Origin of the sequence: Stieleria varia, from assembly GCF_038443385.1 — a bacterium.
Lineage (GTDB): Bacteria > Planctomycetota > Planctomycetia > Pirellulales > Pirellulaceae > Stieleria > Stieleria varia.
On record NZ_CP151726.1, the window covers coordinates 1,730,145 to 1,845,487 of the forward strand.

Below are 115,343 nucleotides of genomic sequence, written 5' to 3' on the forward strand. Positions count from 1 at the left end.
GGACAGCCGTCGTGCCGTCGTCGGATTTGCCGACGGCGAAAACACCGACACCGTGCTGGAGATGGGTGTGGACAATCTGACAGAGGATGAAGTCTCAGCGTTGTTGCATCGTGGAACGGAGGAGTCCGAACCGGTTCTGCTGGTACGCCTGGAAGCGCCCGAAGAATGAGTCATCAAGGATGACACAGCGGCGTGTCTCTTGTCGAAGAGCTTTCCAAGGAATCAAGGCATGATTTACTTTCTTGTGGTATTGCTGTGTCTGTTTGGGTCCATTCTGTCACGTGATGCGAGTGCACAGGCTGATGCCCAAACAGTGGAGTCGCGGACCGATGGTCTCACCTTGCCATTCCCGCCAACGCCGATGGACAGTGTGGCCAAACCGCGTCTGCAAGACTCGACGATGAAATGGCCTGAGAATCCCGAGCGTCTACCAAAGGATGCGCCGAACATTTTGATCGTGATGCTCGACGACGTTGGGTTTGGCGTGTCCGAAACGTTCGGCGGTGAGGTCAAGACGCCGACCTTTGAAAAGATCGCCAGCGAAGGTCTGCGGTACAACGCGTTTCACACTTGCGCGATTTGCTCTCCGACTCGGGCTTCACTGCTGACCGGCAGAAATCACACGCGGATCGGCAGCGGGACGATTGCGGAGCGGGCCGTAGCGTTTGACGGCTTTACGGGAATCATTCCCAAGTCGGCTGCAACGATCGCCGAGGTGCTGAAGCAATACGGCTATCACACTTCAGCATTCGGCAAGTGGCACAACACCCCGGCGACTGAAACGACTGCGTTGGGCCCCAAAGATCGATGGCCCAATGGCTACGGCTTTGAACACTTTTATGGATTCCTGGGCGGTGAGACGTCTCAATGGGAGCCGCGGCTGACCCTGAATTACGATGCCATCGAACCACCAGTGCATGACCCCGAATACCACTTCACCGTCGACATGGCCGACCGAGCGGTTGCGTGGATGGAGAATCATCAAGCGTTTGCGCCCGACAAGCCATTCTTTATGTACTGGGCTCCTGGCGGTGTACACGGACCGCATCACGTCTTTCCGCAATGGGCGGACAAGTACAAAGGGCAATTTGACGACGGCTGGGATGAATACCGCAAGCGGGTTCATCAGCGTCAACTGAAAATGGGGGTCATTCCGTCAGGAACCAAACTGACAGAGCGTGACGAAACTCTAGAGGGCTGGGATGACATCCCAGAAAACCAACGAGCCTTTCAGTGTCGCTTGATGGAACTCTACGCAGGGTATCTCGAACATACCGACGTGCAAGTCGGACGCGTGGTCGACGGCTTAGAACGGCTCGGTATCCGTGAAAACACGCTGATCATCTATATCTTTGGTGACAACGGCTCCAGCAGCGAGGGTCAGCATGGTTCGATCAGCGAACTGCTGGCACAGAACAATATCCCCAACACCATCGACCAACAGCTGGCTGCCTTGGAGCGGATCGGTGGAATCGATGCTTTGGGCACATCGCGAACCGACAACATGTACCATGCGGGTTGGGCGTGGGCTGGCGGCACGCCCTTCAAAGGGACCAAACTACTCGGTGCATACTTCGGTGGCACGCGAAACCCGATGGCCATTTCCTGGCCCAAAAAGATCGAGCCGGACACGAAAATTCGATCGCAGTTTCACCACGTGATCGATATCGCCCCGACGATATACGAACTTCTACAAATCAATCCCCCAGAGGTCGTCAACGGAATCAAGCAGATCCCGATCGATGGGGTGAGTCTGGCGTACACGTTTGACGACGGTGAAGCAGAGGACAGAAAGTCAACGCAGTTTTTTGACAACAACGGCAGTCGCGCTATCTATCACGACGGATGGATGGCGTGCGCATTCGGCCCATTCATTCCGTGGAACACGCCAGCCTCGGTTCAGCGAATTCGCCAGTGGGATTCGGCGAGCGATCAGTGGGAACTGTACAACTTGACCGACGATTTCTCTCAAGCCAACGACTTGGCCCAACAAAATCCGCAAAAACTTGCGGAGCTCAAAGAGATGTTTTTGAAACTGGCTGCTGAGAACAAAGACTTTCCGATCGGAGCGGGGAATTGGTTGCGTTTGAATCCCGAGGACCGTGTGAAAACGTCCTACATGAGCTGGAAGTTCAATCAGTCAACGCGTCGCATGCCCGAGTTCGCTGCGCCCGGTGTTGGACGTCAAAGTTCGGATGTTCGCCTGAGCGTCGAACTGGGTGATCGGTCCAGCGGAGTTCTTTACGCCGTGGGTGGCAGTGGCGGGGGCTTGACCGTTTACATGGACGCAGGCCATTTGGTCTATGAGTACAACATGATGATTATCGAGAACTACACCATGCGATCGAAAGACGCATTGTCCGCGGGCAAGCATACGATCGACATTCAAACGGTGATTCAAGGACCGGGGACGCCCGGTGAGGTCACCGTGTCGGTCGACGGTGAATCGATCGGTTCGGTTTCCTTGGCTCGCACTGTGCCCGCTGCCTTCACTGCCACAGAATCCTTTGACGTCGGCGTCGACTTGGGGTCGCCTGTTTCTTTGACATACGAAGATCGACGTCCGTTTGAGTTCGACGGTAAAATTCGCGAAATGACGATTGAACTCAAGTAGCCACGGCACAAGACCAGGCTTCATCTTTCGACCACCGAATCCCATGACAAAAGAGCCGATGTATTACTTCAGTCACCATATGATCCCATGCTGTTTTCTCGCGTTTTGTGCGATTACTGTGCAGGCGGCTGAGCCGTTGCCATCGTGGAATGACGGTCCAGCCAAGCAGGCCATTATCGACTTTGTCGAGACAGTCACCGACGAGAATTCGGACGACTTTGTTCCGGCTGACCAGCGAGTCGCAACGTTTGACAACGACGGCACTCTCTGGTCCGAGCAACCCATGTATGGACAAGCCGCATTTGTGATGGATCGCGTCAAGGCACTGGCGCCCCAACACCCCGAGTGGCAAACCACCCAGCCGTATTCTGCTGTGCTGCAAGGAGACATGGCAGCGGTTGCCGCAGGCGGACATCGGGCGCTGCTGGAGTTGGTGATGGCCACTCATGCAGGGATGACCACGGATGAGTTTGAGGCGATTGTGACTCAGTGGATCACAACGGCGCGGCATCCCAAGACCGGGCGACTCTATACCGAGATGGTTTACCAGCCGATGTTGGAACTGCTCGACTATTTGAGATCCAACGGATTCAAGACATTCATCGTTTCCGGAGGCGGGGTTGATTTCATGCGTCCTTGGACGCAGCGTGTCTACGGGATTCCACCCGAGCAAGTCGTCGGCAGCAGCGTGAAGTGCCGGTTTGAGGTTCGCGACGGCAGTCCGGTCGTCATTCGGTTGCCCGAGCTGAATTTCATTGATGACAAAGAAGGCAAGCCGGTAGGGATTCAGCAGCACATCGGCCAGCGGCCCACGATGGCATTTGGTAACTCAGACGGCGACTACGAGATGCTGCAGTGGACAACGGCAGGCGACGGTCCACGCTTTGGCATGTTGATCCATCACACCGACGCGGATCGCGAATCGGCCTACGATCGGGAATCATCCATCGGCAAACTTGAGCGGGGTTTGGACGACGCCCGAGCCAAAGGTTGGGTGCTCGTCGACATGAAACAGGACTGGAGTAAGATCTTTCCCGATTTGAAGAAACGGTAGCGATGTAAGCCACAACGTTGTATCCAAGGAGTTTCAAGTGGAGTTTCAATTCGAGTCGATGGGACCGACGCTGCGGATCGTGGTGCTGATTTTCCTGCTGGTGTTTCTGTTGATCATCATCGGCGTGGTCGTAGGCCTCGCGGCATTGCCCGGTATGATCGCTCGCAAACGAAATCATCCCCAAGCCTCCGCGATTAACGTCGCCGGGTGGCTTGGATTGCCGACGGGAATCGTGTGGGTACTGGCAATGGTGGGCGCCCACTGGGATCCAACAGTCATTAAAGCAGCAGGCAGTACATCAACAGACAGTGCTGACGAACTGGATCAGGCGGCACTGTCGAACAGACTGGCCGACAAGCTGGCTGCTTTGGAATCCTCTCTGAACAAGATAGAAACCGCCGTCCAAGGAACGTCCAAATGATTCCGGCTTTGTTAAGTTGCGTGTTCGTTTTTTATCTGTATCGCACCTTGAATGCTCCGCCAACAGATTCACCCGATGCATCGCTCCGTGATTCAACTCCGGCGGCGTTGGAGTCAAGAATCGATTCCTTACAGCAGCGTTTGGATCGACTTGCGACATCGCTGACCCGGGAGGATCGATCATGAGTTGGATTCTCGCGGGCATTTATTGCGGTGTCATTTGGCTCGTTTTCGCGAAGCTGAAACTGATGCGACTGTCGCTGCCGTTGGCAATTGTCTTGGCCTCATTGGGGCCGGCCATGATCGTGGCGCTGTTGTTCTGTGCCCAGTACTTTCACCCCTACACTCATGCTGCGATCGTGCTTGAGCGGATCGATCCCATCATCCCGCAACTTTCCCGACCGGGGCGTGTGGTGGAGGTGTCGGTGAAACCCAACACGCCGATCAAAAAGGGTGATCCGCTGTTTCGTGTCGATCCAATTCCCTACGACAACGCGGTCAAGCGAGCCGAAACGGCGTTGACGCAAGCCAATCAAAACGTGGATTTGGCAAAGTCGTCGGTGACTCTGGCCGAAGCGGTGCTGAAGCGTTCGCAAGCGGATTTGGACTATGCAGAGAATGACCGAGATCGAAAACAAAAACTGCGGGCATCGGGCGGTGCCAGCCAGGATGAGCTGGAACGCGCGATCGCCAAGTTCGAACAGGCCAGCGCAGCGGTTTCGCAAGCCGAGGAGAGTCTAAAACAGTCCAAGTTGTCGGTGGATGTCGCCATCACCAATATTGCTCAAGCGGAGACGACGCTGCAGGATGCTCGGTACGACCAAAGTCAAACGGATGTTTTGGCTCCAGCGGACGGCTACGTCACCAACCTGCAGCTTCGTGAGGGCATGATGGTCGGAGGTGGTACCGGGGCGGTGATGACCTTCATCCGTGACCACGACGATGACGATCACGGCGTGATTGTGGCAACGTTTGCAGAGAAGAGCTTTCTCAGAATCAAACCGGGCCACTACGCCGAAGTAGCGATGGATGGTTACCCCGGCGAAATTCTGACCGGTAGAGTGCTCAATACGATCGACGTTTCTGGGACAGGGCAATTGACTGCCAGTGGCCAGTTGCCCACTTCGATCCTCAGTGGCAAACCGACACTCTTTGCGGTTCGCATCAAACTGGATCGTGCGGACGAGTTGAGGCTGCCAGGCGGTGCGCGAGGACAAGCCGCGATCTACACCGAGGATGTTCAGGTTGCGGGCATCCCCATCATGTTTTTGATCCGTACCAATAGCTGGCTGAATTACGTCATGTAGCTGGTCGCCGTTTTCGAGAGAAATCGATGGGAGACAGTCCCAGCCCGGATTATGAAAAACAATCTGCATTTCCCAACGATGTCACAACTCATTGTCAAGAATCTGTTTGCGATTTGCGCTAAAATCAATCATCCGCATGAATAATTCGGGCCAGGAGCGTCTGGAGGGTTAAATCCGCTGTATTTTGCAGAGAACGTTTCAGGGCACCCGTCCGTTCATTACAATTCTTTCTGACCAATCCGCTCCATCGTCCGCGACACTCCGGTTCGTCGCGGGCAAACACACGTTGTTCGTTTACCACCTAGAGTTCTGGATCATGATTTCAAGAGTCACTGCTGGCCTCGCCATTTGTTCGTTGCTGGTTTCGGGCATTGTCGCCAATGCCGAAGATGAAAAGCTGGGGCTGTTGCTGGATCGCTCTCCATCGCCACCCAACGTCGTCGGCTACGTCAACGCGGAATCACTGAACAAAGTGATGGGAGGCAGCGCGTTGGGTGCCGATATGGTTCAGAACGTGAACGACTATTGGTTCATTTCCGATCTGGACATCATGAACCTGAGGCCGAAATGGGAAGCCGGATACGCGACCCTGAAACAACCTGTTGACGCGGAGACTCTGGCAGGCAAGGTGGACGGTTACGTCGACGACATCGCGGGCAACAAAATCGTTTGGGCGCCAAGTCAGACTTATTTTGTCCCAGGCAAAGAAAACCGCTTGGGCGTTCTTCGTCCCGCGGATCGATCGCTGTTGTCCAGTTGGTTGCTCTCCAGCGGCAATCCCACGTTCTCCGAGTTCCTGCGTGCTCAAACCAAGCAGCCGGAGGGCTATTTGTCTTTGATGCTGGCCTTTGAGCTGGAAAACGCGTTCTCACCCATTCCGTTGGGCGAGAAACTCAAGGATTTCCAGTCGCTGAAAGCTCAGTCGCCCGAGACGGTGGGGCGAATTCTGGCGTCCATCAAGGGCGTCAGTATCATCGTCGGCCGCAATGGCCTGAACGAGTGCATCGTCAAAGCTGAGTTTGCTCAATCACCGGCCAGCCTGAAACCGATTGCCAACGAACTGTTCGCGGAAATGATCAGCCGAAATGGCACTGCGGCGCCGGAGGTATTGACGTGGAGCGTCGATGCGAACGAAACCTCATTGGCCATGAAGGGGCCGATCACAGAAGAAACCCTCAGTGGTGTCCTGGGAATCTTTAGCCTGCAAGGCAAGGCTGCAAGAGCCGGTTTGTCTTTCAAGGACAGCGACAGCGCGAACCGAACCAAGGAACAACAGACCGGATATCGCTCCAAATACTACTTCGACCAAGTCAACACGATCGTCGAACAGACTCGCAAGCATAAATCGCAAACCACCGGCGCTCTGGCGAAATGGAACGACCAACGCGCTCGTCAGATCGATGAACTGCCAACGCTGAATGTCGATCCCGACATGATTCAGTACGGATCCAATGTCGCCGAGTTGTTGCGAGGCAACGCCTTGACCGTTCGTCAAGGCAATGTTGAGGCCGGCAAGGCCAAAGCGACCCAAGGGTTGAATCGCGGGTACAACGGTTACTACGGTTACGGCTACGACGCCAATTCCGTTGCCGCCAATCAAAACGTGACATCAGCCTACGCACGTGGAAACGCTTACGCGAATTATCAGGAAATCCTGAACCAGATTGACCAAATGACCGCAGATCTGCGTCGAGGAATGACGCAAAAGTATCAAATGCAGTTCTAACGATGCGATCAGTAGGTGTCTCACGTTGATGCGGCTGAATTCTGAAATGAATCAGACTGGAGCGGCTGAAGCCTGTACTCCAACATAGATTCGTTTCAGCGGTGATCAAGCGGTTGCGGAATCCTGTGGTTCGATCACGGCTGCGGCAAAGCCTTGGTAGGCTTCCCAAACTTGCCGAGCCATCGAGTCGGGAAATACGTGAAATGCTCCCGATTGGATGGCATCAAAGATCCCGTCGGCAACCAAGGACGGCGGCTCTGCGATCTCCGTCAGCCCGGCTTCGCCGGCCATGTCCGTGTCGATTGGGCCTGGATGAACACTGATCACCTGAGTGCCTTGATCTGCCAATTTCTCCCTCAGTGCTTGGGTGATCGAATAGCTGGCGGCTTTGGACGCTGCGTACGTCGCGAAGTCGGCGAACGATCGGACCGATGCGACAGAGTTGAGCTGCACCAGCACACCGCCGCCTTGTTGTTTCAGGTTGGGTGCAAAGGCTTGCGCGATGCGGATCAAACCGGACACATTGACGTTGATCTCATCATTGAGCGTCTCAATGGCTCCCTCTGACAGGAGTTCCGACGGACGGATGATACCGGCATTGTTGATCACGATGTCGACATCGGTCGCCGATGCGGCCGCGTCAACGATCGACTGTGGGTCATTCAAGTCAGCTCGAATGGGAACCACTCGGTCACCGTACTGATCAACCAGGGGTTGGGCGGACGACAGGGTTCGGACCGCCGCATACACCTTGGCGGCTCCACGCTGTAAAGCTGTTTCCGCGATGACGCGTCCGATTCCACGATTGGCACCGGTGACCAAGACGACTTTGTTTTCTAGCGATTGAGGCATCTGTAGAGTCCTGACGGGAGTTTTGCGTTTGGTGATGACGTTCTTTCGAAACCGTCATTGTGGCATACCCGAACGAGGAAACGGTCTAACAGAGAAAATAAGATTTTTGTTGCTGCTCTGGCGTTACGCAGGGTTTTATGGGGATTTCACGTAGAGAGACCGTCTGCTGACAAAGCGGGCACGGTCATTGCGAATAGGACCAAGGGGACGTAGACGACTGATGGGACCGACCCAGAATTGCCAATGACCGATAGACGATGATCGCTCTGGAAGAATTTTTCCTTAAGCCGCAGGAACCGGTTAGAATAAATTCATCAAATCCTCTGACACCCGATTAACGATCGATGTGTCACCTGTTACCCCTTGTGCGGACTGTCTCAATGCGCCTGCCAAAATGGATTTGGAAGACCAACATCGCGGGAACGGTTGCGGTTTTCAACATGCTGGTTATCGCCGCTTGTGCGATCGCCCACATGACCATGTTTCCGGATGGCGTCGTCCGCGTTGATACCGAACCTCAGTGGAAACTCTCCGTTTCCGATGCAATGGGTTGGGTGGTCGTTGCATTCACATTTCCATTCGGATGGTTTGTCGAAATGATTACGGGAGGAGTTAGCAAGCCGCCGATCTTTGCTCCGTTTTATGTTCCTGTAAACGCCTACCTTTGGGGTGCTTTTGCATCTCGTTTCCAACTCCGCGAAGTTGCTCCAGAAGAAACTGCTGTTCCAGAGGAGACTGCTCGCAGTTCGGAGCGTGCCTACTTCGAAGACTCGCAACATTGATTACGTGCTAGGCATTTCGGCACTGCAGGCATGTTTGGTGGCGCGGGCTGCACATGATACCATTGCCATAATCCCATTACGCTAGCTCCGTTGGGTGACGCAGGGTTAACATGAACGACACTCGACTTAGACCCACCTATCGCCTGAAGACGCTCTTCCGGGTTACCGGGATCGTCGCTGTGCTTTTCGCACTCTACGTTGCATGGGATAGCGCAATGGACAGGATCTTCGACGACTTTTTGGTCGGTGAAACTGGTCCAGTGACATCCGTTGACGATTGGCCGCGTCCCCTGAAGACGCTCGCCGAAGAGACATCAATGATCTCGGCTGACGACATCCGAATCCACTGCCTTTGCCAAGGGTTCGACCCAGAGTACGTTTGGAAAATGCCCTGCGACGACGATTCGTTCGCCGAGATCGAATCACGATGGCACCTGACCGCGATTTCGAAACCTGACACTCACATTTACCGTGGTTATAGCCACAACTCTGGAATCGCCACTCCGGATTGGTGGAAACCGACTGACCTAAAACACATCTCTTATTATGCGTGTCCGCAGGTCTTGGGCGGGCACAAAGGCAATCGGTTTCAAGTTGCCTATCATGCTGAAACGGACACCTTGTTTGTTCACTACTGGTTCAATTTCTAGCGTCGCTAAAAATGGTGTTCGTTCTGGGAGCTCGGGGTAACACCGTTTTGACTGCCGAAGTCATCAAAGTGAACAAGGGTGGCTGATGGGACAGCAAGTTGATGTAAGGGTGATCAATGGAACGGAGCGGGCGAATAGGAGCAACTAAATACTGCGAAGTGGGAGCTTCGATGAGCCGGCAACAGGTGCTCGGCTATCGCGGAAAGGTGTCGTGCGAGTTTGCCCGCGATCGGCGGCAGCCTGCGGCATGGGGGACTTGCTAGAATGATGGCCTTGATTCTCATTTTTCCGAGGTTGGCCAATGGCACGCTACTTTTCGCCGATTTGGATCGCAATTTTCGTGCTGGCGATCCCTGGTCTGACGGGTTGTTCAGACAGCAGTCCGCGTCAGGTCGAGGAAACGTCTGAGTACAGTTTCGACGACGTCGCTGAGCGACTTCAAGCCGAGGAAGATGACTCATCCGAGAAACAAGACGGTGACTGAAGCGACACGTCCGTTGTGGTACGACGGTTGAGATTCTGATGCGTCACACTATCTGGTGGTTAAGACTGTGATGAAAGTTTTCTGGACGATAGACCAACGGACTTCGCGACGAGTAGGACGGCTGCGGCAGGCGGGATTTACGCTTGTTGAACTGCTGGTCGTGATCGCGATCATCGGGATTCTGGTGGGACTGTTGTTGCCAGCCGTGCAGGCGGCTCGCGAGGCCGCGAGGCGAATGAGCTGCAGCAACAACTTCAAACAGATCGGATTGGGACTGCAAAACTACCACATCAATTACAAACAACTGCCCGTTCATGGTGTGGGACCGACCAACGAAAACATGAACTCCACCACCGCCGCGATTCTCAACGACGGCACGGGGTTCACGCGGTTGGAGCTTTCGTATCTTGTCGGCTTGCTGCCCTTCATCGAACAACAAGCCCTGTGGGAAACGATCAGCAACCCACTGGTGGAAACCGATGGAGATCGTTGGCCGGCGTTCGGACCGCGTCCGACGGTCGGTTCCTACCCTCCGTGGGCGGCCGATATCCCGACCTATCGTTGTCCGAGTGACCCCGGGTTTGGGCTTCCCGGACTCGGACGGACCAACTACGCCTGCTGCACCGGCGATGCGTTTTACGACGCTGAGGAAGGCGCAACGATCTTTGTGAGTGGTCGCTGGCGATACGAAACGGACTCCCGTCAGATGGAACGCGTTCGGGGAGGGATGCGAGGCGCCTATGTTCCGCGCAAGTCGATGAAATTCCGAGACTTCCTCGACGGCCTGTCCAATACGATCATGGCTGGCGAAATCATCTCTAGCTTGGGTGATCGTGACAAACGCAGCGTCAGCTTTACGAATGCGAAGGGTGGTTTCCAGCAAGTCGCGGACAATCCCAAGCGGTGCGAGGAACTCGGGTACATCGACCCACAACGCCCGCGGTTTTGGACCGATGCGGCCAACGTTACTTTCGGGCAACGAGGTCATCGCTGGGCGGATTTTCACACCTTGCAGTCTCAGATGAACACGATCTTGCCTCCCAACGCCGAAGTCTGTCTGGTCGGCAGCAGTGATACCTACGGATATGCACCGCCCAGTAGTCAACACAGCGGCGGTGTTCATGTGTTGATGAGTGACGGGGCGATTAAATTCATCACGGACTCGATCGAAGCAGGCAATTCGCATGCTCCGACGATCTATTTCAGAGCGTTGACGAGCGAGTACATCAGCGCGACACCGGTGGGTTCGATGAGCCCGTACGGTCTATGGGGTGCGCTGGGAACGCGTGCGTCGAGCGAAGTCATCGACGAAGAATTCTGATCGCTCGTGAATGTTTTAGTGGTCTGGGACAACTTATTATTAGGGTAGTGGATCTTGTTAAAGATCCTGTAGCGGTGGGATCTTTGGCAAGATCCACTACGTTAAACCCTAACTTTTAGCTGTCCCAGATCACTAGAGCGATCGGTGGCGGGTCAAACTTTTGTTTGTAGGGTTTCCGTCAGGCCGGTGGAGCGAGTGGTCGCGGCGGTCTGCTGTGGAACTGCACGTTGCTTGCCTGTTCTGCGAACGAAGTACCACAGGAACAAGATGATCAACAGCACCGACAGCACCGCGGTGGCTCCTTCCCACAAGAGTTCCGATTGCATCGCGCCCACCGGCGCGAAGACTTTCGCCAATCGGTATTGAACCAGAACCATCAGGCTGGCTTTGGAATCTCCCGGCCGTCGTTCGGTTCCCAAGTCGTCCGCAGCGGGCAAGGCCACGGGCTCCATCGCGACGAGCCAGTTGCCCGCATAGTTCTCTGAATCATCGCCGCTGGAAACGGGGTCCACGTAGTCGATGTCGCCACCGGCAACGAGTTTGTCCATCGTCTTATGTTGCACTCGATAGACTTGCCCCTTGTGCTCGATCCCGGTCGCCAAGCGTTCTTCGAGATAGGGATGTTGCAATATGGTTCCACGCAAGGGCCCCTGACGAGCCTCCACCAATGCAGCGATCAGGTTGGCGCCCTCGCCTCCCTGCAGCAAATCAAACTTACCCAAGTTGGTCGTGACGACGAACACGGCATCGGGCTCAGCATCTTCGTCAACCTCTTCGTCATCTGCTTTGATCAATTCGCCGTTCTCGCCGATGTAGATGGGCAGGCTAACGGCCACTTTCCAAATCCCCGTTGCATCGCTGGAGAACGCGGAGGAAAGGTGTGTGTATTTCAGCGGTTCCACCGACTCGATCGGCGTGTCCTTGGGCAGATCGTTGGGCAATGCGTGAAAGTAAGTCCGGTAGGCAAAGTTGCGCCCCGCACTGCTTTTCTCACGGGTGACCGGATTGGCGTACGCGATGCTGAGAATCGTTCCATTCTTGTCGGTCACGAACATCGAGTCCAACTCGGGGCGACGCACGCCTGCGGGGATATCGACGTATCGCTGCAAGCGTTGTTGCAAGAAGTCTTCCATCGCTTGACGAGCCGGCACATCGAGCAGCGTTTCGCGGACGTCGGTGAGCTCGTACGCTTTCTCGGGCGTTCCTGCTGCAACGAGTTTCTCACGCATCTGGGTGGCTTGCGGGTCGTCGAGCAAATGACGTAGCGTTTGGATGAAATCGCCGCGACTGGATTCCGTTTTGCACATTCGGAAGTAACGCTCCAGCTCTCCTTCCAACGTTCGAGCCGCGAAGCGTGCGGTCAAGAGATTGCTGCCGTACGCTTCGTCACGCAATGCTTGACGTGTTTTGTCGCCTGCGTATGCAACCGTCCGACTGGCAAACCAGCTTGCCGCGGCCAACAGGATCAGCGGTCCGATCAGACCGAGCACCATCAATGGTCGTCGGGACCTGGCGCGTTCTCGCTCATCGAGATCCTGCAAGATCTCTTGAACGTTGGCGTAACGATTCGTCGGTTCAAAGGCTAGGCAACGCGAGATGATTCGCGTCAATGTGCGATCGACACCTGTTTGCTTGAGTTGTTCGCTCGGCGGACTGCTTTCTTGAATCGCTTGTCGGTATCGGGCCAAGCGTTTGGGCAGTGAACCGGCGGTGTCGAGCTGATCGACTACTTTTTCGTCACGATAAGGTGGTTTGCCGGTCAGCATCCGATACAGAATGGCGCCCGCGGCATAGACGTCCCAGCTCGAATCGGGTGTGGACTCCAGGTCGGCTTGTTCGGGTGCCATGTAGAACAGCGTGCCCAAGGCGGGCGTCTGATCGTGCGTCATCCGACTTTGACCGAAGTCGGCCAAGCGGGGTTCGTTGTCGTCGTCCAGCAACACGTTGGCGGGTTTCAAGTCACAGTGCAGGACGCCCTTGCTGTGACAGTGGTTCAATCCGACGCAAATCTTGTGAAACAATTCGACGGCTTCCGCGATCGGTAACTGTTCTCGGTGGGACAGCATCTCCTCCAGAGAACCGCCCGTGACCAATTCCATCACGTAGTATGGCGGGTCGGATTCCCAGCCGACCTCCAGGACTTGGACCACGTGTCGGTCGGCGGAGAGCTGGACGAGACTCTTGACCTCGTGGCTCAGCAATGACCAGTTGACGCCGCCTCGGTGCAGGAAAAATTTCACCGCGATCGGACGTCCGGTATTCAGATCTCGACCCGTCCAAACCTGGCCAAAGGCACCTGACCCGAGAAAGCGTTCCAGGCGGTACCCGGGCACTTCTGCCGGAGGCGTCGTGGCTTGCATGGACAGTTTTTGACTGGCCGATTGCGCGACGGGCGACTGTTGTTGAGTCAGATCCTCGTTACTCACAGACTTTTCTGCTCCGTCGTATGTTCAATGTTGAGTCCACCGGAGTGGGCAATCAAGTGGATCGGCAGCGAGTGGATGGATCGCAAGCGATGCACACCTGCAAAAAGCTCGAATGGGCATTGTCTCGTCACCCTGATTCCAGGATAGCGGCTTGTCTATCAATTGTAACGAACAACCGCCCGTTCTCCTTCCCCAACCCTCAATGAAATTTGAGGGGATTTTTGACAGAAAGCTTGCTGACTGGAGGCGTAAGAACCGGACGCTATCGCGTGGCGGCTGACAGGCGCAGTCTGTTGCGTGCCAATCCGTGCAGGCCGTTTCGTGCAAACGCGTTGCAAAAAAATCATTTCGTCATATGGATAATCCGGGATAAAGTCGTGTGCATCATGTGGCGGGGCAAAACATCCGACGGCCTCGACACTTTGGGGCCGATTGAAAGTAGAATCCGATTGCCATCTCGTCATGCGCACTTGCTGCAAACTCTGTCTGGGTCGGACACGATTGGCACGCTTTCCATCCCCAACCCCCCCTCAAATTTCATGCATCGGTTCATCGGCATCTTTCTTTTTTTGATTTTTCTCGGTGGTTCTGTTTCGGAGTCCGTGTTTGCGCAAGAAATCACGCCGGACGATGACGAAGCGACCGAGTTGGAGATGCCGTTGGATGGACGCGATGGTCGAGAGCTTCTGCTCCGCAATTTTAGGCCTCAGAGCAAGCTCGTCGTGGCGGAGCATCCGCGAAACGCAGCGGCTTTTCCAGTGATCGATGTGCACACGCACTTTCACTATCGCTTGCGGGGTAACGATCAAGCTCTGGACGATTTCGTCGGCCTGATGGATCGCAATCGGATCGCGGTTTGTGTCTCATTGGATGGGAAACTTGGCGGCCAGTTGAGCGCTCATTTGGAATGGCTGTGGCCCAAATACAAAAACCGCTTTGCCGTGTTTGCCAACGTCGATTGGCGTGGTGAAGCACCCACGGATGATCCAGCGGCATGGGCATGTCACCGTCCAGGGTTTGCCGAGCGGACGGCGGAGGAACTTGCCGAAGCGGTGGGGCGAGGTGTTTGCGGCCTGAAGGTCTTTAAGCAATTTGGACTCGGATACCGAAATCCGGACGGCACATTGATCGAGATCGATGATCCTCGTTGGGATCCGATTTGGGCCAAGTGCGGTGAGTTGGGAATCCCGGTGATCATTCACACCGCCGATCCCGCTGCTTTTTTTGATCCGATTGATGAAACGAACGAACGCTGGGAAGAACTCAGTCGCCATCCCGATTGGAGTTTTCACGGAGACCAGTTCCCCAGCCGCCAGGAGTTGTTGGAGGCTCGTAATCGTGTGATCGCTCGCCATCCCAAAACACAATTCATCGGCGCTCATATCGCCAACAATCCGGAAGACTTGGCGACGGTGGCCAAGTGGTTGGACACCTATCCGAACTTGTGGATTGAACCGGCATCACGAATCGGGGAACTGGGGCGCCAGCCCTTCACCGCACGCGAATTTTTGATCCGCTACGCAGATCGCTTACTCTTCGGCACCGATGGACCGTGGCCGGAAACACGCGTGCGTTTGTATTGGCGATTCTTTGAAACGCATGACGAATCGTTTCCGTACAGCGAAAAGGTTCCGCCGCCCCAGGGCATGTGGCAAATCCACGGTGTGAACTTGCCACCGGACGTGTTGAAAAAACTTTATTACGAAAACGCTGAGAAACTGATTCCCGGAATTGCCGAGCGTCTGCAATGGTATCGCGAGAATACGCCCGCGATGTCGGACGAAACACCTCAGAGTGACAGCGAAGAAAAACAAAACCAGAGCAGGACGAACCGTTGAGCGAACCCACCTTTGCGATGATGACTTGCGCCTTTGGCGCAGAGCAGGCAGTGAAGCAGGCGATGGCCGAGGACGGCTGGCGACTGGCCTTTTCACGCCCCGGTTTCGTCACGGCCAAACACGACGAGCAAACGGCATTGCCACACGGTATCTTTGTCCGCACTGCTTCGTATTCATTGGGACATCTGCGCAACAGCGATGGCGGGCAGCAGATCGCCGGCCTGGCAGAGTTGCTTGCCAGCGCCACCGCTGCCAAACAACCGTTTGATCAATTGCACGTGTGGCCGCGTGACCGTGCGCCGATCGGTCGTTTCGGATTCGAGCCCGGTATTGATGAAGTTTCCCGGGCGGTGGCCGACGAAATCCAAAAGGCACTCGGTAAAACGCATTTGCGTTGCGGCAGCGCGAATCAGATCGCGCAAGCCGATCAGCGTGTGCTGGACATCGTGTTGGTCGATCCGTCGGATTGGTTCATAGGTTGGCACACCGCCAAGACATGGCCGACCCGTTGGCCCGGTGGCGTTCAGCCGATGGATCCCGCCGAGGAACCCGTCTCGCGCGCGTACTACAAGGCCGCCGAAGCGATCACGTGGTCTGGATTTGACTTGCAACGTGGAGACATCGCCGTTGAGATCGGCAGTTCACCCGGCGGTGCATGCGGCCGGTTGCTGGAACTCGGGATGCGAGTGATCGGTATCGATCCGGCCGAAATGGATCCACGGATCGCAGAACACCCTCAGTTCACTCACCTGCGAGCCCGCGCGGGTGATCTACCGCGAAAGACCTACACGGGTGCCAAGTGGTTGCTGGTGGATTCGAATGTCAAACCCGCCAAGACGTTGACGACGGTAGCGAACATCGTGACGCATCAGTACAGCACGTTTGGTGGGCTGCTGATCACGATGAAATTGGGCGACTACGACGCAGCGAAGCAGATTCCGGCGTGGACGCGTGAGATTGAGAAATGGCGTCCCAAGAAAATGGAGGTCCGTCAATTGGCCCGCAATCGATGCGAAGTTTGTTTTGCAGTGACGATGTGAAGGGACTGGAGTCGTATTGTCGGTCATGGGTGACGGACGTCGGTCAAGAGTGACCGACCTACATTGAAGACGACGGTCTGCAAGTGAGTGGGATTCTGTTGCAGGGTTGTACGTGCGCAAAGAATAACGCCAGCCGGTTGGGCTGGCGTTGGATGGATGATTCGTTTCACTGACGGTGGCCAGCAATCGACCGGAGTTCACTCGATCGGGGTTCTAGCGACGGGTCTTTTTGACCTTGGCGCCGCCCTGACGGACTTTGAATTTCGGATTGCTTTTGCAAATCACGTAAACGCGGCCGCGACGTTTCACCACCTGGCAATCAGGGTGGCGATATTTCAGGGCACCAATGCTGCTGACAACTTTCATCGGATCGATCAGATTCGGTGGGTACGGTACAGTGAGCGGCCGAGGGAAAACGTCTCGGCCAACGATATGATTCAGTCAGGGGAGCCTGTGTGTTTCGCACATCTCTGTCGCGGATGTCCATCACGGACGCCGGTCAGGATCGCTCCCCATGGGATTTCGGTCCCAGAGTATAACGACACACCCTTAGGCATCAACGTCAAACTCAGGAATACACCCCACATGGTACGGATTGCGTATTTTGACTGTTTCAGCGGCATCAGCGGCGATATGACCTTGGGAGCCCTCATCGATTTGGGGGTTCCCGTGGAGCGGATCGAGTCCGCCGTGCGTTCGATGCGGTTGCCCGAGCTGTCGATCACCGCGGAACAGGTGAAAAAGTGCGGATTTCGGGCCTTGCACGTCAAAATCACCCACCCCCCCGAGCATGCCCACCGGCACCTGCACCACATCACGGACATGATCGATCGGGCGGACGAAGTCTCCGAGGCGGCGAAGGATTTGGCGAAGCGGATTTTTCACGAAGTGGCGGTTGCCGAAGCCAAGGTGCATGGCTCGACCATGGAAAAAGTCCACTTTCACGAGGTCGGTGCGATCGATTCCATCGCGGACATCGTGGGCACCGCCGTCGCCCTGGACCATTTGGGGGTCCAGACGATTCATGCCGCACCGGTCCCCACAGGCAACGGCTCGATCACGATCGCCCACGGCCGCGTCGCGATCCCGGCACCCGCGACGGCGGAAATCCTGACCGGCATTCCGCTTGCTCCTTGCGAGATCACGGGCGAGCTGACGACGCCGACCGGGGCGGCGATCCTGAAATCACTTGCGACCTCGTTCGGTGGATTGCCGGCGATGAAGATCGAAGCCGTCGGATACGGAGCGGGCACGATGGATTTGGACGGACAAGCCAACGTGTTGCGGGTGCTGTTGGGTGAAATCGAATCGGACGCGACCACGATGGGGCCGATCCAGTCCGATCGTATCGCGGTCTTGGAAACCAATCTCGACGACTCCACGCCGGAGCAACTGGCGGATTGTGCCGAACGCTTGATGGCCGCCGGTGCGTTGGATGTGATTCAGATTCCATGCATGATGAAGAAAGGTCGTTGCGGAGTGATCGTTTCGGTGATCACGCCGACCACCCGCATCGCGCTGATGGAGCAGATTCTGTTTCAGCACTCCTCCGCGATCGGCATTCGGCGACACTTGGCCGACCGCCACAAACTGGTTCGTACTAGCGTCAATGTCGAAACGACGATGGGGCCGGTGCGTGGTAAGGTCGTCGTGGTACCTGGACTTGGCGAACGGTTCACGGTCGAGGACGACGATGCACGAGCGGTCGCGACGGCCAATCAAACGACGGGTCAAGAAGTCCGGCGGCTCGCCCGAGACGCATGGGACGATCAACGCAAGAAGTAGAACGCTTTCATGTTCCACAACGCGTGGGCAAAGTCTGCCCAGGCTTTGGAGCGGTCGCCTTGATAGGCCCCTGTTTGTGCTTCGATGAAATCAAGATACCGCTGGATGTCGCCGTCGGTAGGAATTTCGCCGTGCGCGGCGCCGACCATCTCGATGATGCGTTGACGCTCGTCAGACTGCTGCTGTATCGCTCGGTTGGACCACAGTTTGGCTTGCTCGACCACAAACGGATCGTTCATCAATGCGAGTGCTTGCGCGGGGACGTTCGACTCACTGCGTCGCCCTTTGGGGCCGAACGGGTTGGGCATGTCGAACGTGGTCAAGAATGGATTAAGGAAGTTTCGGTAGATCGACAGATAGATGCTTCGGCGACCGTCTCCATCAAGCGGACCGCTGCCTCGCGCACCGCGGCCGGTCATGTACGCCGTGCGGTGAGTCGCAACGCTGGGGCCGAACATCCGGCTGTCCAACCGTCCTGAAATCGCCAGGATCGCATCACGAATCGATTCCGCAGGCAGGCGTCGCACGCTCATGCGGTGCAGCAGACGGTTGGTCGGATCGGCAACGGAGACGATTGCCGAATCCAGTTCCGGATGAGCCACACTGGCTTGACGATACGTCCGCGAAAGCACCATCGTGCGAATCGCTTGTTTCATTGACCAGCCGCTGTCCACGAAGTCCAACGCCAACTGATCGAGCAGCTTGGGATGCGACGGCGGTCGGCCTTGTGGTCCAAAGTCATCGACCGTCTCGACCAAACCACGGCCGAACAGATGATGCCACAGCCGATTGACAAACACGCGTGAGGTCAGCGGGTTGGCCGGATCGACCACGCGTTGGGCCATTTCGAGTCGCGATTCATTTTCCCCGCCCAACGCGGTCAAGAAACGCGGTGTCAATTCGTCGCCCAAATTCGTATGGCTGCCACGAATATAGATGTGAGGCTTTTCAAAGCTGCCCTGCGCCATGGCGACCACGTAGCGGGGATGCGGCATCTGCTTGGCCAGCTTTGCGGCGGCAGCCAATGGTTCGGTTGCCTGAGGTACCAAGTCCGACCAAGTCACGACGCCTTGTTGCAGCATCCACTCAACGAAGTCGTCCCGATTGCCGGAGGCGAGAGCCGCGATCGCCTGCGTCCATCGTTGCGACACGTCGGCGTCCTGTTGGAGCAGAGTGTCAACCAGCGGCTCGGGCGAGGCACGCGGCGAACCACGTTCGGAAAACCAGATTTGATCCACAGCAATCGATCGATCCGATTCGTCGATGAACTCAAGGTAGGCATTGTGCCCGAGGTACTTTTTCAAGTCTCCACTGATGGACCGCCATGCCCACTGACCGTCCGTATCGGCCTCTTTGCCCTTCATGATCGTGCCATTGAAAAGCAGTGCGCTGAAGTGCGCCATTTGATAGTTGTCGATGACCAGACGCACGGTCTGGCCGGGGCCCGATCGCATGCGGATGTGGATGTTGGGAGTTGTGATCGTAAAGGTCGGGGAGCGCAGGATCCCGCGCGCACGACCGCCCAACACTCCGCTGTCCACCGTACCGGCCATGGGAAACGACGCGGCGTCCTTGTTGGTCGGAAACGACAACGATTGGTCTACCGCCTGAAAAGCGATGCCAGAGGTGGTCCAGCCGCTGGGCAGCGCGCCAGAGTCGAAATCTGCAAACAGTGTGCTGGTGTCTTTGAACTCCTGCCACTGCTTGCTGATCGCGGCTTGGGTTTTCTGCAGCGGCGCGATTTGATTGCTGTCCGCCAGGTGAGAGGCGATCGCGAGAGCGGCGGACGGACTCTTCTTGTCGGCGTCGTGTTGTTTCGTCAGCAGGTCGACCCAACGCGTCAGATGTTCGGCAGAGAGTTTTTGTTGTTTGGCGAGTGTGTCGATGGCTGCGGAGTCTGGTTTTGATTCGCCAGAAAGCAGGGTTTTGCAAGCCTCGAGGTAGGCGGGCAAGTCGTAGGAGAGATTTGAACTCGCAGCGGATTGTGTGACCGCATTGCCCGCTTGTTGCAACTGTTGGCGGATCGCATTGGCGCTGTTCTTGATCTCACGGTGCGGATCCAACGGGTACAACTGGCGACAACTGCTGTGCAAGTAACCGGTCAAGGCGTAGTAGTCCGCGGTCGAAATCGCGTCGAACTTGTGGTCGTGGCATTGGGCGCACGCGATCGTCAGCCCCAGAAACGCTTTGCCGAACACGTCGATTTGGTTCGCCATGATATCGGCTTCGTTCTGCAACACATTCGTCGGCGCATGCGTCGCTTCGTGCAAGTACCAGAATCCAGTACCAATGATCGATTCGTTGAAATCATCTGTGGGATGACGTCGCGGGTTCTCGATCAAATCGCCCGCAATGTGTTCCAAGACAAACTGGTCGTAGGGGACATCGGCATTGATCGCACGGATCAAGTAATCGCGATACTCGGTCGCGTGGTCGATGGGGTAATCGAACTCGTGACCGTAGGTTTCCGCATAACGCACCAGATCCATCCAGTGTCGAGCCCACTTTTCGCCGAACTGTTTTGAGTCAAGTAATCGGTCCACGACGCGCGCGTACGCTTGAGGTGATTCGTCAGCCACAAACGCATCGATTTCTGCGAGGGTCGGTGGCAATCCGGTCAAGTCAAAGGTGACGCGTCGAATCCAGGTCCGCCGATCGGCGTCGGTGGCCGGTCGCAATTTGGCAGACTCCAACGCGGAGAGGATGAAGTGGTCCAACGGCTGGGTCGGCCATTGCGAATCCCTGACGCTTGGCAATTCCTGGCGAACCGGCGCACGCCAGCTCCAGTGGGTTTCGAAGCGTTCGCGCAAGTCAAACGCATCCGTCGCCGCGTGCTGCTTGGCCTCCGTTCGCGGATCGGGTGCTCCCATCTGGACCCATTGCTCGATCGCAGCGATTTTGTCGGCGCTCATTTTGGAGCTTGGCGGCATCGCCGAGACGACGTTTTCGGTGTAGCGAACGGCATCCACGATCAGGCTGCCGTCGACGTCACCGGGGATGATCGCCGGTCCCGAGTCGCCACCGGTCATCCAACCGGGTTTGGAATCGAGCAGCAAACCGGCTTCGACATCCTCGGCGTCGGCGCTGTGGCATTCGTAGCAGTGCTCCACCAGAATCGGACGAATCTTGGTTTCAAAGAAACTCAATTGATCTGCGTCGACGGTTTCGTCTTGTTGAGCAAACGCGACCGATGCCAGAGTGGCGAACACAAACGGGATGGCGAAACAGTAATGCAATGTCTTGTTGATCGTCTTGTTGGTTGGGCGGTTCATGCGATCACCTCCTGGATGAGTTTTCCGTGCACATCGGTCAGTCGCATGTCTCGTCCGCTGAATCGAAACGTGCTGCGCGTGTGATCCAGTCCCATCAGGTGCAACATTGTTGCGTGCAAGTCGTGGATTTCGAAACGATTTTCGACGGCCCGATATCCCCAGTCATCCGTCTCGCCGACACTGACACCGGGTTTGATTCCTCCGCCGGCCATCCACATGGTGAAACCGAACGGATTGTGATCGCGACCGTTGGTTCCTTGCGCGAACGGCGTTCGACCGAACTCACCGCCCCACACCACCAAAGTCGAATCCAATAGTCCGGTACGTTTCAGGTCGTTGATCAATGCGGCGATCGGTTGATCGACGGTCAAGCAATTCTTGTTGTGTCCGTCGAGCAAGTTGCTGTGTTGATCCCAACGATCACCGTTGCCATCTGGACAAGTCAATTCAATGAAGCGGACGCCGCGTTGCACAAGACGTCGAGCGAGCAAGCATTGTCTGCCAAAGATTTGCGTGTTTTTGAAATCAGATTCCATCCCGTAGAGACGTTGTGTCTCGGCGGTTTCATCGGACAAGTCCGTCAACTCGGGAACGGATGTTTGCATGCGATAGGCGGTTTCAAAATTCTCGATTGCTGCTTCGAGTTCGGGATCCTGTTGTGATTGAATCAAAGTGCGTTCATCCATTTCGCGGATCAAATCCAGTTTGCTGCGCTGATGCGCCGAACTGGGTTCGCTCGGTGCCACGTTCGCGATCGGTTGTGTTTGCGGCAGAAACACTGATCCTTGATAGGCCGACGGCAAAAAGCCCGATCCGAAACAGTCCAGTCCGCCCGGCGGAATCAAGCCGCCGTTGAGGACGACGAAGCCTGGCAGATTTTCGTTTTCGGTGCCCAGCCCGTATCCCATCCATGCGCCCATGCTCGGTCGGCCTTGCAAACCGTTGCCCGTGTGCAAAAAGTAGTTGGCAAAGGTGTGTTCAGAGAAATTGGACGTCATCGATTTCACAAACGACAAATCGTCCACCACCGTGGCGAGATGCGGAAAGAGACCGCTGACCCACGCACCGCTTTCGCCGTGCCGTTTGAACTCCCACGGGCTACGTAAGATCTTGCCCACGTTGTCAAATTGCGTCGGAGCCAGTTTGCCGATCACCTCACCGGGGCTCTTGCCGTCGAATTTTTCCAGCATCGGTTTGTAGTCGAACGTGTCGACTTGGCTGGGGCCACCGTCCATGTACAGAAAGATGACGCTTTTTGCCGTGGCGGGGAAATGGGTCGGCTTGGGGGCCATCGGAGACGTTGAGGATGTCGGTTCCTCGCTGGCATGTCCGTTACTGGCCAAGATCGAGGCAAGTGCCAGAGAGCCGAACCCGCACGCCGTGTTGCGTAGCATGTCTCGTCGATTGTGGGGGCGGGACACGAATCGGCCGCAGTGACCGCGTGGTTTGGGTCCCTGTGAATTTGATCCCTGGAAGGGCATCCTGAAACTCATGGTGGTTCCATGTGTTGTGAATGGCGGTTGGGCGGCTGCAGAGGGGCGGCCACGGGTGGGAATTTCATTATAGACTCATGCGCGGCGCAGTGGCAGACTGATGTCGATGTCCCCCGTGTTTTTCAACATTCCGGTGCACATTGGCATCGATGTTACAATGCCCTGGAGAAACAAAAACAAACTCCATTTTTTACGCAGTAATCTTGAACGACGTCCTACAGCAATCCGAATCGCTTCCTGTCCTGATCGTCGGTGCCGGGCCGATCGGGTTGGAATTGTCCGTGGCTCTGCACCGATGTGCGATCGAGCATCTCGTTCTGGACGCTGGTTCGATTGGGCAAACGATGTCGTGGTGGGCGCCTGGGACGCGTTGGTTCAGCAGCAATGAGCGGATCGCCATTGCTGGGGTTCCACTATTGACGCCGGATCAGGGCAAGGCGACGCGGGAGCAGTATTTGACGTACTTGAGATCCGTCGTCGCGCAATTCCAATTGCCGGTGTGCACGTTTGAATCTGTCATCGATGTTCGGCCAGACGCGGCCGGCTACGTTGTTACCACCCGTTCAACCGCTGGCGAAAATACCTACCGTTGCGGCGCGGTGGTGTTGGCGATCGGCGGCACGGATCGACCACGACGCTTGGGTGTCCCTGGCGAGGACTTGGCGCACGTCGACGGCTATCTCAGAGAACCACATCGTTATGCGGGACGACGCGTGGTGATTGTGGGTGGACGCAACAGCGCGGTCGAGGCTGCGTTGAGACTTCATCATGCCGGGGCACGGGTCACGCTTTGTCATCGCGGGGAGGAGTTGCCCGAAGACGGAATCAAGTACTGGCTGTTGCCTGAGATCAAAGGCTTGATCGCCGCAGAACGTATCCGAGGCTGTTTCGGTTGCGTCGTCACCGAGATCACGCCGTCACACGTTGTGGCCCAGTCATCACAGGGAGAGCGGCGTCTTGCGGCGGACGACGTGTTGACGTTGATCGGCTACGAACAAGACAAGACGTTGCTGCAACGGATCGGCATCGAGCTGACGGGCGAAAACTTGCGACCCCAGTTCGATTCCGAAACGATGGAAACGAACTTGCCTCGCATCTACATCGCGGGGACGGCCGTCGCGGGAACACAGACGAGCAAGTACAAGACGTTTTTGGAGAATTGCCACGACCATGTTGACAAGATTGTTACGCATTTGACCGGCGCGCATGGTGATCATGTCGAAAGCGTGAAACCCTATGCGCGACAGATCGTTTCTCAGCCTGAGAGCTGATCAAGACCTGCAGGTTGATCATGGCTCGTAATCTGATTAACGATCGTTGTGACATCCAAGGGATCGTTGACGGTGATCGGCGTGATCTCACTGAAGGAACGGAACCAGGTTTCTTGACGGCGAGCCAATTGCCGCGTGTGCGCCGCGACTTGTTCTTTCAAAGCGGCAAGATCACGTGCAGACAAGTCATCGTGGACCACGGGTAGGATTTCACGATACCCGACGGCTTGGCACGCAGTGCGAGATAATTGGCCGTAGCGGCCGACCAACTTTTTGACTTCGTCGACTAAACCTTGCTCAAACATTTCATCGACGCGACGGTTGATGCGTGCGTGCAGTTGTTCTCGTGGCCATTGGAATGCGAACACGCGACAGTCCGAGGCGGCGCATCCTTTGTCGAACTGATTCTGTTGGTGGCTCAGCGGGATGCCGGTTTGTTTGACAACCTCAAGCGCGCGGATCATGCGGCGGGTGTCGCCTAGGTCGATACGGTGGGCGGCCAGCGGGTCGGCTTGCATCAGTCGCGCGTGCAAGGCTTGTGCGCCGTGCTCCTCCAAGTCGGCTTCGACTGATCGCCGAAACTCCCAGTCGGGCGGCGGACCGGTGTCAAATCCCCTCAAGACGGCTTTGAGAAACATCGGCGTTCCGCCGACGAAGATCGCTGCGCCGCCACGGCCGCGGATTTCATCGACCAAACGGTGCGCCAATTTTAGATAACACGCCACGCTGAAATCTTCGTCGGGCGCCACCAGATCGATCAGGTGATGCGGGACGCGTTGTCTGTCTTGCTCGCTGGGTTTGGCTGTCCCGATGTCCATTTCACGGTAGACCGCGATGGAATCGAGCGACAGGATCTCGCCGCCGATCCGCTGCGCCAGTTCGACGGCCACCGAGGACTTTCCGGATGCGGTGGGGCCGGTCAAAACGATTGACTTATCCACCAGCGGTGCGAACACTTGGTGGTCTGGTGATGTGTCAGGTGGAATGGACAAGTTGCAGTGGGGGATCGGGGACTGACGGAGTCCGTCGGATCCGGATGAAAAGGAGCGTGTTTTGATGATTATTCCGTTCCGTCAACGTACTTCGTCAGGCCGGATCCTACTATCCGGGATCGATTGACCCGCCGCTGGGCTAGGACCGTGGTACGCTGCAGTGGTGCTCGACGTGACGGCGTGCTCGGCAAACGCTGGGATTTGGTGATCGCTGGGTTTCGGTGATCGCCGTGTGGGTTGTGGCCGAGTCGGAAGTGAACGACCAGGGGGATCAGCTATGGGACTGACCTATTTCAAACGATTTCGAATGGATTTCAATCTGGCCGATTGGAGTCCGCCGACGTTGGTGATACCTGCCGGCTATGAGTTGGTGCCCTTTAGCGACGGGATCATTCGGGATCACGCGATGGCCAAGTACGACAGTTTTCGCGAAGAACTCGACGCGAACGTCTTTCCCTGTCTGGCTCGCCGTGACGGATGTCTGCGGTTGATGAATGAAATCACCAGCCGGTCCAACTTCGTCCCTCAGTCCACTTGGTTGATCCGTTTCCATCCCCCTGGCGAGCCGCCGCAACCGGTGGGTACCGTTCAGGGGTTGCGGCAAGACGGCTGGGGCGCAATCCAGAACCTGGGGATCTCACCGGAGCACCGTGGCCGTGGCTTGGGCTCTATTTTACTGATGCGTTCGGCGATGGGATTTCGCTCGACTGGTTTGCGAAAGATGCATCTGGAGGTCACGACGGAGAACACCGGCGCGGTGCGACTCTACGAACGACTCGGATTCAAACGAGCTCAAGTCGTCTACAAAGCTGCGGACGTCGCCGGCGTTTGAGCCGATGGTGGTGTCTCGGGTATTGGATCAGCCGGAGTGCGCTGGGCTGTTCAAAATATGGGGTTGTGGCATTTTGGGTTTGCGCAAGTTTATGTCCCTACTGCCGGCGAAGCTGGTGGACTCCAGTGAGCCTCAGGCGCTAGCCGTGGGCCTGAGGCGGATTGTGGTGCCGGCCCACGGCTAGCGCCTGAGGCTCACTTTGATTGCGACAGGTGGAACAAAAACATTGACAAAAAAAGCAGTGTCAACACTGGGCTGTTCAAAATATGGGGTTGTGGCATTTTGGGTTTGCGCAAGTCTATGTCCCTACTGCCGGCGAAGCTGGTGGACTCCAGTGAGCCTCAGGCGCTAGCCGTGGGCCTGAGGCGGATTGTGGTGCCGGCCCACGGCTAGCGCCTGAGGCTCACTTTGATTGCGACTCCATTCGACGTGACGTCGAATGGCGCACTGGTTGTTCCAGGTGCTGGAAAATGTCGGGAGGTGGAGCCTGTCGAGATTCACGAGTCTCTCATATTCTACCGAATTGTCGAATGTTCAGCTTCCAGACGATTGGCAACCAGGATGCTCACCCCCACGATTCGTACACGGAGAAGGCTTGAATGGGACCTGTGTTTTGGAAGACGGCGTGCTTGCTGGTGCTGTCGAACGTGTTCATGACGTTCGCATGGTACGCACACTTAAAGAACCTTGATGGTCGGCCGTGGATGATCGCGGTGTTGGTGAGTTGGGGAATCGCATTTTTCGAGTATCTGATCCAGGTGCCGGCGAACCGGATCGGGTACACGCAGATGAATCTCGGACAGTTAAAGATTCTGCAGGAGGTCATCACGCTGTCGGTCTTCGTCCCGTTCGCCGTCTTTTACATGAATCAGCCGCTGAAACTCGATTACTTGTGGGCGGCGTTTTGCATCATGGGTGCCGTGTACTTTGTCTTCCGATCGGCTGCGTGATGTCATGGCATCGGATGTCGTGACATCCGATGCTCGCCCGCCATCCGCTCCAACGCGACGGCTGGACGCTGGTCGGTGGAACGACCGCGTCGGCCATCTGAATGATTCACGCTCTCGTGTTGTCGTGCGAATGTATTGCAGACTATAGATTCGGTTTTGCTGCAATCCGCTGTTTCCATTGCAGATACTCGCGGTCCAAGAGTTTTTGCGGCCAGTTGCCGTACCAAGCGTAACCGTTTCTCCGTTCGTATCCGATGTCAGCGACTGCCTGTTTAGGAACCCCGTCGCGATCAACGAATACAGGAGTGTTGCTGTGGATATCATAGAAGCGTGCCCACAATGGCGATGCCTTGGGGTCAGCGACAACAACCAAGTTCACACCCTTTGGACCGTTCTGGTCTTTCTCTTTGACGAGACGAATTCCCTGGAGTTTCGCTTTTTCGAACCAAGCCACCGCCGCCTCAACAGACTTCACGATCTCGGGCGTAGGGTTCTCAATGCTCATTAGCAGTCGCGTGATGCCCACGGACTCAGACCCGCTGAGAGTCGCCAATTCGTAGGCACGTCCCGATTGCGCTCGAAAGTCGATCTCGTCGTGCTGGGCACACCAGACCGTCAGCGCACCGTCGACCCTGATTTGACATTTGAGAATGCACTCGATTCCACGGTCGAAAGCGTTCGCTGCTGTCTGACGGCGTTCGTCATCTACAAAGAGGTAGGCTTTCGTTGTGGCGACCTCGCGAACAAAAGAGAGGAGGCGGACCATGGCGCCATCGTTGAATGTGATGTGGCGATGATAGCCAGTGCCCGGTGGCGAGAGTTGTGGCCATCCACCGTTTTCGTATTGGCCACGGAGCACATAGTCGAGGCCGCGGTCAAATGCGTCGCGGTATGCTTGTTCATTTGTTGCCGTATAGATGCGACCAAGGAACCGTAACTCATCGGTGGTCGCCCCGTTGTCGTAGGTTCCCTTCAGTTTCGTGCGGTCGCCCGTAAAGGGACGCTCTGTGGTGTCTAAATTTTTGGGCCAGCCACCCAGGTCGCTTTGGAAGGACAAAATGTTGCTGGCAATCCGCTTCGCCTCGTCTCCCGCGAACCAAGCCTGGTTCCTATCAAGGAAGTCTTTGGGAGCAGCATGAGCCGATCCCTCAAGGGTTAGTAACGCGGCGGGCATCAACGCGACGATCATGAAAAGGAACTGTGAAGGCATGAGGTTGGGACCGTTCAATTCAGGAGAGAGGTAAAACGTGAGTCTGTCGCATAAAACGGCGACATGCCGGGAATGGGCAAAGATAGGGTGAAAATTCCGTGGCCTGTCAGGACTTCTGGCGAATCCCACTACGCGGGTAGTTAGTGTCTCGGAGAGATGCTTCTGCGTGGCGGCAGGATGAAGTAGGGGACCACGGCGTAAGTCCGCGGACCGAAATCCCAGAGCCATGGGGTGCCCGGTTCGATGCGACGGTGACCGGCTTGGAAGACTTGGCGCGCCGAGTCGAGCACGGATGCGGGTTGCATGCCGCTGAAAAAGTTGCCGGCCAGCATGGCGTCACGCAAAACAGGGGCGAGTTGTTCCTCCGGCACTTGAGCGAGCCCGGGCAGCGTGTCCGATGAAACGAATTCGGTCGTCAGCAAAGCGGTTCCCTCAGGAGACAACATGCGATCGATGATTTCAAAATGTCGCGTTCGGACGTGATGAAGTCGCTCGGAGATCACAACGGGATCGTTGACGCCGAGACCGGCCAGTTGTGCCAACTCCCGCTCGATCATCTGCGACAACAAACCAACCGATGCGATGACTTGGAACGGTTCCAGCGACTGCAGCTCACTCGAGTGAGTCGACAAGTCGATCGCTGGCGGGATCTCGATTCGATCGCTTGGCCACAGGTCCTCGTGTACTTTTGCTTGCCGCTCCACTCCTGCGACCACCGCATTCCGATCCCAATCCAGCAAAGTGATTTGATGGAAACGCTGCAGCAACGGGTGCAAATCCACGTCATTGAGATTCCCCGCCCCGAGGACCGCCAAACGCATTTCTGAGTCCACCGCTCCCGACTCTGTCCCCAGCCGGTTTACCCAATCACTAACGCGACGACGATGCGTGGAAAAGCTGTCCCAGCGATCACGTGATCGAAGATTGCGAGAGACAGATTCGGGAAGGTCCACGATGGGCAATTCTTTTGGGAGTCAAGGACACGACGCTTTCTGACGATACGGCATCATGTCAAAGTGGCCGCTAGCAACGTTTCTTTCGGCGGCACAGCATCCCAGCGGATAGAGCGGTGATGCAGAACACGGTGGATGGCTCGGGGACTGCCGATACTGTCCCTGTTAAAACCAGGTTGTCCAGGCCGAAGTCTTGGTCGACGCCGACGCTGGCATAGGATCGAATCGCGATTGTGTGGGTGCCGGTCAAACCTGTCTGAGACGACAAGTCGATCGGGTCGACCGACCAACGACCAGCAGTGAAATTTCCTCCGGTGGATTCGGCACCCGCTTCTCCTGGACCGGTGTGATCATGGTTGCGACTGACGATGAAATCCAAGTCACCGACCAGTCCGTCAACGGCCGGGTCGATGGCTGGATCATAAAAAACAGTGTGCGTGACACGAGCGCCGGTCGTGTTGCCGCCGCGTGCCTTGAGCGAGTCGAATGAAAACGTTTCCAGGTCCGCAGCGAACCCGGGCGCCACGCTGAACCGAAAGAAAACCGTTTGATCGGCCAGGGAAAAGTCACGGTCGCTGTTGACGTCTGTGCTGAAACCCAACGCGTTGTCGAAATCGTTTGCGGCAAAACCGAGTGCTGCACTGGGGTCCAAGCCCGGTGAGAACAGCAACTCGGTTACCGTCAGTCCGCCGATCGCAGGTGCGTCATTGCTGAGGTTCAACCCCGTGTTCGCACCCAGTGTGTTCGTTGCGTCGTCGGTATAGTTGTTGCCGTCGAACGCGAATCGGGCCAGGACGTCGGCTCGTGTGGGTGAGGCCAGCATGCTGAGCAGCAGGAATGCGATTGCCGTGGTGAGTGAAGGGAGGGATCGGGCGGCTGAAGCCTGCACTCCAACACGGGATCGTTGTCTACGACGACGACAGGCAATCAACGGAAGCGACACCGCTGACAAAAAGAGTATTCCAAAAGGTTCGGGGACGGCGGAGACGACGATCGTGCGAGACTGCGGTGCGAATACAGGGTTGACCAACCTGGGCAACAGGTCGGCCGGGTTGCGAAACGCGACCGAAGTCGTCCTTGACCCAGAGCCATCATCGAATCCGAACACGTCCAATGTGACAGTGTCGCCTTCCATCAAACCCAATGGCTGATAGTTAAAAGTGAAAGTGCCAATCGTGATCGGATCGCCGTTCAATACGGTCTCCGGCGATGACATCGCGGAGGCAAATGCATCGAGCATCACTTGCGATTCAAATCCTGGCGGCCCGCCGAATTGCGATCCGCCTTGCCAATCATCAAATGGGGCCGTGGCTTGGAATTGCACCAAGCCAAAATGGGTCAACGGGTTGCCGTTGTAACTGCTGTTGATGATGTCGAGATTCACGAACTCAAGATCACCGTTGAACAGATCGTCGGTGAACGTCAATTGCAGGTCGACTTCGAATTTCTGGACCGTCGGCTGATCACGAGCTTCTGACAGAACCACCGTGATCTCGGCGGCGGCGGGCGGGGCCGTGACCGCGAAAACGCTGCAAGCGATGGTGAGGCACAGCGTCGCAACGCAGAAACCACGCCGACTTGGCATTCGGATGTCGTGAAACGAGTGCCCTGCGCGATGCATCAAAGAAACCCCATTGAATGATCCGGGCGATCAGACGGAAGCCGCCGCGGACTCGAATCGTAAATCATCCAACGGGAGATTTCAACTCAAGGGCGACGCAACGCATGTTGAGCGGCTGAAGCCTGAACTCCAACGAGGGAGTACTAATTCTTGACCGTGGTGGCTTTGGCTGGGTTGTATTGAGGGTTGGCCGTGGGCATTTGCGCATCCACATTCGTTCGCCATTGCCTGAGTTTTCCAAATAACTCAGCAGATTTCTCAGGCAACTCCGCGGTCAAATCCGTTTGCTCGCCGAGGTCGGTCTCCAAGTCGTACAGTTCGGTCCCGCCGTCCTCGTGAAATTCAATCAGACGATATCGGCCGTCGCGAATGGCGCTATAGGGACCGTCGCCGCCGGCGTGATAGTGGGGGTAGTGCCAGAACAGCGATCGCTGCAGTCTTGAGTCGGGAGCACGCAGCAGGCTGACGATGTTCTTGCCGTCAATATTCCGGTTGTGTTCGGCATCGCCGGTGGTTCCGGTGGCGGACAGCAGCGTGGGATAAACATCGATCGTCATGATCGGTTGCTCGCACACGGTGCCTGCCGGCGTGACGCCTGGCCATTTGATGATCGCCGGAACACGCACGCCGCCTTCGTACGCAGACCCTTTTCCGCGTCGCAGTGGTTTGTTCTCGGTAAACCCGTCGTGTTTGCCGTATCGCTGGGTGAGTCCTCCGTTATCGGAGACAAAAATCACCAGCGTGTTGTCCGTGAGTTTTTTTTCATCAAGCGTTTTCAAAACACGACCGACACTTTGGTCCAAGCTGGCGACCATCGCGGCGTAGGTTGGATTGGTGTGGACCGCGTCGGGATCTACCTTTTGTTGAAAGTACTCGACTAAATCCTGGCGGCCTTGGATCGGCGTATGGGGAACGTTGTAGGCGAAATACAAAAAGAACGGATCGTCCTTGGATTCGTTGATGAATTCACAAGCGTGGTCGGTCAACCAATCGGTCAAGTAGTTCGTGCCTGCTTGGGAGGTCGTTCCGGGCTTGAGCAGGTAGCCTTTGGTGCCCGGTGGACGACTGACAGTGAAATCGAATCCTTGGCTCATAGGATCGGTCCCTTGACCGTCTTTGCCGCGTCCCTCCAAGTGCCACTTGCCGATGTGTCCTGTTTTGTAACCGGCCGACCGCAAGGCCTCCGCGATCGTGACGTAACGAGGCTCCAAACGTTTCGTCCATTCCGGGATCTTGAGTTTGGCGAAGGGGCGATTCTGGCCAGCGATAAAATCTGTGAGGTGCAAACGTGCGGGATACATGCCGGTCATCAGTGAAGCACGCGTTGGCGAGCACACGGTGCATGCCGAATAGGCATTGGTGAATTTGATCCCCGAGTCCGCCAGTGCATCCAGGTTGGGCGTCTCGTAGAGATCGCTGCCAAAACAACGCAGCCCTGTCCAGCCGAGATCATCCGCGAGAAACAAAACGACATTGGGACGAGATTCCGAATCGGCGTTGGCGACCGATGAATGCATGACCTGAGCCAGCAGAATGGCAATTGCAGCAAAAGACCAGCCAAGAGTTCTGTGTCGCGATTGAGAAAGAAACAAACGGTGACATCCGGCGAGCGCCGTGGCAAGAAATTGACTCATGGTGACTTTCAGGGGACTGGCACAACGTCTGGCGGGGCATGCGCTCGACTTGGAAAGTCGAGCGACGGTCGTTCGACTCTCCGAGTCGAAAACGAACACCATCATACACTCAGAACGCAAACCAAACGCTCAGAGTTGCAACATTGGTAGCCAGTCAGTCTTGCTTCCACCGGGGCGAGCCCGGTTGGAGAGCTGGAAGCTGGAAGTCGATGGCGTGATACACTACGATCAAAGGACCCCAGCCGGCCTTGTGCCGGTGGTGAACTGACTGAATGGCTAAAATGCAGTCCACGCTACAACAGCCTCCCCACTGGCCTTGTGCCAGTGGTCAAGGGACGATCATCCATGACTCCCAAACCCATCTACACGCCGGAAAACTGTTCGAGTGCGTATCAGCTGCGTTGGTCGCTGACTCTTTTTCCCCATCAAACGCTGCCGCCCGCAGAACTTTGGCTTGACCGGCTGAATCAAGCGATGTTGCCCGATCATGTTCGCGTTCTCGAACACACTCAGCGGCCAAACGGTTCAGAATTGTTGCTGGTCAGCACCACTCCCGATGTGATTCCGCACGCCGTTGTGCGCGCTATCAAAGGACGATTGCAACATCTGCTGCGCGACGAGCGTCCGGTGAAGTGGCAACGCAACTTTCGTTTGACCAGTGTGGGCGATGCATCGGCAGCGATCGTCAATCAGTACGTCTCGAAACAACTGGCGCACCATCCGTTGGCCGATCTCGAAACAAATGAATCCATGCGTGAGTTTCAGTTGCGGTTCGATGTGGACGTCACGCAAGTGATCAACAGTGATCAACAGTGCTCATGGTCAATATGCGACGGCGGTGCATCTTGTGTTGGTCCACGCCGAACGATGGCGGACTGCCCAACCTGATTTTCTACGCGTCACACGGGACGCGATACTTGGTGCGGCCAGAAAGAAGCATCATCGAGTTGCTCGGCTGGCGTTACTGCCCGATCACGTGCACTTCACACTGGCGATGGACTATGAGAGTTCGCCAGAACAAATCGCACTGTCGTACATGAACAACGTTGCGTTTCGACATGGAATGCTGCATCTGTGGATGAACAGCTTTTATGTGGGGACGATCGGCAGATACGACATGGACGCCGTGAGGCGAAGCGTACGGGATAACGTGTGATCGTCCGTGCTTCCACCGGGGCAAGCCCGGATGGGGAGATGGGAGGAAGATGAGGTGGATGTGTTGGTAGCCAATCAGTCTTGCTTCCACCGGGGCGAGCCCAGATGGAGAGCTGGGACGGAGTTGGGGTGCGGAGTTGGTAGCCAGTCAGCCTTGCTTCCACCGGGGCAAGCCCGGCTGGAGAGCTGGGAGGAAGATGAGGTGGTCGCGTTGGTAGCCAATCAGTCTCGCTTCCACCGGGGCGAGCCCGGTTGGAGAGCTGGAAGGAAGATGAGGTGATTGTGTTGGTAGCCAGTCAGTCTCGCTTCCACCGGGGCAAGCCCGGATGGGGAGCTGGGGGCAAACGACATCCTGGACAGGCCCCTATTCTGAGTTCAAAGTTGAAAAAAATCCGCCAGATGTGGCAAACGCTTTGAACCTCGGGGGGAACTTCGGTACCTTAGCCACATCGCGGAAAGGGATCCTGGGGCAAGGCGGTCGAGGAAGAGGGACGCGAGCAATAATACGCATCCTTTTATCACTTATCACTCGTCTGCCGTCAAAACGATACGCCCCGGGGCTGGCTTCTCATCGCATCCGTCATCGACATGGTCATATCGCGATAGGCTGACGCTACGGTTAAGTATTTACGCCGGCTGCCGAGTTCAATTTAGGCCAGGGCAGCTTGGATGGGACAGCATCGACGCAATCCGGAATCGCGGTGGCGCGGTATCCGAAATTCTGTCAGTCGCAATCGTGTGCGACGCGCTCGCGAGGCTCGACGAAAGCTCTCACAAGGCTTGACGCGATTGCCGTTTGAAAAGTTAGAAGAACGGACGATGTTGGCCGCCATCACGTGGGACGGTGGCGGTGATAATGCGAGTTGGAATGATCCGCTGAACTGGAGCAGTGACACGCTGCCGACAGCCGTCGATGATGTCACGATCGATGACGGCTTGGCTGATTTGCAAATCACGGTCGATCAGAATATTCACGTCCAGTCGATCACGACGACAGAGCATTTGATCGTCGATGGTGTCGAAGTCCGTACGGCGTCGTTGATTGCCGATCAGTTGACGTTGGACGCGGCGACACTGGTACCGGTTGATGGTCAGTCGCAATCGGTGAATGTCCAAGACACGATGACGGTGACAGGGGCGGCAAGCCAGTTCGTGATTTTGGGTGCAATCCAAGTCAGCGGCGATTTGTATTTGGAGTCCGGACTGACGCTCACTGCCGATGGAGCGGATGCGTCATTGTCGTCGACCGCTGCGGTGGACGTGGATGGTGTCTCTCTCGTCGCGATCAATGGAGGTTCGATCTCCTTGCCCGGAGTGGTGAGCTATCGGCATGGTTCCACCGGTAACAACCAGCAACGCCAGATTCGTGCCGAGGGTGTCGGCAGCGCGATCGATCTTTCCGGAGTCACCGCGATCATCGGCGGCACGCACAGCAACGCGGACCTGCGATTGCAAGCGATCGGCGGTGGACGGCTGGACTTGAGTTCGGCTGTCTCGATCAGCGATCCCTTCGACGGAAATTTTCAACTTCGCAGCGTCTCTGTTCTGGCGGACGGCGCGGACAGCGAAGTGGACCTGACGTCGCTGGAGAGTTTCGTAGATCACGACGTCGCTCCACGTAGCGGATTCAACGCGGGTGAGTACAGTTCGATCCGCTGGCAAGCAGGCGGGGACGTGATCGCGCCGGCGCTGACGCATTTGCAGGGCGTGGATGTGGCGTTTGGTGTGGGCGGAACGATGACGACCGACCAACTGGTCGGTGTGATCGATAGCAAGCTGGCGATCGATGGCCAAAACCGATCGTTCACCGGGTTGCAGTTCGCCCAAGATGTGGATTTGACGATCAGCAACGCTGCGGTGGATTTGAGCGAGTTGAGGGCGTTTCGTGATGGTTCGATCACGCTGTCGGTTGGTGCCAGCGCGGACTTGAGTTCGCTGGCCGAGATCGACGCCACGAGTTTGCAAGCCAGTGGTGGTGCCGTGATCCACTTGCCCGCCGTCACGGACTATCAACACGCCAGTACCGGAACGGGCCAGCATCGCACTTGGACGGCCACCGGAACAGGCAGCCGGATCGAGCTGCCCAATCTGCGATCGATCATGGGCGGCGAGCATTCCAACTCGCGGCATTTCATCAATGCGACCAGCGGCGGCGTGATCGATCTGTCATCAGTCGTTTCGATCGATGAGCAAAGTGACGGTAGTTCTGAGCAGCGATCGATCGAGGTAACCGCGACGGGTGCCAGCAGCCAAGTGCTGTTGAGTGATTTGCAGCAGTTCGTCGATCGCGACGTGGATCCACGCAGCGGATTCAACGCGGGCTTGTATTCCAAGTTGACGGCGACGTCGGGCGGTGTGATCGATGTCGGTTCGCTGGCCAGCGTTGCGGGCATTGAAGTCGAATTTGACGGCACAGGTTCGCTGGGTGTCGCCGGTGTGCAGCAGTCGACGGACTCGCGATGGTTGCTCAGCGGACAAGACAAGACGTTCGCGGCGTTGACGGATGCCCGTAGCACGGAATTTGTCATCGACGGCATGACGCTGTCGTTGCCGATGATCTCGACGCTCAGTCAGGGTGCGCTCGACGCGTCGGGCGGCGGCAGCGTGGTCGCGCCGGTGCTGAGCTCGATCGACGGGACGGATTTGATCGCGCGCGACGGCGTGGTGTTATCGCTGCCGGGCGTGACGCACTATCGATCGGCGTCGACCGGTAACAATCAAGATCGAACGTGGCTGGCCAGCGGTGCCGGCAGCCGGATCGAGTTGGCGAGTTTGACAGGCATCGTTGGTGGGACACACAACGACAGTGATCATTGGATTCAAGCAATCGATGGCGGCGTGGTCGATCTTTCGTCGGTGCAACAGATTTTGGACCCGGTGGACGGTGATACCCAGTTGCGTTCGTTTCAGATCACGGCAAGCGGCGCTGCGAGTACGGTGGACTTGAGCGGACTCCGTGAGTTCATCGATCGCGATGTGGCGCCCCGTAGCGGTTTCAATGCCGGGCAGTACTCGGTGATGAACGCGTCCGATGGCGGTGTGGTTGCCGCGGATTCGATGCTGCATGTGCGTGGTGTTCAATTGACGATGGATCAGGCGGGTGACCCCGCCGTGTCGACTTGGCAGACACTGTTGGATTCGGTGGTGACAATCGACGGACAGGCGATGGCGGGACAACCTGGTGTGTTTTCATCACTGACGACGGTCACCGGCACGACGATCGATTTGACTGCGGTGGCGGCGGAGTTTCCGTTGCTGCAGCGATTCGAGCAAAATGTTTTGTCCGTTGATTCTGGCGCGAGTGTTTCGTTTCCTGGCGTGACGAATATTGACGGCACGAGCTTGATGGTGGGTGGCGGAGCGGAGTTGGCGTTGCCGCTGGTGACGAGCTACGAGATCGATCCGTTGACGACTTACCAGCAACGCGTTTGGTCGGTGTCCGGTGCAGGCAGCAAGTTGGACTTGTCGCAGTTGACTTGGATTCGCGGCGGGCAACTTGAGGGCACGGAGTTGGCGGTGACGGCCAGCCAAGGCGGCGAGATCGATTTGAGCGGTGTGAGTCAGATCGTTGAACCCAGCGACGGCAGCGCGCTGCGTAGCCGATTCAGTTTCGTCGCCGATGGCGAAGGCTCTGTGCTGGATCTGGATGCACTGGGGAACGTGATCGACCGCGATGCGAACCCTCGCAGCGGATTTAACGCAGGGGTGTTCACGCAATTGGCGGAGAGTGGTGGCGGGCAATTGAACGCTCCCAGTCTGCAGACGTTGATCAATGTGGATTACGTCAGCGAAACGGGGGCGGGACAGTTTGACGTCAGCGGCGAAGGAGACAGTATCGGGTTGACCGGTTTTGTCGGCGTCACATCCACGGGTGATGCGCAAAAGGAGCCCGGTGGTGTACAGATCCAAGCCTCACAGCAAGGAGCCGTGGTCAGTTGGATCGGCGGCAGCGGTGATTGGACGACGGCGACGAACTGGGACACCGGGGTTGTGCCGGGCGTCGATGATGACGTGGTGATCGATGTTCCCGGCGTGACGATCTCGCTGACGGGTGATCAAGTCGTTCGAAGTGTCAACGGTGCCAGCAATCTGACGGTCGTCAGCGGTTCGTTGACCGTGCGTGGGATTTCGCAGTTGACCGGTGACTTGGTGGTGTCACCTGGAGCGAAGTTGACCGCAACGGGCTACGACGCTCACCTGATTTCTAGCGGAACGACGACGATCGACGGAGCGAGTTTGTCGGCGTTGTACGGAGGCGAGATTGATTTGCCCACCGTGACGGCCTATGACCATGCGGCGACCGGCAACAACCAAACGCGATCGTTTGTCGTTGACGGATACGGCAGCCGTTTGGGTTTGCCCGCGTTGCAGAGCATCGTTGGTGGTGCGTCATCCAACAGCGATATGATCTTGCGAGTTGTCAACGGCGGTGCGATGGAGTTGCCCTTGTTGCAAACGATCGATGACCCCGTCGGCGGCAATCAACAGCTTCGCTCAATCCAAATCATCGCCAGCGGGTTTGGCAGTCGAATCGCGTTGGACTCGTTGACATCGTTGATCGACCAAGACGTTGCACCCAGGAGCGGTTTCAATGCGGGAGAGTACTCGACGATCTCGGTGGACAAGTTCGCCAGTGTGGACGCGCCGCTGCTGACGACTTTGCACGGCGTCCAGTTGAGTTTGGACAAGTCCGTCCAGTTTGCGACGGCGCAATTGACGGATCTGCAACGAAGCAGTTTGAGTATGACGGGTGACGCGTTCGATTTCAGCGGGCTGACGCAACTGGTGGACACGGACGTGATCGTTCGCGGTGCGGCGTGGGATGCCGGTGCGCTGACAACGATTTCAGGTGGTTCATTGACGCTGCGTGGTGGCGCGACGGCAAACTTGGCATTGGTGACGTCGATCGACGGATTGAGCTTGAGTGTTCACGACGGCGTGACCTTGGATCTTTCATCGGTGGCGCAGTACCAACACGCTGGCGGCAGCAATGTGTATCGGGCTTGGCAAACCAGCGGGTCGGGGACGCGTATCGATTTGAGCGGGTTGACGACGATCACCGGTGGTGTCAATGGAAACACTCAGATGACGATCGCGACACGCTCGGGCAGCGAGATCGATTTGAGCGGTGTGACCGAGGTCGTCGATGGCACGGGTGGCAACACACAACTGCGTCGGATCTCGATCACGGCGACCGATCGGGGCAGCCTAGTGGATTTGCGATCGATGACACGATTTCAAGACAGTGATACGCATCCGCGTAGCGGGTTCAATGCCGGTTTGAGTTCTGAGTTGAACTTGATCAACGGCGGATCGATCCGACTGGACGCGATCACTGTCTTGGATGGCGTGGCGGTGACCGCGGACGCTGGCAGTCCTTTGTCGATCCACACGCTACAGCAAATGAACTTCAGCGAGTTGCACATCACCGGGCAATCCATCGAATTGACCGCGTTGACGCGAGTCAGTGAGTCGAAGCTGTCGGGTAAGGATGCATCGTTTGACATTCGAAATCTAGCATCTCTTGCTGGCAGCACGTTGGAGCTGCATCGTGGCAGCACGATCCGCGCGGATGTCTTATCCGGTTTGGACGGCAGTAGTGTGCGGGTGTTCGATGGGGTGCAGATCGAGTTTCCGCTGGTGACGAGCTACTCGCATGGGAGTACGGCGAACAGTCAGACGCGGGCGATTCGCGCGAGCGGAATGGGCAGCGTGATTCGGTTTCCCAGTTTGGCGAGTGTCACGGGCGGCACGCATTCGGGATCGGTGCTGGAGGTCTCGTCGCTCAGTGGCGGCGGGATCGAGATGCCGGTGTTGACCACGGTGACCGACGGATTGACCGGCAGCACGCAACTGCGTCGCGTCTCGTTTTTTGCTGATGGCCCAGGCAGCGAACTCGACTTGCGTTCCCTGCAGAGTTTCAGCGATGCCGACAGCGATCCCCGCAGCGGATTCAACGCCGGCTTGGCATCTCAACTGCATTTGACTCGTGGCGGCAGCATACGACTGGACGCGTTGGCGTCGCTGGTGAACGTGGAACTGCTGGCGGACGTGGGCAGCGTGGTCGGTGTCGGTCAGTTGACGGATGTGACGGATAGCATAATCGATTTGACGGGCGATCAAGCGATTTCGTTTTCGAGTTTGACGACTGCGGACGGTTCGGATTTTCGCTTGTCGGTTGATCAAGTCGACTTTCCGCTGCTGACGTCACTCCAAGCCGGCGAGATCACGTTGACCGACAGAGCCGTCGGCACCGCCGCGTTGCTGACGAACATCGATCGATCGTCGTTGATCGTGATGGACGGCTCAACGCTTGCGTTGCCGAGCGTGACGTCGATCACGATGGCAACGACGGGCAGCAATCAATCAGCGTTATTGCGCAGCGAAGGCGTGGGCAGCGCGTTGGACTTGAGCAACGTGGTGACGATCGCCGGAGGGCAGCACAACGGCAGCGTGCTGCGCGTCGAAGCAGTTTCTGGGGGCAGCGTCGATCTGTCGGCGGTGCAGAGTGTTGTCGAGAATGGCACCGGTGATCAACGGCATCGTCGGATCGAGTGGTTGGCCGAAGGCGTTGGCAGCGTGATCGATTTGTCGGCGTTGCAATCGTTCAGTGACAACAGCTCGGGCAGCTTGACCGGTGAGAACCGATTCTCCACGATCGAGTCTCGCTGGGGCGGCTGGATCGATCTCTCTGGTGACGATGTCACCCTAGCGGTCTTGCAAGGCGTGCATGTTACCGCCGGTCTGAACGGCACGATCGTCGGCAACACGCTGATCGATACACAGTCACAGTTCACCGGCCGGGGTGTGTTCGGGGATGCGAATCAGTTGAACCGTCTGAGCATCGCGGGACTGATGACGCCGGAAAGACAGTTGACGATCAATGGCGATTTGCAGTTGCTCTCCGGTGGCGTGCTGGAGTTTGGGATCGGCGGCTTGATCCCCGTCACAGAACACGATGTGGTGACGGTCAGCGGCGAGGTGGAATTCTCTGGCATCGTTCGAGTGGTTCGAGAGAACAGTCACACGCCGGTCGACGGCAACAGCTATCTCACCATGCAGTTTGGTTCGCGAACGGGGACGCCGGATTACGAAGGACTCGATTTTGGTGGCAGCGCCGTGATTTCACCGGAGTTGTCGGCGACGACGTTGGAATTCGTCAGCGGTTTCTCCAGCGGTGCCAGCGTGATCGCGATCGCAGCGTCGGATAGTGGCGTCGACGCGGACGGACCGTTCATTCGTGTCACATTCGACGAACCGATTGATCCGTTGGAGTTTACCAGTTCGGATGTTTCGCTGCTGGGACCGAGTGGTGTTGTTGGTTTCGAAGGTCCGTTGCCCATTGTCGGTTCGCCTGCGGAGTTTTTGATTCGTCCGCATTTGAATCAGTATGTCGACGGACAGTACACGATCATGATCGGGCCGGATGTGTTGGATTTCGTCGGCAATCCGATGAACCAAGACGCGGATCAACTCAACGGGGAACCCACCGAAGATCAATTCACCGGCAGCGTGACGTTGGCGTTGCCCGATTTGATCGTGCCCGATGGTGGGATCAGCTCGGACGCGTCAGGCTATACGTTTGGTGACTCCGCCGACGTGACTTGGCAAGTCCAGAATGCGGGTGTCTCGACCGCCGGCGGAAGCACTTGGACGGACCGGTTGTTTCTCTCCACCGATACGGTGTTGGATGCGTCGGACATTCTGTTGTCCGAGACGTTGCGTGACCAGAGTTTGAACGCGGGTGCGTCTTACACGGCAAACGAAACGGTGGTGTTGCCGTTACTCGCCGGACTTGATTCGGGCACGTATTACTTGCTGGTCCAGGTCGATGCCGATCAGCAGATCGCAGAAAGCGATGGTGCAGGCGACGACGCAAACGTTTTCGTCGGCGGTGCGATTGCCATGACGTTGCCGCCGTTGGTGGATTTGCGACCGACGTTGGTCTCCGGTCCATCGATCGGTCAGCCGCGGCAGACGCAGACGTTTTCCTGGACGGTGATCAATCAGGGAGACGAACCGACGGCGACGACTTGGTTTGATCGTTTGTATCTTTCGCCCAATGGGCAATTGTCGGGCAGCTATTTCATCGGCGGCTCGTTCAACACGCAATCGGTCGCACCGGGCGAGTCTTACACGGTGTTTGTCACCGCCGCTCTGCCCAGCAATTTGCCCGATGGTGAGTATCAATTGTTGCTGGTCACCGATGCGACGGCTCGCGTTTTTGAGGGGCCGTACGAGACCAACAATGAATTGTTGGGCGGCACGGTCACCATCACGCATCCTGATGTGGTGGTTCGTGATTTGGAGGCTCCCCTGTCGGCGGACTCGGGCAGCGAGATCACGGTCAGTTGGGAGTTCTTGAACTCGGGTTCCGGCGTTGCCACGGCTTGGCAGCAGCGATTGTATCTTTCCAGCGACCAGACCCTGTCGGGCGATGATCGTTTGATCGATGACTACCGCGTCGATGTTGCGTTGAACGTGGGCGCCAGTCGATTGCAGACTCGCGATGTGACGGTGCCGATCGATTTGCAAGGCGGCATGTACCTGTTGTTGCAAACGGATGCGCTCAACGAACTGGGAGAATTGAGCAGTGGCGAAGCCAATAATCTCACGACGCGTTTGATCGATTTGACGCTTTCACCATTCGCGGATTTGGTCGTCAGCGACGTGGCATCGCAAGGGGTGACGATCGGTGACCCCGCTTCGTTGGACGTGAGTTTCACCGTCACCAACTCGGGCAACGGTCGTGGACTGACGGACGAGTGGACGGACGCGGTCGTCTTGAGTGCCAATGAGATCGCGGGCGATGGTGACGACATCGTGGTCGCCACGTTCAATCACACCGGCGGTTTGGACGCCGGGCAATCGTACTCGATCGCTGAGACGATCAGCCTGCCGCCAGGGACCTCGGGGCGGTACACGTTGTTTGTTCGCAGCGACTATGACGACGTGGTCTTTGAGAACGGCTCGGAATCGAATAACGATCTGGCGCGTGTCGGCACTGTGGATGTGATGCCCGCTCCCAACGCGGATTTGGTGGTCGAGTCGATCGTAGCACCGCCACCGGTGATCGCGGGACAGAGCGTCGACGTGACTTGGACGGTTCGCAACACGGGGATCGGTGTGACCAATCGAGGCGACTGGTTCGATTTGGTCTTTTTGGCCAGTGATGCTGCGGGTCAGAACGTCATCGAAGGCACCGAGCGATTGTTTCAACACTTCGGCCAAGTCGCTCCCGGTGAAGCCTATGTTCGTACCGGTGAGTTCTTGATCCCAGACGGTTTGCAAGGCGACCATTTCGTCGTCGTCACCACGGCGGAAAAGAACGGACCGTACGAGTTCATTTTCACGGACAACAACACGACGGTCAGTGGACCGATCGACGTGACGTTGTTGCCTGCACCGGATTTGATCGTCAGTCAAATCGTTGCTCCCGTGTCGGCCCAGGAAGGCACGCTGATCGATGTGCAGTGGACGGTCGACAATCAAGGACTGGGCGTGGCGGAGAACGGATGGTCGGATCGTGTTTTCCTGAGACCGGCGGGCAATCCCAATGGTCAAGTCATCGAGTTGGGCGTGTTCGAGTTTCGTGACGCGTTGCCGGCGGGGCAAAGCTACGTGCGGAGTGAAGCGATTCGCGTGCCCATCCAATCGTCCGGCGTTTTTGACTTGATCGTGCAGACGAATCACGACGACGCGTTGTACGAAGGAGCCGGGTCGGCGAACAACGCATTGTCCGTTCCGATCACGTTGAACGTGTTGCCGCGAGCGGATCTGCAAGTCAGCACGATCACGATTCCCGATCGAATCGCCGCCGGAGCAACACTGTCGCCGCAGTTTGTGGTGACCAACCAAGGTGCCGTGGGGACCGGCAGCACACAGTGGGTTGATCGTGTTTATCTGTCGCTGGACACGCAGATCGATCAAGCGGACATTTTCATCGGCGAGTATCCCAACAGTGCGGCGTTGTTGGCCGGCGAGCAATACGTGACCTTGGCAGATACGATCGTCGTGCCGATTCGATATCGCGGCGATGTTTACGTTTTGGTGCAAACGGATTCACGCGACGCGATCGCGGAATGGCCGAACAACGAAAACAACTTGACCTATCAAGTGATCTTCGTCGAGCCCGAGCCGCTGGCCGACTTGGTCGTCAGCGACGTGATTGCACCGGAGCAAGCCGTCGCGGGCAGCGAGATCCCGGTTCGCTACACCGTCACGAACTTGGGCAGCGGTCCGACTCACGGTGACACTTGGGCGGAGAACGTTTGGCTGACCCGAGACAAGAATCGGCCTCACCCCGGTCAAGGAGACTTCCTGCTCGGTTCGTTGACACATACCGGTGCTTTGGATCGTTTCGGCGGCTACGAAACGACCACCACGATCACTTTGCCGAAAGACATCGAGTCGGGAACGTGGTACGTCACGCCATGGGTCGATCCATTGGACGCGATTCCAGAGGACACGTTGGCGGCCAATGAGAATCCGGACGACCCGACCAACCTCGACAACAACAACTACAAAGCACGCGAGATCCTGGTCATCGGTTCGCAACCGGATTTGGTCGTCTCTCAAGTCATCGCACCGACGAACGCCAGCGGTGGCGATACGATCACGGTCGATTGGACCGTCGCGAACTTGGGATTGGCCGATGCGGAGCCGGGCGGCTGGGTCGATCGGATCTATTTTTCAGACAACCCCGATCCGAATGCGGACGGCGCGGTGACGTTGTTGCTGGGTGAAAGGAAACGGACGTTGCCGCTGGCCGCAGGTGCATCTTACAGCGACAGCATGACGATCGATTTGACACCGTCGGCGGTTGGGCAGTACATCGTGGTGATCACAGATGACGAAGTGCCTGCGGGTGGCGGGATCGACCTGTCAGGGTTCTTTGGCGGATTGGCACCTCCGCCGGAGGAATTCTTCCCGGTGACGGAAGTCGATGAGACGAACAACGCGACGGCGGTCCCGACGGCGATCAACGCGTATCCGGCGAACCTGCGGGTCGTCGACTTTGATGTTCCATCCGTGAATTACTCCGGTCAAGAAATCACGTTCAGCTACACGGTGGAGAACGTGGGCAGCGAACCGCTTTGGTCGGGCACGAGCTACTGGAAAGATTTCATCTGGCTATCGGCCGACGACACGTTCATTCGCGAGCGTGCGTCCTACCTCGGCAACACCATCACGTCACCCGATCAAGTCATCCAGCCGGGCGATCGATACACGGTGACGCATACGGCGACGTTGCCCGAAGGCGTTGGCGTGGAAGGCGAAATCGTCGACTACTCGCTGTGGGTACACTTGGACGCGCACAACGATTGGTCGCCGCTGTTGTTTCCTTTTTTTGCCCGCGTGAACTTGACCGATTGGTATCCGGCTACCAGCGGAAACAACGACGATTGGCTCAGCCATTTCGACCGTTGGGCGTTCGAAGACCCCAGCGACAACGTGGCACGCGTGGACTTGCCGATCACGTATCAGGAAGCCGACTTGGTGGTCACTGATTTCCAAGTGCCCGCCGGAGCGACTTCGGGGCAAACCGTCACGGTGACCTACACGGTTCAAAACCAAGGCCAACGTGCAACACGTGTGAACAGTTGGACGGATCGCGTTTTCATCTCACACGATGCCTCGCTGGATAACTTTGATCATCAACTGGCGTCGGTTGCGCAAGGCGGCTATCTGCAGCCCGGTCAGACTTACACGGGCAACGTCGACGTGCGGATTCCGGATGGCATTGAAGGCGATTTTCATTTGATGGTGTTCGCCGATTCGGCTGCGCAGCGTGATCGATCGCGGCGTCCGAGCGATATTGGTTTTCAGCTCGTCGGTGTCGAGTTCGAAACACCCGGCTCGCTGGCTCCCTGGGATCTCGCGTCTCAAGCGGCTCGGGAATCGGCGCGTGGAAAGGTCAAGGAGTATCAGTTCGAGGGCAACAACCTGGCGGTTGCCCCGTTGCCGGTCACGTTGGCTCAGCCGCCGGACTTGCAAGTCACGCAAGTGGTCGCACCGCTGCGTGGCACGATGGGACAAGAAATCGAGGTGAACTACACGGTGACCAACCTCGGTGGCGATACCGTGGGCGGGCAAACCGAGTGGGTGGATTTGATTTACTTGTCACGCGACGCGTTCTTGGATCTGGACAGCGATCTGTATCTCGGCTCGCTGGCACACGAAGGCGGATTAGCGGCAGACGCGACCTATTCATCAGGACGAATGGTTTCGTTACCCACGGGTTTGTTGGGGCCGTACTACGTGTTTGTGATCACGGACCCCGATCGCGGCAGCGCGGAGGGCGATGTGTTCGAAGGAGCATTCGAGCGCAACAATGCTCTTGGCAGCGATTTGCCGATGGTGATCGAGTTGCCGCCGCCGGCTGATTTGCAAGTCACCAACGTGATCGTGCCCAGCGATGTTGTTGCCGGCGAGAACACGACGATCGAATTCACGATCACCAACACGAGCACGGAAACCATCACGGGCCGATGGTCGGACAGTGTTTATTTCTCCAGCGATGCGACTTGGGATTTGGGTGACGCGCCGGCGGGTTTGGTGGAGTTTCGCGGGACGCTGTTGCCTGGCGAAAGCTACACGTCGACGCTGGACGCCGTGACGCCTTCGTTGACCCCGGGGGCTTATCGGGCGATCGTCCGCGCGGACATATTGAATCAAGTCTACGAAGACGTCGCGGACAGCAACAACATCACCGCGTCGGCCGCGACGATGGAGTTGACCGCTCCGTTTTTGACGTTGGATGTGCCATTGCCCAGCACGCTGTCGACCAGTCAAACACGTTTGTTCGCGGTCAATGTGCCCTTTGATCGAACGCTGCGGGTCACCGTGATCGCGGAAGACGACTCGACACACGAAGTATTCTTGCGTCACAACGCGGCACCGACGATTCGTACCTTTGACAGCAGCAGCGGCGGGATCCTGTCCGAAAATCCCGCGGCGATCGTTCCGGCGACCGAAGCGGGGACTTACTACGTGCTCGTCCGCGGCTTTGCGACCGAGACGCCCGATGCGCCGGTCAAGATTCTGGCGGAGTTGTTGCCGCTGGCGATCACCGATGTGCAAACCGATGTCGGTGGCGATAGCCGCTATGTGACCACAACGATCAGCGGAGCAAGGTTTCATCCCGACGCCGTGGTGCGTTTGGTGCGACCGGGATTCGCCGAAATCTTGCCGGTGGGTCAGAACTATGTGTCGGCGTCCGAGATCATCGCGACCTTTGATTTGACCGATCAGCCGCATGGTCTGTACGACGTCCAAGTCATCAACCCGGGCGGCGAACTGGCGACCGTTCCCTATCGTTTTCAGATCGAACGAACGATCGAGCCCGAAGTCACCGTGGGGATCGGCGGTCCACGTTATATCTTCGCCGGGGACAACGGAACCTACAGCGTGGCGTTGCAGAACCTTGGCAACATCGACGCGCCGTACGTGAATTTCAACGTCGGCATTCCGGAACTTGGCATCAACGAAAACCTGCACAACCTTCGCTACACATTGCTGACCAACAACGTTCGCGGTGGGCCGGAGGGCGACCTTGCGGATTTGCCATGGGCGGAGTTGGAATCGGCGGTCAATACCGACGGCACAGTGACGGCGGGTGGTTACCTGTTTGATCAACCCGCGGACGGTTTCGCCGGATTCAATTTCCAGGTGCAAACGTATCCGGGTCTTCGTGAGTTGAACGACCACGCGTTTGAGGCGTTGAAGGCCAAACTCTACGAAGCGTTTCCTGAGTACGCCGAGCTGGACATCTTGGCGGACGGGCCGGCGGGTCTCGATATCATCTCGCCGGGGCTGTCTCTGATCTGGGAAGTTTTCGGGGCGATCCCGAATCTGTTGGAACAACCGTTGGTGCCGTTCCAGTTCCACGTCGTGGCATCAGCGACTTCGATGACGCGAGACGAGTTCTTGGCTCACTCGCTGGCCGAAGCCGACAGGTTGCGAGAAGGAATCATCGCGGACGAGAACGCGGATCCGGCGTTGGTGAACCTGGCGGGCGACGAGGATGCATGGCGGTCGCTGTACATCACTTATTTAACGCAAAGCGGTCGACTGCGTGCCGAAGACGCACCACCGACGACACGTCGTGATCAAGAGATCGCGAGCTTGATGGCGACGCTGGCCGGTGGCGTTTTGACCGGACCTGGCGGACAGCAAATCATTGCCACGGGCGACTTCAGTGACTTCTTTGACAACGTCCGATTGTGGTACGGACACGATCCGACGCTGGAGGCGCCGATCGATCCCAACGCACAGGATTTTTCGTCGGATTCGCTGTCGTTCCTGGGGATTCTGCAAAACCCCAATCCGATCGCTGAGTTGCCTTCGTTTGAGGATTACGATCTGGGTTTGAGCAACAACACGCATTTTCAAACCATGCGGGTTTATGTTCCTTGGGTGCCGTTCGGAAAACGCAGCAGTGGGATACCGGCCGATTATCAGATCAACGGGATCACGCCCAACGACGAGCAAGCGTTCTTTCCGCTGAACTTGGGCGAGTACTACGAGACGCAGGGCCAAAGCGTCGGCGCGGCATCACAAACCGGTCCCTTCACTTTGGAAACCGGTGGGTTTGTTCCTGGTGGCGAACCGTTGCCGTTTACGATTCACTTTCAGAACGATCCCAACGCGACACGCTACGCGAACGAGATTCGTGTGGTGGTGCCGTTGGATGAGAACGTCGATTCGCGGACGTTTCGACTGGGCGATATCAAGATCGGTGACATCACGATCCGTATGCCCAGTGGTCGCGGTTTGTATCAAGGCGAATTTGATTTCGTCGAGACGCTGGGGTTCAACGTACGTGTCAGCGCCGGCGTGGACTTGAAATCCGACTCGGCGACTTGGTTGATCCAAGCCATCGATCCCCTGACCGGTGCCGTCCGCACGGACACCAATGGGGGACTGTTGGCACCGAACAATGCGCGGGGACAGGGAGCCGGCTTTGTTTCGTACAGCGTGGAGCTGGCCGACGATGCGCCGACGGGATCAACCATCACCGCGTCGGCTCGCGTGTTGCTGAACAATGCGCCGCCGGAGGATGTCCCTGAACTGACTTATTTGGCCGACGCGACCGCGCCGACGACAACGCTGACCGTTTCACCGCTGAATGATCAAGCCGACTTTGTCGTGCGGTGGGATTCGGTCGACGATCCCGGCGGCAGCGGGTTCAAACATGTGACGTTGTATGTTGCCGAGGATGGCGGCGATTTCAAGATTTGGAAGCGTCAGTTGTCGGACGCGGTAGGCGAAGAGATTTATGTCGGACGTGTCGGGCACACATACGAGTTCGTTGCCCTGGCGAGCGACTCGGCGGGTAATCGCGAAACGCTGCCGACCGATGCGGAAGTCCCCGATGACGGCACGACAACTGCGCTGGGCGAGTTGCCGCAAGTCGACCAGACGACGCGACCGAATTTTGGCCAGCCGCCGCTGCCCACGACCGCACCCTCGACCAACCCGTTGTTCACCCAAGCCGAGCGACGGGTGCCGTCGCTGGTTTCCACCTCGTCACCGTCGGATTTTGATGTCGTGCTGCAACCGTTTACGGCAAGGACCTTTGCCGATGGATTCGATGTCACTGCGGTGGGCGTCGGTTCGTCTGGCATCGGACCGATGGCGATCGTCGAAACGCCCGACGGCGACGTATTGATCAGCGGCGGACCGGCGCGAAATCAACTGTATTTATTTGACGCTGACGGTGGTACCGCCAATGGTGTTTGGGCGGAACTGCCGCATCCGGTCTTTAACCTTGCGTTTGATATCGACGGCCGATTGTGGGCGACCACCGGTGGCGGACCGCTGTTGGAACTGGACCCGATCGACGGCGCGATCCTTGCCGAGCACGGTGAAGGATTGACGATGGGCTTGGCGGTCGACCCGTCCACCGGCGATTTGATGGTCGGATCACGGCATGGCGTCGAGCGTTTTGACCGAGTCACCGGTGCCTTCACTCGTTTCAGCCGCGACCAAGATCTCCGCGTCGGTTCGTTGGCGTTTGCCAACGATGGAACACTGTGGGCGGTCCAGTGGCCGCAGCGAGATGCGGTGGTGCGATTCAACCCACTCGGACGCGCCGAGACGATATTGACGTTTGATTCGCCGGTTGACTCGATCGCGTTTGGTGGGGCGGGAACTGAGTTGGAGGGGCTGCTGTTCGTTTCGCACACCACAGGCGAGACGGGTCTGGGCGCCAGTGTTGCGCAAGGTGAGAACAGCGAACTGACGATGGTCGACGTCGCGACCTTGCGCACGGTGGCGGTCGCCAGCGGTGGCACGCGAGGCGATGTGGTTGCGACGACCAGTGACGGCCGCGTGTTGTTGAGTCAGTCCGATCAAGTCGACGTGTTGAGCCCGCTGTCGATCCCTGAAATCTTGGCCACCAACCCCGCAGAACAGACCGTCGTCGCGTTGCCGCTGGGAATGATCAGCGTGACGTTCAGCGAAGACATGTTCACCGGTTCGGGCGATGAGCTCCACTCGGTGATCAATCCGGGCAATTACGCGGTACGTGCCGACGGCGGCGAACATCCCGTGGTCACCGACGTGCGTTATCACTCACAAAGCCGTACGGCGTACTTGTTCGTCGACGGTCTGACGCCCGGTGACCAGACGTTGTACATCGGCGCGGGAATCGAAAGTGCGGGCGGCTACTCGTTGGCGGCCGGTTTCAAAGTCCACTTCACGGCGATCAGCGAATTTTCGGCGCTGGTCGATATCACACTGAGTGACTCGCGTTTGGATCGGCAAACGCAAGCGATCAGTTACGAGGTCACGATTCGTAACGATGGCGATTACGATCTGCTGTTGCCGATGATGCTGGCACTCGATCCGGCCGAGCATGTCGATTCGGTTCCCGGTCAGCCCGCGACTTCCGGTGGCGGCGGTCGATGGTTGTTCGGTTTGCAAGACGATGTTCCTGGGGGCGTATTGCTACGACCGGGTGAGTCGACGACGGCCAAGACCATTCGCTTGCTCGCGCCGGGCTACGACACCGCAGACTTCTTGCCCGGTGTCCTGGCGACCGCTTCACCGAACTTGCGACCAGGATTTGATTCCACGGCAATCGACAGCGTGACCGCCGGATCGTTGTATCAGTACAACGCCAACGCGGTGGACCCCGACGGTGTGGCGATCGCCTATTGGTTGCATCGCGGGCCGGACGGCATGACGGTTGATCCCGCGACCGGCCTCGTGACTTGGCAAACATCGATCGATGTGCCTGCGGAGAACGAAGTCACCTTGTACGCCTTTGATTCTCGGGGCGGATTCACGACGCAAAATTGGACGTTGAACGTCGCCGGTGGAAATCAAGCTCCCCAGTTCATCGATGCGCCCGATGTCGCCGAGATCAGCGAAAACGAAACGCTGCGTTTGGATGTGAACGTCTTGGATGCCGATGGCGATCCCGTCAGCGTTTGGATTGATGGTTTGCCACCGGGTGCATTTTTTGATACCGCGACCGAGACGCTGTGGTGGTCGCCGGGCAGTCAAGCCGCCGGGGTGTATCGCGATGTGACGTTGTTTGCGATCGACGGGGTCAACACCGTCAGTCATTCGTTCGACGTCCTGGTCTCACAAGCAGACCGACCGCCGGTCTTGTCGCCGTTGTTGCCGGTGACGCTACGCGAAGGCGACCGGTGGACTTACCGTGTCATGGCGGACGATCCCGACGGCGATGCGTTGCTGTTCACCAGCAGCAACTTGCCGACAGGCGCAACGCTGGATGCTCGCACCGGCGTGTTGCGTTGGGAGGTCGGTTTTGACGAGGCTGGTGTAAAAGTCATTCCGATCACCGTGACCGCCAACGGCCAATCGGATTCGGCGGACTTGACGGTCGATGTATTGAACGCGAACGGCGCGCCGCTGTTCGACTCGATGAGAGGCTGGACGGTTGAGGAAGGCCAGACGTTGTCGATCACCTCGTTCGCAACCGATCCCGATCACCCGGAGTTTGAACTGCCCACGAGATTGCTCGATGGCAGCTTGAATCCCGCCGGATTGGTTTCACCGGTGAGCTACTCCGTGACGGGGCTTCCCGACGGAGCGACCTTCGACGCCGAAACCGCCACGTTGACGTGGACGCCGCGGTTCGATCAATCGGGGGACTATCAAGTCGAATTCACCGCGACGGACGATGGAGACTCCACCGGCAATCCGATCACGATTCGTTCTTTGGTGCCGATCCGCGTGCGTGACATCAATCAACGTCCGCAAATCGATCCGATTGCGAACGTGTCACTGACGCGCGGCGAGATGGTTGACATTCCCGTCACGGTGTTTGATCCCGATGGTGACACGGTCACCTTGGTTGCCGCGAACGGGTTGCCCGGGTTACCGTTGCCCGGTTTCGTGACCTTTACCGATCACAGCAACAACGGAGGCGTGTTTTCGTTCGCTCCCGGTCCCGGTGACCGCGGCAACTACACGCTGTCGCTGATCGCCAGCGACGACGGGGCGACTCATGGACGTGGTGCAATCGAGACGACACAGTATGACTTCGTCGTCACGATCGTGTCACCAAACGACCCGCCGGTGTTGCAGCCCGTTTCATCAATGGTGGTGGTCGCGGGCGACTTGCTGCGTTTGCCATTGAAGACGACGGATATCGATCAAGAACCGTTGACGTACACCCTGGATGGCTTGCCCAGCGAAGCACGAATCGTGGAGGGCGCGAGGTACGGAGAAGCGTTGTTGAACTGGGATCCAACGGCAGCCGACATCGGTGTCTACACGGTGACGGTCACAACAACGGATACCGGAAACGGCAACGCGGCTGACGTTTTGTCGGACAGTGAAACCTTCACCATCGAAGTCCGAGCGACCAACGCCGCTCCGACACTTGCTGCGGTCACGCCCCAGACGACCGACGAAGCAGCACGGTTGCAGTTGCAGTTTCCCGCGACGGACACCGACGGTGACACGCTGCGTTGGACGGCGGAAGGCCTGCCCAGTGGTGCGAAGCTCGATCCGCTCAATGGCAACTTCACCTGGACGCCGAGTTTTGAACAATCCGGCAACTACACAATCGACGTGACGGTGTCGGACGGATCGGCGAGCGATACCGCCAGCCAAGTCATCACGGTGACGCCGATCAACCGCGCGCCGATCCTCGCTTATCCCGCTCCGCAGTTCGGTCGCGAAGACGCATTCATTGATTTTCGCATCGTCGGTGCCGATCCCGATGGCGGTTCGGTCACGTTGGCCAGCGGTGACCTGCCCGTCGGAGCAACGTTCGACACCAGCACCGGTCGGTTTCGCTGGCGACCGGGGTTCGATCAAGCCGGTGAGTACTCGGTCGACTTTACCTTGACCGATCCCGACGGCGCGTCGGATTCGATCAGCGTTCCGATCACGATCGACAACGTCAATCGATCGCCGGTGATCACCAGTCAGCATCATCAGGTCGTCGTCGGACGGTCAGTGGAGTTCGACGTCGGGGCGACAGATCCGGACTTGGACGACACGTTGACTTACACGGCGTACGGATTGCCCGAGGGTGCGACGATCGATTCGGCGACGGGGCAAGTCAGTTGGGTTCCCAATCCGGGACAGCTCGGTTTGTTCGTCGTCGATGTGCGCGCCTCCGATGGACTTGCCCAGACGAGTCAGATCTTCACGATCGAGTCCGCTGCGACGATCACCCCGCCGGATGTTCGCATCGTTGTCACACCGAGCTTCCCCGCGCTCCCCGGCCAGAGTTTGCGTGTTCAAGTCATCGCGGACAGTGGCACCGAGATCCAAGCTTTGAGCCTGACGCGTGACGGACAACCGGTAACGCTGGACGCCGATGGCAGGGCGACGATCGTGGCCGGCACGCCGGGCAAAGAAAACTTGGTCGCAACGGCCACCGATGCGGGTGGATTCGTCGGCCAGACGACCGAAGTGTTGCGTGTTCGCGATGTCACCGACACGCTGCCGCCGCAGTTGAATCTATCGATGGATGTTTCCTTGTTGTCCAGTGAAACGTCGGTAACGGCATCGATTGTGGACAGCAATTTGGATGACTGGACGCTTGCGATCGCACCACGCGGCAGCGGTGAGTATCGTGAAATCGCCCAAGGTGAATCCACCGGTCAAGACATCCCCGTCGCATCGATCGATCCGGCAAACCTTGCCAACGGATTCTACACATTGCGTTTGTCGGCTCGCGACATCGGTGGGCGGCAAGCCGCGACGACGTGGGATATCGAAGTCAACTCGGTGGTGAAAACCGATGCGGTGATCCGCACCGATGTGGACGCGTCGTGGAATGTCGACGGCAAACCCTTTGTCATCTCACGGCAATATGACTCGCTGCAAATCACTCAGTCGGGAACGCTCGGGGACGCGTGGCGATTTGTGCTCGGCGACACACGACTGCAGTTGGGGACGGAGCCTGCCCAACGTGACAGTGGTGCCGATGCGGAGGAACTTGCGGCGATCGGGGTCTTCGCACCGCTTGCGATCGGTGATCGAGTTTACTTGGATCTGCCGGATGGACGTCGCGCCGGGTTCACTTTTCAACCGACCCCCGTTCAACCCTTCAGTCAAACGCCATCGTTGGTTTTCTATGAACCCGTGTGGGTTGCCGACGAGGGAGTCGAGTACGAGCTTCGTTCGCTGGATCGGTTGCTGACGCTGGGCGGTGATCGCTTGTACGACCAAGCGACGGGGCAGCCCTATCATCCAGGCAACGCGTTGTTGGGTGACGATGCCTATCAGTTGGTTGCTCCCGATGGCAGCATTGATGTCCTCAATGCGTCGGGCAAGGTGACACGCAGAGCGTTTGCCGATGGCGATGTTTGGCGATTCAGTGATAGCGGTGTGACGTTTGCCGACGGTTCACAGATCGCAATGATCACGGATGATGCCGGACGCTTGGTTTCGATCCGAACGGCGACGGACGACATTCACTATCGTTACGACGCCCAGGGGCGATTGATCGAAGTAGCCGGATCGGTCAGCGGTTCGCTGCATCGTTATGGGTATGAATCGTCAGATGTTTCTCGATTGACAGTGGCCGTCAGTGAACTGGGGGACAATCGCTCGTATCCCGACGACGTGGCATTGACGGGCGACTTGGGACGCGCGGCGGATTTCGCCGGCAATCGGGTGATCGCCCAATTGGATGCCGGTGAACAACACCAGTACGCGTTGACCATCGACGCGGATCAGTTGGCGTCGACCACCGAGGGAGTGGTTTGGCTCAGGGTGATTACGGAGCGATATCGTAGCTTGCTGGTCACCGACACACCGGAAATCCTTGGCATGCAACCGGTCTCACGTAGCGTCGATGGCGATCGCACCGTCGCCCTGTATTTGATCCAGCGTCCTGATTTGTATTTGTTGCAAGTCCGTGGGGCGAGCGCGGAGGATGAGGGACAGTATCGGTTGTCGGTCGACGTGGTCGGCGATGTGAATGCCGACGGAGTGGTCGATGGAGTCGACAGTGAACTGCTCAGCCGCTCCCTGGGAACCTTCGTCGGTGAACGAGGATTCAACGCGGCTGCCGATTTTGATGCCGACGGTGTGATCTCGGCGTCGGATCAACAGTTGCAAGCCGCGAACTTTGGTTTCACATCGGCCTACACCAGCGTCGCCCTCTCGGACCGATTCGTTGTCGTCCCCGGTTTTCCCGTCGTCAGTCCTGATCCCGGCAGCGGACCAGGCGCGCCGGTGGATCCGCCGGTTGATCCATCAACCGGCAGCGAACCGCGTGATTCATTGCCACCGGCGGCCGATCCGACGATTGATCCGCCACCTGTCATTCCTGGGTCGCTTGCACCGACAACGGGGGCGACGTTTGCGATTCGAAACGGACGGTTCGACGCGGGTGGTGCCGACTGGTCGACCAGCGGCAACGTGGACTTCGTCGGCGGTTTGGCCACGCTGGGTGAATCGTCGACGCAGCGCGCGTCACTGCGTCAAGCGTTCTTTGTGCCCGCTGATGCGGAGATCTTGCGGTTTGCGATTCCAGAAATGGCTTTGCATCAAACCGATGGCCGAGCCTCCGATGCGTTCGCCGTGGCGTTGTTGGATGCCAGCACGTTGGCACCACTGGCAGGGACCACGGGACGAACCGGTAGCGACTCCTTGTTGAACATCCAAAGCGATGGAGGCTACACCGCCAGTGCGAACGTGATCGTGGGTGATTCCGACTCCGAGGATCCGTCGGCCGATTTGGGTGGTCAGATTTCCGCAGGGATGCTGTTGGTCCAAATCGACATCAGCGACATTCCCGTAGGAACGCTTGCGGTGTTGTCGATGGATCTGCTCGGGTTCGCCGACGTGGATAGTTTTGTTTCCATCGACAACGTCTATCTGATGACCGGCGCATTGAAAACGCCGACGGCTGAGACGGATTTGGCGTCGACCGACGAAGACACCGTGGTGGTGATCGAAGTGCTGGCGAACGATTCGGCGAATCAATCACAACTGGATCCCCGATCGATCGTGATCGAAACTCCGCCGCTGCACGGTGAACTGTTCATCAGCGACTTGGACGGGTCGGTCACCTACTCGCCCGATCCCGATTATTCGGGGAACGATTCGTTCGTCTACACCGTGGCGGATGCCGACGGATTTGTCTCCAACCAAGCCTTCGTCAGCATCACGGTCAACCCCATCACCGACACGCCCGAATTGTTGACCGAGACGATTCGTGGTGCGCAGGACACCGCGTTGCCGGTTCCGATTGCGGCCTCTGCGATGGATCTCGACGGCAGCGAAGAAATCATGGTCACGATCGACTCGCTGCCTCAAGGAGCCACGCTCTCTCACGGGACGCGGATATCTGGGCAAAAGTATGAGCTGGGTGTCGACGAACTATCCGAGTTGACGATCTCGCCGTCGTCGGGGTGGAGCGGTCAAGCGGAATTGGACGTGACGGTCATCGCAATCGACCAAACCGCCGAACCCGTGATTGTATCCAATAAGCTGTTGCTGTCCGTCGAGAGCACAGTCGTCTCGCCGCTCTCGATCAACGATTTCACAGTGAACGAGGGCGAAGCTCAGCGTTCCCTGTTGCACACCCTGTCGGTCACCTTCAATCAAGACGTTTGGATCGTCGATCCGGCAAGCGACATCTACATCGTGCGATCCGATGGAACCGAAACGCTCCTCAATCCCAAACGGTTCACGTACAACGGCATCACTCATGAACTGTCGATCGACGTCGATGGTTTGCTGACGGCCGATGGACAGTATTACTTGATGATGCGAGCCGCTGGCATCGCGTCCAACGAGAACCGCTTGCAGACCTTGGCTGCGGGTCCAGAACTCGGCGGTGATTTCGTGCCGCTGCCCTTCCATCGCTTGCTTGCCGACGCCGATGGCAACAACGTGGTCGACAACGCGGACTGGCAGATGATTCGCACAAGTCTGCCGTCGTTCGAAGGCGACCCGACGTTTCGACGGGAAAATGATTTGACCGGCGAAGGAATCGTCGATCGGCACGACTTCATCGCATGGCGTGGGCAAACGGGTCGAACCACCGATGACTTGCCACCCGCCATCTTGGCGTCGATCACGTTGCCCAATAACGGTTTGCCATTGGTCAACGCGTACCAAAGCGATGCCGAATTGGCGTTGGCACTCAATGATGTCAGCGAATTGGAATCCGTCACCCTTCGCGTGAACGATTCCACCGATGTCGAGATCATCGGTCAACTGACCTCCGCGAACTCGCTTCGCACTCCCATCGCTGACTTGTTCGCACTGACTGGTCAAACCTTGACGGAGGGCAGCCACACAATCACGTTGTCTGCTCGCGACGTGTTTGGAAATCAGTCGGATGAGTTAGTGATCGATTTCGAGATCGATGAAACCGCGCCTCCTACTCCGACGCAGCCAGTTGTCTTGGATGGCGACGGGAATGAAGTCACCGCGACGACGATCGGCTCCAAGAGCTTCATCGTCCGATCGGTCGGCGAGACGGATAGTATCGTTCGCTTGTACCGCGACGGACAAGAAATCGGATTGGGCATCGCGGCAAGCCCGGTGGACTTTGACGTCAACCTCGGCGCTTTGCCCGACGGAACGTACACGTTCGCTACGAGCGCCGAAGACCCGACGGGTAACCGCAGCGCAACCACGGACGCGTTGCAAATCACGATCGATACAACGGCTCCGTTGATCCCCGTCCTGGATCTCAACCCGGCGTCGGACACCGGCTCCCTCGGCGATCAAACGACGGACTCAGACACGGTCACGATCGTGGGACAAACGGAATCCGGCGCAGTGATCACGCTGATCGGCACCGGCGTGACGACGACCGCGGACGCGAATGGTGATTTCCAGATCACCGGCGTTCCACTACGGTTTGGTCCCAACACGGTCACGATTTCAGCAGCCGACGCACTGGGCAACACGCGTCAACGATCGATCAATCTGTTCCGCCCGCGTTTGGAGTCCGTTCCGCCCACGTTGGCTGTCAGCTTGGCCGATGACACGGGATTGTATTTCAACGACGGCGTCACGTCGGACATGACTTTCAGCGGCGCGATCGATGATGTTTCCGGCGTCGGCACTTTGACCGTCTCGGTGAACAATGGTGACTTTGTCGATGTGTCCTCTGCTCTCAACGGCACGACGTTCTCGGTGACGCAAGCGATCTTGGAAACGGCGATCGGCGGGCCGCTTGCCGATGGACAGCACACGCTCGCGTTTGTCGCCACCGACATTTACGACAACGTGTCGGCTGTGAGTGAAATCGTGGTCGATCTCGACACAAACGCACCGGACAGTCCGTCGGGCCTGCATCTTTCGCCGAGAAGTGATCTCGGTCGCAGCGATTTCGACGGCATCACCAACCAGACAACGCTTTCCTTTTCGCTTCGTCTGACGGAACTTTCCACGGTGGACGTTTTCGTCGATGGGGTCCCACACGGCAAGTTCTCGTTGCCCCGCGGGGACGCCGAAGTCACTTTGACAGGTTTGGATGCGGGCTCGCACAGCATCACCGCCACGGCGACCGACGTCGCCGGAAACGTCAGCATCGCAAGCACTCCGGCTGTCGTTTCAATCGACTTGACGCCACCCGAGACGATATCCGCCGCCGTGACGCTGCCGAGTATCGGTACGGACAGCGGCTTGATCGTCGGTGCGACCGAACCAGACGCGACGGTGCTGTTGTATCGCGGGTTGGATTCACAGAATGTGATCGGTTCGGTGACCGCAGGGTCGGACGGAAGCTTTGATTTCGCCGATGTTCGATTCGCCAGCGGATTGAACCGCTTTCGCGTGGTCGCTCAAGACATCGCGGGCAACGAAACCGAGACAACGCTTGCCGTTCGCTACGACGCACCGGATCTTTCGCCGCCTGCGATTCATGTCACGCTGGCCAACGACACCGGGAGTTCGGACTCGGATCGATTGACCAACGATCCGACGGTCAGCGGAATGGTGGACGACGCCAGCCGAATCGCAAGTTTTCAAATCAGCGTGGGCAATAGCCCGTTTGTCAACTCGCTCGGTTCGCTCAGCGACAATCGCTTCACGATCACGCGATCGATTTTGGAAACGATCGCCGGCTCAGCGTTGCCTGACGGCGAAACCACGGTTCGCCTGCGTGCGACGGATGAACATGGGCACATCTCGGCGATCGAGTCGATGCAGTTTCAGCTTGATACGACACGACCCGACACGCCGACACCGCTTGTATTGGATCAGGCGACGGATTCGGGAACTCCCGGCGATGGGTTTACCAACAGTCCCGTGATCACGTTCACCACATCGGTCGACGCGACCGATGCGGAAGTGATCTTGTTTGCTGACGGAGAAGAGATCGCTCGGCAACCAGCCGGTGCCAACGTAACGTTGACCACCGACAGCCTGCCTGATCGAGTCCGTTACGTCGCCCAATCGGTGGACACAGCGGGCAACGTCAGCTTCTTCACCGCACCACGCTTCATCACGTTTGACGATGTATTCACGACGCCGACGGTCGGGTTGCTGTCCACGCAACAACGAGTGGACTTGGGTAGCAATCTGCACACCACGACGGCGTCAGTGACTCTGACGGGGACGGCGGAAGCGGGGGCGAGGCTTGAACTGGAGGGGCTGCCGAATTTCGCGGAAGCCGACGAATTTGGTCGGTTTACGATCGCCGATGTTGTGCTGACTCCGGGCACAAATTCGCTTCGTGTTCTCGCTTCGGACATGGCGGGCAACGCGGCGACTGTTGATTTGGAAATCGTTTTCGTCGATGCTGATGGGCCGGTGTTTGATCTTGATTTGGCAAACGACACGGGACGCAGCGACACGGACGCGCGAACGCAAGATCCGACTTTCACCGGAACGCTCAGCGACGCTTCGGAAATCGTAACGCTGCTGGCGTCACTGAACGGTTTTCCGCCGGTCGACATCACCGCGGCACTTAACGAAGACGCTCTGTCGATCGACATGGCTTCCTTAGAAACGATCCTGGGGCAAACGCTGGTCGACGGCCGATACGCGTTGGCACTGCAAGCGACCGATGCGGCAGGTAATGTTTCCGAAACCGAGTTTCAGTTCGACCTCGACCGCACCGGCCCGCCATTGCAGTCCGGCCCGGATCTCGTCACGTCCAGCGATCTAGGGCACGATCCATTCGATAACTTGACCGCGACGACGCAGCCCGTTGTGCGTTTGTTCGCCGAGCGGGGTGCATTGGTCAAATTCTACGTGGACGATGTGCTGGCAGGCGAAGTCTATTCGACCGGCGTGGCGCAATACACGCTGCCCGCAATGATGGGTGGATCTTTCAACGTGACCGCGACGATCGAAGACGCGGCGGGGAATGTCGCCGGGCCGTCGGATCCGTTGGTGTTGACGATTGACGACTCGGCACCGGAATTGATTTCACTGGAGATGCTGGCGTTCCACCGCAGCGGTGTCTCGGACACACACACGACGGATGATCAAATCACCTTGATCGGGACGGCCGAACCCGGCAGCCGTATCACGATGACGGGACAGAGCGAATCGCCGATCGCGGACGCGGCGGGCATGTTTGTGTTTGTCGTGGATTTGGCGGTCGGAGCAAACGAGTTCATGGTGGCGGCCGAAGACGTCGCGGGCAACATCACGGAAAGAAACTTCGTGTTCACGCGTGGCGAGTTGTTGCCGCCGACGTTTGTGTTGAACGTCGACCGCTTCAGCGAAGCCCAACCGCCTGGCGTCACCGGAACACTACGCGCCGAAAACCCGATCACCTCGGCGTTGGTCAGTACCGACCCGAACTTTGCCGTCGGCGTCGTTGACTTGACGCCTTATGTGTCGGGATCGCAACTGGCGTTGACGCCGACCGACTTGGAATTCATCCACGGTTCCTTCTTTGGTGCCGGCGAACACACGATTTACTTCACCGCCACCGACAGCACAGGACGCGTGGCTGATCCGACCAGCGTCAGCTTCGCGATCGATGGGACGCGACATGCGAGCTTGCAGTCCACGGTCACGTCGCTTGGCGGAGACAACTATCGCTACTCGATCTCGGCCACCGCGCCGACCGACATTAGCGAGCGTTTGGATTCGCTCAGCGTGCCTGTTGATCCCACGCTGGTCGCAACGGATTTCCTGACGCCCCCGGGTTGGTCGGTGGCGTACGCGGCCGGGGATCCCGCGATCACTTGGACGCCAAACGATCCCGTCGACGGATTGCAGAACGGAGACACCGCACTGTTTGCGTTCACCATCGAATCCGCACCGACGCGAGGCATCGTCAGCACCGATCTGACGGACTTGGGCAATGCGGGCGAGCAACGAACGGTGGCCGTCGAGTTGCAAATCCCATCACCTGCGGGACTGATTGCCGTCAGCGATTTTTACGAGTCGCTGGCCAACCAAACGCTGAATGTTTCTGCGGTCAATGGAGTGTTGGCTAACGACGCAGCGTCCGTCACCCAATTGTTCGACTTCGACGCCTCGACACGCTGGGGAGCCACGGTATCGGTCGGCGGCGACGGCGTCTTGACGGTCTCACCCGGATCGGTCTACCAAGGTATCGGCGTGGGAGAAATCGTATCCGATCATTTCACCTACACCGTTCGCGCCGCCGACAGTAGTTTGCACACGGCGACCGTGTTCTTGAGCGTTGCTGGCGAGAATCAAGCACCGATTGCCGTGGATGATTCTCCGACGGCTCAGACACCTTCGTTGTACACGAGAGCCGACGCTGTCTTGACGATCGATTCGGTGGATCTGTTACGAAACGACATCGATCCAGACGCAAACGATTTCCTGCAAATCAGTGCGATCGACGCGACCAGTGAACTCGGGGCGACGGTCAGCTTTGTGGACGGTCAGATCAGTTATGACGCGACAGCGATTGGCGTGCTGACATCGCTGGCCGCAGGGCAGCACATGATCGATCGTGTTCAGTACACGATCACGGATCCGTCAGGGCTCACCGATACCGCGTTTGCCGAAATTTGGGTGCAAAGCCCGGTCAACGTCGCACCGACAGCCATCGCGACCATCGTTGAGATCACGGAAGACGGCGTCTTGATCACGCCCGCCGAAATCGACTTGGCCAACGGCGCTGCGGACTCGGACAGCTTGCCCGCCGACGGTCCACTCGTGGTCTTCGCCGAAACGGTCACCAGTTCACTGGGTGCGACGGTCACGCTCCACAACGACGGCACTTTTGAATACGACGCTTCGTTGGTCGCTGCCATCCAATCGCTTGCACCTGGTCAAACACTCACGGACGACTTTGTATTCCGGGTCACCGACGGGATCGATGTTTCCACACCGGCAATCGTGACCCAGAGAGTCAACGGACTCAACGACGCACCAGCCGCGGTGGACGATGTCTACCTAGGACTTTCGGCCGACGGTTTGTTGACCACCACCGTTGCAAACGGGTTGCTCGCCAACGATTCGGATCCCGATTCGCCGCCACCGTTGTTCGTCGACCCAAGCCAAACGCCGTTGCTCAGCGCCGGCGGTGCAACGATCACTCTGCGTCCCGACGGCACTTTTGATTACGAACCCGGAGCCGCCTTTGCGTATCTCGCTGCGGGTGTTCAGACCACCGACACGTTCCAATACACGGTGGTAGATAACCGTGGAGCTGAATCGGTCGCAACGGTGACGATCGAGATCATAGGCGTCGACGACGCACCGGTCGCCGGCACCGATGGAATTGAACGCGGATTCTGGACCGTCGCGTCACAGAAAATCGAAGTCCCCGCCAGCGAAGGCGTTTTGGCGAACGACTTCGATTCCGACGACGACAGCGGCACGATCTTGGCAGCCTCGTTTGACGGTCTGTCGCAATACGGCGCGCGAGTCATCGTCAACGCCGACGGCAGTTTCAGCTACGACCCAACGGTCAGCCAAGCGTTGCAGGATCTGCAAGCCGCAGGCACCGACGTCGTCGACACGTTCACCTATACGGTCCAAGAAGTCGCCGGAGTCTCGCCCGACTCGATCAACGCGAAAGCAAAATCAAGTGGACCATCGCCCGCCGATTCCCCCACCGCCAGCAGCAGCGGCGTCGTGGAAATCATTCTCCGCAGCGGACCGAGTTCGTACAGTTTTGACTTGGTCGCTGAAGGCTACGACCGCATCGGCGACGGCGTCTCGATCAACAACTGGGGCAACGTGGCCTACTCGGCGACCAAGCAGGGTCACGATAGCCTCTTTGTCTGGAATGAAGACACCGGCCCGCTGTCGCTGATCCCCGAATCATTCGCGTTTGGTGACAGTAGTGTCTCGCCACCGCCACGCGACGAAACCAACGCTGCGCCGTCGATGTCGTTCAGCGACACCGTCCAGATCAACGACAACAACGCCGTCTTTGCGCAACGTCAAATGAGCGCCAGGGGAATGATGGGCATCCTGCCAATGGGCGCGCCTTTGCTGGAGTTCGTCGACTTGCTGCTGACGTACACCGAGTTGTGGAACGGTGATCGCGTCTTGAACGGTGACCGCTATGGTTCCCCCAAACAGATTGCGGTGGGCGACCTGGGATTGGCCAACGCCGGTTTGCGATGGGGCAATCCGCTGATGTTGGATTTCCAATTGGGATTGTTGACGTCTGTCGTCCCCGGCGCAGTCGGCTTTGGAATCACCGCCTCCCTCACGATGGTCCCGCGAGTTTGGACGATCAATCCGCTTTGGGCCAGCGCTTACTTTACCCCCGCCAACCCTGTCTGGAACGCGCTGCAAGATCCGGATGACTTTGACCCCAAAGTACTCAACGGGGTTTCGTTGGCGACATCGTTGATGCCGATCTTTGTTCCACAGCTTTATGTCTCGCCCTTCACCGCCGTCTATCCCACCACGGCGTCGGTCAACAATCTGGGGCAGTCCGTTTTCATCGCCGACACCAACGACTACCAAACCGATGCGGGTTTGAAAGTCGTCACGTATGGCGAAGACCGCGGGCAACCGTATCGCAGCGTCGATACCAGCGAGCCGATCAAGAACATTCAAATTTCCGACACGGGATGGAGCGCGTTCGTCCAAGGCGAATCGGTCCGCGCGATGGACCTCGATGGCAACGTCAGCGACTTTGGCATGTCGGTGATCGGTGATGAAATCGCGATCAGTGACACCGGGATCATCGCCGCTGCCGCCGAAGGACCACTGGGACGCGGAATCTACGCCATCGATCCCGAAAGTGGACGTTGGTTGAAGGTTGTCGGAGAATCTGGCGACTCCGTGATCGACTCCAACGAAGTCGACGTGGATGGGATCGGGTTTGGAGGCATCGCAGCCATTCTGGACGGGCCAATCGGAATCAACGGACTGCTCAGTGCCGGCAGTGACGACAACGGAGACCCCGAAGGCGGCACCAGCAATGACGGTTCCGAGGAAGAGGAAGAACGCAAGGTCGGTACGGCAGGCGGACTGGTCGGCGCGATCGGTTCGTCAGCCGGCGGCGCACCCGGTACGCCGTACCTGACGGTGACCTTCATGGCACGGGACAACCAAGGCAAAGAAGGTTTGCACTCCGCCCGGTTCTTTTTCCCGTCCGACGTCGATCAACAAGTCGTACCGCAACCCTCCTTCCTGGGACACGCCAAAGTCGTCGACATCGGCGAGATGCTACCAGGCATCGGAACGGTCGACTCCATCAACGGTTTCGACATCATCAACAACTCCGGACAGATCGCATTCAAAACGGACACCCAGGTCATCCGAGCAAACCCGCCGGTCTTTGCCACCGGGGATGTGATCTATGCTTTCGAGAATCGCAAACTCAGCGAGAACTCGACCTTCGATCGCGTCGATGGCGCCGCTGTCGCTTCCTTCGTCGCCGGGGACCCCGAATCGACAGCCGATCAGTACGTCGCCACGGTCGACCTCGGCGATGGAACGATCGTGACCGGCGAAGTTCGAGCGAAAGTCGTGGCGGGAAACGTGATCCCGCTCAACTACGAAGTCATCGTGGAGCACGAATACAAACGGGAAGGGCCTTACGCCATCACGGTCCAAATCCAAGACACCAAGAACCGCACCGGTGGACTTGCCGTCAGCCTTGCCAATGTCATCAACGTCGAGAACGAAGAAGACATCGAGAAACTGTCGCTGGTCGATGACGAAGGAAACTCGGTCAAACCAAAGATCCAAAGTTTTGCGTCACCATTGATCAATCGAGACGTTGAGATCGGTGATCCTTCCGGCGGTGCCGCATCAGGCGGCAGCGGAGGAGGAGGTGGCGAATCCAACAAGAAAGATCCGCCCACTCAATCGCTGGGACTCTCCACACGAGTCGCACTCGACCGGGCAACCGGCAACTTTGATGTCGTCTCCGTCGGCACCGCAGGGTTCTCTTACTCCTTTGGTCTGGAAACCGCCGGCAGCGATGGCCAAGGCGAACCCAATGTCACCCAAAGCGGCGATGGCTCCGAAGTCAATATCCGCAAAGTCATCGCCCGAGGCCTCATCGACGCGGTCTCGTTCTCCCCCGCAGGCTTCTCCGTCATCGAATACGAAACCGGATTTGATGGCGAAGCGGAGTTTCCGATCAACAGCAGTTCCAGCTCGTTCGCCGAACAAGCCAAGGTCGAGGGCAAGGTCACAAGCTACTTTGTCGACGAAAAGACATCCGGTCCAGACGGCTGGGAATGGACACTCACCACGGAGAAACAGTCCAACTACACCAAGACCGGCGAGCGATACATCGATGGCGATCTCGCCGGCCAAATCGATAATCTGATCGGCGGCGGTGGAACTTCGTACGTCGGCGATTTCCGACTCACCGTCGATGAAAATACCGTGGAGACCCTGCGCGAGTTCGGCCCCGATGCGTACCAAGTCACACGTGATTTTCAAATCGACACGACCACCACTGCGGATCATCGCGGCGGTCGACAGCTTTTTGGTTTCGTCGATGTCACCGAGACCGTTTCCTCGATGCACTCCACTGGCACGGTTCCCGAAAGCGGCAACTATGACCTGACGATCACCACCACCGTCGAAACGACCATCAAAGAACGCTCGGATCGCAACGGCCCGTACCAGTCCGTCACGACTGGCTCCAACTCAGCTACCACCACCAGTTCCAAGACCTACGACGCGGCACAATCCACTTTCAACCTGTCCAACTCCGGCACCAGCCAGTCGACACAACAGCGAACGGAAATCAACCAAACGCAAACGGTCGTCTCCTCCATCACCAGCGGTGGCACATCCACACTGGTCGGTACAGGGCAAGACGAACTAGGGAATTTTGGGTTCACCACTCAGAACCACGCGACGTCCACGATCAACTCCGTCACCACCAACTCCGTGGACTCGGACTACCAAAGCGTCTCGTTGCAAAACAGCATCTCCGACATCACGGTCACCCAGTCGGGCAATTTGTACGGTGGCGAATACGTTTATCGCGAGTCCACCAACCAGTCGCACAACAGCGAAGACGAAACCAGCAACGGCCCCAGCACAACGACGACGACGTCCGGCGGCGTCACCATGGGACAGAAAACCACCACGGGCAACAAGAAAACCGGGCAGTTCACGATCGTCGCAAGCTCCAACTCGGTGTCCACGACCGAAACGACGCTGACGAACCAGTCGATGGTCAGCAGCTCCACCACCCGAGCCGAATCCACGGGGACCTCTCGCAAGTCCGGCAACGCTAAACAAGGTGACTACGAGTTCTCGGGTTACAACCACGCGGAAACCGATACCACTCGCGTGACCACGAACACGCAAGCCGACGGAATCGTCCTGCGGTCCGAAATGGTCGAACAACGTGAGTCCGAGGCAAGCTTCACCGGCACGGGCAGCGCAAAAACCGGACAAGTGCTCAAGTCCGAGGAGTCGGAGTCATCCGGAACCGTCACGGAAGCGACGACCAACCAAACCAGCACCACCGTCACCAATTCCATCTCCAGCGGTGACGGCGAAACACAATCGGTCTCCAACACACTCACCGGTGACTACACGATCGAGTCAGAAAACCGCTCGCTTTCAACAGTCATCACTGTCGATCTGAATCAAGACCTGAACTCGCGTCGCGAAGTGTTCACGGACAGCTCGACGACCGGCGAAGACACAGGCAACCGCATCTCGGGTATCTCCGAAAGCGAGTCGACCACCCGTTCCAACTCGGTCTCAAACGAGACGACAGAAATCCTGACGCAGAGGTCAGCCTCGTCGTCGGAATCTGCCACCGTCACACGTTCAGCGTCCGGGGCCAATGCGATCACGGGTGAGTTCGACAGCACACAAACATCCGAAAGCTCGTTTGAACAGCGTTCAACCTCGCAAAACCAGACCGCAACCACGCTGGGACACTCCCAAGGTGAATCAAGCTCCGTTTGGCAGTCGACAGGCAATTCCATCGTCGGCGACAACTCGGATACTGTCACATCACACGCCGAAACAAAATCCCTGGCCGTTTCACTCAACGGACCAGACGCTCTGCTCTTGTCCGACGATCGCGTCTACGCCGGACTGAATCATTCAACACCGGACATCGACGTCAATGGGCTCCGAATCGTGATCCCTAAGGGGTCCGTGATTCACTTGCCCGAGCAAAATGTTTCCGCATCCGTCTCGACCAGCGACAGTTCGTCCAACAGCACATCGAACACCATCAGCGGTGTCTTCACCGAGTCCTCGCTCTCCGACAGCACCACCGACTCCGTTTCTCAACGCATCAACCAATCGACGCTCACCGAGTCGACGTCACATTCCACTTCGAACGTGACCTCCTCCAAATCGGGCAGCTCCGTGATCGGCAGCGTCAGTGCCAACACCACCCAAAACAGCACTTCCACCGCCGCAACCACCAACGCCAATCAAGGCACCACGAATGTCCAGACGTCGTCGTCCACTTCATCGCAGACATCCATCGAAAACGGAAACCAGATCACGGGTATCTTCACCGGAACCTCGACGTCGTCCGGTTCCAGTACCTCCGATTCAACGACCGTCAATCAAACCCTCAACCGATTGAGCACTACCGAAACGACGACCGAATCGGAAGGAACATCGACCAGCAATCGCGTCCTCGGAACCAGCGGCGTGACCCAAACGACGACACAGGAAACCACGTCCGCAAGCACCACGACCAATCATGGTTTCACGTCGACCGTCACGACGGTGTCCTCGGGCGAAGTCGAAATCACAAGCAACGGAAACTCCAACACCGGCGAGTTTTCCGAGTCGCGTGACTCAACTTCCCAGTCTCAGAGTTCGTCCACCGTCACCAACGATCCGAAATCGAACACCGGCTCCGAAACCATCCTGGCAACCTCCAGCAGCAACAGCGTGGGCAACTCGGTCACGGGCGACTACTCAGGCACCGAAACCACCAGCCAAACGGCCACAGGATCCGTCACGGAAATCAATCAAACCCTGACCACCATCACCGACACCACGTCGACAACGGGAACCAACACAAACCGTAGCGGCAACTCCGTCCTGGGCACCTACGCGGACGACTGGACGACGACCAGCAGCAACGACGTCACCATGAGCGTGACCAATCAAACACGCAACAGCCAAATCACGTCCGCCACCAACAACACCGGTTCGGGCAGCGTCACCGGAAACAATCTCAGCGGCCTGTTCTCCCGCAGCCAATCCGACCAGTCCACGTCCTCTCGTGGCGAGACCATCACGAACGGTCCACTGACAACAACGACGGTTGCCACGGTGGTCAGCCAGTTCAACTCCACGACCAACGGCAACACGATCGTTGGAACGTCACAGTCGTCCAGCTCCTTCAGCGACTCGTTGACTCAAACGGACACGGTTTCCAACGACCTGGAAACCTCGACCATCGAAATCAGTGACGTCTCTTCTGGAACGGCGATCCAAACTGAGAACAGTTTCCTGGGGACCTCTTCCTCGACCACCACCACGACATCGGGCTCGACGCGAAACTCGACAACGACCAACCAAACCGAAACAACGGATAACGAAACCTTGGTGCAAACCGAGGTCACCGTGACCGAAACCGGAAACCAAGTCACCGGGGACTACGAACGGCAAACCGGGTCACAAAAAACCGCGTCCACCGACGAAACCACGACCAATCAAAATCGCACCAGCACGGTCGTCGCAACCGAATCGGAATCCACCAGCGATCTCACCACCGGAAACAACATCACTGGCGTTGTCGCCGGCGAAGCCAACATTGTGACGACGACGTCGATGACCACCACGTTGCTCAGTCAAACACTTAACGTCACCGCTCAAATCGATGAAAACGTCACCAAGACATCTGACTTCACCGGCAATTCGGTCACGGGCACGTCGGTCGCCACGACGATCAACTCCGGCGATCGAACGCGGACAGAGTCGCTGACCAACGGCACGATGAACGCCACCGCCCTGGAAACCTCCACGTTCTCCTCCACCGCGTCCCGCACCGAAAACTCCGTCACCGGCGTCTACAGTGAGACCATCAACGGGGCTCAGGAATCACTGATCGACGGCGACGACGTCAACAAGACGCTAACGGTGGATTACACGACCGACAAGAACAGCACCTACGAAAACGTTTCTTCCGGCAATGTCATCGTGGGCTCCTTCACAACGACATCCGAGACCTCTTCATCGGAGACCCGCAACGCGACCGACATCAATGGGCCGCTTACCGTGGTTTCGACTTCGGTGACCACGGAGGAAATCGCAGAAACGATGACCGGTGATTCGATCGCCGGTACCACGCAGTCGGACTTGATGATCGACACCACCACGTCGCTCAATCAAACCGACACCAACGGCGACTTGACCGTTACGATCGTTTCCAACGGAACATCGCACAGCGAAACGCTTTCCACCAACCACCAGTTCACCGGCGCGTTCACCAACGCGACGACCGCGACCTCCAACGGCACGCGAACGGAGACCACCAGCAATCAAGGCTACGAAGCAACTCTGACGAGCACTTCCACCTCCAGCACGACCTCCGATGCGACCGGAAATGCGATCACCGGCGCATCCTCCTCCACCGACTCGGGGACTGCCAGCCAAACCGTGACCGGATCCTCCACGGTGCAAACGGAGACGGTCAACGAATCCAGTACCACCGATTCGACGTTCTCCTCCAGCACGGTCTCCAATTCCGTCACAGGTGCCTACACGAGCAGTTCGACGAATGACTCCACCTCCACCGCAACGGCTTCGCTGACCAATCAAACGCTGACGTCCAACACCAGTTCCAGCAGCACGTCTGCAACGACCAGCGACGAATCAGGAAACACGATCACCGGGGACTACACGTCCGATTCGTCGACGCAGAGCACCGTTTCCGGAACCCAGCGTGATGAAAACCAAGTGTTGATCGTCGACATGACGTTCTCCAGCACGTCGACCACCGATGTCGACGAAGCGGGCAACGCGATCGAAGGCACTTATCAGACAACGACCCAGTCGACCTCCAATGGAACCAACAGCGAGTCCAATCAAATCGGGCCGGCTTCCACGAACACGTCCACCCATTCGTCATCGTCTTCGGCAACCACCACGGGCGATCACGTCACCGGTGAGTACACGTCGAGCAACACCAGCTCATCCAACTCGACCTTCAGCGAAACCTTCGCCTACCTCGATCTGACCGGCACGCACTCGTCCACAACCACCAGCACATCCTCCGGAAACTCCACCGGCAACGCAATCGCGGGCACCAGCTCCAGCACGGCACACAGCGAGTCCACGACTTCGGGCAACACGACGGAGAACAATCAAGCAATCGTGACAGTGGCCACCACCTACGAGACAACCACCGTCAACGACTCGACCCAGACCAGCAATTCGATCAGCGGCCTCTACTCTGGCGCGACCACGACCGCCACGACGAACTCCGGCACAGAAAACAGCTCCAATCAGTCGTTGACGCTTGCGTCCACCAGTTCGGGAACCTCCAACTCGACGACAACGGACTCCGGCAACAGCGTGACCGGCGAGTACTCATCAAGCCGATCATCAAGCTCTACCGGCACAGCCACCACGACGACCAACAATCAAACGCTCACCAGCGTGGTGACCGTCACGTCCAGCGGAACGAGCGAGTCCACGACGACCGGCAACGACATCACGGGCGCTTCGTCGTCCGAGTCGACCGGAACCGGCTCGACGACCACCAACCAAACCGATACCAATCAGACGCAAACCGTCACGATGACGGAGAACTCCACGTCATCGTCCTCCAGCTCGGGAACCGACAACTCGATCACCGGCGCCTTCACCAGCGAATCGTCCACCGCCGTCACGACGGACCTTGAGGAAACAACACTCAATCAGACGCTCAGCCGATCCGTCGTCCGCGACGAAACGGCAACCTCGGTCAGCACCGCGTCGGGCAACAGCATCACGGGCGACTACACCAACGAAGTCATCGTGGCGGCCGATGCCACAGCAACCGGCCTGACGGAAAACCAGACGCTCACCGTCACCACCTCCAGCCAAACCGAGCAAACCAACTCGACGACGACCGAGACCGGAAACAGCCGCTTCGACGACTACGAGACCGTGACCGCATCCACTCGCGTCGTCACGGCCACCCAAGCGTCCGTCAATCAGACGCTCTCCAGCAACGCCACGACCAACTCGACCACCACCAACAACAACACACGCACCGGCAATCGCACCAGCGGCGAGTACACGGAGAACACGACACGCAGTGTTTCCGCCAGCGATTCAGGCACAGCGATCAACCAAACGCAAACCGCCACCAGCAGCACCACCGACGCGTTGGACGAAGTCTTCCAGGAGATCGGCAACGACATCACGGGGCTCTACACCAACACTTCGACAGTGACCTCGTCGGTGACCGAGGACTTGTCAGAAATCAACACGGACAGAAACGTTTCCGGCATGTCGACTTCGACCTCGACGAGCACTCAAGTCGGCAGCGGAAACAGTGTGACCGGTGCGTTCAACGACACGACCAACGCGACCAGCTCGTCGACGCGAACTCAAGCGGGAACGATCGGCGATCGATTTTTCAACTTGTCCGAGACCACGACGATGACGAGCCAGTCGACTTCGTCCGGCAACCAGATCACCACCGACACGACCAACTCGGCATCCTCCGACGATTCCTACGAGTACACCAAAAACACCACCTACACCGACGGCAGCGACACCAAAACGGTCACCCGCAGCAGCGAAGCCACATCCACGTCGACCAGCAACTCGATCACCGGTGTCTACTCAGGAACGTCTACTTCGTCGAGCACCTCCGACGTCACCGAAAACGGCACCCGCAGCGAAACCTACACCGCAACGTCGCACACCGAGACCACCGCGACGGACACAAACTCCGGAAACTCCGTCGTCGGCAGCTTTGAAAACACGTCGACCTCTGACGTTCTCGGTTCGGTCAGCCGATCACTGACCGACGCCAATGGAACAACGCTATCGATCAGCGAGTCCATCGACGGAGATCGAAGCAACGCTTCATCGGGCAACCAGATCACCGGTGCGAATTCATCGACTGGCGATTCCAACACCACGGTGATCACGACCCAAACGGTGGTCACGACGGACTCCCTGCACAATCACACCACGGTCAACACCGTGACCTCCGAGGTGCTCTCCACCGGTACCGGCAACAGCGTCACCGGAGCGGTCACTTCGGCGGCCGACTCGACCACCACGACGACGCTGACTCAAGACGGCACCGTCGGCGGCGCAACGGTCGACTACGACGCAAGTTCCACCGACGTCGCTCAGACCGACACGGTGGGCAACACGGTCACGGGAATCTTTCAATTCCAAACCGACGGCACCGACACGTACTCCTACACCCAAGTCATCACACGCGACGCAGCGGACCAGTACACGCTGACCGGCAGCGGTACCAAAACCTACAGCAACACGACCGACGTTCAGTCACTCACGGGAGAGTCAACCAGTACGACCACCGGCAGCGACACGTACACGCTCAATCAAACGGGCACGGACGCGGTGGGTGTGTTTGAAGTCGACTTGACGGGAACTGACAGCTTCACCGAAACGGAAACCTCCAACAGCGAGACGGGTGTCTTCTCCCGCTCGACCGACGTCGACGGTTCGGTCAGCGGCGAGATCACACGCGGCGCGAGCGTCACACCGATCGCCGACGTGATCGATCAAGTCGTCACGCAGACGGGCAACTACCTCGACGGCGACATCGACATCAGCTTCGTCGGTGACAGCCGCTACGATTCCCTCGTCGACTTTGCCGACACCAGCAACGCGGCAACTGGTACGCCCGGCGACTTGGATCACTCACCGGTCGGCGCCCCCGTGGTGATGGGCAACGCGCCCGGGTTGCCCACCGGCGGCGGCACCGAATCACTCGGCGCCGTCGGAGCCTCCGCCATCGCTTCCGCAGCGACCACCTCGGACGGAACCCTCGCGGCCGCCTCATTCCGCGGCGTCCAGTCGACCGGAATACCCTCGGTCGTCGTGGGCAGCGATTGGTCGGGCAGCGGCACGCAAGACGTTTACGCGATCGCGGGCGGCGACGCGATCGAGCAATACTGTTTCCCCGCCGGCACCGAAATCTTGCTCGCCGATGGCACCATCAAGCGCATCGAGCAAATGTCAGTGGGCGACCAAGTCTCGTCGCGCCACTCCGCTGAGCTCGTTCCCGGCCAAGTCACCCAGACCTACCACAACGCCCCACAACCGCTGCTCAACATCCACATCGGCGACACAAAAATCGCGACCACCGCCGGCCACCCCTTCTACGTCCTATCGCCCCCTGTTGGAGTCCAGCCTTTAGGCGCCCTACGCGCACCTCTCCCCCTCGCTAATACCCACCCTTCACACACCCCACTCGCACCTGCTGGAGTCCAGCATTCAGGCGTCCCACGCGCACCTCTCCCCCTCGCTAATACCCACCCTTCACACACCCCACTCGCACCTGTTGGAGTCCAGCCTTCAGGCGCCCTACGCGCACCTCTCGCCCATGCTGGAGTCCAGCCTTCAGACGTTTTACTCGCACTTCACCCCGGCACCTACACCCAAGCCCAAGACCTCCTCCCGGGCGACCAACTACTGACCTCCGAAGGAATCGCGCTGACCATCACCGCGATCACGCGAGATCCATCGCCACCGGTCCCGGTCTACAACTTCTGCGTCGCCGAGCATCACAACTACCACGTACGCCTGCCCGGCACCAACCACTACGTCCTCGTCCACAACGACTCCTTCGGCCTGTACACCTACGGCAGCGCTCTACTGCCGGTGCTACAAGAAGCCTACGAGGGCACGGCGCTGGCCGACGTCGTCGACTTCACCGCCAGCGTCGTCAACGCCGTCATCGACGCCGCGTCGCCCTACGTCACTCCGGTCTACAACGCAGTTTCGTCACTCGTCGTCAGCGCGGTCAATTTCGCCAAGCCGTATGTCAGCGAAGCCATCCGGGCTGCGACATCGGCCAGCCAAGCGGTCGCGAGTTTCATCACGTCCGTGTCCGACGGAGCCAACGGAATCCTCATCGACTTGGGCAAAGGGCTCAGTGCGCGCGGTTTCGATGGCCTGGGTAGTTGGCTGGTCAGCAGCGGACAAGAAGGCCAGCTCAAGGACACGATCTTCGGCGTCAGCGCCGCCGGAGCCGCCGCCACGGTCACGCTCGTCGCCGCCAGCGGCCTCGCGTTGGCCTTCGGCGGACCTGCCGCGTTGCCCTTCGTCCTAGGCGCATGGTCGGGTGCGATCGACGTCTACATGTCGGGCGAAGTCAGCGGTCGATCCTCGGGCTTCTTCCAAATCATGTTCGGCGCCGCGTTTGGAGCCACGAACCCGGTCGGTGCGCACTGGGGACTGGCCGGTGGTGCGATCGGATACTCAATCGACAAAGACAACGGGGGGAGCGGCGAAATCGGCTACATGTTGGGCAGCATGGGTGCCGGCCTTTACGGCACGGGCAAATCCGCATGGGCCCGAGGTGGCAGTGACTGGGGAATGGGCAGAGCGGGCTACGTCGCTCGAGCGGTCTCCTACGAAGCGAGCGGGGTGGCCATCGGCTTCGGCTATGGCATGGTGACCACGCGGGACGTCAAGGCAAGCCTGCAGTACGCCATGTTCGGCCAGATGGCTGGCGGGATCGTGGGGGCGATCAAAGTCAAGTGTTTCGTCGCCGGCACCCCGGTCCACATCCCCACAGCCGACACGTCGCGCACTTCCGAAACCAAGCCCATCGAACAACTCCGAGTGGGTGAGCGAGTCCTCGGCGAGAACCCGCTGATCGACCGAGACGACGCCTGTTTGCTGGAACCCGACTGGACGCAATACGTCGCGGTGACCGCCAAAGTCAGCAAGCGAGACGGCAGCGAGCTAGAGATCACGACGCTCAAACCAGACATCTGGCTCAAGACCAACGAGGTCGAGGTCGGCAAACGCACCTTAATGGACATCCCGGTAGCGGACGCCCACAACGAAGCCCTGATCACAGCGATCAACCCCGCGCCAAACATCGCCCCGGGCCCAGGCCGAGTCATCCTCTCCACCTTCCGCCACACCGCCGACGAGATCCTAGAACTCACCATCGAAGGCGAACCCAACCCCATCCAAACCACCCCAGACCACCCGTTTTGGGATGAATGCCGGCAATGGTTTACCGCGATTGGCAAAATGGAAAATGGCTGCCTTTTCCGCCACTTCGACGGGGTTGCTTCGCTTAAGTCCTATGTGGAAAAACGTTCGCCAACTGAAGTATTCAACGTTACCGTCCACGGCGAGCATGTTTACAGCGTAGGCCTTTCCGGTATTCTTGTTCACAACGACCATCAGTATGTCGATCCAAACACCATTTCAGCGACGAAGAAGGAGGTGACGAGCCAGATTCGGGACATCGGACGTGAACTTGCTCAGCTAACCAAGACAGCTCGTGATGAACTTGCCAACAATTTTGATCTAATTGCGAAAAGACTTTCACCAGAGCAAATTGACGCCCTTGCCGACGACCCCTGGCTGTTGCGTGTTTTTCTCGGCACTGAGATTGAGGGCAGTGTTGCTAGAAAGATTGACAATCTACTTGATGCAGACCCTGATTCAGTGCTGAAAGACCTTGTATGGACAGGAAAGTCAAACAAGCCGCAAGACTTTGTAGGACCGGACAACTTTGGCTTTGACATCACGGGTGGAAGCAGTACATCTATAAACAAGCATGCCAGCAGAGATGAAGTTGATATCGTTATTACTTACGACTCACTACCTTCGAGTATTGGGTACAATTTTGTTAAATGGCTTACAGAATAGGAAACAACCTTGCTCCGACTTGAAGATCTCGATGGTTTACAATGCGTTGAAGATGGTGTTTACCAATTATCTGATCATGTATTCGACAACCAGACATTTGCAAACCTCGAATTCACACCAGGAAGCGGTGAAACATTGGTTTTGCAAAACGTTGAATTCATTAATTGCAAAACGTCGCCTGGTACCTCAAGAGTCACGTCTGGTACAAAGTTGACGAAAGTCTTGTTCGACAACCTCGATTGCGGAGATGCTCTACGAGTCTCTGCCGCCGTTGAACTGAATCAAGTTGTAGTGAAGGGCAATAAGCCTGCTAAACTGCTTATACAACCCGACGACGACGATGCCGACTTCGCTGTAGCAATGGGTAACGACGTGCCGTTCAAAGTGGATGTAACTGACTACAGTGGAGAAACAGTTGTTATCGGAATTCCCGCATGCTCGGTAGTTCGCGACCCAAGTCGCCATGTTGTGATTCGACGAGAACATGAAGCGATCATCACGTCACCTGATTCTGGACTGTCAACTTTGAGTTTTTGGAAAATCTATCTCAAGAAGGTAAAAGTCTTTGGCTGTGACGAAGGAGTTTTTTCTCTTCCGCCTAGCTCTCATAAAAAGCACGGCGTTGTCATGAAAGAAAAGCAAAAGCTAGAGAACTTGGGCCTCTGTTTCGACTGAGAACAAGACTAAGCGGTCACATACGACAAAGGGGGCAGCGTCAGAGAAAAGGTGTCAGACACAATACTGTTCGGCTCAGTTATTGCTCAACGCTAGTTCTATCGGATTATCGGCACGCGCGGGGGCTAAATGGATGCAGGAAAGCTTGATCCACGGGGCACATTGCCACCGACCGCGCAGCAGTCAACGGCCGAAGCCGGGCGGCTTCGGTCGGTGCGCAGTATTCCTAGATAGACTTGGGCTTCAGTTTTTCGATGTGAGCCTCAAGTTCCTGCAGACTTGCCCAACCGAGCAAGTAAAAGCAGATCATTTCATAAGTGCGTTTGTTCGGTTGGCCGCCGGTGTAGATCAAGATCAGCAGGCATGCAATGATTGCCAAGTACATCTGGATCTCCACGCCAGCGGGCTTTGTGCTCAACAGGTGATGGCAGCCTAAAAGTTGTTTGATCATCCGAAAGAACAACTCGATCGTCCAGTCATACTGCCTCCATAGAAGTCGGGGTTATTCTTCCGTCGGTATTTGCTAGCTTTATTCGCCAGCTGAATCCGAATTCGGGTTCGGTTTGGGCGTGATCAGGGCGCGAGGATATGGGTCAGGCCAACCGCGACGCTGGGTGCGGAGTTGCGTCAGGCGAGAGAGTTCCTCCGCATCGGCGTAGATCGACCAACGTCCAGTTGCCGCTACTTTGTGCGAAGTGACCCAGCCGACGCGTTGCCAACGATGGAGCGTGGCGATGGGCATCGACAGCGCAGCGGCCAAGTCGCTGAGCCACCATTCATCCCTGCGAAGATGGCGTTCTTCGGTGACGCTCTTGGGTAACGGTCCGGTTCGAATGCCGCGATCACGCAGGAAGCGTGCTAGGATTCCTGCGCTAAATAGTGATGAGCGTTTTGGTGGTTGATAACCTTCGGCATTCAAAAGGTTGGCGATCGAACCGAGCGTTTTGCCTTCATCGAGCAAGGCTTTGATGCGTGATAACAGTTCGTCGTAGTACGACAGTTGCTCGTACGTTTGAACCGGACGACGCATCGCGTGGTGACTGCCGAAGCCGCCCTTCCAATGAATGTCCACATCTACTCGTTCGCTGTCGCCTTCGACGTTGATGACGACTTCATCGATCAACAGGCGCGCGATCTCGCAACGGTCTTCGGCAGTGGTTGTTTCTGCAATCCACAACTGCGGTAAACATTCCGAGAGCGACTTGATCTCTTGACGTTCGTTGTCGCTCAGTTTTGCAGGTGTCGAGGTTTGAAAGCGATCGTACTCGATCGTCAATTGTTCTTGCTCACGCAACGCTTCCTCCCAGCGTCGTTCGAGTTCCTTGGCGACCAAGCGGTTCTCGGGATCGACTGCCGCGTAAGACTTGCGTGCCACTTCGGCACAAATCAAAGGGGTCAGGCCTCTTTGTTTTTGATTCTTCGCAGGTTACGCTGTGTCAAAGGTCCCTTTTCGGAGAACCTTTCCATGCCCAACGAGCAATAAGGGGAAGGGGGGGTAAACGCGATCAGAAAGTCGCAAGAGCCAGCCAGCTAGACGTGAAGATTGAAATCTATGACACGACTGGAGCGTTAGTTAAGGTACTGCAATGGCAAAGCTTGGTCAAAAAGAATCGTACCCAAATTCGGTTGAACTGCTTCTCTGGAACCAGGCGTGGTCCGACGATGACTTGGTCAATTTTTTTGAGTACGTTTTCACTAAGTTCCCGCTCGTAACGGAAGCTGGAAGGAAACTTGGAGTGTCTGGGAAAGGGTGGGGTAGATTTCTCGCAACTGAGAAGTTTCCAGTCGCGTTGAAAAGACGCGGGCCGAGTACGTTGAGATGCGTGATATTTCGAGAACTGGAACCACTTCTCGACATGCGACTTGATCGAGATGCACTTGAATGTGGTCGAATCAATATCGCGGGGAAGGGCTTCGCCGGGGTCAGGCTTTGCATTGGGTTTCTAGTTGTAGTCTGTCCTCAATCGATGCTGCCCGTCGTCGCCACGGCGGCGACTCGGCATGTCGTCGCTCGGCGCGGCGGGACGCGATTGGGGACAGGGCACTCTGTCGCCGTAAGCGGCCGAGTGCTCCGTCCCCTCTGGCGATTAAGAAGCACCGTCTGACAGTGCGGGCCATCACGTGAGCGATCGTGACTTCGGTGGAACCGAAGACCTCCACGCCAACAAGTCGAGTCATGGTTTGCCCCGGAGGTGACGAGAATGAAATGAGAAGATCGGCTCTACCACTCCAGCACTGTCAGTCAGCCCAGGAAAAGTGCTCTGACCCAATGGCCCTTTTGGCGACGAGACCTGGGTGGAGTCGACTGCGAGGAAGTTCGATTTCGAATCGACGATGCGCCCCCAAGGCCGTCCACGGAAGTTACCACGCCCCTCCTGATCTGTACCCATTCTTCCAACTCGGTGTCCGACATCTTTTCTCTGATCAGGTGATAGATAGTCCCGGGGAACTGGACGCGGTGAGGACGAGGCATGGTCAACCTTGGAGCGGAGGACGACCAAACGGCGGTTGAATCTAAAGCCGCCGAAAACCCAATGCAAGGCCTGGCCCCAGCGAAGCCACCCGAAGAGCGTCGGCAACGCAACGCCCGGCGTGACCGAGCCCGACTCGATCGCCGCCTCAGCCAATCCGAGTCGGAATAAACCCTCCGCCCGCCCCGACGGCACATGGTGCCGTTGGGCGCTTACCAACGCAAGATCGCAACTGCCGAATGGCCAACCGAGACAATCGAATGGTGTTTCAAATCGTCAGCGGCCGCCAAGTGTGGCACACTGACAACATCGATCCGTCCCCGAGGGCAGGCGCGGCTTTTCGGAGCCAAAGTCAATAAGCCCGTGGCATAAGCGTGATGCTCTGTCAGCGGTTCAAACGCCGGATAAGACAGTGTGAGGCTTCTAAGCTTCGGATATCTACCAGGGTGGCGAGACTGAACCATCCATGCTGACGGAGACGTGTCTCGTCAGCGGACAAGCCATTGGACTTTGAGTCGCAAAAAAGTTACCGTAAGGTAATGCCGTTTGAGGTACGCGCGTATCTCGCCAAGGCGGCCAAATCAAAGTTCGACCATGACAGTGCTTAGATTTCTTCGCCGCCTAAACGGCCCCCTGGCGAGACTTCACCCCCTTGAAAAGTGCGCTGTCGCTATTTGCTTGATTAATCATCGCGGAATTCAATTGGAATTTGGATGTTTTCAAATCTGTTCCCAGACAAGCTTACCTTGGTTCCTTTGGAAACACTGATCCCAACCCTTCCGTTTGTCATAGTGTTATTGTTTATCTGTGATTCAATTTCACTAGTGCCGTCGCGGTATTGTGTTGACGCTTTGCATTCAGACGTCTTTGAATTCAAATTTGCACATGTCATTACGCGTTCACAGGTCGCTCCACATTGTTCACAAAAAAACGCCTGGTCTCGCTCATCCATCTTTCGCAAGACCTCGTGAAAGCACGAACAAGAGTTGCACTCATATAGATAAAGTGGCATTTCACAATCCCTGATTTCTTTCTGTTCTCAACAGTATACATCCGCTCCATTGACATACGGCAATAGCCCGCCTTCATGACGCTTAAGAAAGGACGCCATATTGTTTTGAAAGTTCGCGCAATCTGATTGCTCTTTCATCCAATACCGGACGCCAGCAACAACATCTTTGCAGAATGTTACAAGATCCAAATTAAGCGCATTGTTCAAGACATTCTTGTGCATAATGCATGTTCTATTTTCCAATGGTGCAAGGAAAATGATTCTACAATATCCGAGATCTTTGTGTTCAGCTTTGCCCTGATGAAGCGCGGCGCAACGGAAAGCGTAGCAATTGCTTCCGTTGAACATCCCGTCGTACTTCGGTGCTACATATTCGTCAAACCAAATCTTGTATTGCCTGCCGGTTGAAAACCCGTTGTCTGACGAAATTGCGCCACAGATATCTGGAAGCGTTAAGGTGCTGAACAGGGCAAGGTACAATTGTCCTGAATCGCAGGACATTTCAATCTGATTAAGTAGTTCGTTCATCCGCTCTTATTGCACGAAAACACGTTATTGATCGTCCCGATGCCGTGCAATTTGATCCTTATGGACGGTGAATTGGCACTTTATACTATGGGCCCTCGGTGCGTGTGGAGTCAAATATACGCTTCAGCCCACGTACATTCCATCAAGCAGCATGCTCCAAACAGACGTTTTTCAAGAAATTGAGCGTTCAAACTCGCTTTTTCCGGTCGTCCTCCATGCTGGCTACGTAAGTGTCTAACTTGCAACCGTACGCCAGCAACATAAGAAAAAGTGTCAGGAGAAATGGTGTTCGGCCCGGCGTTTGCTACAACGGTCGCACTGAGTTTCGATTCCGGTTTTCTCGCCGAGTTTCGCGAAGGGGGAGAGGCACGTTCCTGGTGGCAGAGCAATTTTCCGGGGAGCACGGCACAGATCCGGTTAGATTTGGCTGTTTTTTTGTCGCCATTGAATGCCAGTCACGCACCGAGATCGGCACACCTGACGGCTTAGATTTCTCCTGAGGTGTAGACAGCGACATGCCGGTCTTCCAAACCGGAGAGGGCCGTGCGATTCCGACCCAGACGCTTTTGATAAAGTTAGTCGCCGCAAACCGTTGAAGTAAAAGAGGTTGTGGCAGCTACCCGCAAATATAAGTTATATTGCCGTTGCTCGGCGCCGGGGTTCTGCTATCCTCCCGAGCGTCGGGCGCCGAAACTAGGTAACTGACAAAAAAATCGAGACGAGCGACAAACTCGTCTCGATGGACTGGTCCACGGGATTAGGCCCCTATGGACCGATGACTTCAAAGTAGCTGGGGGTGCGACTCAGCACCATGGGTCGCCCCCTGCTCACTTTTGCTACTTACGGGGTATACCGTGGAAAAGTAGCACGACAGCCGCTAATACGAGAATTGCTTCCGCTAGTCCAGCCATCCTCACCTCCTTTCTTGGTGGGACCGTTAGCTTTTGAGAGAGAGGGGAACATCCCTTTGCCTCTCCAACTCGACAGTGGCTCGTCCCTCGCCACTTCGGTCTCATCGTGTGTGAAGGCTTGCCATGGTGCCAGCGAACCAATCAATCACGATGGTCGCATCTTATGGATTGCAACGGGCTTGCCAACTGACTGAGTCCTGTAATTCGCAACCTCCGTCGCAGCAAGGACTTACGGATAAGAAAGGTGGTTTGTTATAGATACGAGGTGAAGCAATTTGTCACACCCAAAAGAGCGTAAGTCGTTACGGGCAAGGGGGTTAGTGAATTCCCGATATATGATATATGTAAAACTTTTTCGATTCCAATATTGGAGATTTTCCCGATAGTTTTCCCGGCGCCGAGAAAATAGTTTGCGGCGCCGAGAGTTTCGGGCGTGGCGCCGCGAGCGGACGTCAACTTCCAATCGATTTAACCGTGCACAAAAGAGAGATAACCGTTTGCCTGCTATCCCCCGGTATAGTTTCCCATGCTGGGAGGGCGTTAGGTCTAAGCTCCATCGGAAGAGCTTTGTGTTTAGCCTCAGTAAGCGCTACAAAGGGTAGGGGTTTTTGCGCCCCGAGCCGGTGAAATTGGCCGGGTCATAGGCTATCGATTGGTGCATGAGACAAATCAAAGGGGTCAGTTTTGGTTCTTCGCAGGTTACGCTGTGTCAAAGGTCCCTTTTCGGAGAACCTTTCCATGCCCCGACCACCACGTGCCGATGAAGCGGGCGGTTTGTATCACGTGCTGAATCGCGGCAATTTGCAAGCGACGATTTTTCAAAAAGATGCTGGAGATGGCAGTCTAAAAGGGAGCCACCGTGGCAGCCGAAAACGGAGCCAGGTGGTTTGATGGGGGAGTGACTTGGGGGTGCCGGTGCGGTGAGCTATTCCGTTGGGGAATACAGCTCAACTCGCACCGACGGGGAAGGGCTTCGCCGGGGTCAGGCTTTGCATTGGGTTTTTAGTTGCAGTTTGTCCTCAATCGATGCTGCCCGTCGTCGACACAAATCAAAGGGGTCAGGCCTCTTTGTTTTTGGTTCTTCGCAGGTTACGCTGTGTCAAGGGTCCCTTTTCGGAGAACCTTTCTATGCCCCGACCACCACGTGCCGATGAAGCGGGCGGTTTGTATCACGCGCTGAATCGCGGCAATTTGCGAGCGACGATTTTTCACAAAGATGCCGACTACGCTGCTTTCGAGCGGATCCTGCATGAAGCGTTGGGTGCAGAAAAAGGTGGCAGGACTCTTTTTCGCCTCACGGAGTATGTTCAGCTTACTGACTTAGAAACAGGGAACGGTTTTTTGTCGGCAAATGCCAATGAGGACGTTGAAAGCATGAGCTCGTCTCCCGGGAACCTCAAACAAATCAAAGGGGTCAGGCTTCTTTGTTTTTGGTTCTTCGCAGGTTACGCTGTGTCAAAGGTCCCTTTTCGGAGAACCTTTCCATGCCCCGACCACCACGTGCCGATGAAGCGGGCGGTTTGTATCACGCGCTGAATCGCGGCAATTTGTGAGCGACGATTTTTCACAAAGATGCCGACTACGCTGCTTTCGAGTGGATCCTGCATGAAGCGTTGCAAATTCACCAAATCGAGTTGTATTCCTTCCAGTTGATGCCCAACCACTACCATCTGGTTCTGCGACCGTTGGTCGATGGGGAAATGAGTCGATTCATGGCGTGGGTCGGAGGAACGCACACGATGCGGTATCATTCGCCCTACCACACCGGCGGCACGGGACATGTTTATCAACAACGATACAAGAGCTTTCCGATCCAAGACGATGCGCATTTTTTCGTGGTTTGCCGGTACGTCGAACGCAACGCGTTGCGAGCGGGTTTGGTCGAGCGAGCGGAGGACTGGCGTTGGGGATCGCTATGGCACTGGCTGCACGCTCCGGATCCGAACCTGCTTTCGCGCTGGCCGAAATCGCGGCTTCCCCGTTGGACCGAGCGAGTCAATCAATGCCTCGGCGACGAAGAATTGGCCGCGTGCCGCCTGTCGGCCCAACGTGGCAAGCCGCTGGGCGATGAGGGATGCGTTGAAAGCATTGCCCGCCGTCTTCATCTGGAATCGACCATGCGACCGAGGGGCCGAAAGCGGGTCCGGTTCCCGGAAAATCCCGACAAAGAGGCCTGCCCCCTTAGAATCCGATCAAAGTGGATTGGTCCCAATTTAAAATGAAATGAACAGATAGAGGTTTGTATAAATAGCACACGGAATTAATGCGTTGAAATCGTGTAGAGAGATCAAGATAAAAACGGAATCAGTTACATTGTTTCCGAACCAGCTCAATTAGCGAAAAAACTATGGATGACGAGATACTTGAAACTTGGCAGTCAATTGACCAGTGGCTGGAGAAAAATGCTAGCATCATTCTTGAAAAGCTAGGGGGGCCTGCTGACAGTCAGGACTTGCTTTTTCTCGAAAGACAGATTGGGTTCCCAATTCCTGATGATTTGAGTAAATCTCTCTCGCACCACGACGGAGAAACCGAAGAAGAAGCTTGGCTTTTTTCAAACTGGACGCTGCTTTCAGCGAGTGAAATCAGTGATCTCTACACGCGTCAGCGTGACAAGCAATTGCGGTCAGAAGGTGCTGTAGTTGAAAGTGACAACCGAATATTGAACGTCTTGTGGGCACCACGTTGGATTCCATTTTGCTATGACGGGTCAGGAGGATTTCTTGCCGTGGACTGTTCGCCAACCATTGAGGGAACGAATGGCCAAATTATTCGAACCGCCCACGACGATGGAAATATCTGGGTTGCAGCAAACCTCGCCGATTTTCTGAAACGTTTCAAAGCATCGCTATACGATGGAATCTTTGAGATGGAAGACGATGAGCTTGAAGTTAAGTCGGGCCATTCAAATTGGTGGAAAGGGGAAGGACGGGAAGACTGCCCGATCAAATGGTGCCACCCACCAACTTGACAGTCGCCGGGAACAAATCAAAGGGGTCAGGAACAAATCAAAGGGGTCAGGCTTCTTTGTTTTTGGTTCTTCGCAGGTTACGCTGTGTCAAAGGTCCCTTTTCGGAGAACCTTTCCATGCCCCGACCACCACGTGCCGATGAAGCGGGCGGTTTGTATCACGCGCTGAATCGCGGCAATTTGTGAGCGACGATTTTTCACAAAGATGCCGACTACGCTGCTTTCGAGTGGGTGCAGAAAAAGGTGGCAGGGGTGCAGAAAAAGGTGGCAGGACTCTTTTTCGCCTCACGGAGTATGTTCAGCTTACTGACTTAGAAACAGGGAACGGTTTTTTGTCGGCAAATGCCAATGAGGACGTTGAAAGCATGAGCTCGTCTCCCGGGAACCTCACCACTCATGAATCGACCCAGCGGACCAACCAAGATAAATGGAGCTTCTCACAAGCAACTCTGCTGACCGAGAGCGTATTGGTGGGTGGCACCAATTGACGGTCCCGAGACAAACTCGACGGAAGGATCTTCGATTCAAAGAAAAGGGACGCAATTCAGACAAAGCTGAGTCCGGTAGCATACTTGCTGGAGGATCTGCTTGAGACTCATCATTGCGGCGAGTAAGGGCAAAAAAATGTGTGGGCAAAAAAATGCTCGTGCTCATTCTGGTCCTGCATTTTCTTGTCCTCGCTGTGGGGCTCTGACGCGGCCCGGTTGCGGTGAGTGATGCTTTGAATGACTTTGTACGACTTTGTACGACTTTGTACGACGGCATCCGTTCATCGCAAGTCGTAAAGTCTGGACGTCAACTGATGCATTCCCCCATCCAGGCAGCCAAACGTGGAGATCGGCAGACCGTATTTCGTCTTGCGCAGCATGACCTGCGGCTATTCTGGTCCCGTATTTTTTTGCCCGCACATTTTTTTGCCCAAACTGTCTGCTTTCTGAATTTGCGGTCATCCCAAAGGGCATGTTGTGCGCGACAACATCCATTCATCGCAAGTCGGCAACACCGGACGGGGGAAACAGGTACAGAGCAATCTGTTGAGGAATCGCGTTGATTCGGGAAGAAAACGTGACGGGGAGAGCTTCGCTGGGGGGAGAGCTTGCATTGGGTTTTCGGCGGCTTTCGATTCAACAGCTGTTTGTCAGAGAAAAGATGTCGGACTCCGAATTGGAAGCATTGGTAAAGATCAGGAGGGGCGTGGTAACTTTCGTGGACGGCCTTGGGGGCGCATCGTCGATTCGAGATCGAACTTCCTCGTAGTCGAATCCACCCAGGTCTCGTCGCCTAATGGGCCAGTGGCGAATACTCCACTTTAGCTTCTCCTGTTCCGATTGGCTAAACGCTTAGGCCAATTGGGGCAGAGCACTCGGCCGCTTACGGCGACATAGTGCCCTGTCCCCAATCGCGTCCCGCCGAGCGGAGCGACGACGGCCAGCATCGATTGAGGACAGACTGCAATTGAAAACCCAATGCAAAGCCTGACCCCGGCGAAGCCACTCCGCCCCGTTGCGGATTGCCCGCAGGAGTTGTTTGGTAATCATAGGATTGCCCGAGGTGTGAAGTAAAGAAGTCGGTGGGGATGAATTTCAAAAATCCGTCAGGTCGACCTCCTTTTGCCAGTGGGGTTGCATCAGCACGCGGTTGACCACGTCGATGTCGATCGTCGTGCCCGACGAGGCACGCACCGCTTCGAGCATCGAAGCAAGACAGAAGTTGCGGCAACGACGCAGCACTCCGTCGGCGGTGCGGATGATCAACTTGATCGCACCGGCTGTGAACGTGTTGTGCGCCAATCCGATGCGATCAAGCTGACGCTCGATGAACTCACGCATCGCGTCTTCGTGAAGACGTTTGGGGACGAGAAAATGGACGAGAAAATGGGACGGCGGTAGTTATGGGGACGCTTGGCTGTCGAAAGCCGGGCTGCAAAAGGTTGCGGCTGGCGGCATTCACGGTCGACGCAAGATGGATTCTTTGCTTCCGCCGGGCTTGCCCCGGTTCGGAGCAACGAATGGCAGCTACCCTCAACACGATTGCATTCACTTCCCCACCGCCCGCGAATCGCCTTCGGCGATTCGCGGGCGGTGGGGAATTTTTGTTGGCTTGGGCAAGTAGCCGTCAGTTGTTTCCTCCGCCGAGACAAGCTCGACGGAAGGAGCTTCGAATCAGAGAAAGTAGGATCGAATCATGGGTGGATGTTGGAAATGGGAGGAGTGAAGTTGGTAGTTGGCTTTTCGTGCGCAAAGTCGCTTGGGATGGATGCGTGTTGGGTGAAGCAACGTTTCAGCGCTCAGCCCCCTCATCCCCAGCCCTTCTCCCCCAGAAAAGCTGAGGGAGAAGCCAGAGTGGACGAGTGGTGCGGATTGTGGTGCGGGGCCCACGGCTAGCCGCGGATGATTCATCAGCCGGCACGCGATAGCGTCCGGTTCCTGAGTATGGGTGCAAGAACCGGACGCTATCGCGTGGCGGCTGATATGCGCAGACTGTTTTCGTGCCAATCCGCGCAAGCCGTTTCACGCAAACGTGTTGCGAAGACTGTAGTCAGTGGCGTGAATAATCCGGGTTAGGCATCGATCTTCACTGCTGCGAGTGGAGAATCGCAGTCTAACGAGGCCAAAAACCGAAACAACGTGATCTGACCCTTTGTTTGTGAGCCTGCCCCCTTTGTTTTCGGGGAAAACGCACGATGCGGTGGGGTGGCGCTGAACGGATAGCTTCATGCAGAGCATGACCTACTGGAACTTGGATCGTTTACCGGCGCCCGCTGGTACACTATCCTCAAACTGCGTCCGCTTTGACTTTTTGTCCAGATTTGGGATTAATCATGAACCTCCATTTTCGGCGTCACGGTTCTATGCGACAGCGGTGCCATGCGGATGCGTCGAGCTTCGCCCTGAGGGCACGATTCGGGGCACACAGAGTGCTGGCTCATCCGTTTCAAATCTTGATCGTCGCTGCTTTGTCGGTGATCGGTTTCTCAATTGTTAACGCGTCATCCATCCTCGCGGCGGATTCCGGTTTTCCGGAGGAGTGGTTTTTCGAAGGCATGGAAACCATGCGCACGAATCTGGAGGGCAACCCCGCGATCGAATTGTCGACGGACACTTGGATCGGTGACTCGACGACGTTGGACGACTGTCGGGGTAAAGTCGTGGTGCTCGACTTCTGGGCAACATGGTGTGGGCCCTGCGTCGCATCGATCCCCAAGAACATTGAGATGGTGAAGACGCACCCTGACGACCTGATGTTCATTGGCATGCACTCGGCGACATCCGGTTGGGATAAGGCACCGCAGATGGTCGAAGATCGCGAAATCAATTACCCGGTGGTGTTGGACACGGGCGAAACGGGCGAAGCGTACGGGATCAATGCCTTCCCCACCTACATCATCATTGACCGCGCGGGGATCGTCCGCGCAGCAGGCGTGAAGCCGACTCATGTCAAGACGATCGTCGAACAGTTGATCGAGGAGTCTGGACCGGCAAGACGAAAATTGGAGTTTGCCGCGTTTGATCGCGCGTGGTTCTACGCAGGCGCCGAGAGGATGAGGGCTTGGCAAGACCAAGTCGGCAAGCCTGCACGGCCGATCAAGGCGCGGGCGTGGTGGAAACCCGGCAACCAGTCTGGCAGTGGTGAAGTGTCGTCCGAGGAAAACAACGACACTGGCGCAGAAGATAACATCGATGCGCAGGTCGCTGCCGAATCGGAGAGCGAAGACGGACTACCGAACGCTCCCGAGGGATTGCGTGACGCAGAGCTCGACGGTGTTGTTCGTGTGCTGCATTTCACCCGACCGGGAATGGCGATCACGAAGATGCAACTCAAGACGATCAATGAAGCGGCGACCAAGTATGCTCCGCAGGGTGTCGCTTTTGTTGTGATCTGTGATCACCAAAGCGATTGGGATGCGACTCAGGCCTTTGCATCAGAGGCGGAACTGAACATTGCCATGGCGTTGGACGCGGCCGCCCAGTCCAAGATCATCGATGAAACTGCGAAGCCCGTTGATGAAACTACGAAGCCCACGGGCGTGACCGCCGAGCCCGCGGTTGAAAATGACGACAACGCCGCCTCAGCGACGAATCCGTCTGAAGTTCAGCCGCGTGAAGCTGGCCGAACGGCTCAGAGCTATCATGTCCGTGTTGCACCGGTCACTGTCGTCATCGATCGCAAGGGGCGTATCAGAGCGACGGGACTGAAACTCGAGCAGCTCGGCGAAGCGCTGAATTTGCTCTTGGCCGAACAGGCGGGCTAGCGGCCATGCTTTCGTCAATAACGCTTCAGAGTTCGTATCCCTTTCTTGTTGACCTTGTTTTTACTCGTCACATTCCTGGAAACCCACCCAGTGCACCATGTCTGACACTCTTGTTGAAACGTCATCGGACTTGAGCATGTCACCCGACGGAGTATTTGAGCCGGTCGCGCCTTTTGCGAAAGCCGTGATCGAGCAGGTCGGACAAACCGTCGTCGGCCAGACCGAAGTCGTTGAGCGGGTTTTGATCGCGTTGTTGACGGGAGGACACTTGCTTTTGGAGGGCGTTCCGGGGATCGCAAAAACGCTGCTGGTGCAGTCGGTGGGCAAGGCGATCGATTTGCAGTTCAAACGTGTGCAGTTCACGATCGATTTGTTGCCCTCAGATATCTTGGGCTCCGAGATTTTGGATCAGCAGTCTGGCCAGTTTCATATTCATAAGGGCCCGGTTTTCACCAACTTATTGCTGGCCGACGAAATCAATCGTGCTTCACCCAAAGTGCAGTCGGCGCTGTTGGAGGCGATGCAAGAGCGACGCGTATCGATCGGTGACGAGACCCACATCTTGCCCGCTCCCTTTCTTGTCATTGCAACTCAAAACCCCGTCGAGCAAGCTGGGACGTTCGAGTTGCCCGAAGCCCAGTTGGACCGGTTCATGATGTGCCACCGGCTGCGTTATCCCACACCAGCGGAAGAAACCGAGGTGGTGCGTCGTGCCTTGAAGCTGAAGCTGCAACGGCAGGGTGATGGTGCGGTGCCTCAGTCGATGTTCGACGCGATCAGCGATGAGCACAAATTGAGCGTCGGCGATTTGACACAGGCAATGACACAGGTTCAGGCTGTTCACGTCAGCGAGGTCTTCATTCACGACTGTGTCAAATTGATCAACGCAACGCGGGACCACAAGGACTTGGTTCTCGGTTGCAGTCCTCGCGCGGTCCTGAGCTTGGTCCAAGCCGCACGGGCGCGCGCATTCATCTACGGACGAAGCTATGTGGTGCCGGAGGATTTGTTTACTTTGGCCGAAGACGTGATCTTGCACCGCGTCCGTTTGAGCTATGAAGCGCTCGCTGAAGGGCTAACGCTAAAGTCCATGTTGGATCAATTGCTCAACGAAATGCTTTGAAAACACGACCAAGCATGAACGCCGCCTCAAGCCAATTCGAAACGCTGCCGAGCCCCGACATCTTGTCGCGTGCCAATTTTGAATTGGTCGTTCGACGCATCGCCGATGATATCGCATTTGGCACCGATGACTCACTGTTTGTCGGATCTGGTTTGGAGTATGCCCAGTCGCGTCCGTACGAACCGGGTGATCCCGTCCGACAGATTGACTGGAAATTGAGTGCCAGGATGCCGGTTGCCTATGTCAAGCAGCACGAAACGCTCAAACGCATCGCGATGTATATCGTCGTCGACACGTCCGCATCGATGAGCGTTTCGTCCACACCGCTGAGCAAACATGGGCTGGCGGTGTGGGCCGCCGCGGCGATCGGATTGGTCGGAGTGCGTCGACTGAGTCCCGTCAGTGTGCTGAGCGCTGGCTCACGCCACGGACGATCACGTAGCGATGGTGTCCCCAGCTTGTCACCGGACGATTTATGGCGTGACCTGGAGCCCCTACGTGCTCACGACGTCGACGAGGACACTGAGCTTGCCGAGCGATTGAATGCGCTGTCAGTGCGACTGACACGCCGGAGCCTGCTGGTGGTGCTGAGTGACTTGCACGACCCGGATGCCTTGACCGCTCTGCGCCAGTTGGGACATCAGCACGACGTCGTGGTGCTGCACCTCCAGGATCCTGCTGAGGCCGGAGGTTTACGAGCCGGATATTTTCGCGGCACCGAGGCAGAGTCTGGCCAAGCATTCCTGGCCGATGGCAGACAGCGTTGGCGAGATGATTGCACCCTTGCTCGTGACTTGGCCGGCGCGGACGTCAGCTATCTAAAACTGGTCACGCACCGTCCATTGCTTTCACCGCTGCGACAGTTCTTGCTGACGCGTGCGATGCTGATGCGGGGGCAACGATGAATCGAACGCTCTGCTCAGTACTGGTTTGCTGGATGTTGACGCTGACGATCCATGCGACTTGGGCGAACGATTCAAGTTGGGTGAACAATGACAACGCGCGTATCGATGACGACGCAATTCTGTTGACCGTCAAGCGTGGTCTGACGGGACAACTGACGTTCTCGCACGCAAGTCCCACGCTGCAAGCGATCCCGAATCAATCGATTGATTCCGAAGTGCTGGTTCGGCTTGAGAGATCGACGACAGATTCGCCATTGCGGGCGGGCCAAAATCGCTACACGCTGAGGTTCTTTGGCACCGTCGCCGGCGATTATGATTTGTCGAAATGGGTGGTTCAGCGAGATGGTTCAGCACTGCTTGATGCAGACTCGTTGCCACCGATGACGGTCCGTGTGGTTTCCGAGCTACCGCCTGGCCACGGAACGAGTCTTTATGAGATCGACGATCCGATGGTGCATGCGTCGGGAGGGTACCGCGTCGGTTTGGTTTGCTTTGCAGTGCTGTGGGTGATGGTGCCGGTGGTTTGGAGCCTCGTCCGCCGGCGAGCGAGCCAGCCAGAAACGGTGACGCCCGCCGCTCTGCCACCGACGCTCGCCGATCGCTTGCGTCCATTGATCGAGCGGGCGAGTCAAGGCTTGCTGAGCGTCGACGAGCAGAGCCGACTGGAGTTGCTTCTGTATGTCTTTTGGCAACGACGCCTGGGTTTGCCCGCTTCCATGGCCAAAGCTTTACCGATTTTGCGAAATCACGCGGAGGCAGGGGGATTGTTGCGAACACTGGAGTCATGGATTCATTCGGATGCCCATGAATCCGATGGCGGAGTATCCGCTAAAACGGCGGGACGCACATTGAGCCCTGCCACGATGGACGCGTTGCTGGCACCCTACCACGCCAGCCTGCAGTCGGATGCAGACACTGGGCAGAAGGATTTACATGCGACCGATCTGGAAAAAATCGGGAGTGCCGTATGACGTTTGTGAATCCGCAATGGTTGCTTCTGCTCGTCCTGCCGCTGGCGTTGGGCTATTGGTCGGTGTGCCGACGTGGGAGTGGAATCAGGATGCCTTTCGATCATGAGTCGCACGCATCACGTCCCTGGTTGGCCGCGTTGTTGCGTGGGGCAGAGCTGTTGCCTGCGGTGCTGCTGGCGGTGGCAGTCATTTTGATCGCCCGGCCTCAGGTGTTGCAGGTTCCGGATCGGGACCGCGTTGCCACACACATCACCGTGTGCATGGATGTCTCCGGCAGTATGAGCGTCGGGATGGGGGATCAAAATCGATACGAAAGCGCGGCCGCCGCGATCCAGTCGTTTACTTATGCCCGAGAAGGTGACGCGATCGGACTGACCTTGTTCGGTTCCTGGCCACTGCGATGGGTGCCGCTGACCAAAGACCTGCAGGTGATCCGCAATGCATTGGCATTTGCCAATCCGCGAAACCAGCCCCGAGGCATGGGCGGCACGATGATCGGATCGGCATTGACCTATTGCGCCGATAACATGCAACGTGAGGCGGCGAGGTTGGATGGGACGGATGTCGGTCATCAAAGTGTTGATCAGTGGAAACGAGATCGGGCGGCGGAGCAGTTGTTTCGTCGGGCTTCGCTGGGTTCTTCGGCAACGATGGGGCCCTCGGCTCGCGGAACCGCTTCATCAATTCCGGGCACCAGCGATCGCTTATTGATTCTTGTCTCTGACGGGGCGAGTGGCGACCTGAACGGGCAAGATCAAATCGACCGGATCTCGCAACGGCTCAATGACGCTGGCATCACGATGTATCACATTCACATCGGCAGCGACACAATCCCGGCTCCGGTGTCGAGCATTGCCAGGGCGACCGGAGGCGACGCGTTTCTCGCAACAAATTCCGATGGAATCAGATTGATCTTCAATCATATCGACCAGATGCAACCGGCACGGTTCGTCGCCAACGCGTCGATCCCGGTCGATTACTTTGAACCCTTCGTGCTGATCGGCGCCGTTGCCTTGCTACTCTACGCGTTGAGCCTCTTGAAATGGAGGTACACGCCTTGGTAATCAGCCCACTGGTCACAGCCATCTTGGCAGCGTTGAGCTGCATTGCAATTGTTGCCATCGCCGAATGGTTGCACGCAGCCCGAACGCATCGAGTCGCAAAGCTTGCCTTTGGAGCTACGGGGCGACCTGCGGCCTGGGCTAGGCTGGTGCCGTTGATCCGCGTGACGACGATGGGATTGATCGCTTGGGGGCTTGCGATTCTGTTTTGCGAGCCGCCACGCGTCGCAGATGTCCAGCCGTCCCCGGAGGCGTCCAAGCACGTGTTGGTTTGTCTGGATTCGTCACCCAGTATGTTTTTAGAGGACGCCGGGCTGAGGCAGCCTGACAACAACGAGTTGCAGCAGAGAATGGTCCGTGGCGGCGAAGTCATCCAAGCGGTTTTGGATCGATTGGATGGGGAGAACACACGTATCACGGTGTTCGGTGTTTACACCAAGGCCGTACCGATCGTCGAAGAGACGTTTGACAAAGCCGTCGTGCAGAATCTGTTTGACGGTTTGCCTGTCTACACCGCGTTCGCGCCAGGTCCGACTCAGCTTTCCTCCACCATCTCGGATGCGATCGAGTACGCGCGGCGATGGCCTGATGGTTCTGCACTATTGCTCGTGGTCAGCGACGGGGACAGCACGGACAAAACACCGATCCGAGCGGTACCAAAAGCGATCGCTGACACACTGGTGATCGGGCTGGGACAAACCAGTCAAGCAACTACGATCGCCGGCCATGCTTCACGTCAAGATGCCGAATCATTGCGGGCACTCGCCAGCCAACTGCGCGGCACCTATTTTGACGCCAACATTCGACACCTGCCGAGCGAGCTGCTGAGCCGATTGTCAATCATCCAGCCGCGTGTCGCCGACGGCGTCGGGTTACGCGAAGCGGCGGTGGTGGCGGTGTGTTTTGGGGCGACGCTGCTGTCGATCCTCTTGCCGACGCTCAGCCTGCTTGGTGCACCACGGCGGGAATCAGCGGCGGTCCACTCGATGCAGTCTCCGCTTGCCGCACATTCAGGAGAACTTGTCTGATGCGTGCTTCCATCCTTTGGTTGATTTGGCTCGTGTTGCCGGTCTTTGTCATCGCCTATCACTATGGGCCAGGCCAAGCATGGCTGGCTCGCGATCAGGCCGCTGCCATGATTCGCGAGGCCGAAGCCCAGTCGGTGAAGGCCACCGAAGCTCAGAACGCAGCCTATCAACTACAACTCGATGTGCTCGACGCCAGACGCAAAGCCTTTGTCGCCGGCGTCGACTGGCAGACTCAGCCCCAGCACCCCATCGCGCAATCGGTGCGTTCAGCAACCGACCAGCAGAATGCCGCTTATGAATCGGCCGCTGAAGTGTGGCACGCCACTGCTGAGCTGTATGGTCAAGCGACCGAGACGTTGCTCAATACGATCGGTCAAAGCACAGGGAAACAGCAGGGTCCCCCACAGGTCGACCTGGAATTGCTGGAGTCTCTACGTTGGGCCGAGGCGCGGGCGATGGTACGCTCCGGCGAAGTATTCAACGGCATCGAACAGCTTCAAGCCCTTTTGGATCTGCGTGTGAGTGATACAAACGCAAGTGCTGCCGACGGGAATCCTATGAGGGGTTCTTCTAAGTCGTTACCGACGGATGCAATCCGCGAAGAACTTGCCGCAGCCCAGTACATCGGCGCTCGGCTCTTGCGTGAAGAAGGCCGCCCTCCGGAGGTCTGGCGGCCGATCGCTAACGAGGCTCGCCAGCACTACCGTTATCTCTCTGCCCCCGAGAGCAAACCGAGTGCAGTCGTGAGCACAGCACAAGCAGTCCGGGAGCAAGATCCCAGGGGCTCCCAGAAAAAGACTACGACGGAAACCTCGTCCGGAAACGTCGATCTCTCAGCCCTCACTGCCAACCTGGATCGAGCCGAGCGTCTGCAACTCAACCTCGAACAAGTGCTCAATTTGGAACAAAGTACGTCGGATCAACTCGAAGGATTGCCTCTTCCGCGTCGAGCTCCGCTTGCACGCCGTCCCGGTGACGGAGAACCGGGTGACAAACCGGGAAAGGCACCTGGACGAGGTCCGTTACAGGACGGACCGCCGGGTGGCGGCGCCGGCGTTCCCGCTCCCTATGGCGCGGGTTGGTAATGAAAAACCTTCGTCTTTACTTTCACTCGCTTTCGCTGTTCAACGAATCGCTAACCTGGTGCGTGCCATGACACATCATTCGTCTTATCAGCCTGCCACCGACTCTGCAATCTCACGTCCTGCTGCGATCAATAGGAACGGCCCCCAAACAATGCCGAAACATCATCCAATCCGCCGACGCATCGTTGGGGTGTCGCCAATCGTCCTGATCATCGCATGGACCATCGCGTTGACACCGGCATCCTGGGCTACGGCACAAAGTTCAAGGATCATTTTGCGGGCGGCGCCGTCGCAATCCGCGACCGAAACGGAATCCACGCAATCGGATCCATTTGCGTCAGAGACGCCATCGGCTCCATTCGGATCGGAGACGCCGGCACAGCCCGCTGCGTCCACAACCACTGCTACGGCGAAGCCGGATGCCGACACCCAAAAAATCCTTGACACGATCAAGACGCTGCCGGACGAAGAGAAACGCGCGATGGTCGCTTACTACAAAGACCTGGGCGTTGACTTGGCGCCGTGGCTGCAGTCTGCAGAGACTCCTGGAACAGCCACCAGCAACCGTCGTCGACAGCTTGTGAAGTTGATGCGAACGGTCAACTTCGTGAGACGTCCCGAGGCGGTGCTGAACGCTCGCAGCCAGATCGGCATGGAGCCCGAGTCCTTGCCGTCGGCAGACGCAAGTGACCAAGATATTGTCCAGTGGTTTCATCGTCACGCAATGTCAGCAGAGTGGGCGGCCGTCAAAGCGTTATTGGTATTGCGTGCCGGCAGTGAGGCCGAAGGAATGTATGCGGCGTTGATCCAAGGCACCAATCACGCCGAGTCGGAACTGATTCCAGAAGACGTCCTAGGGGTCTCCGAAGCGGCACCGACGGAGCTGACCGATTGGCAAGTCGACTCGTTGGCCGGACTGCTCAAGAAAGCAGCGGATAAAACCAGCACACGACCGTTGATCGAAAAGTTTCGCCAAGGGACGACTTGGTTCGGCAACAAAACAGATGCGCAACGTGAACGCACAGTTCGACTGTTGCTCGCTGCAGATTTGCCGATCGAAGCATTTGAGTTCATGCCGTCGTTGGACGAAGCACGCGAAAGCGAGAACGCGCCGGTGATGAAGGGCCACGCGGAATACCAACTGGCACGCGCCGCTGAATCCAAGGATGCAGAAAGCGACCGGATGGTCGAGACGGCTTGGTCACTGTTCGGCGAGATCGCATTGCTCGATAGCGCCGACATAGCAATGAGATCGGAGGCCCTGGGCAGAGCAGTCGACTTGTTGCCACGCGTGCCACCGGGGCCGGGGCTGGCTTGGTTGCGAAGCTTGTTCGAGCACCCGTCGTTGGCGCCTGCTGGTCTGCAGGCGGTCGCACTGAAGGCTTTGAAACTGGAAGATGAAAAGTTGCCGGAAGCCGCACGCGCCCAGGCGATCCTGACGATGAAGGAGGCCGTGGATACATTGTTGGATCAACAAAATGTGCATCAGGATCAATTGACGATTCCGCTGCGCATGTTGACCATCGGTTTGTTGTCAAGAGCTGAGAATGCGATCAAGGAACAAGCCAACAAAAGCGGCGTGTCCGAAGTCGCCGCATTGTTGCTGCGGTCGATGCCCGACGAAGCCTGGCGTGAACAAATCGAGCCAAGCTTGGTCGGACGCGCGTACAACGCGTTCATCGGTGTCGCGTTGATCGCGGACGAAACCGACTTGGCATTGGAACTGCTGACGCAAGGTGTCAAACGACAGCCAGCCATGAGCACCGAACTGGCGACCGGGTTCCTCAACCTATGGGTCGGTCGGATGCGGGCTCGCACGACTCAGCCCGTGACCACCAGCAGTGCGTTTTTCTATTCGTACAGTCGAAACACGCGTCCTTCATCGCCGGTGACCCGCGGCTGGCAACAACGCAACTTGGATCGCTTGGCCGAGTTGCTCGGCGTGCTTGACGGCATCGGCATCGATGGCAGACGACTGCCGGGCGTTGTGACCGCACTGAGTGCTTGCTATGGACCGACACAGGCCTACGAACGAGAGACGATCGAGCGTGTGCTTGGACCGATCGACCAGATCAATGCGCCCGTTGCCGCTCAATTGGCTTCCACCATGCGACAAGGATTGAGCGGAGATTGGCGGAGTCGAAAGGCTCAAGAGGATGCGGGATTTGAACGCAGTGAGTCGGAGCTGCGAAAGATCGTTGAGACCGGATACGACTTGGCAACCGCGCTGGCAGAGTCTGCCGTGGCGAACAGCACGGACGAACAAGAGGCTTGGCGACACGCGACGTTGAAAGCTGCTTTGAGTTTTGATCGGATGCAGTTTCGTGGCGAGCGAGAGCAAGATGCGGCTGCGTACCATGCTGCACGCAAGCTTGTTTTCAACGCCTTTGAAAATGCAGCATCGCGATACCGACAAGCCCTCGCAGACGGTCGCGTACGTCCCGACATGCAGATTTATGACGTTTGGTTCAGTTTGGCACTCGGCGCCAGCGATTTGGGAGCGCTGACGCTGGAAGACCTGATGACGGAAGGCATGGAGAACGCGGACCAAATCGACCTGCTGCGATCGGACATCCTGAAGATGGCACCCGATCAAGCAAGTTACCACTTTGGCGAGTTCGCCCGCAGCGTGATGTCGGGACTCCCGCAAACCAAGCCAGAAGTCAAACCACGATTGCTGCAGGCTGCGGCACGCGTCGTCGGCGATGACCCCGCGGGAACACCCATTCGGAGAACTCTCGATCTGTACAACGAATTGGTGGAAGATGAAATTCACCTGCACTTGGCGATCGATGGCAGCGACCGCGTCGGCACCGAGCCCTTCGGGGCGATCTTGACGCTGCAACACACCGCGTCCATTGATCGATCCTCTGGCGGTTTTGCACGCTACCTGATGGACAGCTTCTCGCAGTTCAGCGCGGGCCAATGGACGACGATCAATTATCAAGAACGATTGCAAAAAAGCATTGAGACCTCATTCGGTGGCACCGTTCAATTGCTCGGCATCGGGTTCTTTCAGCCGATGAACCCGGCCGTTCCGATCCGACTCCAAGGCAAACCCGGATGGCAGGAAAAGCCGATGGCCTATTTGGTGCTGCAGGCAAACGATCCCAGTGTCGACCGATTGCCCGCCGTTCAGATGGACATGCACTTCACCGACGCTTCGGGACCCATCGTATTGCCGGTGTTGTCAAACACGGTACTGATCGATGCTGCTGCCGATCCTGCGCCACGTCCCGTTTCAGACCTGGTGATTGAACAGACACTCGATGCCAGACCGATGCTGCTGGGCAAAGACGACCAAACGGTGAAGCTTGAGATCGTCGCCCGCGCGGCAGGTGTCCTGCCAGATGTCAGTCGGATGTTCAAAGATTTTGACGACGCACTGCCGGGCTACAAAATAGATGACGCCCAATTGGTTGCTGATCCCTACGATGTCAGCCAGTCGCACCGAGCCCAGGGCGAGAAAGACGACAAGCCGACAAACCGCAGTCCGTACGCCTACTACCAGGAAAGCCTACCCAATTTGGACCCGGACTCCGACGGCTTGTTTCGACTGGGCACGATGCGCAAATGGCTCGTGACCTACGTCCCCGAAGGATCTGTCGGCGGTTTCAAACCTGACCAGTTTCATTTCCCAGCCTTGAGCGACAACGCCACGCAAACGCTTGTCTCGATCGATCAGGCTGACGGAAAAAAATCAAGCGTGGCTCCTGCGATGATCACACGGTTCACCTACGAGGACTACGACATGGTGCCAGTTGAGGGCGCGGTGGTGCAATTCGAGACCAAAGGCAACAACTACGGGGCCTGGGGAGTAGCCGGCTTGATCTCGCTGTTACTGGTCTCGTTGCTCGCATCGTGGATGCTTCGCGGCGGACCGATGGCCACAGCCCAATCCAGTGTCATTTCGATCCCAGAATCACTCACGCCCACCGGTGCCGCGTTATTGCTCCGACGGATCGAGCAAACCCAGGCGTTGAACTGGTCGAAATCAGAACGGTCAGAATTGCGAGCCGACATCGACGCCATCCAACGTCGTCACTTTGCCGACGCGGCATCCGCTAACGGTGACGCTGGCAATTCTAGCGGCCATTCGAATCAATTGCGTCCCACGGTCCAGCGTTGGGCACAACGTGCCGCTGTGACCGGATAGAAATGGCTTGCCTCGTGAATCCCACAATCCGGTGCGTCAGTCAATGGATCGGCGCTCCTAAACCGCCCTCATTAGCGAGATCGTTTTGCGAACGGATTCTGCGGAACGACGAAATGCGTCCTGTTCCTCCGCAGTCAGCTGAGGGCGGATGACACGGGTGACACCTTCCCGACCGATGACTGCGGGGAGCGATAGACAAACATCGGTGACTTCGCAAAATCCGTCGATCAGCACGCTCAGAGGCATCGTGTGCCGCAAGTCGTAAACGATGGAATCAAGGATTTGCATCGTCGCCAGGGCAATCCCGTAGTTCGTGTAGCCCTTCAGTTTGGAGACTTGATATCCCATGCCGACGGTGCGTTGAAAGATTTGCTGGGATACGTCGTTCGGGTAAAACCGTTCGCCGCCGGTCATCGCAATCGAGCTTGCCGCAAACTGGGTGTCACCGTGTTCGCCGAGAATGTATGCCCTGATGTCATCCGAGTGGATCTTTAACGTGTCCGATAGCATGGCTCGGTAGCGAACACTGTCGAGCAATGTGCCTGTACCGATCACTCGACAGGGATCAAACCCAGACAGCTCAATCGCCGCGTACGTCAACGCATCAACCGGATTGGAAACGATGATCAGGACAGCACCAGGACTGAACTTGGCCAACGCAGGAATCCATTCTTTTAGCAGTGCGTGATTGTCGCTCGCCAATTCACTACGTTTGCGATTGGGGTCTCCGTAGGGGACGGATGAAGTGAACACGATGATGTCGGAGCCCTCAGAGTCTGGAATGTCGCCAGCGGAAATCCGCATGTTGCTATTCCGCAGCGCGCTGGCGTGTGACAAGTCCAACGCGTCGCCCTCGGCTTTTTCACGTGTCCGGTTGACCAACATCAACTCGCTGGCCATGGGGTTCATGACGTTTGCAAAGGCGATGGCCGAGCCGACTTTGCCCGTGCCGACGATCGTGATTTTCATGCCGTATGAATCGGGCTAACGTTCTGGGATGACAAAAAACGAGATGACCTCCAGCTTTTTTCGTTGTTTCCGTTGATACGGCTGAAATCAAAGCCGGCTGTCTCTATCATAGCTGGTACGCCTTGACTTTCTCCCCATCTTTCCGGATCCCCCCGCCCCATGCGAAAAAAACTTCGCATCAAACATCGATTATTGCATCGGCGTCGCTTGTTTTCACTCGAGCGACTTGAGCAGCGGCAGTTGCTGGCCGCTGGAGTCAATCTTGCACTTTACGAGTTCACCAACAACACCGCGGGCAACCCCGAGTTCTTTTCCACCGACACGCACTTGGAGACGACCGCGAGCGATATCACGTCGCCATTGAGCTTGGGTTGGACGGGGAACGGCAGCCCACCCAACGGGCTCGCCTTGGGCGGCGCGTTCAACGAGACGACCGAACCAACCCCGGCTGGCGGTCAACTCGACTATTTTGAACTTACCATCACACAGGATGCCGGATACGCGATGTCGACGTCGCGATTCAGCATGCAGATCCGACGCAACGACCCCGACTCAAAGAACAGCTATTCGGTTTACTTTGACGACGACCCCGGAGCGGGCGGAAACAACTTCACAACCAAGTTGACCAGCGGCACGATCACCAGCGAAGACACTTTCGAATCGATCATTGTCGATGTCGAAGGCCTGCCGGAATTCACGAACAAGACCACGCCGCTAACGTTCCGCGTCTACGCTTGGGGAACCGCTGGGCTGGGTACCATGCGACTGGACAACATTCGTGTCCAGGCCATTCAAGAGTCGGTCAGCGAGTCAAAACTGGCGTACTATGGCGACGCCGGCCGATTGTTGCACCCGCTGGACCCGAGAGGAAATCGCATCGCAGATTTCTCCACGGCAGGTTATCGCAACAGCAACGAGCCGATCCCTGACGTCACGCAGCTGATCGATGCATCTCGCGTGGTCAGCGTATCACCTGTTCCCGGCGACGACATGGCAACGATTCAAGCCGCAATCGATCAAGTGGCCGCGATGTCGCTTGACGGCAATGGCTTTCGTGGCGTTGTACAGCTCACCGCTGGCGAATTCCAAATCAGTAACCAGCTCCGAATCCTGGACAGCGGCGTCGTTCTGCGTGGTGTGGGAGACGGCGACGATCCGGCCACGGACACGATTCTGCGTGGGACGGGAACGTTGCAGCGATCTCTTATTGTCGTTGGTCAATCGTCAGGGTTTGCCTCTGGAATTGCGAACACGACACACAACATTGTGGACAAATACGTCCCGGTCGGTGCCACGAGCCTACTTGTCGACTCGACGAGCAACTGGAGCGTCGGAGACCCCGTGGTCGTCAGACGCCCCAGCACGCAGGAATGGATTTCCGCAATCGGGATGGACAACATTCCTCCCCGAAGCGACGGCGGGACGGTCGTTCAATGGTCACCGGGCAGTGCCTTCGACCAGCTCTACGAACGCACGATCACGCGGATCGAAGGCAACCGAATTTTCCTCAACGCGCCGCTGATGAACTCGTTCGAGCAACAATACGGCGGCGGAACTGTTTGGCGATACACGTTTCCACGGATCAATCAGATCGGCATTGAGAACATTCGTGGAATCTCCGATTTTGTAAACCCCACGGACGAAAACCACGCCCAAACCTTTATCGAGCTTCAAGCGGTCGAGGACGCTTGGGTCCGCAACGTGACGGGGCAGTATCTCGTGTTTTCAACCGTCCATGCGACCAGCCGTTCAATCCGGGTCACGGTCGATGACGCGCAAAGTCTTGATCCGGTATCCATCGTTACTGGCGGTCGTCGCTACCCATTTAATATCGATGGCCAATTCATCTTGATGCAGAATCTGTACTCCGAAGACGGCCGACACGATTTCGTCAACAACGCAGCAACACGAAATCGTGGTCCCAATGTTTTCTTGAACGGAACCGCAGTCGATTCCAATAGCAGCAGCGGGCCTCACCAACGATGGTCCTCTGGAACACTTTACGACACCATCAGCACCGACAACATGACGGAAGCCCGCAACCGGGGGAACTTTGGGACGGGTCACGGTTGGGCGGGAGCAAACATGGTGTTTTGGAACAACACGGCAACTCAGTTTGTCATCCAAAATCCACCGACGGCACAAAACTGGCTGATCGGCTCCACGGGGCAAATCGTCGAGGAAACTCTTTTCGGCCCGCAACCCTCGGGAATCTATTCCGAGCACGGAACTCCGATTGATTTTGGCGATCCGAACAATCCGCTGAGCAGCCTTTTCATCGCCCAACTCAATCAGCGATCTGGTGAACCGGGTTCCGAAAAACGCGAGTACGTTCTGGGTGACTTTGATCTACTGGAGTATGACGGGGTAGGCAGCGCCGATGACGTGTTTGTCGACGCGGATTGGGCATCAAGTCTCGCCACGCTGGGAGTTTCAAGCCACTTGGATAGGTCAATCGACGACCGCGTTGTGCCGTTCAGCTTTGCCTACCAACTCGATTCTCATGAAATCGTCACCGCCGCAACGCTTTCGCTAGGTCTTCGAGGAACAGGGTCTGGGACGAGTGATGACACGCTCCTGATCGAGAGTCTGCTCGACTCGCGGCCTCTGCAGTCGTATGGACTGCCTGCACAGATTTCACAGACGGAGACAACGCCGGTCTTGATCGAATTGACCGGAGCGGATCTCGTTGCCTTGCAAGACGGATTGTTGAATTTGGCGATCGATAACAACACGGCGGTGGATTGGGCGGTCCTGGACTTGACGGTCAACACTGCTAGCGAGTTTGACCTGGGTGACGCGCCATCGCCATTTGCCACGCTGTTTGCCGACGACGGAGCACGCCATGTCGATACGGGGCCGAGACTTGGCAACCTCCGTGATGCGGAAGCCGACGGTCAGCCCACGGGCGACGCCGATGGTGACGGCGGTGACGATGATGGAGTGATGTTTGGAATGCTGGCTACCGACATGACGCTGGCAGGCGTGAACGTGGACCTCCAAAACGCTGCGGCCGCCAAAGTCGATGCCTGGATTGATTTTAACTTCGATGGTGACTGGGACGATCCGGGCGAGCAAATTCTCGACAGCGTGGATATCGCCGGCGGCATGCAAACATTGAACTACAGCGTCCCAATGGATGCCATCATCGGAAAAACCTTCGCACGTGTTCGCGTCAGCACGCATGGCGGCTTGGAGGCTGTCGGCGCCGCAATCGATGGTGAGGTCGAAGACTACTTGATCACGATCCTGCCACCGCGTTCCGTTCAGGCCGAGATCGATGCCGGCGGGAATCTGGTCGTCCGACCGTTGAACGGAGTCAGCTTGGACGATGCTTTGGAGCTTTCGACGGCAGATGGCAATCTGCGAATCAGCGATGCCAACTACACCGTGGTTGCCGGCGATGGCGTTTCTCAAAACGGAGCAGAAATCGTCGTTCCCTTGTCCAGCATCACCGGCTTGGTGGGAATCGATATCGATACCCAATCCGGGACCGACGCGGTCCATGTGAGTGGATTGGCCAGGACGTTGCCCGCTGAAATAACGATCAACGCGGCCAATGCCAACCTGGTGCTCAGCGATGACTTGACGATTGATCTGGAGCCTGGTTTTTCTCCGACGGTCGGGCAAGTGTTTTCCCTGGTGAACGCTGGGACCAACGCTGGCATCACCGGCTCATTTGACAACGTCAATTTGCCCACCCCACCCGACAACACGCATTGGGACTTGGTGGTCGGTGCAAACGAAGTCAGCATGGCTCTGTTGTCAACGCCGCCGAGAATCACGGAAGTGAGAATCGGTTCCACGAGTTGGAGCGAAGCGTTTCGGGACAGCATGGATCCCGATGGACAAGGTTACTTGCTCTCGCAAGGTGCTGAGCAACTGGCCGACGTACCATTTACCAATACCAATCAAATCTTTGTTGGCTTTGATCAGCAAGTATTCGCCACCGGGGGAACAGCATTGCAACCCGGCGACTTTCAGCTCGTGGGTTCCCCGTCGCTGGGCATCAACTACCAAATCGACAGCGTGAATTTTGACACCGGCACCAACACGGCCATTTTGACGATCAATCAAGAATTGTCCGCGGACAAGTTGCTGCTTCATATCGCCGATGCTGCCATCGAGAATGGCAACGGGATCGCACTCGATGGAGAATGGTCCACTGGAAACATGGGATCATCAGGCAATGAAACGTCAGGCGGCGTATTTAACTTTCGGTTTGATGTTCTGCCGGGCAACGTCAACAACGATCTGCTTTCGAACACCACCGATCTGTCTTACGTCCGTTCACTCGGAACACAGATAGCGGGCGTCACGCCCGAGTTTGACCCACGAGCCAACGTCAACGGCGACCTCCTGGTCAACACAACAGACCTTTCGCTCATCCGCTCCCTCGGCACGCAACTGATCACAGGGTTGATTGATCCGACGCCGCCCAGTTGATGAGGCTAGATGTGGACTGTCAAAAGGTTGGTCTTGACATGCAGCGTCAATTCGCCAGTTTTGTTCCTCAATTTGGGAAATACGTCGAAGGCGTTTAACAACATAGCCCAGGGTAAGGTTCCCGCGAGTGTAACGAGTGGGACCGCCACCCTGGGTTCAAAACGCGATTGACTCTCACCTCACTCCCGCTCCGATTTTGGCGGCTTCGCCGCCAAAATCGGAGCGGGAGTGAGGTACTGAAGGGGACGTTATCAATACCCAGGGTTGCAGCGTCAGTTCGCCAAGGCGAATGACGGCTTTAACCCTGGGCTATGTTGTTGAACGCCTTCGGCGTAGGGAGAAAACTTGCGCCTACCAATCCCCGTAAAACCCCATCCTTTTGACAGCCAAGTCCACCATCAAGCGATGGTGTGATGCCGATCGCTCGGACACACTCTCATTCGCTCGGGGAGGTTGCCGTGAACGCCCAGAGTGCTGCGTCGGTCCGGACCAGCACATCCTCGCCGGCGACCACGACGGATGCATTGGTTGTTTCATCCAGCTTGTTCTCAGCGACCTTTTTCAAGCCCGTGCGATCCGGCAGAAAGACGGTCGTGGTGCCTGACTTGGTCAGCAGATACATGTTGCCATCCGCAGTTTGTGTGATGCTGGACCAAGTCCCTCCGCCGTCACCACGGCGTTTCCAAAGCTCTTGTCCGGTCTGCACGTCCAAGCAGTGGACCACGCCACCGATGTCACAGATGTAGATCGCCCCATCATCCACGACCCCTGTGCCCAGCCAACCGCCGTCTTTGGGTTTGTGCCACAAACGATGTGTTTGCGTCACATCGCCCTGGCCGCCCACACGCACCGCCAGCGAAGCACCACTGTAGCCGCCCAACGCGACGATCACGCCGTTGCTGTACATGGGAGACGCGTAAGCCAACGGTCCACTGCCACCACAGGTCCAGAGCAGTTTGCCACTGGACGGATCAAATGCACTGACACGCCGCGACAACGTCGCGATCAACTCGGAATGTCCATCCACCTCCACGATGATCGGCGTGCTCCATGACCCACGCAGCCGATCGGCACGCGGTTTGTCGCTGCTGAAATCATTGGAGTTGCCATCGTTCTCCGGTCCGCTGAGTTTGCGTTCGCTCGCGTCATCCAGTCCCGCAATCTCCCAACGAGTTTCGCCGGTGGACTTGTCCACGGCGATCAGGAATTCGCGGCTGCCTGGTCCAAAACTCAGGATACACAGATCATCGTGCAAGATCGGTGACGAACCATAACCCCACATATGTTCCTGCCGCCCTAGGTCGCGTCGCCACAATTCGGTGCCTGACAAATCCCAGCACACCAATCCGGCCGAACCAAACCATGCGATCACTCGCTCGCCATCAGTCACGGGGGATGCCGAACAAAACGGATTGGTTTTGTGGCTCGTTTCCGGCTCGGAATACTCAACGCTGCGACGCCAACGTTCCTTGCCTGTTTGCCGATCGACGCACAGCAAGGCTCGCTGGTTCGATTTTGAAAGCGGCTGCGTTAAGAAGACGAGGTCCTCCCAGACGATCGGCGTCGAGTTGCCCGGCTCAGGCAATTCCATTCGCCATTTCACGTTCTGAGTCGGCCCCCATTGCGTCACCGAGCCCTCGACGGTTGTTTTGCCAGTTCCCGTCGGCCCTCGCCACTGTGGCCAATTCGATTCGTCACCTACAGAATGCCTTGCAAATACAAGGCAACAGATCATCAGTGTCAGCGAAACGAGAGCTTTCATGGCGAAGGGATCTCTTTTTGGAGGGGCATCAGTGGATGGCCTCATTTATACCTACTTCTGACCCTGTTTGATATCTGACAGTTTCCACGTTCCATCGACCAAAGCCAGTTGCAGGTAGAACACCGATTTGCCGATAGTCGCGAGTGGGACACGTGCTTCTCGCTTCACATAAACTTTACCACTGCCACCCTGCCACTGGGCGACGGTGTCGAGCTGCGATTGAGTGAAGATCCGTTCCTTCTCGGGCTTGCTCGAATCGCCACGCAAACTCCAGGGGCCTTCTTCGACCGATCGATCGACAATTGCCTTGAGATCTTGACGTTGAAACGCACCCAGAATTTCGTGGGCGTGCTGATTCAACTCGGCGTACTGCTTGCTCCCCTTTTTCAGTTCGGAAAATGTCGGTCCGTTCACATCGGCCTTCTGTGCGATGTGAAGCTTTTCGTAACGCCATTGACCCGCTTCCTTTTTCAATCGCACGCAGTCCAACACATTGGGTGAGTTACCACCAAACGCGCTGGCGCGTTCAGCGATCACCACCAGTGCTTGCTCCTCGATGGAGATCTTGTCGAAATCTCCATTCCAGGAATTGGCCGCCTTGTAGATGGGTGACTGTTCACCAAAAAATTGTTCGTAGGGTGGTGTACCAGGCTGAACTTGTTTGACAACGGACTCGGGCGGCGATTTGGCCATGAACGAAGCCAACTGACCGAAGTTCTTGTCGCGAAAAGCCCCGATGATTTTGGTCACGGTCTCATTGAGCTGGGGATCTTTGCCATCCTGAGCGAGCAGAGAATCGCCGCCAAAGAGCCCCGTAAAGGCGGCTGACAACAAGATCACAATCAAGCGGATGGGATGTAACGCGAACATGGCAGATTGGCACCTGTGATGAAGAAAGAATTGGCTTTCGTGAGAATTCGGCAAGCAGTGGCAGGGTATTCCATGGACCGAACGGCCTTTCCCGAGTGTAGCTGGTCAATAGCAGCCCAGCCAACCAAATGCCGTTCGATCGGACGAATCCAAAGAAGGAATAGGGGGAGGATGATTTCATCGTTCCCGATTGTGTCGCAGACTCCTCGTTTTCCGTTGCCCGATGCCTGAACCACCTGTCGGCACAAGAAAGAATTCTTCATTGACGCTTTTTGGGTGGCCGGTTCCTGATCGCAATGTGAATTCATTGTTTGGCGTTCAACGGTTCGTTGATCGCAAGGCGATTGAAATCAACTCCGACCGAGGAAACCACCAATGTCTCGTCCCGTCACCTCAGAACGAAACCGTCGAACTTTCGCCAAGACCCACGGACGTCGTCGACTTGGTTTCGAACGATTGGAGATACGGCGACTCCTGGCAGCCGACATCCTGGATTCGCCCTCAGGAGGATCGGGATTCATTGAATACAGCAACAACGAGATTTCTATCCACGGGTCGAGCAACAGTGACACGGTGCAGGTCCAGTATGTTCCCTTCTATGCAAATCCGTCTGGGATCACGCGAGTCTTGCTCAGCAACCTTCACGGTGAACAGATCCACGAGTACCTGACGATGGGGATTCACCGCGTCAGGTTCTACGGCCACGACGGCGATGACCATTTCACCAACTCAACCAGCATTCCGTCCACCGTTTTTGGTGGCAATGGAAACGATGTGCTCAACGGTGGAAACGGTCCCGACACGCTCAGCGGCGATGCAGGCATGGACACCATCAATGGAAATGGAGGACACGACCAGCTCTTCGGCGGCTTCGGTCTGGACACCATCAACGGCGGTAGTGGCAACGACACCATCATGGGCGGCTTTGGCTCGGACCTGTTGAACGGAGGCAGCGGCAACGATCAGATCAACGGCGAGCACGGAAATGACACGATCGACGGTGGCTGGGACGACGACACGTTGCTTGGTGGCCAAGGGAATGACCAAATCAATGGCGGATTTGGAAACGACTACATCAACGGCGGTTTGGGAGCGGACATCATTGACGGCAGTTTCGGGAACGACACACTGCTGGGCAGTCACGGGAACGATTACATCAATGGAAACGTCGGCGACGACAACCTTGATGGCGGTCCCGGTCACGATCAAATGCGAGGTGGTCAAGGAAATGACTCGATGGACGGTGACAGCGGAAACGACAGCTTCTTTGGAGGCACTGGCACGGACTCCTATGTTGGTGCCGGAGGATATGATCGCTATTACTTGCAACCGGAAGACAACGCCCCCTACGTCAGTTGGGCCGATGTGGAAATCTTTTTGCACGACGGCGGCAGCGAACCAATCTTGCTGTTGAGCGACTTTGGAAACGTGCTGACAATGCCCGGCACTTGGTCGCTGTCTGACGTCGATGCCCTTGATCAAGGGCTTGGTGAATTGGTTCAGTTGACAGGGAACAACGCCCTGCTGCAAAACAAAGGCGATCTGAATTTCATTCGCTACGGTGACGTGTACGATGTCTACGCTGACGCGAGTATCGGCGAGCTCAACACCAGCGTCGGTGCGTGGAACACGGGCTCTGCGATTGCATTGATCAACAACACCTTCAGTTCGCTCCACAATGTGGTGCTGAATGTGCAACACGAGATCGCGCACAACTGGGACGAGCCGAGCGAGAACGCCTCGATCAACGCCTTCCGCGATGTTGCTTGGGTGCAATCCGAAACCCAACCGACCGGCTATCTGCCGGCGTTGGATTCGACGGTGACCGATTGGTGGTATGACGAAACAGACAATACGTTCGCCCACTGGTACGGAAAGAATCGCCCAGAAGAAGACTTCGCGACCTCATTCGCCGCCTACGTCGGCGTATTGATGGGGCGTAATCATGGCTACGCGTCGCCAGAGGAGACCATGGTCTTCATGGCAGAGCGATTCGCAGCACTCGATGCCTTCTTTGCCACGTTGTAGGAGCGAGAACGAGGGACGGGCGGAGATTCGTTTCCGCCCCCCAACGACATGCCAGGTCGAGACCAAGTCTCGTCCGCAGAATGACTCTGCATTTGCCTTTGGCCGTTCCGAATCACTATCAGGTCGCATAGAATAGAGAAACTTTCTCGCCAGTAGAGACGTTTTCTGTTGCCCTACGCGGCTCAGTTGAATCACCATGGCAGAATTCATTGATCGATCACGCTGGCATCTCGGCCCCATTCATGGAACTCGAAATCACCGACGATTGGCTGCGACGCTTGGCTGCTGGCGACCCCATCACGGCAGCCGAATTCTTTCAACGTTTCGGCGGACCGATGCAACGCGTCGCCGATCGCAACATGGGCGCACGACTTCGCCAGCGAGTGGACCCGGAAGACATCGTACAGTCTGCCTGTCGTACGTTTTTTCGCCGACTGGAGCAGGGGCAGTTCGAACTGGATGGCGAAGAAGACCTGTGGCACCTGATCTGCGCGATCACACTTAACAAACTGAGGCGGCAAGCGAGATACCACTCACGTTTGCGTCGTGATGTCACTCGCCAAGAAGCCATCACGGACACCACCGTCGGTATCACGGATCACTCCCCTCAAGATCCTGTTTGGACCGCGCAGTGGAATGAAGTCATGGCGGAGTGTTTCGACGGATTGTCAGAGGAGCAACGTAAAGTGCTGCAGATGCGACTGGAAGGCTACCGACAGATGGAGATCGCGGAAGCGGTCGGATGCGCCGAGCGAACCGTGCGGCGAATCCTGGCCGGCGTACGCGATCAATTGCTCAAGCAAGCCGATTTTGATTCTTGAAGCGCGACTCGCCGTTGGGACTCTCATGAAAAAGCTGATGCGTAAAATTCACTCTCGACTGGACGCAGAGTAGCGACATGAACGAAGCAGCGACATGAACGAACAGGCGGCGGACCTTGAACCCATCGACGAAGACGCACGACGTCGGTTTGAATCCCAGTGGTGCGGAGGCGGACCGGAATCGCTGAAGCAGTACGTCCCTCACTGGGACCAATCGCGCGGCCGAGCCACTTTGGCGGAGCTCGTCCTGATCGACTTGGAATACCGCTGGAAAGATTGGGCCAACGCAACAAACAAGTCCGATCCACCGTCGTTGGAACCTTACCTGCGACAGTACAAAGTGCTGCGTGAACACGACTGCATGAGGTGCCTCCGCGATCAACAGTCGCAAATGGCGAAACAGTACGGCGTCGATCTTTCGCTCGTCGCGTCCAAGGACAGCGACCCGGCCAGCACTGAAACATTGCTGGATGACGAAACAAGGACGAATCCATCGTCGAGCGATGAGTCACTGCCCGTCCGGTGGGGAAACTATCTCTTGCTGGAACGGCTTGGCCAGGGGGCAATGGGCGTCGTCTATCGAGCCCGGCAAACAGCGGCTGATCGCGAGGTCGCTCTCAAGAGAGTCCAGCCCGGAATGTTAACAGCTGACCTCCGCAATCAACTTCATTCACGGTTTGAGGTCGAAGCCAATGCCGCGGCACGACTGTCCAGTGACTACATCGTTCCCGTCTACGACGTGGGCAACGTCGACGGAGTTCCGTACTACACGATGCCACTGTTGACCGACGGCAGTCTGTCCGATCTCGTTCGCGAAAATCCTCTCACGCCTCAGCGTGCCGCCCGATTGACGCAGCAAGTCGCTCTGGGAATTGCCACCGCGCATGCGGCCGAATTGTGGCACCGCGACATCAAACCGGGAAACATTCTTTGGGATGCAACACGGGACCGGGCCATGGTCGCGGACTTTGGTTTGGTGAGGATGGAGTTCACTGAATCGGAAATGACGCACACGGGGCAACTCGTCGGCACGCCGGCTTACATGCCGCCCGAACAAGCTCGTGACGCACGAAGCGTTGATGCGAGATCAGACATCTACGCCATCGGTGCAACACTGTATCACTTGCTCACCGGCCGTCCGCCCTTTCAAGCGTCATCGATCGTCGAGTTGATGCGGCAAGTGCTATTCGACCAGCCGCTCTCGGTCCGTAGGCTCAACCCTAGCGTCCCCCGCGATCTGGATACCGTCTGCGCACACTGCTTGCAAAAATCGCCTGAGCGACGATACGCCTCTGCCGATGAACTGGCCCAGGACCTTGAGCGTTTCCTCACAGGTCGACCGATCCTCGCCCAACCAATCGGCCTCCTGGAACGCTCCTGGCGGTGGATCAAACGCAACCCCGTCTTGTCGGCCTGGGCTACCACCGCAGCTCTATCGGCATTTATCACGATGGGCGTCATCACTTATGCATATCTCGAATCTCGCTCGCAGCAAGCTCGTTACGAAGCCATGTATCAAGAAGCTCGCGGAGCGATCGACTCATTCTACACCGATTTCAGTGATGACCCGCTCTTCAACCAACCCGGCATGCTGCCCACGAGACGAAAGTATCTCTCGCAAGCACTGCGGTACTATCAGCGACTGCTCGCTCAGCGCGAAAGCGACGGTCTTTCCGTGCTCGACGTCGCCGACACCCGCACACGTATCGGCACCCTGCTGGGCGAACTCGGCGACTCCGCCGACGCCATCAGGATGCTTCGTCAGGCAGAACAAGATCTCCGCCGTTTCACGCCGGCGGAGAAGAACTCTTCCAGCGGCCTGAGCATCCAAGGTGACCTGTTCAACTCGCTTGGTCGCAACCTGCTGGCCGCCGGAAACAACCAAGAAGCTCTGGAGGCATTTCAACAGGCGGAAGATTTCCGTCAACGCGTCGTCGACCAGGAGAAAGTAGCCGGCGTTCACAAAAACGACTGGGAGTCCAACGACTGGGAGTCCAACGACTGGGAAGCTCGACGCAGTCTGGCCAACGCGATCATGAACGTTGGCACGGCATTACGAGTCTTGGGTCGCATGGCGGATGCCACACAGCAGCAGACCCGGGCGCAAAACTTGCGAACAGAGTTGTTGAAAGACTTTCCCAATGTGTTTGAGATTCGTCGCGATTGGGCCAAGGGCGAGTTCAATCTCGGCGTCCTGCTGTCTCGCCAAAACCAAACCGCTGGCGGAAGACATTTGCAAGTCGCATTGGAAACATTTGAGCAGTTGATTGCCCAACGACCAAGCGACCTCGACCTGCGACAAACGCAAATCGAATGCCTTCGCCAACAAGCTTGGCAGGTGACCTCGTCCGTCGCGGACGAGAATTCTGCGGCAGATCTACCCGCTGTGTTGATCAAAGCCCAAGAGCTTGCCGAGAAGCTCTGTACCGAGCATCCCGAAACCACTGCGTTTGTAGTCCTGTTCGCCGAAGTCAACGCAACTGCGATTCAATTGCATTTGGACGCGGAGCGATACCAGGACGCGGACGAATTGATCGACCGAACGGAATCGCAACTGAACGACCATTCTCAAAATGAGACGCCTGTGGTATGGACACTCTCGAACTTGGCGTTTCTGCGGGCGCAGTTGCACTTGCTGCGAGGAGAGAATGACGCCGCGATGCGAGCGCTGGTGCGATCAGAACAGCATTTGAGTGAATTCTTGAAACGTTCTCCCAACGATCCCGCCGCGATCGATCGACAAGCTTTGCTCGACGAAACGATTGATCAGCTAAAATCATTCGTCGATCCGGTGTAGGGCTGCCTCAGAATCGACGGCCGATCTGGACTTGGATCTCGGTGTCAAACAATTGTCCCGTGGTCAATGGGGCGCTCGTCGCGAACCTCGCATGCCAACCGGCTGAGTTCTCCAAATGCACGCCCAGCGTGGTGTTCAGAACCGTTCCCACCGGCGGCAGGGATGCAGCGGTGACGGGGCCAAAGGCACCAGAACGAGTGATCGCGAGCTGATCCGTCGAGCTCAAGTTGGTCATCAAGTGGAGTTCACCGATAGCAGCAATCCCGAATTGATTGCAATGAGGCTGCCGCAACCAGCGGCCCACGCCGGTGTCCAGCAACAGACGCGTGGGGTCGTTTAGGACACCGGCTAGCGTACTGCCCCCGTTCACTCGGTCGGTGATCGTCACATCGTTTCCACCAAGCGGCGTGTCGATTTGGGCAAACCCATGCGTGAACCAATCCCCGTCACAGCTTCTGGCAGTCATCGACAAAAAGGGCGAAAGATGCACAGTGTCATTACCAAACTCGTACAGGCTGGAACCGGCAAACAGCACACCGTCCTCTCCCGTCGGCGTCTCGATTCCCAGGCCGTAGGAAACAACGTGGTGATGCCCCGCGTTTGCGATTCGCTTCAAGATGAAACCCACGTTTCCCAACACGCTCGCATCGGTGGCGACTTGGCTCAATGGCAATGGGTCTGATGAGACATTGATTTCATCAGCTATGCCCAGCGGCACACGCAACTCTATCGAACTGCGTCCTGATTCGAATGTCCGCTCTGTCCCCAGCACCCAGCGATTGACGGACACGTTGCGAATGTCCACCGCATCCGGATTGGCGAGTGTGGATTCCACGATCACAAACGCGTCGCCCGTGTTGTGGTAGTGGTGGTAAGTTGCATAGATCCGATCACTGGGCATCGCCTTGTTGAACTCCGCGACTTTCATCCGATTCAAACCGGACGCAACTGGTGCAGCGACGTTGCCAATGGCATCCACACCCGGTCCCGTTGAATCGAAGAACACAAACTGGTTACCAGGGATGCCAAAGTCGCCCAGCATCTCGGGCACTCGGACCAACTGGGCTCGCGAACGTGATCGCAGCATCTGCGCGATCGCACTGGTGTTTGGCAATCGAGTCGTCGTCAACAGCGACTCCGATGGACGCGTGACGGGGGAGGATTGCGGGGGCGATGTCCCAGCGTCGGTCACTGCCGGGACCGCAGTCGGAGACGGGGTGCTGGCATTCTGGGCAGCCGGGTTCTGGGCAGCCGGGTTCTGGGCAGCCGGGTTCTGAGTGGTCGCGTTCTGCCCGATCGCATTGCCCGCTATGCCGGCCGATAGCACCGTGAGCATTGCCGTGCCCATCAGCCGCCGTAGTTGTTCATCAAACGTCATCGCAATCCTTCGCGAATCGAACCCGACGCTGGCTCATTGCCATCCCAAAAAACACCGCGTCTGAGTCGTTGCTCGACCAGTCATCAGCCCCGCCACAGTCTTTCTGGCTATTTCGATCCGAATCGTCGGTGCTGGGGCCGCTGAAAGGGATTGGCGAGAAGTTTTGCTCTCGCACAGAGGAACTGGGGACTAGCTCAATCCAGAGAAAAACTTGGTAACCAGATGCTCGGCTTTGGCAGATGCAAAACGGTTTCCTCTTTCCGTCTGACGATGGGCTACGTCACATCACCGATCGACTGCGATCGGCGAACGAGCAGGAGCTGGATGAGCTTCGTGGCGCGCTGCGGATCGGATTGCAATGGCAAGCGGCCGTGACGCTGCCGGGTGCCGAACATCCCGTCAGCCAAGCGTACTGTTCTGCGCTGCCGGTCGCCTACGGTCACCAACGAGCCGAACAGTGGACGGACTTCGTGAAGCTGATTCTCGACGCCGCCTACGAAGCCACGTTTCTGGCCGCCGTCTGCAATCTGTCACGCACCGGCGTCAACGTCGTTTACCTCACGCTGCCCGGTGGAGGCGTGTTCGGCAACGATGACGATTGGATATTGAGCGCGATCGAACGAGCGTTTTCGAAGACGAAGTCGGATGGTCTGGATGTCCGAATCGTTTCTTATGGGCGATCCAGAGCCGTCGTCACAGACCTCATCCAACGGATCAACGAGGCCTGATGAAAGCCGATGACGAGATCGGTTGTGCCGAAGAGTTGCGCGATGAGATCGACGAGCAACTCAGGACGCACG

Annotated in this window: 57 protein-coding genes (1 of these 57 only partly in view); 38 read left to right on the top strand and 19 right to left on the bottom strand. The window is 57.1% G+C overall.

The window, feature by feature from the left end; translation table 11 throughout:
• From Pla52nx_RS06100 to Pla52nx_RS06130, 7 genes are all read left to right on the top strand, one after another.
• Window positions 1–169, top strand: partial view of a hypothetical protein gene (locus tag Pla52nx_RS06100; RefSeq protein ID WP_197454542.1) — the end only. The gene continues 1,487 nt to the left of window position 1, outside the view; the window shows 169 of its 1,656 coding nt (coding positions 1,488–1,656); its start codon lies beyond the left edge, outside the window; the stop codon is at window positions 167–169.
• Window positions 170–229: 60 nt separating this feature from the next.
• A complete protein-coding gene (locus Pla52nx_RS06105; protein ID WP_197454541.1) occupies window positions 230–2,614 on the top strand; it encodes an arylsulfatase in 2,385 nt (794 codons plus the stop codon).
• 79 nt (window positions 2,615–2,693) lie between these two features.
• Complete coding sequence (locus Pla52nx_RS06110; protein ID WP_390620379.1) at window positions 2,694–3,668, top strand: HAD family hydrolase; 975 nt, start codon at window positions 2,694–2,696, stop codon at window positions 3,666–3,668.
• A 37-nt stretch (window positions 3,669–3,705) separates the two neighbouring features.
• Window positions 3,706–4,089, top strand: a complete 384-nt coding sequence (locus tag Pla52nx_RS06115; protein WP_146519781.1) for a DUF3302 domain-containing protein — start codon at window positions 3,706–3,708, stop codon at window positions 4,087–4,089.
• Window positions 4,086–4,274 carry a hypothetical protein gene (locus tag Pla52nx_RS06120; protein WP_146519780.1) on the top strand — a complete coding sequence of 63 codons (189 nt, stop codon included), beginning with the start codon at window positions 4,086–4,088 and terminating at the stop codon, window positions 4,272–4,274. The genes Pla52nx_RS06115 and Pla52nx_RS06120 overlap by 4 nt, the downstream gene beginning before the upstream one ends.
• On the top strand, window positions 4,271–5,395 hold the full coding sequence (locus Pla52nx_RS06125) for an HlyD family secretion protein (protein ID WP_146519779.1): 1,125 nt from the start codon (window positions 4,271–4,273) through the stop codon (window positions 5,393–5,395). The genes Pla52nx_RS06120 and Pla52nx_RS06125 overlap by 4 nt, the downstream gene beginning before the upstream one ends.
• 316 nt (window positions 5,396–5,711) lie before the next feature.
• A complete protein-coding gene (locus tag Pla52nx_RS06130) occupies window positions 5,712–7,121 on the top strand; it encodes a hypothetical protein (RefSeq protein ID WP_146519778.1) in 1,410 nt (469 codons plus the stop codon).
• A gap of 105 nt (window positions 7,122–7,226) precedes the next feature.
• On the opposite strand, the gene Pla52nx_RS06135 is transcribed toward Pla52nx_RS06130, so the two are convergent.
• Entirely contained in the window at window positions 7,227–7,973 is a 747-nt protein-coding gene (locus tag Pla52nx_RS06135) for an SDR family oxidoreductase (RefSeq protein ID WP_146519777.1), read from the bottom strand.
• 380 nt (window positions 7,974–8,353) lie between these two features.
• Between Pla52nx_RS06135 and Pla52nx_RS06140 the strand changes: the two genes are divergently transcribed.
• From Pla52nx_RS06140 to Pla52nx_RS06155, 4 genes are all read left to right on the top strand, one after another.
• Entirely contained in the window at window positions 8,354–8,755 is a 402-nt protein-coding gene (locus Pla52nx_RS06140; protein WP_146519776.1) for a hypothetical protein, read from the top strand.
• A gap of 110 nt (window positions 8,756–8,865) precedes the next feature.
• The gene (locus Pla52nx_RS06145) at window positions 8,866–9,405 is read left to right on the top strand and encodes a hypothetical protein (RefSeq protein ID WP_342190347.1); all 540 of its coding nucleotides are present in this window, start codon (window positions 8,866–8,868) and stop codon (window positions 9,403–9,405) included.
• 301 nt (window positions 9,406–9,706) lie between these two features.
• Complete coding sequence (locus Pla52nx_RS06150) at window positions 9,707–9,889, top strand: hypothetical protein (RefSeq protein WP_146519774.1); 183 nt, start codon at window positions 9,707–9,709, stop codon at window positions 9,887–9,889.
• Between the two features lie 70 nt (window positions 9,890–9,959).
• Window positions 9,960–11,210, top strand: a complete 1,251-nt coding sequence (locus tag Pla52nx_RS06155; protein ID WP_146519773.1) for a DUF1559 domain-containing protein — start codon at window positions 9,960–9,962, stop codon at window positions 11,208–11,210.
• A 152-nt stretch (window positions 11,211–11,362) separates the two neighbouring features.
• Here the strand turns inward: Pla52nx_RS06155 and Pla52nx_RS06160 are convergent, their stop codons facing one another.
• Window positions 11,363–13,636, bottom strand: a complete 2,274-nt coding sequence (locus tag Pla52nx_RS06160; protein ID WP_231741930.1) for a serine/threonine protein kinase — start codon at window positions 13,634–13,636, stop codon at window positions 11,363–11,365.
• A gap of 653 nt (window positions 13,637–14,289) precedes the next feature.
• Between Pla52nx_RS06160 and Pla52nx_RS06165 the strand changes: the two genes are divergently transcribed.
• Window positions 14,290–15,474: an amidohydrolase family protein gene (locus Pla52nx_RS06165; RefSeq protein ID WP_315855003.1), complete on the top strand. Its 1,185-nt coding sequence runs from the start codon at window positions 14,290–14,292 to the stop codon at window positions 15,472–15,474.
• A 17-nt stretch (window positions 15,475–15,491) separates the two neighbouring features.
• Window positions 15,492–16,514 (top strand): SAM-dependent methyltransferase, encoded by a 1,023-nt coding sequence (locus tag Pla52nx_RS06170; protein ID WP_146520436.1) that lies wholly within the window; start codon window positions 15,492–15,494, stop codon window positions 16,512–16,514.
• 213 nt (window positions 16,515–16,727) lie between these two features.
• Here Pla52nx_RS06170 and ykgO read toward each other — a convergent pair whose 3' ends face one another.
• Window positions 16,728–16,880 (bottom strand): type B 50S ribosomal protein L36, encoded by a 153-nt coding sequence (gene ykgO, locus Pla52nx_RS06175; protein WP_094417406.1) that lies wholly within the window; start codon window positions 16,878–16,880, stop codon window positions 16,728–16,730.
• 219 nt (window positions 16,881–17,099) lie between these two features.
• Between ykgO and larC the strand changes: the two genes are divergently transcribed.
• The gene (larC, locus tag Pla52nx_RS06180; protein ID WP_146519771.1) at window positions 17,100–18,299 is read left to right on the top strand and encodes a nickel pincer cofactor biosynthesis protein LarC; all 1,200 of its coding nucleotides are present in this window, start codon (window positions 17,100–17,102) and stop codon (window positions 18,297–18,299) included.
• On the opposite strand, the gene Pla52nx_RS06185 is transcribed toward larC, so the two are convergent.
• Both Pla52nx_RS06185 and Pla52nx_RS06190 read right to left on the bottom strand, forming a co-directional pair.
• Window positions 18,284–21,571, bottom strand: coding sequence for a PSD1 and planctomycete cytochrome C domain-containing protein (locus Pla52nx_RS06185; protein ID WP_146519770.1), 3,288 nt, complete (start codon window positions 21,569–21,571; stop codon window positions 18,284–18,286). The two genes, larC and Pla52nx_RS06185, sit on opposite strands and share 16 nt — an antisense overlap.
• Window positions 21,568–22,965, bottom strand: a complete 1,398-nt coding sequence (locus Pla52nx_RS06190) for a DUF1501 domain-containing protein (protein WP_146519769.1) — start codon at window positions 22,963–22,965, stop codon at window positions 21,568–21,570. The genes Pla52nx_RS06185 and Pla52nx_RS06190 overlap by 4 nt, the downstream gene beginning before the upstream one ends.
• A 302-nt stretch (window positions 22,966–23,267) precedes the next feature.
• On the opposite strand from Pla52nx_RS06190, the gene Pla52nx_RS06195 reads away from it, so the two are divergent.
• Window positions 23,268–24,335, top strand: a complete 1,068-nt coding sequence (locus tag Pla52nx_RS06195) for an NAD(P)-binding domain-containing protein (protein WP_231741928.1) — start codon at window positions 23,268–23,270, stop codon at window positions 24,333–24,335.
• On the opposite strand, the gene miaA is transcribed toward Pla52nx_RS06195, so the two are convergent.
• Window positions 24,320–25,327 carry a tRNA (adenosine(37)-N6)-dimethylallyltransferase MiaA gene (gene miaA, locus Pla52nx_RS06200; RefSeq protein ID WP_231741927.1) on the bottom strand — a complete coding sequence of 336 codons (1,008 nt, stop codon included), beginning with the start codon at window positions 25,325–25,327 and terminating at the stop codon, window positions 24,320–24,322. The genes Pla52nx_RS06195 and miaA overlap by 16 nt on opposite strands.
• A gap of 307 nt (window positions 25,328–25,634) precedes the next feature.
• Here miaA and Pla52nx_RS06205 point away from each other — a divergent pair, with 307 nt between their 5' ends.
• Window positions 25,635–26,159, top strand: a complete 525-nt coding sequence (locus Pla52nx_RS06205) for a GNAT family N-acetyltransferase (RefSeq protein ID WP_342190348.1) — start codon at window positions 25,635–25,637, stop codon at window positions 26,157–26,159.
• A gap of 599 nt (window positions 26,160–26,758) precedes the next feature.
• Complete coding sequence (locus Pla52nx_RS06210) at window positions 26,759–27,109, top strand: DMT family protein (RefSeq protein WP_146519766.1); 351 nt, start codon at window positions 26,759–26,761, stop codon at window positions 27,107–27,109.
• A 142-nt stretch (window positions 27,110–27,251) separates the two neighbouring features.
• Here Pla52nx_RS06210 and pelA read toward each other — a convergent pair whose 3' ends face one another.
• The 4 genes from pelA to Pla52nx_RS06230 form a co-directional block, all read right to left on the bottom strand.
• Window positions 27,252–28,319, bottom strand: a complete 1,068-nt coding sequence (gene pelA, locus Pla52nx_RS06215; RefSeq protein ID WP_197454540.1) for a pectate lyase — start codon at window positions 28,317–28,319, stop codon at window positions 27,252–27,254.
• Between the two features lie 140 nt (window positions 28,320–28,459).
• A complete protein-coding gene (locus tag Pla52nx_RS06220) occupies window positions 28,460–29,272 on the bottom strand; it encodes a hypothetical protein (protein ID WP_146519764.1) in 813 nt (270 codons plus the stop codon).
• Window positions 29,273–29,342: 70 nt separating this feature from the next.
• Complete coding sequence (locus Pla52nx_RS06225) at window positions 29,343–30,857, bottom strand: hypothetical protein (RefSeq protein WP_197454539.1); 1,515 nt, start codon at window positions 30,855–30,857, stop codon at window positions 29,343–29,345.
• Between the two features lie 179 nt (window positions 30,858–31,036).
• Window positions 31,037–32,527 carry a sulfatase gene (locus Pla52nx_RS06230; protein WP_197454538.1) on the bottom strand — a complete coding sequence of 497 codons (1,491 nt, stop codon included), beginning with the start codon at window positions 32,525–32,527 and terminating at the stop codon, window positions 31,037–31,039.
• Between the two features lie 345 nt (window positions 32,528–32,872).
• On the opposite strand from Pla52nx_RS06230, the gene Pla52nx_RS06235 reads away from it, so the two are divergent.
• From Pla52nx_RS06235 to Pla52nx_RS06250, 4 genes are all read left to right on the top strand, one after another.
• Window positions 32,873–33,415, top strand: coding sequence for a transposase (locus Pla52nx_RS06235; RefSeq protein WP_146519761.1), 543 nt, complete (start codon window positions 32,873–32,875; stop codon window positions 33,413–33,415).
• Window positions 33,375–33,683, top strand: coding sequence for a transposase (locus Pla52nx_RS06240; protein WP_342190349.1), 309 nt, complete (start codon window positions 33,375–33,377; stop codon window positions 33,681–33,683). Before Pla52nx_RS06235 ends, Pla52nx_RS06240 begins: the two co-directional genes overlap by 41 nt.
• Window positions 33,684–34,420: 737 nt before the next feature.
• On the top strand, window positions 34,421–76,324 hold the full coding sequence (locus tag Pla52nx_RS06245) for an Ig-like domain-containing protein (RefSeq protein WP_231741926.1): 41,904 nt from the start codon (window positions 34,421–34,423) through the stop codon (window positions 76,322–76,324).
• A 9-nt stretch (window positions 76,325–76,333) separates the two neighbouring features.
• A complete protein-coding gene (locus Pla52nx_RS06250) occupies window positions 76,334–76,999 on the top strand; it encodes a hypothetical protein (RefSeq protein ID WP_146519758.1) in 666 nt (221 codons plus the stop codon).
• Between the two features lie 226 nt (window positions 77,000–77,225).
• Here Pla52nx_RS06250 and Pla52nx_RS06255 read toward each other — a convergent pair whose 3' ends face one another.
• The 4 genes from Pla52nx_RS06255 to Pla52nx_RS06265 all read right to left on the bottom strand — a co-directional run bounded on the left by Pla52nx_RS06255 (window position 77,226) and on the right by Pla52nx_RS06265 (window position 81,010).
• Window positions 77,226–77,462, bottom strand: coding sequence for a hypothetical protein (locus Pla52nx_RS06255; RefSeq protein WP_261344245.1), 237 nt, complete (start codon window positions 77,460–77,462; stop codon window positions 77,226–77,228).
• A 66-nt stretch (window positions 77,463–77,528) separates the two neighbouring features.
• A complete protein-coding gene (locus tag Pla52nx_RS06260) occupies window positions 77,529–78,374 on the bottom strand; it encodes a hypothetical protein (protein ID WP_197454536.1) in 846 nt (281 codons plus the stop codon).
• Window positions 78,375–80,152: 1,778 nt separating this feature from the next.
• Window positions 80,153–80,482, bottom strand: coding sequence for an FmdB family zinc ribbon protein (locus Pla52nx_RS32870; RefSeq protein ID WP_146519756.1), 330 nt, complete (start codon window positions 80,480–80,482; stop codon window positions 80,153–80,155).
• Window positions 80,483–80,509: 27 nt separating this feature from the next.
• Window positions 80,510–81,010 carry a hypothetical protein gene (locus Pla52nx_RS06265; RefSeq protein ID WP_146519755.1) on the bottom strand — a complete coding sequence of 167 codons (501 nt, stop codon included), beginning with the start codon at window positions 81,008–81,010 and terminating at the stop codon, window positions 80,510–80,512.
• Between the two features lie 1,649 nt (window positions 81,011–82,659).
• Here Pla52nx_RS06265 and Pla52nx_RS06270 point away from each other — a divergent pair.
• The 4 genes from Pla52nx_RS06270 to Pla52nx_RS06285 all read left to right on the top strand — a co-directional run bounded on the left by Pla52nx_RS06270 (window position 82,660) and on the right by Pla52nx_RS06285 (window position 84,892).
• Window positions 82,660–82,812 (top strand): hypothetical protein, encoded by a 153-nt coding sequence (locus tag Pla52nx_RS06270; protein WP_231742168.1) that lies wholly within the window; start codon window positions 82,660–82,662, stop codon window positions 82,810–82,812.
• A 237-nt stretch (window positions 82,813–83,049) separates the two neighbouring features.
• Window positions 83,050–83,457, top strand: a complete 408-nt coding sequence (locus tag Pla52nx_RS06275; RefSeq protein ID WP_342190350.1) for a hypothetical protein — start codon at window positions 83,050–83,052, stop codon at window positions 83,455–83,457.
• 23 nt (window positions 83,458–83,480) lie between these two features.
• Window positions 83,481–84,143, top strand: a complete 663-nt coding sequence (locus tag Pla52nx_RS06280; RefSeq protein WP_342190422.1) for a transposase — start codon at window positions 83,481–83,483, stop codon at window positions 84,141–84,143.
• Window positions 84,144–84,268: 125 nt separating this feature from the next.
• Window positions 84,269–84,892: an SMI1/KNR4 family protein gene (locus Pla52nx_RS06285; RefSeq protein ID WP_146523334.1), complete on the top strand. Its 624-nt coding sequence runs from the start codon at window positions 84,269–84,271 to the stop codon at window positions 84,890–84,892.
• Between the two features lie 1,582 nt (window positions 84,893–86,474).
• Here Pla52nx_RS06285 and Pla52nx_RS06290 read toward each other — a convergent pair.
• Window positions 86,475–86,720 (bottom strand): hypothetical protein, encoded by a 246-nt coding sequence (locus Pla52nx_RS06290; protein WP_146523336.1) that lies wholly within the window; start codon window positions 86,718–86,720, stop codon window positions 86,475–86,477.
• 992 nt (window positions 86,721–87,712) lie between these two features.
• Here Pla52nx_RS06290 and Pla52nx_RS06295 point away from each other — a divergent pair.
• From Pla52nx_RS06295 to Pla52nx_RS06330, 8 genes are all read left to right on the top strand, one after another.
• Window positions 87,713–89,143 (top strand): redoxin family protein, encoded by a 1,431-nt coding sequence (locus Pla52nx_RS06295; protein ID WP_146523337.1) that lies wholly within the window; start codon window positions 87,713–87,715, stop codon window positions 89,141–89,143.
• A gap of 97 nt (window positions 89,144–89,240) precedes the next feature.
• The gene (locus Pla52nx_RS06300; protein WP_146523338.1) at window positions 89,241–90,266 is read left to right on the top strand and encodes an AAA family ATPase; all 1,026 of its coding nucleotides are present in this window, start codon (window positions 89,241–89,243) and stop codon (window positions 90,264–90,266) included.
• 14 nt (window positions 90,267–90,280) lie between these two features.
• Window positions 90,281–91,171, top strand: coding sequence for a DUF58 domain-containing protein (locus Pla52nx_RS06305; protein ID WP_146523339.1), 891 nt, complete (start codon window positions 90,281–90,283; stop codon window positions 91,169–91,171).
• Complete coding sequence (locus Pla52nx_RS06310; RefSeq protein ID WP_146523340.1) at window positions 91,168–92,142, top strand: hypothetical protein; 975 nt, start codon at window positions 91,168–91,170, stop codon at window positions 92,140–92,142. The genes Pla52nx_RS06305 and Pla52nx_RS06310 overlap by 4 nt, the downstream gene beginning before the upstream one ends.
• 89 nt (window positions 92,143–92,231) lie before the next feature.
• Window positions 92,232–93,206 carry a vWA domain-containing protein gene (locus Pla52nx_RS06315; RefSeq protein WP_197455085.1) on the top strand — a complete coding sequence of 325 codons (975 nt, stop codon included), beginning with the start codon at window positions 92,232–92,234 and terminating at the stop codon, window positions 93,204–93,206.
• A complete protein-coding gene (locus Pla52nx_RS06320; protein WP_146523342.1) occupies window positions 93,200–94,231 on the top strand; it encodes a vWA domain-containing protein in 1,032 nt (343 codons plus the stop codon). The genes Pla52nx_RS06315 and Pla52nx_RS06320 overlap by 7 nt, the downstream gene beginning before the upstream one ends.
• Window positions 94,231–95,316, top strand: a complete 1,086-nt coding sequence (locus tag Pla52nx_RS06325) for a hypothetical protein (protein ID WP_146523343.1) — start codon at window positions 94,231–94,233, stop codon at window positions 95,314–95,316. Before Pla52nx_RS06320 ends, Pla52nx_RS06325 begins: the two co-directional genes overlap by 1 nt.
• 151 nt (window positions 95,317–95,467) lie before the next feature.
• On the top strand, window positions 95,468–99,472 hold the full coding sequence (locus tag Pla52nx_RS06330) for a hypothetical protein (RefSeq protein ID WP_146523344.1): 4,005 nt from the start codon (window positions 95,468–95,470) through the stop codon (window positions 99,470–99,472).
• A 57-nt stretch (window positions 99,473–99,529) separates the two neighbouring features.
• Here the strand turns inward: Pla52nx_RS06330 and Pla52nx_RS06335 are convergent, their stop codons facing one another.
• Window positions 99,530–100,441 carry a lactate/malate dehydrogenase family protein gene (locus Pla52nx_RS06335; protein ID WP_146523345.1) on the bottom strand — a complete coding sequence of 304 codons (912 nt, stop codon included), beginning with the start codon at window positions 100,439–100,441 and terminating at the stop codon, window positions 99,530–99,532.
• A 159-nt stretch (window positions 100,442–100,600) separates the two neighbouring features.
• Between Pla52nx_RS06335 and Pla52nx_RS06340 the strand changes: the two genes are divergently transcribed.
• Window positions 100,601–104,887, top strand: coding sequence for a GEVED domain-containing protein (locus Pla52nx_RS06340; protein ID WP_146523346.1), 4,287 nt, complete (start codon window positions 100,601–100,603; stop codon window positions 104,885–104,887).
• A 436-nt stretch (window positions 104,888–105,323) separates the two neighbouring features.
• Here the strand turns inward: Pla52nx_RS06340 and Pla52nx_RS06345 are convergent, their stop codons facing one another.
• Together Pla52nx_RS06345 and Pla52nx_RS06350 are read right to left on the bottom strand one after the other, a co-directional pair.
• Window positions 105,324–106,649 carry a PQQ-binding-like beta-propeller repeat protein gene (locus Pla52nx_RS06345; RefSeq protein ID WP_197455087.1) on the bottom strand — a complete coding sequence of 442 codons (1,326 nt, stop codon included), beginning with the start codon at window positions 106,647–106,649 and terminating at the stop codon, window positions 105,324–105,326.
• 51 nt (window positions 106,650–106,700) lie between these two features.
• Complete coding sequence (locus tag Pla52nx_RS06350; protein WP_146523348.1) at window positions 106,701–107,519, bottom strand: hypothetical protein; 819 nt, start codon at window positions 107,517–107,519, stop codon at window positions 106,701–106,703.
• 375 nt (window positions 107,520–107,894) lie between these two features.
• Here Pla52nx_RS06350 and Pla52nx_RS06355 point away from each other — a divergent pair, with 375 nt between their 5' ends.
• The 3 genes from Pla52nx_RS06355 to Pla52nx_RS06365 all read left to right on the top strand — a co-directional run bounded on the left by Pla52nx_RS06355 (window position 107,895) and on the right by Pla52nx_RS06365 (window position 113,165).
• Window positions 107,895–109,547: a calcium-binding protein gene (locus tag Pla52nx_RS06355; RefSeq protein WP_146523349.1), complete on the top strand. Its 1,653-nt coding sequence runs from the start codon at window positions 107,895–107,897 to the stop codon at window positions 109,545–109,547.
• Between the two features lie 242 nt (window positions 109,548–109,789).
• On the top strand, window positions 109,790–110,368 hold the full coding sequence (locus Pla52nx_RS06360; RefSeq protein ID WP_146523350.1) for an RNA polymerase sigma factor: 579 nt from the start codon (window positions 109,790–109,792) through the stop codon (window positions 110,366–110,368).
• A gap of 94 nt (window positions 110,369–110,462) precedes the next feature.
• On the top strand, window positions 110,463–113,165 hold the full coding sequence (locus Pla52nx_RS06365; RefSeq protein ID WP_146523351.1) for a serine/threonine-protein kinase: 2,703 nt from the start codon (window positions 110,463–110,465) through the stop codon (window positions 113,163–113,165).
• A 7-nt stretch (window positions 113,166–113,172) separates the two neighbouring features.
• Here the strand turns inward: Pla52nx_RS06365 and Pla52nx_RS06370 are convergent, their stop codons facing one another.
• On the bottom strand, window positions 113,173–114,543 hold the full coding sequence (locus Pla52nx_RS06370) for a hypothetical protein (protein WP_146523352.1): 1,371 nt from the start codon (window positions 114,541–114,543) through the stop codon (window positions 113,173–113,175).
• A gap of 239 nt (window positions 114,544–114,782) precedes the next feature.
• On the opposite strand from Pla52nx_RS06370, the gene Pla52nx_RS06375 reads away from it, so the two are divergent.
• A complete protein-coding gene (locus Pla52nx_RS06375; protein WP_231742769.1) occupies window positions 114,783–115,271 on the top strand; it encodes a hypothetical protein in 489 nt (162 codons plus the stop codon).
• The last annotated feature ends 72 nt before the right edge of the window (window positions 115,272–115,343 follow it).

Excerpts from the sequence above, each read along its gene's own strand:
- Pla52nx_RS06105 (WP_197454541.1), top strand. The coding sequence starts at position 230 with ATGATTTACTTTCTTGTGGTATTGCTGTGTCTGTTTGGGTCCATTCTG.
- Pla52nx_RS06110 (WP_390620379.1), top strand. The coding sequence starts at position 2,694 with ATGATCCCATGCTGTTTTCTCGCGTTTTGTGCGATTACTGTGCAGGCG.
- Pla52nx_RS06120 (WP_146519780.1), top strand. The coding sequence starts at position 4,086 with ATGATTCCGGCTTTGTTAAGTTGCGTGTTCGTTTTTTATCTGTATCGC.
- Pla52nx_RS06125 (WP_146519779.1), top strand. The coding sequence starts at position 4,271 with ATGAGTTGGATTCTCGCGGGCATTTATTGCGGTGTCATTTGGCTCGTT.
- Pla52nx_RS06130 (WP_146519778.1), top strand. The coding sequence starts at position 5,712 with ATGATTTCAAGAGTCACTGCTGGCCTCGCCATTTGTTCGTTGCTGGTT.
- Pla52nx_RS06135 (WP_146519777.1), bottom strand. The coding sequence starts at position 7,973 with ATGCCTCAATCGCTAGAAAACAAAGTCGTCTTGGTCACCGGTGCCAAT.
- Pla52nx_RS06140 (WP_146519776.1), top strand. The coding sequence starts at position 8,354 with ATGCGCCTGCCAAAATGGATTTGGAAGACCAACATCGCGGGAACGGTT.
- Pla52nx_RS06145 (WP_342190347.1), top strand. The coding sequence starts at position 8,866 with ATGAACGACACTCGACTTAGACCCACCTATCGCCTGAAGACGCTCTTC.
- Pla52nx_RS06150 (WP_146519774.1), top strand. The coding sequence starts at position 9,707 with ATGGCACGCTACTTTTCGCCGATTTGGATCGCAATTTTCGTGCTGGCG.
- Pla52nx_RS06155 (WP_146519773.1), top strand. The coding sequence starts at position 9,960 with ATGAAAGTTTTCTGGACGATAGACCAACGGACTTCGCGACGAGTAGGA.
- Pla52nx_RS06165 (WP_315855003.1), top strand. The coding sequence starts at position 14,290 with ATGCCGTTGGATGGACGCGATGGTCGAGAGCTTCTGCTCCGCAATTTT.
- Pla52nx_RS06170 (WP_146520436.1), top strand. The coding sequence starts at position 15,492 with ATGATGACTTGCGCCTTTGGCGCAGAGCAGGCAGTGAAGCAGGCGATG.
- ykgO (WP_094417406.1), bottom strand. The coding sequence starts at position 16,880 with ATGAAAGTTGTCAGCAGCATTGGTGCCCTGAAATATCGCCACCCTGAT.
- larC (WP_146519771.1), top strand. The coding sequence starts at position 17,100 with ATGGTACGGATTGCGTATTTTGACTGTTTCAGCGGCATCAGCGGCGAT.
- Pla52nx_RS06185 (WP_146519770.1), bottom strand. The coding sequence starts at position 21,571 with ATGAACCGCCCAACCAACAAGACGATCAACAAGACATTGCATTACTGT.
- Pla52nx_RS06190 (WP_146519769.1), bottom strand. The coding sequence starts at position 22,965 with ATGCTACGCAACACGGCGTGCGGGTTCGGCTCTCTGGCACTTGCCTCG.
- Pla52nx_RS06205 (WP_342190348.1), top strand. The coding sequence starts at position 25,635 with ATGGATTTCAATCTGGCCGATTGGAGTCCGCCGACGTTGGTGATACCT.
- Pla52nx_RS06210 (WP_146519766.1), top strand. The coding sequence starts at position 26,759 with ATGGGACCTGTGTTTTGGAAGACGGCGTGCTTGCTGGTGCTGTCGAAC.
- pelA (WP_197454540.1), bottom strand. The coding sequence starts at position 28,319 with ATGCCTTCACAGTTCCTTTTCATGATCGTCGCGTTGATGCCCGCCGCG.
- Pla52nx_RS06225 (WP_197454539.1), bottom strand. The coding sequence starts at position 30,857 with ATGCCAAGTCGGCGTGGTTTCTGCGTTGCGACGCTGTGCCTCACCATC.
- Pla52nx_RS06230 (WP_197454538.1), bottom strand. The coding sequence starts at position 32,527 with ATGAGTCAATTTCTTGCCACGGCGCTCGCCGGATGTCACCGTTTGTTT.
- Pla52nx_RS06235 (WP_146519761.1), top strand. The coding sequence starts at position 32,873 with ATGACTCCCAAACCCATCTACACGCCGGAAAACTGTTCGAGTGCGTAT.
- Pla52nx_RS32870 (WP_146519756.1), bottom strand. The coding sequence starts at position 80,482 with ATGCCACTTTATCTATATGAGTGCAACTCTTGTTCGTGCTTTCACGAG.
- Pla52nx_RS06265 (WP_146519755.1), bottom strand. The coding sequence starts at position 81,010 with ATGAACGAACTACTTAATCAGATTGAAATGTCCTGCGATTCAGGACAA.
- Pla52nx_RS06270 (WP_231742168.1), top strand. The coding sequence starts at position 82,660 with ATGCCCCGACCACCACGTGCCGATGAAGCGGGCGGTTTGTATCACGTG.
- Pla52nx_RS06275 (WP_342190350.1), top strand. The coding sequence starts at position 83,050 with ATGCCCCGACCACCACGTGCCGATGAAGCGGGCGGTTTGTATCACGCG.
- Pla52nx_RS06285 (WP_146523334.1), top strand. The coding sequence starts at position 84,269 with ATGGATGACGAGATACTTGAAACTTGGCAGTCAATTGACCAGTGGCTG.
- Pla52nx_RS06290 (WP_146523336.1), bottom strand. The coding sequence starts at position 86,720 with ATGCGTGAGTTCATCGAGCGTCAGCTTGATCGCATCGGATTGGCGCAC.
- Pla52nx_RS06295 (WP_146523337.1), top strand. The coding sequence starts at position 87,713 with ATGAACCTCCATTTTCGGCGTCACGGTTCTATGCGACAGCGGTGCCAT.
- Pla52nx_RS06300 (WP_146523338.1), top strand. The coding sequence starts at position 89,241 with ATGTCTGACACTCTTGTTGAAACGTCATCGGACTTGAGCATGTCACCC.
- Pla52nx_RS06305 (WP_146523339.1), top strand. The coding sequence starts at position 90,281 with ATGAACGCCGCCTCAAGCCAATTCGAAACGCTGCCGAGCCCCGACATC.
- Pla52nx_RS06310 (WP_146523340.1), top strand. The coding sequence starts at position 91,168 with ATGAATCGAACGCTCTGCTCAGTACTGGTTTGCTGGATGTTGACGCTG.
- Pla52nx_RS06315 (WP_197455085.1), top strand. The coding sequence starts at position 92,232 with ATGCCTTTCGATCATGAGTCGCACGCATCACGTCCCTGGTTGGCCGCG.
- Pla52nx_RS06325 (WP_146523343.1), top strand. The coding sequence starts at position 94,231 with ATGCGTGCTTCCATCCTTTGGTTGATTTGGCTCGTGTTGCCGGTCTTT.
- Pla52nx_RS06330 (WP_146523344.1), top strand. The coding sequence starts at position 95,468 with ATGCCGAAACATCATCCAATCCGCCGACGCATCGTTGGGGTGTCGCCA.
- Pla52nx_RS06335 (WP_146523345.1), bottom strand. The coding sequence starts at position 100,441 with ATGAAAATCACGATCGTCGGCACGGGCAAAGTCGGCTCGGCCATCGCC.
- Pla52nx_RS06340 (WP_146523346.1), top strand. The coding sequence starts at position 100,601 with ATGCGAAAAAAACTTCGCATCAAACATCGATTATTGCATCGGCGTCGC.
- Pla52nx_RS06345 (WP_197455087.1), bottom strand. The coding sequence starts at position 106,649 with ATGAAAGCTCTCGTTTCGCTGACACTGATGATCTGTTGCCTTGTATTT.
- Pla52nx_RS06350 (WP_146523348.1), bottom strand. The coding sequence starts at position 107,519 with ATGTTCGCGTTACATCCCATCCGCTTGATTGTGATCTTGTTGTCAGCC.
- Pla52nx_RS06355 (WP_146523349.1), top strand. The coding sequence starts at position 107,895 with ATGTCTCGTCCCGTCACCTCAGAACGAAACCGTCGAACTTTCGCCAAG.
- Pla52nx_RS06360 (WP_146523350.1), top strand. The coding sequence starts at position 109,790 with ATGGAACTCGAAATCACCGACGATTGGCTGCGACGCTTGGCTGCTGGC.
- Pla52nx_RS06365 (WP_146523351.1), top strand. The coding sequence starts at position 110,463 with ATGAACGAACAGGCGGCGGACCTTGAACCCATCGACGAAGACGCACGA.
- Pla52nx_RS06370 (WP_146523352.1), bottom strand. The coding sequence starts at position 114,543 with ATGACGTTTGATGAACAACTACGGCGGCTGATGGGCACGGCAATGCTC.
- Pla52nx_RS06375 (WP_231742769.1), top strand. The coding sequence starts at position 114,783 with ATGCAAAACGGTTTCCTCTTTCCGTCTGACGATGGGCTACGTCACATC.